We start from the raw sequence: 115,343 nt of genomic DNA, 5'->3' as shown, positions 1-115,343 counted from the left end.
GCAAGATGCGTGTCTGGCTTGCCCGCCCGGTTGAGCCGGAGCTTGGCGAGCTTGATCTTGATGAAGAAATCGGGCGCTGGCCACCTGATCGCATCCGGCTGTACGACAAGCTGTTTGACCATGGCATCATGATGCCTGGCGGGCATGAATATGCACTTGAACTGGCCAAGCCGCTTGCACTTGACGAGACGCTGAGCTGTCTTGAAATCGGTGCGAAGCTGGGCGGTGTGGCGCGTGTGCTTGCCGATCGGTTGGGGGTCTGGGTGACGGCGCTTGAGCTGGACGGGGAATTGGCCCTTCTGGGGATGGATCGGTCTGTTCACGCTGGCGTTCAAAAGAAAGTCCCGGTTCAGACATTCGATCCGTTACAGCCGGATCTTCGCAAGGGGTATTTCAACGTCGTTTATTCGTACGGCGAGCTATACAAAATCCCGGAAAAGGAAAGCTTCCTTGCCGCTTTGGCCGATACCTTGCGCGAACATGGGCAGCTTCTGATTACCGATTATGTCCTGACGCGCGATCTTGATGCCAAAGAGTTGGAAGACTGGGCAAAGCTTGAAGACGAAGAGCTGTTTCCTTGGACTGCACAGGAATACAAATCCCGTCTGGGGCAGCTGAAATTCGATATCCGTATTGCCAAGGATGAGTCGGAAACGCATCTCAAACACATCAAACTGGCCTGGATGACCATGCTTTCCGATATCCAGAGTTCCGGTGTAGACCCCGATATGATGGATTATCTCGAGCCAGAGATGGAAATGTGGATGAATCGCGTAAAAATGCTTGAAAATGGCAGCCTGGCCTTTTATCGGTTCTACGCAACGATCAACTGATCGCTCAGGTTTTAGACTGCTGCTGGCGACTTGGGGTGGATTTGTTCCACTTTCTGTCGCCGCAACCTGTTTTAGGTGTTGACAGGGGCATGTCGTACTTCTATTTTCCGGCTTCCTCGAAGGGGCCAAGTTTCTAAGGTTTAAGATTATGAAGATCCGGAACTCATTGAAATCCGCGAAGCTGCGGGAAAAAGGCTGCCGTATCGTGCGCCGCCGTGGCCGCGTATACGTGATCAATAAAAAGAACCCGCGTTTCAAGGCACGCCAGGGTTAATTCCCGGTACCTTGTTCTAAGGTTTTACAAAACGCCGCATCGGTTCATCCAATGCGGCGTTTTGTTTTTTGGGCTTTCTGACCTTTCAGGTCAGCGTGGTCTGTGTGTGCTTAGCTGCCGGTCTACGTTGTAAACAGTTCGGTCTTGCTGTGGCGGCCACGCAAAAGAACATCGCCGGCCTTGCTGACGCGTTCCGGATTGGCCAACAGATTTCGGGTGGTTTCCGAAATCAGGATCTGTGTTCCCAGAACCTTGTTTTCCTGTTCAAGCCTGGATGCGGTATTGACCGCGTCGCCATGGACGGTAAAGGACAGGCGGGCCTTTGCGCCGACATTCCCGGCCACCATCGAGCCGGTATTGACCCCACAGCGGACTTTTAGCTCCAACCCTTCGAAGGTGCGTTTTTCAACTTCCTTTTGCAGGGCGATGGCGCTGTCAACGGCGGCATCCGCATGGTGTTTCAGATCATCAAACACGTTATAGACCGCCAGGATCGCATCCCCCTGAAACTGGGTGATGATGCCCCCATTGCTTTCGATGATCTGGGTTGCGCAATCGAAATAGTCATTGAGCATCGCAATGATCTGTTTCGGATCAAGGCTTTCGCACATGGATGTAAAGCCGACAATGTCGATGAACAGCACCGTGGCTTCGGAAGTTTGCGGCGGTAGAACGCCGGAATCATTGCCCGATGCGAGGAGCTTCTTGGCTATGGATTGCGGGACAAACTTACCAAACAGGCTGGTGATGCGTTCGCGGTCGTGAACGGCCATCATCATGTGATTGAATGATCGCGCGGCATCATCATATTCGCGAATGCGGCTGCCCTTGAGCTGGGGGATATCGGAAGACGCGATGTCTTCATCTTCAAAGGCACGTGCTGCACTGGCAAACCTTCGGATCGGTTTGGTGAAGTGCCGCGACAGGATAATCGCAACAATGACCGACAGCACAAACACGCCACCACCAAGGATGGACGCCAGAACCAGTCGATCCCATTCATCGTCAAACAGTTCCTCGTCGAAATACATGCCGATAACGACCGGTGAAATCGGAGCGGTGAGGATCTGACGCGTGACGATCAGATGATACCGGTCATTGTGATCAAGCCCCGACAGGCTGATGCCGCTGTTGTGGCGTTCGTCATCGGGATCAAGCGGGATGTTCTCGGACTTGCCAAGATTGGCCAGAACCGGATCACCGATGTCATTGATGGTGGGCAGGGGGATCGGGCTGCGCGCAATTTCCGCTCCGTTATCCCCAACGCTTGCGGTTTTTTCTCCCCAGTTTCTGAGTTCCGGGTGGGCCATGACGCGGTTGCCACCAATCAGGATAAAGGGCGTACCGGGCAAATCTTCGCGGCCGCGGATCAGGCTGTCCGACAGGTTGGACAATGACAGGTACTGGATGAAGGTGCCCAGATAATGCCCGTCATAGAACAGCGGGATCCAGCTTGTCAGCACAGTGCGCTTAAAGAACGGGTCCCAACGCGGATAGCCCGTCCGGTTTGTAACGGGGCCGCGAATATGGGCAAGTTCGGAAAACAGCATGTCGTCTTCGGGCAGGGTGCGCCTGATTTCGCTCATATCTTCCGGGTTAAAGCCGATAAATTGGCGCTCGCCGGTCACCAGTCCATAGGCCATGACACCCATGTCGGCTGCTGCAAGGGCGCGCATGGCATTGGTCCAGCCATATTGGAAGCTTGGATCAAGGGCGCCACTAGCCACCTGTTCGGCAACCCAGTCGGAGCGTTGATCAACCTCGCTCATGCGTTCATGCATGGTGCGTTGTACCGATGTCAGATCAACATCGGCCAGCATCACCCATAAATTGCGGGTGTTCTCATAGGCCGTTCCTAGGCCGACATAAAGGGATAGTCCGACGCCAAAAACACTGGTGGCGATAAAACCGGCAAGCAGTACAGACAGGACAGAATATCTGCGTTTTGATTTCACTCGGTTTTCTTCCCGAAAAGAGGTTTTCCCCAACCCCGCGCTGATCTTAGCGGCGATCGAACTTGGTTGAAAGGATGATCGAACTTGACGTGCGTTTTATTCCTGCCATCCCGCCGATCCGGTCCAGTACCCCGTCAAGTTGTTCGGGTGTGTTGGCCGCGACTTCGGCAATCAGGTCATATTCGCCAGAAACCGCCAGGCATCGAATGCAATGCGGGATTTTCTGAAGCGCGCCGACAACACCGGCGGACTGTTTCTGTTCAAGCTGGATCATGACTTCGGCAAGCAATACGGGCTTTGCGTGGTCGCCAAGCTGAACCGTATAACCCTTTATGATCTCGGCCTTTTCAAGGCGCTCGATGCGTTCCTGAACTGCGCTGCGTGACAGGCCAACGTCACGCGCGAGGGCTGCGGTCGGAATGCGGGCATTTTCCTGCAGGCGGGCGATCAGGCGACGATCAATTTCATCCATCTGACGTTTCATCGGTTTTACCCTTTAAAATGACGGGTCTTTGTTTTGTTTCGACAGTATCGCCGGGTTGAAAGCGTTCGTCCAGCGGCGGAACATTATTAGGCAAAAACAAAACATGATCAGGGCAGGCGAAGCATCAGCGGTAATGATGTCTGTTCGTTCGGGAGTTAGAGAACATGAAAAAGATTTTGATCCTCGGGGCCGGGAAAATCGGTCGTATCGCTGCGGTGATGCTCAATGAAAGTGGCGATTATGCGGTGACCCTGGCGGATGCCAGTGGTGATATGCTTGAAATATGCGGTCAGGATGATGCGGCAACACTGGTAAAGGTCGACGTCACCGACGAGGCGGCATTGACCGAAGTCGCCAAGGGGCAAGACGCAATCCTGTCGACCTGTCCGTTCTTTTTGAATGTGGCGATTGCACGTGTCGCGCGCGCGGTCGGCGCATCTTATTTTGATGTCACCGAAGACGTCGAAACTACGCGCGCCATTCGTGAGATCTCAAAGGGGGCTACGGGCGCCTTTGTTCCGCAATGTGGCTTGGCGCCCGGGTTTATTTCGATTGCGGCCCACGATCTGTTCAAACGCTTTGATCGTGTGGACAAGCTTCGTTTGCGGGTTGGGGCGTTGCCGCAAAACCCGACCAACCGTTTGAAATATAACCTTACCTGGTCAACCGATGGCCTGATCAACGAGTATCTCAACCCTTGTGAAGCGATCCTGAATGGCAAGCGTGTCGAGGTGCTGCCGCTTGAAGGCTACGAGCGTTTCACCATCAATGGCACAGAGTACGAGGCCTTCAATACATCAGGCGGCGTCGGGGCGCTGTGTGACATGCTCGAAGGCAAGGTTGATAATCTGGATTACAAAACCGTGCGCTATCCGGGGCATCAGGAAATCCTGAAAATCCTGATCGAGGATCTTCGTCTGGGTGAACGTCCCGACATGATGAAGGAAATCTTTGAAAATGCCCTGCCTGTGACCAAGCAGGACGTCATCGTGATCTTTGCCGATGCGGTCGGAACGCAGCGCGGAGAGCTGCGTGAAGAAAGTTTTATTCGCAAGGTCCATGGCACCAGCGTTGGCGGCAAGGACTGGTCAGCGATCCAGATCACGACATCGGCCGGTCTGTGTGCCGTGATGGATATGGTTCTGACCGGAAAATTGGCGACATCCGGATATGTCCGCCAGGAAGAAGTCACACTCGAAGGTTTTCTGGCAAATCGGTTCGGGCGATATTTCGGACACGCCAATTAAACAGCGCAATCGGCGGGTTCATAAGCCCTTACCAAAAGAACCCTTCGGAAGTGATTTCGGAGGGTTCTTTTTATTTTCAGTGTCTTATGTGGCAAAATTTGACCTGATCGATTGGATGAAGTTCGGCGGCCAGCACGGCAAATCGGCACTATTTTCCATGTATGGAATGGTTGGAAAATTTATGGCAAAGACGTGGTTTGTTAACGCTTCGACCTTATGGTGAAACGAAATTCGGTTTCTCTTGGGTAATAGGTATTCCTTGTCTGATTTTGCCGACATCTACCGTTCTGCATTGAACCTGTATGAGGCAGGTCGCTACGCAGAGGCAGAAGAATCCTGTCAGCGAATGATCCGTTCATTCCCACAGGCCGCAGAAGCCATGCATTTGGCTGGCCTTGTTGCCATGCGCCACGGGAACCAGACGCTTGCGGCAGAGCGCATGGGCAGAGCCGCGATCGCCGATGCCAATAGTGCCGAAATCCAGCATGACCACGCTCAGGCCCTTAAGGCGATTGGCAAGCTCCGTGATGCTGTTGGGGCGTTCAAACGTGCCATTCGCCTGTGCCCGGATGCGCCAGCCCTTTATTGCAATATCGCCAACACCTATCGCCAGCTTGATGAACTTGACGCGGCGCGCGAGAATTATGAACGCGCCCTCGAACTGGCGCCCGATGTGGCGGAAATTCATGCCAATTATGCTGCCTGCCAATATGCGATGGGCGACGTGGACGGGGCAGAAAAATCCTGTTTGACCGCGCTTAAGACGCACGATGACATCGTCAATGCGTTGGTTCTGATTGGTCAAATCCGGCTGGATCAGGGACGTACTGTTTCAGCAAGTGAACCCTTGCGCCGTGCACTGTCACTGGAGCCGGGCAATCCGCGGGCCTTGACCGCCTATGGCGATGCGCTTTTCCGGCTTGGTCAGTTTGCCGGGGCGCAGCATTGCCTTCGGCAGGTTCTTGCCCTTGATCCCGATGATGCCAAGGCACGCAGAACTCTTGCGTTGCTTAACCTGCGTGTCGGGCAGGGGACAGAGGCAATCGGGGCGCTTGAACCACTTTTGGCCCATAATCCGGAAGATCCGCAATTGCTGCTGATGATGGGCGAAGCGCTTAGCCTTGTTGGCCGTCATAGTGAGGCAGTTGAACGGTTTGGCGCTGCCATCGGGGCCGGTGGTGGGGATGATGCCGTATTCCGTCTGGCTGTTGAACTGGCCGAAGAAGGCGATACAGGTTCCGCCCAGTCTGTCTTGCAAAACGGCATTGATCGCAAGATTGCCGCTGGTGAAAATACCGCCTTGTTCCGCACAGCACGCCGTTTGCTGTTTGCGCCCGTGCCGACCGATCTTGCCGCGCAGAATGACGAGGTGGTGCGTGATCTTCTTGACGATACGCTTGATGAAGATGCGCTTGAGCCGGATCTTGAATTTGTCGGTTCTGACCGGATCGATCCCATTGTCCTGACGCGGTTCCCGCCTGTCTGGCGCGCAGCATTGCGCCCGGAAGGCGACAAGCAATTGCGGGCGGTTGGCCACTATTGGGAACGATTGGTGTCAGGCTACGACGTGCCGGAAGTCAGTTCGTCTCCTGCGCGCACGGGTGCCAAAATCCGTATTGGCATTGTGTCTGCCAATATGTGGGACAATGGTATCGGTCGCTGGATTGCTGGTCTGGCCGAGGCAATTGACCGTGACCGGTTCGATGTCACCATCATTCGACCGCCAACCGGTGAAGATGATATTACCGCGCGTATTGATGAGCATGGCGATTTGGTTGTGCCATTGCCACTTGATCCCTTGCATTCGGCACGGGTGATATCGGGTCTTGGGCTTGATGTTTTGCATTATGTCGACCCGCAGGCGGACGCCTATACCATGTTGTTGGCAAGCTGGCGTTTGGCGCCGCTTCAGATTTCGGGTGGCGGTATTGCTGCGACGAGCGGTCTTTCAAACATTGACTATCATCTGATCGCCGAGGACTGGGAAACGGCCGGCGGGGAAAAGCGGTTCAGTGAAAAACTTGTGCGCCTTCCGGGCCTGTTTGTAAATGCCAGTCCGCCAGAACCGGTTGAGATGTCGACAACCGATTTGCAGCGGCGCTGGCGGCTAGCACAGGATCGCAATACCTATCTGTGCCCTCAACCACTTGATGTACTGACGGCCGAGTTTGATCCGCTGATTGCGGAAATCCTGCGTCTTGATGAAACGGCTGAACTTCTGTTGATTGCGCCCGAACGTGACAGTTGGGATGCCGCATGGGGCCGTCGCTTTGCCATCAATCATGCTGATGTTGCCGGGCGGATGCGGTTTGTCGATGTGCGCAACCGTGCCGATTTGCTGTCGCTTCTTTGTGCGGTTGATGTCGTGCTCGAAAGTCCGGCCTGGAATGATGCGATGCTGGCCTTCGATTGTCTGGGGCTTGGTGTGCCGCTGGTGACACTGCCGGGCAATGCGGCACGATCACGACGCAGCCATACCTGTTATCGTCAGATATCGGTCTTTGACTGTGTTGCGTATCATTCTGCCGATTTCGTGGATACGGCTTTGACTTTGGCGACGGATAAACGCCGTCGCTCTGTCGTGTCGCACGCCATCAAGAGCCGCTCGCACATTCTGTTTGGCCAGAAGTCATCCTTTGACGCCTATATGCAGTTTCTTGATAGCTGCGTTTCCGTGCCACAAGGTGCGGCCCTTCAAGAGCAAGTCTGATTTCACCGTGAATTAGCTGAGCACGTCTATGTCAGCTTCGGAAAGGGCTGCGGGCACTATGGTCAGCGGCAGTCGCAACTGACCGACCGTGTCGCTTTTGGTCAGAGCGGTAATCAGCGGGCCGGGGCCGTCGCTTGTGGTGCCAGCTGCCAGAACCAGAATGGAAATCTGTTCTTCTTCATCAAGAAGGTTTAGCAACTCGTCCTTAAGCCGGCCTTCGCGGATGAACAGAAGCGGCATGCTGCCGGTTTGTTCATGAACATAGGCGGCAAGTTCGTTGACGCGTGATTCCGCTTCGTCCCGGGCTTCTTCCTTCATCAGGTCGCCAACCGCCATCCAGTGCTGGAATTCGGCGGGTTCAATCACGCTAAGAAGGGCTACGCGGCCGCCGGTATGCTGCGCGCGACGGCAGGCATAACGCAATGCCTTGGTCATTTCATCGCTGTCATCCACGACAACAAGAAATGTCCTGTTTGAGGTCGCACGAAGTTCCTGATCGGCATCAAATGAAGGCATTTGGGTTCTCTGAACAGTTGCACTCAACCGCTGCGACACTGAACAGATGTGGGACTGTTGTTACGAGCGGACTGTCAAATTGTGCCGCAAGTCATCGCCGCTTTCCAAGTGATTTTTGGCTGATACGACAAAGATTTATGCGTTGCAGCTTTGTTGGACGTAATGCTGCATCTGCGAAATCACAAGGGTCGGGAAAGCGCAGACATACCGTGAGCGCGGCAGAGCACTGTTAGCTTTTGCGGAATGCGACGCTGGCGATCCAGCCGGAGACAACCGCAATAATGACGGCGATAATGCCATAGAGTGCCGAGTAACGATGGGCAAACTCATAGACCTCCGCACTGACGCCGGTTTTTGATACAACCAGCGGTGTTGTCTTGACGCTGGCAACGCGGCCATCACGCATCAGATAGACATTGATGGTGTAGGTACCGGTCGGCGTGTTGGCCGGAAAATGGATGTCGGTTCGAAACAGCTGATTGGACAGGAAGCTGATTTTTGCCGGGCGTTCGCCAAACAGACCTGAGTTCTGCATATTGCGAACCAGGGCTTCGCGATAGATCGGCTTGTTTTCATCGCTTATTTCGCTTTCGGGAACAAAGCGCAGGTTTTGCAGGCCGATACGGTAATCAAGCAAAACCTCTGGCGGTGCGATGATGTCCATCGGGCGGTTTGACGCGCTGGCATAGTAGGCAGGCACATTTTTATAACGCGCACTTTGACTGTTAACCCAGATGCCGACTTTGCGTTCTTTCTTACGCACCACCATGTCCTGATCCGGACCACGCACGGTGACGATCACATCACCTTCGTCCTCGACTGCACCAAACAGAAGCACGTTGGTTCCGGTAAAGCCGGTTGTGATGGCGACAAGGTGGTTGGAAAGATCAACAACAAGTGGATCGGCGGAGGCCTTTTTGACTGCAGTGCCCATTGTCAAAACGGGCAGCAGGCCAAGCGCCATAATCGCCACCAGCATGCGCGAAGAAACTGTCATCACAGATCCCCCGGCATGATGGAATAGAGATCACCCGGCGTGATCACCAGATCAAACAGCAGTTTCAAACAGACTGAGAGAACCAGAAGGCCAAGCAGAGCGCGAAGGTGTTCTGCCTTAAGGCGTGCGCCAAACTGGGCGCCGAATTGTGCACCGATGACGCCACCAATCAAAAGCAGGATGGCAAGTGCAACATCCACGGTCTGGGTTTGTACCGATTGCAGGAAGGTCACGTTGGCGGTAACAAAGATAATCTGAAACAGCGATGTTCCGATCACCACGCCGGTCGGCATGCCCAGCAGATAAATCATCGCGGGCACCATCACGAAACCGCCGCCGACGCCCATCAGGGCGGTCAGCATACCTACAAAGAATCCCACGGCGAGTGGCAAAAGTGCACTGATATAAAGCCCCGAGCGATAAAAGCGCATCTTGAAGGGCAGGCCATGGATAAAGCTGTGCTGATGTTTTTTGGAGCGGCGAACCTGGCCGCCGCGCCGCCGGGTGCGGAAAATCGCACGGGTCGCCTCAAACAGCATCATGCCGCCAATGATGCCAAGGAAGATCACATAGCAAAGCGAAATGACAAGGTCGATCTGGCCGAGTGACCGTAACCAGGCAAAGACCCAGACACCTGCGGTCGAGCCCAGAATACCACCCGCCAGCAGGACAAGCCCCATCTTGAGGTCAACATTGCCGCGCTTCCAGTGGGCAAACACGCCCGATACGGACGATGCCACAATCTGGTTGGCAGCTGTTGCCACAGAAACAGCTGGGGGAATGCCATAAAAGATCAAAAGCGGGGTAATCAGAAACCCGCCACCAACGCCAAAAAGGCCAGACAAAAAGCCGACCCCGCCGCCCAGTCCCAGGATGAGGAATATATTTACCGATATCTCGGCAATCGGGAGATAGATTTGCATCGCGGGCAGGCTAACAGCGTTTGATTGATTGTTGTTCTTCAGTCTAACATATTGTGCAAATGCAACAATCGCCAAATGGCGCTATATCGGACCGGTTTCGTATTTTTTATAAGGTTTCTCATGTCGTCATCTTCAAGTGGTCCCCATGATGCAACGCTCGACGCACGTGGTCTGATGTGTCCTATGCCGGTTCTTAAGGCCAAAAAGGCGCTGCGCGACGTTAAAAATGGCGGGATTCTAAGGGTAATGGCAACTGATCCCGGCTCTGTTGCGGATATGAAATCCTTTTGCGAGATGACGGGAAACCGGCTGATTTCGTCTGAGCAGGACGGGGATGTGTTTATCTATCACATCGAAAAATCCGGTGCCTGAGACCAAATCTCCTACCGCCCCACAATGAAAGTACCACCAATGGCACTCACCGCCTCTGATCTGACCTGGTTGGATTGTGACTTTGATGATCTATCCGCACGTCACGTACACAGCCTCTTAAAGCTGCGTCAGCAGATTTTCATTATCGAACAGACCTGTATATTTCCAGACATTGATGGACTAGATCCACTGTGCCGGCATGTCGTTGCGTATGATGGTGATGATGTATTGGCGGCGGCCCGCATTGTTGCGCCGGGCATTGACCCGGATCATGCAGAACAGGGTGATCGGCCGGCGATCGGGCGTGTGGTGACAAGCGAACGACTGCGCGGTCAGGGTATTGGCCGCAAAGTGATGCGGCGCGCAATTGATGTCTGTACGCGCGATTTCACCGGAAAACCGATTTATCTGAACGGCCAGTTATATCTTCGTGATTTCTACGAGAGCCTCGGATTCGTGCAGTTTGGTGACGAATACGAAGAAGACGGCATTCCCCACATCAGTATGGAACGTCCGGCTGGTTAGGGCTCCACAAGCAAGCATCAGCGGCACTTAGCGCACGCCGCTGGTCGCCATGCCGGTGAAGAACTCAAGCTGCCAATTCATGTCATCTTCGCTGAGCGGATATTGGTTGCCGCTCCGCGGGTTAAGGGTCTGACTTGGCGGCACATGGCCAAGCTTGACCTGAATTTTAACCGCAAGATCGGCGGGTAGGCCGGCTTTCCACGCCAGTGACACAACGCCTTTGGCCGAATGGGTGTTCAGCACTTTGGTCACGGCTTCGGGTGAAATTCCTGCCAGAACGGCAAGTGACGCACGGGCGAATTTGATATCATTGGCCGCCAATGCCTTTGCGACTTCCTTGGCGGTCAGCTTTTTCTTGGCATGCATGGCCAGCGCCTTTTCAAAGGCTGGTTCTTCTTCCTCTTCGTCGTCATCGGCTACGACACCTTTTTTGTCCGACTTTTTGTCGGACTTCGGTTCTGCCTTGTCTTTTGCTTTGGCCTCGTCCTTGTCAGCCTTGATTTTCTTCGCATCGGTGGCGACGTCATCGCGCTTTTCAAATTCACCGGACGCGATGCGTCGCTGAACGACTTCACGGACAGCTTCAAGCTGATCTTTCTTAAGATCCTTGCGACGTTCGAGAACGCTAATCAGGTTTTCGGCAACAAAGCGTGCGAGTTTACCTGCAGCGGTCGGTGTCAGGCTTGGGCGCTCCACAAGGGGTTCGTGCCATTCCGGATAATCCGGTGCGCGGTCAATCAGCTGATCAAGCGTTTCTTCGCGGATCTGGGCGGACTTGTTGCCCAACAGATGGGAAATTGCATCCTTGTCGCTGCTTGCGGCAATGGCATCAGCAAGCTTTTCGCCAACGTTTCGGCGGCGCGAGACAAAGCTGAGCGCGCCACGACCAGAACTGCCTTCAATGATTTCAAGAAGATCATCTTCGGTCAGGACCGGGGAATATTGCAGGACAGGACCACAGACAACGCTTTCGGCATCACGCGCCAGCTGCTGAATGATCGGCTGCGGGGCGTCTGCGATATCCTTGAGCGTTTCGGATATGACCTGACGGACATGGACGGCCTGGTCGCGCGCAAGCTTATCAAGCGCCTCATAGGTCATCCGGCGCAGTTTGTCGGTTTCGTTCGGGCTGAGGCCAGCTGACAGCTGGGCAATTTTCTCGGCCAGGCTGCCACGCACGCTGTCATCATTATCGTCGGTCAGAAGAACATCGGCCTGAACCGGCGTTGCTTCGTTCGCAGCAATATGTCGGCGGACGGACGAGTCTTGGTCAGATGCCAGGAAATACAGGATTTCCGGGCGCGTATCATGGCGCTGCGCCAGCTTTCCGCGCACATCAGCATCCGGGCTTGCCGCCATTTCCTTGGCTTCGTCATAGGTGATTGGCGTTTCGCTACGCTTGGTAAATACCCGCTGCAAAAATCCCTTCATCGGACATTCCTCCTAATCTTCGATTTTTGCCGAATCTTTTGATCCGGGTGCGGCAGCGATGCCAAAACGGCCTTTGCCGAGCTTCTTGACCTGATACATGGTCTGATCTGCGCGTTGCACAAGTTGTTCAAGCGTTTCTTGTGAATCTGCTTCGTGAACGGCGATGCCGACAGATATCCCCAATGGATGATCGGCGTCACCGGAATATTTACCAAGAACAGCGCTTTCTTTCATCAGGGTCTTGGCGCGCGCCGATGCGGCGTCAATGTCAGCACCTTCCAGCCACAGAACAAATTCGTCACCGCCAAGACGGGCGACCAGATCGGCCGGGCGCACATTATCGAGCAGCACTTTTGTCAGGGCGAGGATGGCATCATCACCAGCCTGATGGCCGTGGATATCATTGACCAGTTTGAAGTTGTCCATATCGACATACATCAAGGCGGCCGGGGCACTTTCACGCCGCAGGCGACTGTGACGACGTTTGAGTTCCTCAAAGAATGCGCGACGGTTCAGAAGCCCGGTCATGCCGTCTGTGCGCGAAAGTGTCAGGATGCGTTCATGCTGGATGGCCTGTTCGATGGCGATGCCGACCTGATCGGCGACCTCGGTCATGATGGCGCGTTCGCCATCGGTCGGTTCCGGGTGATCGGCATCAAACATGAAGATCACCGCCCCGTTGTTGCGTTGATGATAGTGGCAACTCAATGCAACGATCCGGAATTTACCGATCTGCGCGTCAAAGGTTTCGTTGGTGTTTTGCAGGTGTTCGAGCGCTTTTTTCGCGATGTCGTTGGCAGCCTTGTCTTCGTCACCGGCCGCCAGTTCCATTTCGCTGGTTTCGTCATTGCGCTTGAAAATGATCGAGTACGAACAGGCCAGGGCACGCGTGCTGGCCTCTGACGCGCCTTTCAGAACCAAAAGCGGATCAATTTCGTCTCGCATGGTGCGCACGATATAGGTCATCAGGCGGTCACGGTTTCGGGCCGTGGCGACTTCGCTTTCGCGGCGGCGCTGCTCGGTGATGTCATGGGCGAGGCCACGTGTGCCGACCCAGATCCCCTCGCGCGAATAAACCGGTGTCGAGGATACTGACAAACACGCGTCACGCCCGTTTGAACGACGGAACCAGATTGGTACATCGCGCACAGCCTTTTGGCTGCGAAACACATGTTCGCTGTCCTGATCGGCGGTATCGAGCAGGAAGTGCCCCGGGAACCGACCGACGATGTCATCGGCGCGATAGCCAAGCGCCCCGCGCGGCGAGACAAAGATGAACTTGCCGCTCTCGTCGGTTTCCCAGGCAAAGGCCGAGGATACTTCGACGATGTCGCGATAACGTTGGCGCGAATCAATCAGTGCTTCGCGCAGATTACGGTCCATGCTGACATCGCGTGGCAGGATCATGACCTGATTTTTCGTGGTCGGAAGTGCCGTCAGCTCAAGCGTTGCTGTACCACGCTGGACTTCAAAGGTCATCATTTCAACGACGCCGCCTGGTGTCGTCAGTGTGCGGCGGATCAGTTGATAGATTTCCGGGAACAGGCCGTCACGAATACCATTGGCAAAACCAACTGCGTTCTTGTTGGCAAACAGGGGCACGCCCTGTGCATCCATCACGATGACGGGGGCTTCGGCCTCGGCCATGACCTTGGGGTCAAGGGTAAAGACATCCGCGTCGTAGTCTGTCAGATCGTCGGTGGCGTTCTTGGTCTGGTTTCGGGGATCAACCGGATGACGGGAAGTCATGCGCGTCCTCCTGTTGTGGTCGACGCGTTCTGGTCGTCTGTTTGTGCACTGCTGGTCGGGCTTGTGATGTTGGTTTTGTGATAGTCATCGTCACTGCCGATCGTGATCGGCGGCCCCAGATGATAGCCTTGGCCATAATCGATACCAAGATCACGCACGAGTTCATAACTGGCCTGATCATGGATCATCTCGGCAATCGTGCAAATGCCAAGATCACGGCAGAGCAGGGCGGTTGCCTTAAGGAACGCGCGGCCCTTTGGATTGGCAAGGGCGGTGCGCATGGCCCCGCCGTCGAACTTGATAATGTCGACATCAAGCGCACTCAGATATTCAAAGTTGGCCGCACCCGCACCAAAGTCATCCAGGCAGATTTCATGACCACGGTCGCGCAGCATTTGCAGGCCGTTATTCACATCGGCCAGACCACGAATGCGCGAGGTTTCCGTGACTTCAAACAGGACATGCTTCGATGCGATGTCATAGCCATCCAGCAATTCAATCAGGGCAGGCATAAAGCCAGCCTGTTCAAGTGAATGGCCAGACAGGTTGACGGCAACCGGATAGGGGATGCTGTCGGGATTGTCGCGCAAATGATCCAGAACCTTGCTGCACATTGCGAGGTCGAACTCGGTAATCAGACCTGTTCCCTCCGCAAAATGAATGATCTGGTCAACGGCAAGCGGGCTGTCCCCGATGTTAAAGCGCGCCAACGCCTCGAAATGGTGCATTTTCCGACTGCCCAGATGGACAATCGGTTGCAGGGCAACGGCAAAGGATCCGTTTTCAACAATCTCGCGGAAGGCACGCACGGATTTCAGTGTTTCGTTAATCAGGTGTGGCAGGCTTGCTGATAGTCTGGCGGCTGAAACGTCGTTCTGCGCTTTGCGCTGCATGCGGTTAAGTGCGTAGGCAACCGCACGGGTCAGGTTGGTTTCGCGGTCATTCTCATCATTCTCGGTGTCGAAATGATGGATGTTGCGCGCACTTTCATAGTCATTGCCAAACAGATCATTGGCTTTGGATTTCTTGGCACTTTGACCTTTGTTTTTGCCATCGGGACCATTGGTGAGTGACATTAGCCCGTCGATATCCTCAAGATCGGCGCGCAGTGCACTGGCATAGGCCACGATCCGCCGTTCCAGTTCGATCATCGGTTCATCGACCGGATGGATTTTGGGTGGTTTTTCTTCGGTTTGTTGATCCTTGATGACGGAAGTACTGAACTGCTTGGCGCCAATGCCAATCAATCGGGCGAGCTCGTTGGTAGCTGCTGTTTCGGCCTGGGAGCGTGAAGCTGCCAGATTTTCAAGCACGACCAACGCCTCGCTATGATAGCTCATGGTTGAAATATCGCCAGCTGCACTGGTCTGGCTTGTTTCTGCGTTCATGTTCTGACGGATGACCGCATTTTGCAAAATGATGCGATCAATCCCTGACCTTGCGCGCGGGCGAATGGCGCGATGACGGGCGGCGATATAATAGCGGCTTGACGGGTCGGCGATCATATAGCCGCTCAGCGACAGGGGAACGGCTTCCTGAACCGGTTGTCCGTCAGATTCGCAAAGCTGAAAATCAAGATCGAGTTCTTCGAGACGTTTCAGACCGCTGCCACCATGAAGGTAGGCGCGTAATAAAGGGCGTTCAGATTTGACGACAATTTTTTCAAAGGCTTCGCCGATCAGGCGATCAGGCGTGCAGCCGAGAAGGCTTTCCGTGGCACCTGCGACAAACAGGATATAGCCATTCTCGTCGACCTCAAGAAGCATATCGGCCCAGCAGAAAGCCATCGCTGCCAGAAGGTCTTGGTCATTCGTTTCCGCCGAGGAGCCGGTATTGTCTGTCATTTCTGAACCGTCATGGTAAGCCGCCTGATTATTTTTTTACGCCGCAGCTATATCTTTCTCTACTAAATAGCGATCTTACAAAGGAAATGAAGGATTTGCACTTGATATGACAAAAAAAACGTTCCGGTTCCAGAAGATCGTTTTTTTCGAAAAGTGATGCGCAACATGCAGTCGAAGTTTCGCCATTGGTATGAGGCTTCCTAGCCCGCTTGGCTAGGTGACTAAGACATTAGTGCTTGATGTTTTTGGGTTTGTTCTATCAACTCTCAATGGGGGCGGTTCCTTGCGCTTTCCATCTTCTGTTCAGAACAACTGTATCAACAGCTATGTGAGGTCGATGTGTTAAGTCGCAACGTCAATCGCCGCCGGTTTATCAAATCCGTATTGATGGCAAGTGGCGCTGTCGCCTTTGCTTCGAAGTTTGGTGTCAAGAATGCGCGGGCACTGGAAAACCTGTCTGTGATTGTCGTCGGAGCCGGGATCGCGGGGCTTGGTGCTGCAAGCATGCTGCGTAAAAACGGCGCAAGCGTAACCGTGCTCGAGGCGAAGGACCATGCAGGCGGGCGTCTTTTGACGGATTGGTCGATGGGGGCACCGTTTGAAGTGGGTGCCGGCTGGATTCATGGGCCATCGTCGGATAACCCGAGCAAGCAGCTTGCCGATGCAGTCGACGCCCAGTACGTCGTGACAGACGATGAGAATGCCATCTTTTTTGATGCTGATGGTTACGAGTATGACGAGGACGAAGTCGAACGGATCGTCGACGCTTGGGAAGGTGTGCTTGATCATATCGACCGCACTTATGAAGTGAACGACCATCGAAGCTTGTGGCAGGCAATCAAGGACTATCGCCCGGCCTATGTTGAAGACCCGGGGATCATGTGGGCGTTTTCTGCGTTTACCGAGTTCTCAAAAGGCGGCGCCATAGAAAAGCTCTCAGCCCCCTTGTTTAACTGGGATGAAGCATTCGATGGCGCTGACGTTGTCGTAACATCCGGATATGATGCAATTCTCGAACCCCTTAAAGAAGGCCTCGATATCAAGCTGTCGCATGTGGTGACTTCAATTGACTACAGTGCTGATGAGGGGGTCGTTGTTTCCTCGGAGCAAGGAACGTTCGAAGCTGATTATTGTATCTGCACAGTTCCGCTTGGTGTGCTCAAGGCCAACAAGATCAACTTCAAGCCCGAGCTTCCCGACGATTATCGAGAGTCTATCGACAAGCTTGGCTTCGGTAGTGTTACCAAACTTGCCCTCAAGTTTGAGGAGCCGTTTTGGGATACCGAAACCCAGTATTTTGGCATCACAACAGAGCCAAAGGGGCGCTGGAATTACTGGCTGAGTTATCGGACGTTTTCTGATGAAAATATTCTGCTGGGATTAAGTGTCGGGGACTATGCCCTGACAGCTGATCGTATGTCAGATGATGAAATGGTCGAAGACGCGCTTGAGGTGTTGCGGACTGTCTGGGAAGACGATGTCACAGAGCCGGTTGAGGTTTTGGCAACACATTGGGCGACCGATCCATTCACGCTTGGCGCATATGCATTCCCGCAGCCTGGCAATCGTAAAGCCGATTTTGACGATCTCGGTGACCCGATTGCTGACCGCCTGTTCCTTGCCGGTGAACATACCATCTTTGATTATGCAGGCACGACCCATGGTGCGTACATGACCGGATTACGTGCAGCCGAATATATTATCGATGAGGAAAGTTAGGAAACTGAGTGCCGCGGTCTGCCTGAAAGGTCAGGCCGCGTTATGACCGGCTTTTTTTAGATCGCCCGCGTCGCGGCGGCTGTGCTTTTGGTCGTACATTGCTTCATCAGCTGCGCGGATCAAATCGGCAATATCGCATTTGGCGTCATAGGATGCGTGACCAAAGCTTGCCTTGATCGCAAGCGCCTTGCCTTGCCAGATCAACGGGAAGCGGGCCGTTGCTTTTTGAAGTTGTGCGATACGTTTTGTTGCCGCCGCAGGATTGCTGCCAGTCATCAGGATGGCAAACTCGTCACCGCCAAAGCGGGCAACAAAGTCATCGGAACGCGTATGGGTGCGTAAGTTCTGACCAAAGTGGCGCAGAACGGCATCGCCGGCGGCATGGCCATTTACGTCATTGATTTCCTTGAAACCATCAAGGTCGGCAATCACCAGAATACCGGTCTCGGAGGTGCGGGCTGCGCGCGCGATTGCCTCGCGCATGCGGCGCATGAAGCCGCGCCGGTTATACAGCCCGGTCAACTCATCGGTTTCGACCATGAGTTCAAGCTGCCTTATCCGGTTTTGTTGCTGATCAAGGCGGGTTTGCATGTCACGGGCAAGATCAACCAGGGTCGAAAGCGCGTTGCGTTGTTCGCTATCGTCGGATTCTTCGGTCGCACGTGTATTGATTGCTGTCTGATGCTCAACATCAGCAGCAAGTTCCATCAATAAATCGATTTGCGACTTTTCCATTGGCTGTCTTGTTATCAATGACATTGAAGAACGAACCCCTTAAAAGGGATGGAACCATTCTATCTTTCATGGCGTTACAAGAACCTTAACGCGCATGAGGCGTATTTTTGACGAAGTACTGTCGATCACGCAAAGGAGCACGACGGATGAAAAACCTTTTTGGGGCCGGATTAACGCGGAAAATCGCAATTGCGGGCGTAGCTCTGGCGTTGGCAGGTTGCTCGTTCCTGCAAAAGGAAAACTTTACCGTCGGTGGCGAAATCACTGACCATGGGCAGGAATGCGTGACATTCCGTGCCGAAGACGGAACGCTTTATGCGCTGGCCAACAAGGCAAGCCGTTTCCGTCCGGGGGACAAGGTGCGCGTTACCGGGCATCTGGCCCTGATGACAACCTGCACAGAGGCAACGACCCTGATCGTTGACAAGATCGTCCTGCTGGCGCCTGGCGGATAATCAACAACCTAGCGATGCGTGGCAAAACAATCGGTGCCGTCAGCTTTGAGCTGGCGGCATTGTTTTTGTGCGGACTCGGTGTCTGCAAAACCGATCAGTTGCAGCCGGTGATATATCCCCTGACTGCCAAGATCGGCGGGAACGATCTGTTTGTCGTGGGATTTGGTCAATTCGGGATATCGAATGCTGAAGCCGGCCCAATAGGTTTCCGCGGTAAACGTGTCGCGAAATGCCCCAAGCTGAATGAGGTGGCGGCCGCCATTGCTGATTGGTGCCGCAGTTTCGACCGGTGTCGAGCTGACAGGTTGCGAGACTGCATGACGCTTGGGCGTTGCCACAGGTTGAGGTGCTATTGAGGATGAAGCAGGCACAGGATCCTGTGTAACCGCCGTTTGTGGCACTACTTGTTTTCGAACCGGACGGATCGGGGGCTGACCATTGATTGTCCGCTGATACTGATCGGACAAAGACGGGATTTCGATATCTTGTTCAATGACCGCTTCGGCTGGGATTGTTCCGGGAAGAAGGCTTACAGGTCCATTATCCTCCGGGACGCTTGACGCATGCGCTGGCAAATCCGTCGGTATCATTTCAATACCTGTTTTCCCGGCTTCTTGCGTAGTGGTTTGCGCGATTGCAGACGGCACGAAGGCGTTGCTGATCAATACTGACATGCCAAGCGCCATGACAAGGTGCAGACCACCCCACGTTTCATCAATGCCAAATTGCTGTGACGCGCGGGTCACAACCTTCAGACATTTGTGGGGTGGCTTTTGCATTCCTACATCTCCGTGCGCGGGCCATAGGCGTGACGTTCGCGCAATATCTGATCGTTGCTGCGCAGACGTTCCATTGCTTTGCCAAAGACGGTGTCTGGCGCATATTGGCCATCTGATCTGTCGCCAGTCGCCATCCCGGTCAGAAGTTCAATCGCATCGTTGATGTGTTCCACGGTCCAGATGTTGAATTTGCCCTGACGAATTGCCTGAACAACTTCTTCGCGAAGCACGACGTTTTCCGCGTTGGCTGACGGGATGATCACACCCTGATCACCAGTAAAGCCCTGATCGGCACAGATACGATAAAAACCTTCGATCTTGTGCGAAATGCCGCCAACCGGCTGAGCCTGTCCGAACTGGTTCATGGAACCTGTCACGCCCACATTCTGGCGCATCGGGATGTTTGAAACCGCAGAAATGATGGCACAAAGTTCCGCCATAGAGGCCGAATCCCCTTCGATCCCGCCATAGTTCTGTTCGAACGTGACGTTACAGGCAAAGGAGAGGGGGAAGTCCTGCGCAAAGCGCGACTTCAGGAAGCCTTCAATGATCATCACCGATTTTTGCTGTAGCGGGCCGGACATATCGACCATGCGTTCGATATTCAGAACCCCAAGACTTCCGACATAGGATCGTGCTGATACACGGGCGGGAAGGCCAAAGGCATGGTCGCCGTAATCAAGAACCGTGAGCGCATTGACCTGGCCAACGATGCTGCCAAAGCTGTCGATCAGGATTTCACGTCGTTGGACGCGTTCATGCGACTTGTCTTCAAGGCGTGAATTGCGGTGACGGCGTTCTTCAATCGCGCGCCTGACGTCCGCGGCGCGGATGTTTTCACGGCCTTCGGCCTTGCTAAGGGCACCGGCCTCAATCGCGACATCTTCGACCCGTTCGATCTGGGCTGTCAGTTTGTCACGTTCACCAGCCCAACGGGCTGCCTGACCAAGTAACTGGCGGATTGCACCATTGTCGACCGGGATACCGGAACGCGACAGGGCGGAGGCACGCAAAAGCCCGGTATAGATCGAAATGTTGCGCCCGGCGGCCGGCATATCGGCATCGATATCGGCCTTTACCCGAAAGTGGTTGCGGAAATCCACATCCAACGAGAAGAAGGTGTAATAGAATTTCGGGGCGCCAACGATCACGACCTTAAGGTCCAGTGGGATCGGGCGTGGTTCCGGGGCGCCTGCGGTTGGCGCACCGCCCTTGTGGGTTTCCTCGATGCGAATTTCGCGGTCACGCAGCGCAGCTTTCAAAAAGCCCCAGCATTCTTCGTGTTCCAGCAGGCTTTCTGCACGCAATACCAGAACGCCGCCATTGGCACGATGCAGCGCGCCCGGTTTGATCAGGCTGAAATGCGGGTGCATGCCGCCGCCAATCGGACGGTATTGAATTTGCCCAAACAGGTTGTCGTAGCTAGGGCTTGGTTCAAGGACGACATCGGGATGATCATCGCGCGAATGGTCAATCAGCAGATTGACGGCATAGCGGTCATCGACGGTTTCGGGGATCTTGCCATCGCCGCTTTCAATGGCGGGTTGGTCGCTGGCTTCCTCGAACGCGTCGATATTATCGAGAATGTCCTTTTCAAGTGCCTCAAACCAGGCCTTGAGGCCGGGGCTTGTGAACTTGTCACGCAGCTTTTTGATGCGCGGTTTCAAAACAACCTTGGCCGCCCCGCGCCGCAGACTATCGAGGGTATCCGCGATCTGTTCTTCAAGATCGCGCGTCGACAGCAGCGTCTTGCGAGCTTCCTCGGCGACATCTTCAAAGGCGTCTTCGGCTTCGTGACGGCGATCCTTGGGGATTTCATCAAGCGAGACCGGTTCGCCGTCCTCGTTCAGGGCGACGATCATCACGCCTTTTTCGTTTTCCTGAACATCAAGCCCGCGTTCGCGCGCATATTCGCGCAATGCATCGAACTTTTCGCGCAGCTGGGCACGGGCTTCTTCGGTTTGTGTCTGGGTTTCGGTCAGGTGGGCCGGTGCGTTAAAGGCCGAGGAAAAAGCTTCACGCAGGTGCGAAATCAGTGTTTCCATGGTGGTCAGAAGTTTTTGTCCCTGACCGGCAGGAAGGGCATAAGGGCGCGGGCGATTGGTCCGCGAGAAATTGTTCAGATAGACCCAGTCATCCGGGGCTTCGCGTTCTTCCATGGCCTTGTTGAGGTAATCAAGCGTTGCCGTCATGCGACCGGCACGATCCAGACCAAGAACAAAGATGTTGAAACCGGGTTCGGACATCGAAAGTCCGAATTTTAAAGCCTCTGCCGCGCGATAATGCGATGAAAAATCAAAAATTTTCGGCTGTTGGTCTTTGTGTGGGCTGCGAATACGGAAATGCGGAAAACCGCAATCTTCTGCGTCAAGGCGGGAAACTGGCATCTGCTGACTTTCTGCTGCCCAAGATATGATATCAAGCCGGGGAAATGTGCCCCTGCAGCATATCTTGGAAGCAACCCATTCACGGGGTCAAGCGTTGCGTGCGGAAATAATTGAAATGCCTGCAAGAACCGTATCTTGGCCGGAATTTTCAAGTGGTCTCAGGATGGCAGGAAGGGGCGCATTAGATCACGGCAGCGTTGCCGAAATCACTGCTTTGAAGCAACCGGTCAACTGTTTGAACACCGCGACGCAACCGTTCGGGGGATCGTTCCGCGCCAAAGGCCAGCCGGAGGCCGCGTGGCACTGGCCCGACCGAGAATTGCTGGGCTGCTGTCAGAAGGACGCCGTGATTGGCAGCATTCATGACCAATTCACCAGTATCGATATGTTCGGGCAGTTCCAGCCAGATATGGTAGTTGGTCGCATGAAAGCGGATGTCATAGCCCTTAAGCGTACCAAGAATGATGGCCAGACGCTGGGCTGCGGCTTCGCGATGCCAGCTTTCGAACTGTGCAAGGCTGCCATCCATGATCATGCGGGTGACAAGTTCGAGATTGATGGTCGAGACCATCCAGCAGGTTGACCGGATCGCACTGGCCAGTTTGCCAATCATTTCACCCGGCGCGTGGATATAGCCAACGCGCAAACCGCCACCGATGCTTTTGGAAACACCGTCGAGATAGATGCTGCGCTCCGGCGCAAAGCAGGACAGGGGCGGTGGGGCATCGGGATCAAGGAAATGGTAAATGCCATCTTCGATCAGGGTCAGGTCATATTTGCGGAGAATTTCGGCGATTTCGATCCGGCGCTGTTGGCTCATGGTGCTGCACAGCGGGTTGTGCAGGGTCGGCATAAGGTAGATGGCGCGCGGGCTTTGGGTGCGGCACATGTTTTCCAGCGCATCGGGCATAATGCCCTCGTCATCCATTGCAACACCGCGCAGACGGAACTGCAGCAGATTGGCAAGACTGCGCAGGTTGGGGTAGGTGAGTTCTTCGCACAGAACAAGGTCGCCGGGGCGGACGGTCGCCAACAAGGAAACCGTCATGCCGTGCTGAACACCTGCCGTGGGTAATACGCGATCCGGATTGTCATCAAGACCAAGCCGCCCGGCGGCAAAGGCCAGCGCCGCGCGTTGATGGGCAACACCATATTCCGACTTATAAGACACCATGTCGTCGGTCGTCATGGTGGTTGCGACATCAAGCAGGTTCTCGCGAATGCGGCCTTCCTGCGGCGGCAACGGGCAATTCATTCTGAAATTGATCGGACCGGTTTCTTCGCTATCACGTGCTGTCGGTGTCTCGGGCGTTTCGGGACCGGCACTTTGCGCCAATTGGCTCAGATTGTTGGTAAACGCCATCGGAATCGGGGCGGTCGCCGCCATGTCGAGTTCCGACTGAATATTATGAAGGACATAGGTTCCGCGGCCGACTTCGCCCGCGACAAGCCCAAGACGCTCCGCCTCGCGGTAGGAGCGGGTGATTGTCCCGACCGTGACGCCAAGTTGATAGGCGAGATCACGATGGGTGGGCAGCCGATCTCCGGGTTTCAGAGAGCCGTCTTCGACTGCGGTGCGGATGGCTTGCGCGATCTGTCGATAAACAGGACCACCAGCCTCATCAAGTTTCGGGAACCATATTGTCATGGTGACAATGTTTAAATTGACACAATCACAACGTCAATGACAAAACAATATCGAGACAATTCACCGAAAGGAGATGGAAATGGTAAATTGTAATGATACAATTCAGGTTTCCGGCATTCATGTCAATGATCGCGCAAACACCAATGGCAAACCGGGTACCAAGCCGGCGACCTGGCGTGCAGCGGTCACTGGTGTGGTGATCTCTATGGTCGAATATCTTGCGCTCCTTCAGGCCCAATCACGTGATCGTCGTGCGATGCAACGCCTTGATGATCAGATGCTTAAGGACATTGGCGTGACACGCGCAGACATTGAACAGGAACTGGCGAAACCGTTCCTGTCCGACTTCCCCCGGCGCGGCTAGCCACCGCCGCGTATGACGGAGGCACTTTGCTCCCATTGTGCCTCCGTTCGGCGGGAAACCGTCATGCGTTCAAATTGTCACGATTTTGCTTAAGCAGGGATACAATACCATGTTCAATACAAGTGAATTGCGCGAGGCGGCGGATTTTGTGCATCAATATGTTGCCCCGACCCCGACAATTCAGTGGCCGTTGCTTGATCGCGCAACCGGATTGTCCCTGTATGTCAAACATGAAAACCATACCCGACTTGGGGCGTTCAAGATCCGCGGTGGCCTGACCTTTTGTCGTTATCTCGGAAGCTCTGTCGATGTGAATCGCGGGATTATCTCGGCAACGCGGGGCAATCATGGACAAAGCCTTGCCCATGCTGCCAGCCGGTTTGGCATGCCTGCGACGATTATTGTCCCCCATGGCAATTCGGTTGAAAAGAATGCCGCCATGCGGGCGTGGGGGGCTGAAGTTATCGAACATGGTCATGATTTTCAGGAGGCAGCCGAATACGCCAAGGCGCTCGCGAGCAAGGAAGACCTTGTCATGGTTCCGCCGTTCCACCCGGAACTTGTGCGTGGTGTCGCGTCATATGGGTTGGAGCTGTTTGATGCGATTTCCGGTCTGGATCGGGTTTATGTGCCGGTCGGCATGGGATCTGGGATCTGTTCGTTGATCACAGCGCGTGATGCGCTGGGGCTTGAGACCGAAATCATTGGAGTGGTCGCCACGGGTGCAGATGCCATTCGTCAGTCATTCCTTGCGGGCGAGATCATCCAGACACCGACGGCCAATACATTCGCCGATGGCGTCGCATGCCGAAGCCCGGATCCGGCAGCGTTTGAAATCATCAAAAACGGTGCGGCGGATATCGTGGCGGTCAGTGATGAACAGATTGCCGATGCCATGCGCCTTTATTTCAGTTCGTGCCACACCATTGCCGAGGGTGCGGGTGCCGTGCCACTGGCCGCAGCCATTGCGCAGCGTGAAAGTAACATTGGCAAGAAGGTCGCACTGGTTTTGACCGGGGCGAATATCGATCGCGCCGATTATGCCCGCATTCTCTCGGGAGAAAACAAATGAACCGCATTTCAAGCCGTTCAGATGACAGCCCCACTGTCGATGAACGTCATCTTATGTTTGATGACCTTGAAAAGCTTGGCCGTATCCTTGTCGAGACAGGCGATATCGCGCACAGCTTTATTCAGGGCGCGGATGACATGGATGTAACCTGCCGCGATTTCTCTGCCTTTGACCCCTCGCGCCCCATACCGGGGCAGGGACGCGGTGCACTTGATGCGTTGCGGGCAGCGAAGGAAGACATTCTGCCGCTGCTCGCCGCATCAATTGGTCCGAGATATCTTGGGTTTGTCACTGGCGGTACAACGCCAGCCGCACTGGTTGGCGATTGGCTGGCCAGCGCGATTGATCAGAACGCCACCGGCCCGGAAGGATCGGTCAATGCTGCCGTCGAAGAACAGGTCATCAACTGGCTGTGTGACTTGGGCGGTGTGCCATCAGATCGGTTTGATGGCGTGCTGACGACCGGTGCAACGGTATCAAACCTTTTGGGGCTGGTCACAGCCCGCCAATGGTGCGGTGAGCAGGTTGGTGTAAATGTCGATGCCGACGGTGCCGGTGTTTTACCTGATCTCGAAATTTTTGCCGCAAGCCCGCATGCAAGCATGGTCAAGGATCTGTCGATTACCGGCGTTGGGCGCAACAGCTTTACCAAGGTGGCGACAAAACCGGGATCGGAAGAAACTGATATCGTCGATTTGAAGGCCAAACTTTCCGCCAGTTCAGCCCGCGCCAAGATCGTGATTGCCTCGGCCGGGACGGTCAATGCGACGGATTTCGATAGTCTTGATGCGATTGCCGACTTGTGTGCTGCCTTTGGGGCGTGGCTGCATGTCGATGCCGCATTTGGTTTCTTTGCCGCCCTTGATGATCGTCGTGCGCATTACACCGTGGGGATTGCGCGGGCGGATTCCATTACCTCGGACGGGCACAAGTGGCTCAATGTCCCGTATGATTGCGGTATATTCCTGACCCGGCATGTTTCCGTACTGGAAACCTGCTGTCGGGCCTTTGCGCCGTATCTTGATACCAAGGCGGATGGCAATAGCTACATCAATCGCGGGGTGGAGAATTCCAGGCGTTTCCGCGCCTTGCCGCTTTGGGTGATGATGGTGGCCTATGGCCGTGACGGGATTGCATCGATCATTCGTGTCAATTGTGATCAGGCCGCGAACCTTGCCGCGTGGGTACGAACGCACGAGAAGCTCGAACTTTTGAGCGAGCCGAAACTCAATGTGACAATGTTTGCATCACGCGGCAGCGATGATGACAATCGGGCTTTGCTTGAACGGATCAATGCGACCGGGAAACTGTTCCTGACGCCGACCGTGTATGGCGGACGGTTCGGTTTCCGTGCTGCATTCAGTAATTGGCGCACGCGCGACGATGACCTTGCGATCATCAAACGGGCGATTGAAACGGTCTTGTAATCGTTTAAGGAAATCACCGATAAGCGAGCATATTTAAAGTCTTGCACATCAAGCATGTGCCGAATTCAGGATAATACGATGACGCCCAAAACCCTGCCGATCTATCAGATTGATGCTTTTACCGACGTTGCGTTTGCGGGCAACCCGGCCGCAGTTGTACCGCTTTCAGACTGGTTGTCTGATGATGTGATGCAAAAGATCGCAATGGAAAACAATCTGTCGGAAACGGCTTTTTTCGTAAAGTGTGACGGGGATGAGGCCGATTTTCATATTCGCTGGTTTACACCAACCGTTGAGGTGCCGCTTTGCGGTCACGCGACCCTTGCCAGTGCGTTTGTGATTTTCAATCAGCTTGGTTTTGACGGTGACCTGATTAAACTACAAAGGCAAGCGGGGTTTTGACCGCGCGCCGCGAAGGGGATGCGATTGCTCTGAATTTCCCCAAGCAGCCAATCAAGGTCGATACGGTCGCAAGCGAGGTGATCAATGCGCTGGGCGGGGCGACACCGATTGAGACATTTGGCGTGGTCAGCCGCGACACGGATATCGTCGCGGTCTTTGACGATGCATCGATTGTTCGCAACATGCGCCCGGACATGTCGGCGCTGAGCAAGCTGGCAGATCGCGGTGTGATCGTAACCGCACCGGGCGATAAAACCGGGCTTGATATGGTGTCGCGTTATTTCCTGCCGGCCTTTGGCATTGATGAGGACCCGGTGACGGGTTACATGCATTGCGTGGTTGCGTCTTATTGGTCCGAAAAACTCGGTCAGGCTGATGTTGTCGGCTATCAGGCATCAGCACGTGGCGGCGTTGTTGCCTGCAAAATCGACGGTGATCGTGTTCATCTGAAGGGGGAGGCGGTGCTTTACCTCAAGGGTGAAATCATACTCCCGGCATAACGCGTTCGATCACGAGAAGAATCATCTGAAAAATGGCGGGCAATAACGCGAAAGCCCGCCATTTTTTGTGCAAATTGCCCGGCATCCGTAAGGAAATATTTCTACCCAATAATCCGCATTGAGGCCGGATGGCTTTGTTTTTTTATTGACCGTGCCATGGGGCTTTCGTCTAAGTAAAAGGCAAAATAGGAGACCTGTGGACAGACCGCGCAACCGTAACGGCGCGCGATAACCACAAGAAAGCTCGCTTTACAGGGGAAAGTTTATCGTGCTCGAAAGTGTTGTTGCCAGTTCTGCAACGCCGATGCAGATGTGGGTGGTCCTTGCACTCGTTGCCGGATCGCTTGTTCTGTATGGGTTGGAGCGTATCTCGCTCGAACTGACCAGCATGGCGCTGATCGCAACCCTTCTGCTTTTCTTTGAATTTTTCCCGCTGCTGGATGGCGATGGTGACAATCTGTTGGGACCAGCAACCATCATGTCGGGCTTTGCCAACCCGGCCTTGCTGACGGTGCTTTCGTTGCTTGTTGTCGGGCAGGGGATGGTTCTGACAGGTGGTGTCAGTTACATCGCCGGACTGATTACCGAGCATGGCGGCAAGAATGCCTCGGTCGCGATTTTCATTGGCCTGTTTGTTGTGATGGTCATGTCGGCCTTCCTGAACAACACACCGGTCGTTGTTATCTTTATTCCGATTATTCAGGCACTTGCCGAGCGTATCGAACGTTCGCCATCAGCCTTGATGATCCCGCTTTCTTATGCCGCGATCCTTGGGGGTATGACGACGCTGATCGGGTCTTCGACCAACCTTCTGGTGTCCAGTTCGCTGATCGAATTGGGGATGCCGGGGCTTGAGTTCTTTGAATTTACGACCATTGGCAGCGTGTTGGCACTTGTCGGTTTTGTCTATGTACTGTTGATTGCGCCGCGTCTGCTACCCGCCCTGGCATCGATGCGCAGCAAGCTTGCCAATCCCGATAGCAGCGGCAAACAGTTCATCGCCCAGATCACGGTCGGCCCGTCCGCCAACATGATTGGCACCAAGCCGGTTGCCGGGTTCTTCAAGAACTTGCCCAATATCACCATTCAAATGATTGTCCGGCGCGAACATGCTGAATTGCCGCCATTCGAAGATGATATGGAAATTCAGGCTGGTGATGTTCTGGTCGTTGCTGCCACGCGCAAGGCCCTGACCGAGGCCCTGCAAAAAGACCCCGGTCTGCTTCATTCCGATGCGGTTGCTGTTGCTGCGGATGGCGACGAGGCACCGCAAAAATCGACACAGCTTCTCGCCGAGGTGATGTTGCCGCCGGGCTCGCGTCTGATTGGCTTTAATCTGGAGCAGATCGGTTTCCGCTATCAGTACAAGTGTCTGGTGCTGGGCATTCAGCGTCGCTCACGCATGATCCGTACCCAAATGACCGAAATCCGGCTTGAGGCGGGTGATGTTCTTTTGGTGCAGGGCCGGTCAGAAGACGTCGAAGCGCTGCGCACCATTCGTGATGTCGTGTTGTTGGAATGGTCGACGCGCACCTTGCCGCGCCCGTTTCATGCCCGACGTGCTGCTGCGATCTTCCTTGGTGTGATTGCATTGGCCGCGACCGGTATTGTGCCGATCATGGTTTCAAGCTTTATCGGTGCTGGACTGATGATCGCATCAGGCGCGCTTAATTTGCGACAGGCATCGCGTGCCATTGATCGCAAGATCGTGCTGCTGGTTGCCGCCGCCCTTGCGCTGGGCAATGCGTTGCAATTGACAGGCGGCGCCGAATTCGTGGCCGATCAGTTGTTGGCGGCGACCCGCGGCGCACCAGCGCCGGTTATCCTGTCGTTGTTCTTCCTGATTGTGGCGGGCTTTACGAACGTTCTGTCGAACAATGCGTGCGCGGTTTTGTTCACCCCGATCGGGATTGGCATGGCGCAACAGCTTGGCGTGCCGCCGCATGTGTTTGCCATTGCCGTTGTGATGGCAGCGAATTGTTCGTTTGCATCGCCTGTTGGCTATCAGACCAACCTTCTAGTCATGGGGCCGGGGCATTACCGGTTTGTCGACTTCCTGAAGGCCGGGACGCCGCTGATTATTGTTCTTTGGATCGCGTTCAGCCTGTTTGCGCCGTGGTATTACGATATCCCGTTCTAAGATCGATAAAACCGAGCCAACGCCTGTTTCCCGCGTTCCGTTTCAGCCATGCAAAAATGGCTGTCATGTCTGTGTGGAAGGCGTTTGACTTTTGCCTTCGGGGCAATAGGATCAGGCCCCTCGATTGATCTGACGTAACCCAAAGCGGTTATCCTTCTTTCTCAGGAACTTACAAATGGCCCAGACTGCCGCAATTGCAAAGCCGACAACGCGTCCAACCAGCCCGAATTTTTCGTCGGGCCCGTGTAAGAAACGCCCGGGTTGGTCTGCTGATGCATTGCATGTGGAGGTCCTTGGCCGCTCTCACCGATCAAAACTGGGCAAGCAGCGCCTTGAAGAGGTGATTGACCGTTCGCGCGCCATTTTGAACCTGCCCGATGATTATCTTCTGGGTGTCGTGCCGGCATCTGATACCGGTGCGGTGGAAATGGCGCTCTGGTCGATGCTGGGCGCGCGTGGCGTTGATATGCTGGCCTGGGAAAGCTTCGGATCGACCTGGGTTGCTGACGTGATCAAGCAGCTCAAACTTGATGATGTGCGCACCCTTGAGGGTGACTATGGCAAATTGCCGGATCTGAACGCGGTTGATTTCGACCGTGATGTTGTCTTCACTTGGAACGGCACGACGGCAGGTGTGCGTGTGCCCAATGGCGACTGGATCGCAGATGACCGCAAAGGCTTGACCATCTGTGATGCAACCTCGGCGATCTTTGCCATGGAACTGCCGTGGGACAAGCTCGATGTGGTGACCTATAGCTGGCAGAAAGTTCTGGGCGGCGAGGGTGGACACGGTGTCATTATCCTGAGCCCACGTGCCGTTGAACGCCTTGAAAATTATACGCCGTCCTGGCCGTTGCCAAAAATCTTCCGCATGACCAAGGGCGGCAAACTGATTGATGGTATTTTCCGTGGGGAAACCATCAATACCCCGTCGATGCTGGTCGTCGAGGATGCGATTGATACCCTGAAATGGGCCGAAGAAATCGGCGGGCTTGAAGGCCTTTTGAAGCGCACGCGCGCAAGCCGGGCACATCTTGATGCGTGGCTTGCGACCAGTGACTGGGCGGCGGACCTTGCCGAGGACCCGACAACGGCGTCGAATACCTCGATGTGTATCAAGATCGTCGATCCCTGGGCGCTTGGTTTGTCAGCTGATCAGCAGGCTGCATTGCCCAAAAAGATTTCGCAGCTTCTTGAAGCGGAAAATGTGGCACTTGATATCAATGGATATCGTGATGCGCCTGCTGGCCTGCGTATTTGGGGTGGGGCGACGGTTGAGCCCAACGATATCAAGGCGTTGCTGCCTTGGCTTGATTGGGCCTACGCGGTGGTTAAGGCCGAATTTCAGGCCAGCTAGGAAATAATTCGTACGTATTATTTGCGTTACAGGGGTTTTCCCCGTTGCCCTGTCCGGCACAACGCGGTAGTAACCGCTACCGGATAGTGAGCCCTGAGCGTTGCTCGGGATATTATCAATTTGAATTTGCGCGCCTCGTCCGGGAAAGCACACAACATGACTGAACTCGCCAGGAAAGCTCTTTTGCCCGCCGGCCTGCAGGATGTCCTGCCAGGAACAGCTGCACGGGAAGCTGAAATCCGTGAAAAGCTGATGGCCAGTCTGGCGCATGCGGGCTATGACCGCGTGAAAACCCCGCTTGTCGAATTCGAAGAAAGCCTGCTTGAAGGTGCGGCCCCCGAACTGGCGACCCAGACATTTCGTCTGATGGATCCGGAATCGCGCCGCATGATGGGACTGCGTTCGGACATGACCCCGCAGGTCGGCCGCATTGCTGCGACCCGACTGGTAGATGCGCCGCGTCCGCTGCGTCTTTCCTATTCCGGTGATGTTTTGCGGATCAAGGGATCGCATCTGCGCCCGGAACGCCAGTTCGCGCAGGTTGGTGCGGAGCTGATCGGTGTTTCAAGTGCCGCAGCCGATACCGAAATTGTTCTCCTCGCACTCGAGGCGCTCGACAGCATCGGTCTGGAAGATGTGTCCGTTGACCTGAACCTGCCGACCTTGCCGGTGCGTCTGTTTGATGCCTTTGGCGTGTCGAGCGATGAGCGCGAAGCGTTGACCGAGGCGCTTGAGCGCCGAGACGTCGCCGCGCTGCGTGCTGCGGAGGGCAAGGTTACCGGTGTTTTGGTGGCATTGCTTGAAGCTGCCGGGTCGGCTGAAACCGCATTGCCGAAACTCAAAAAACTTGAATTGCCGCTTGGTGCATCTGAGGAACTATACCGCCTGATCGATGTGGCGGAACGGGTTCTGGCATCTGGCCTTGATGCGGCCCTGACGATTGACCCGGTTGAGATGGCTGGTTTCCGCTATCAGACAGGTGTCAGCTTCACGCTGTTTGCCCGCAATGTGCGCGGCGAAATTGGCCGTGGTGGCCGATACCGCGCCGGTGGTGCGTCGGGTGAGGCGGCAACGGGCATGTCACTTTACATGGACAGTATTTTGCGCGGCCTTCCGGATGCGACGCCGGTTGATCGGGTTTATCTGCCGCTTGGGACGCCACAGCGTGAAGCACGCAAGCTGCGTTCAGAAGGCCATTACACGGTTGCTGCCCTTGAAGGGGCAGCCGAGGCCAAGACCGAAGCCGCTGCCCGCATTGAGGCAGAAGCCATGGGCTGTAATCATATTTATCTTGGCGGTCAGGTTGTGCCGCTGAACGCCTAATCAAACGAACTTTTTATCGCGCAAGGAGTTTTGCGATGACCAATGTTGCCGTGATCGGTTCCCAGTGGGGGGACGAAGGTAAAGGCAAGATCGTCGACTGGCTGTCCGAACGGGCAGACGTTGTTGTGCGTTTCCAGGGTGGTCATAACGCCGGTCATACTCTGGTGATCGACGGGACGACTTATAAACTCAGCTTGCTGCCATCAGGCATCGTGCGTGAGAAAAAGCTGTCTGTGATTGGTAACGGCGTTGTTGTTGATCCGTGGGCGCTTCTGGCTGAAATCGACCGCCTGAAAGAGCAGGGCGTTGATATCACTCCGGAAAACCTGCGTCTGGCGGAAAATGCCTGCCTGATCCTGCCGCTGCATGGCAATCTTGATCGTGCGCGCGAAGCCGCAGCATCGGGTGACAACAAGATCGGGACCACCGGTCGCGGTATCGGCCCGGCCTATGAAGACCGTGCTGGTCGCCGAGCGATCCGTGTCGGTGATCTGGCGGATGTTGATCTGCTCAAAGCAAAGATCGAAAACCTGCTGACGCATCACAATGCGCTTCTGCGTGGTCTTGGTCAGCCGGAAATTGATGGCGCTGAACTGCTTGAGCAGCTCAAGGAAATCGCACCGAAAATCCTGCCGTTCTCTGACACGGTCTGGAAGTCGCTGAACCAGTTCAAGGAAGCTGGCAAGCGCATCCTGTTTGAGGGTGCGCAGGGCACGATGCTTGACGTTGATCATGGCACGTATCCGTTTGTGACCTCGTCGAACACCGTTTCAGGTCAGGCAGCAGCCGGTTCCGGCATGGGCCCGTCTGGTGTTGGTTATGTTCTTGGGATTACCAAAGCCTACACCACCCGCGTTGGCGAAGGTCCGTTCCCGTCCGAACTGTTTGACGCAGACGGTGAACGTCTTGGCGAGCGTGGCCACGAATTTGGTGTTGTCACCGGTCGTAAGCGCCGTTGTGGTTGGTTTGACGCCGCCCTTGTTCGTCAGTCGGTCAAGGTCAATGGCATCACCGGTATCGCCCTGACTAAGCTTGACGTTCTTGATGGCTTTGACGAGATCAAGATCTGCACCGGCTATGACATCGATGGCAAAATTTATGACCATCTGCCGGCCAACCAGCGTCTGCAGGCCAAAGCCAAGCCAGTTTATGAAACCATCGAAGGCTGGTCGGAAACCACCATGGGTGCACGTAGCTGGGCCGATCTTCCGGCGGCAGCGATCAAATATGTCCGCCGCGTCGAAGAGCTGATCGAAGCACCGGTTGCGCTTCTGTCAACCAGCCCGGAACGGGATGACACCATTTTGGTGCATGATCCGTTCAGCGCCTGATTGCTGAAAAATACCTGATTTTTAAAAGCCACCAGCATCAAGCTGGTGGCTTTTTTGTTTGTGGTTTAAGGGCTTGATTGTCCCTTAATGATGAGCCTGCCGCATAACAGCTTGCCCGCATGGTGGATCACCAGTATCGTTTTATCAACCTTTTGAGGATAGCGTTCTGGTAGATAGGTCAGGAGGACTGTCGATCAGGAGATCGCGCGTCACTCAGGGAATGATAACCTTTAAAAGAATATCGGGATCATGGCAGAGCAAGCAGAAGATCAGGAACAGGACGTTTCGAACGGTGCTGCGACAGAGCCGGTGATTGATGCACCGGGCGGCGGCGCACCTGCGCCTGAAGAGCCAGAAGAAAATCCTGATGGTGATGATGTCGCGGTTACTGCCGGTGGCAAAAGTGTCGAGATCGGTAATTTCCGCGTCTTTCTCGATCTTCGGATGCCCGAATTCGACATGGGCCATTGCAAGGCCTTTTCCGCAGATAACTTGCGCCGGGACGAGGGCAGCGCCTTTGCACTGGTGACCGAACCGGTCTTACCAACCCGCCATGACCATCTTACGTTTCTTACCGGCATGCATATGGCCGGTCAAATCGACCTGATTGACTACGAAACCGCCTATTGGCCGCCTTTTGGGCGCAAGACGATGGTGCTGTTCTATGAAAAGCCCGCTGGCGGCAAAGTCGTTGCCCGGGAAAACAAGAAACTCGCCATTGATGAGCACGACATTGGAACGGTCGTTGTCGAGCCGTTGATGAATGTCATGCAGGCCTTTGGTGAAAAAGGCCTCGCACACCGCAATGTTCGTGCAGATAACCTGTTTTTCGGCGATTCCATGCGCGAAAAGGTCGTGCTTGGTGACTGTTCCAGTGGGCCGCCCGGCTATGATCAGCCGAGTGTGTATGAAACCACAGCCCGGATGAGTGCCGAACCTGCCGGTCGCGGATCGGGCAGTCTGGCCGATGATTTTTATGCCCTTGGCATGACCCTGGCAGAACTCGGAATTGGCCGTCAGCCGCTCAAGAAGCTCAATGATCAGGAAATCATAGAGGTCAAACTGGAAAAGGGATCGTTTCAGGCAATTGCCTCGCAGGAAAAGCTGCCGCTCGTTCTGATCGAGCCGGTGCGTGGTCTGTTATGTGATGATCCTGAAGAACGCTGGGGCTTTTCCGAACTCAATGCCTGGCTTGACGGGCGCAGAACCAGGCCGGTTCAGGCGAATACGGAAAAACGTGCGGCCCGCTCACAGAACCTTGCCGGGCGGGATTACTATACCTGTCGTGCACTGGCACAGGGCATTGCCAAAAATTGGGGAACCGCTCTTGGACCGTTGCGCGACAGTACGGTCGAAATCTGGCTGCGGCGCGGCTTGGGGGACAATGACCGTGCCAAGGCGCTGTCTGATGCCATGCGACAGTTGCAATGGGCCGGAACCGATAAACGATCAGCCGAAGATGTGCTCGTGGCGCGCTCGATCCTGATTCTCGATCCGTCTGGCCCTGTCAGGTTTAAGGGGTTCTCGGCCATGGTGGACGGGCTTGGCTTCATGCTGTCCTATGATGTGCAGCATGGCCGGGGCCCGCAGCGTTTTGCCGATGTCATTGTCCGCGATATCCCGTCTTTCTGGTTTGGCCGCCAGGAAGGTTACAGCCCGGAAATCCAGAAGCAGCAGCAGCTCTACAAAAACCTGCGCTACTACATTCAACAGCAAAGTGCTGGCTATGGTTATGAGCGGTGCCTTTATGCGACCGTGCGCAATCAGCACTGCCTTAGCCCACTGGTCGAAGAAGAATTCGTCGTGGACATCGCCGATCTGTTGCCGGCAATTGAAAAAGCCGCCGAGACCGCATCCGAAGACAGCTGGCCGGTGGACCGTCATATCGCGGCCTTCATCGCCACCCGTCTGGAAGACGACGTCGAAGGGCAGTTGATGGCGATGCAAAACCCGTCTGACGAGGTGGAATACAGCCGCGCAATCATCAGCATGCTGGCGATCGTGCAATGGCGCCATGGCCCGGATAACTTGCAGAATCTGTCACACTGGGTGGCGCGTTTGATGGAACCGGCGATCAAGGTGTTTCACAGCAAGGCCCGTCGCGAACGTGTGGAAACCGAAATTCCCAAACTTGCCAAGCGCGGCAATCTGGTCGAGCTTTATAACCTGATCAATGACGAGCAGGAACGCCGCAAGGATCAGTCCGAATTCGTCGAAGCTGTCGCGGAATATTCCGAGGCGGAAAGCGAAGTGTTCGATCTGGAATCCTCGGGCCCGGCCCGGATGGAACTGGCCGAAAAAGTCGGGCAGCAGGCCGCAGCCTTCGCATCAACCATGATTGCGTTGCTGACCGTTTCCGCACTGTTCTTGATGCATATCTTTTAAGGGGGCGACATGGCAAAGGGTAAACGTTCAGGCGCCAAGGGGAAGGGCGGGCGCAGTGCATTTTCCGGCCTGTCGGTTGTTGCATCGGCGGTGTTGCTGTTCATGGTCGCATTGCCAACTTTCATCACGCTGACGGTCGGCTTGTTGCCGTCACTTGTGGCCTTTATCTTTGATCGCAGCCCAGGGCGGACCATGGCGCGTTGCGTGTTTGGTCTGAACTTCTCAGGCGTTGCGCCCTATATCCTTGAAGTCTGGGTGCAACCGGCACAAACCGTCAACGGTGCGACCCAGGCCGTGTTTCAGCCATTGGCATTGTCGATCATGTATGGCGCCGCGGGGCTTGGCTGGTTATTGTATCTTGCCATGCCGCCGATTGTTGCCAATGTCCTAAACCTTTCGGCCCAGCGTCGGGTCAGTGAATTGCGCAAAAAACAGCGCGGGCTGATCAAGACTTGGGGCGATAGCCTGATCAAGGAAGTGGATCGCTCCGGCAACTGATCCGGGCACTTTCACACCTTTGATTCGAACTCCAAAAGAAAGCGGCGGACAAGTGTCCGCCGCAAGTAGTTTCCAGAGGGGAATAAAGATGGGGTATTCGGTGGTGTTAGTGGGGCAGGTCCGTATGGATTGATTTGCGAACCTTTTCCAAGGCACGTACTTCGATCTGACGGATACGCTCCCGCGAGATGCCATACGCGACGCTAAGGTTTTCAAGCGTTACCGGACTTTCCAGCAGGCGGCGCTGGGTCAGGATGTCGCGTTCGCGATCATTAAGGTGCGACATCGCACTTTTGAGCATGCTCATGCGTTGCAGGAATTCCTCGCGCTTGCCGTACAAGGTTTCTTGATCGTCATCATCGCTTTCGATCCAGTCGACCCATTCGCCATCGCCTTCAATGCGTACCGGCGCATTAAGCGAGTGGTCCGGTCCGGCCAGACGGCGGTTCATCATGACAACGTCGTCTTCTGACACATTCAGCTTGGTCGCGATCAGCTCAACCTGTTCAGGCTGAAGATCGCCTTCGTCAATTGCCTGCATCTGGCTTTTGAGTTTGCGCAGGTTAAAGAACAGCTTCTTTTGAGCGGCTGTGGTGCCCATTTTCACAAGCGACCAGGAGTGCAGGATGTATTCCTGGATGGCGGCACGGATCCACCACATGGCATAGGTTGCAAGGCGGAAGCCCTTGTCCGGGTCAAACCGTTTGACCGACTGGAGCAGGCCGACATTGCCTTCGGAAATGAGTTCATTGATTGGCAGGCCATAACCGCGGTAGCTCATCGCGATCTTGGCGACCAGGCGCAAGTGGCTGGTAATCAGTTTTTCGGCGGATTTATCACAATCCTTGTCCCGGAAGTTGCAGGCATAGGTGGTTTCCTGTTCCGGGGTAAGCATCGGGTAGCGGCGTATACGCTGTAAGTATATCGTCAGACCATCTTGAGAGATAGTTGGAAGAGCGTTTCCTGCTTTCATCAAAGCCTCCCGTATTGCTTTCAAAAAGTGCTGTTATCCCCTTGCACTTTCTAAAATGGTATACGGGAGTATTATATACCGTCAATGGAAATTTAGGCATTAAGGTTAGTATATGCTATTCAAAGGGATAGTTTTAGGGCATCCATAAGCGCCAAAAGGTCGTCCGGGATGGGGGCTTCGGTCGATATATAGGCCCCTGTGCGAGGGTGCAGAAACCCAAGAGTTCTGGCATGTAGCGCCTGTTTGTTGAATGCGTTCAGAATTTGCTGCGCCTCTAGGTTGAACTTTAGAACAGTTCTATTTCGACCGTAAACAGGATCACATACAAGTGAATGTCCAATATGGTTCATATGAACACGGATTTGATGCGTACGTCCGGTTGCAAGACGGCACTCAACAAGCGACGCCAACGAGTCGTTACGGAATTGTAGGGTTTTGTAATGGGTGAGGGCGTATTTCCCCCCATTTTTGACCACGGTCATCTTCTTGCGGTTGCGGGGACTGCGGCCGATATTTCCCTCGATATCGCCAGTCAGCGGCTTGGGTACGCCCCATGCAACCGCAAGGTAGGCGCGATCGATATTGTCCTTGTCCTCGGCAAACAAATTTGAAAGGGCGCGATGGGCGGTATCGTTCTTGGCCACCACCATGGCCCCGCTGGTATCCTTGTCCAGGCGGTGAACGATCCCCGGGCGCTTGACTCCGCCAATCCCCGACAGGCTATCGCCACAATGGGCCAGAAGTGCGTTTACAAGCGTCCCGCTTTCATTGCCTGCCGCAGGATGGACCACCATGCCCGCCGGCTTGTTGATCACCAGAAGGTCGTCATCCTCAAAAAGCACATCAAGCTTGATGTCCTCGGGCACCGGTTCGGCCATTTCCGGTTCGGGCACGATCAGATCAAACACATCACCTGTCCTGACCTTGGCAGACATCTTGGTCGCCGGTGTGCCATTCACGCGAAGCTGACCCTCCTCGATCAGGGCCTTGATGCGTGAGCGCGACTGATCGGGCCATGCGGTTGCCAGCACCTTGTCAAGGCGCGCACCTTCATCCTCGTCGGTCGCTGTATAGGTCAGGTTTTCAGACATCGCTTGCTATCGGGCTGTTTTGATCATGGTGGGCGGTCATGCGCCTATGCTGGCAGCTTGTAGCGCTTTATCCGGCGATTGCAACGAATTGCGACATGGCTGGGTGTTTGTTGTCTTGCAATTAAGCCTGCTTGTCGCTATGGCCTTGAATAAGGGTTGGTATGATCGCGCTTTTGGCGAGCATGCAGGTTTCATCAAGCTTTGTCAGTTGGAAATACGATGCGTATCGTTAAGGCTTTGGTTGCGTTCATGGGCATTCTGATCGTGGTGGGCATCGGACTTGTTGTCTATGGCCTGTCACTGGATAAGAACAACCTGGATACCGTCACCGAAACAAGCGAACCAACCGCAACGCCATCCGTTCCGGCTGCCGGAACCAATAGTGCTCCTCCGCAAGCAGACCTCGGCGTATTCGGTGATATCACCATCGACTTGGGTGACGATGAGCGCCTTGTCGGCTATTCCATCGATGGCACGCAGGCCACCCTTCATATCGAAGGCCGCCACGGCGAAGGCGCGCGGCTTGTGATCGTCTCGCTGAGCGAGAAAAAGGTGCTTGGCCGCATCATCCTTGATCAGAATGCGCAGTAATCTCATTAGACAGTATTGGTTGCGGTGATGGGGGCGGGCAGGGCATGACAGGCAAAAGACCAGCAGAGGTGGAAGACGAAACCCACATCGCGCTCGCCAACGTCTTGCATGAAGAAATCCGCGACTTCTGCGCACTGCAATGGCCCCACGAAGCCTGCGGGCTTCTGATCGCGTCGATCAATAGCCCCAACCGCATCGAACGCGTGGTCTTTGCCAAAAACATCGCCGACGACCCGCTTGTCTCTTTCGAGATTGATCCGCAAACCCTGATTGATTGCCATCGCAACGCGCGCCAAAAGGGCGAGCGGGTTGTGGGATGTTTTCATTCTCACCCCAATGGCAAGGCGCTGCCATCGCCAATCGATCGGGCGCGAGCCGATGAAAACGGGTTTCTGTGGCTGGTGATTGCGACCGAGCATAACCGTGCAGCCGAAAGCGGCATGTATCGCATCATTCATCCGGATGCGGGTGACAATGCAAATCATCCCGAGCTACGCTATTTCCGCCGCTGCAGCATACTTGGTAGCGCTTCCGATTGAGAAGATGTTAGTTCTGTTTGCTCTCGTAAAGATCGCTTCTCGGACGCTTCGCTGCTGTAATGGCGCAGTCAAATACCCTCGCCAGTGCTACGACAAGTGCACGCTCAACCTTACCCTGTGATGCCATGTCAAAAAGTACCCCGAGCGTTTCCTCAATGGTGAAAGCACTTTTATAGGGGCGCTTTTCTAACAAGGCCCCGGCAATGTCACAGATGGTGAGAATACGGGTTAAATCGCGGATCTCATGTGCATGTAATCCATCTGGGTATCCACTGCCATCAAGGTATTCGTGATGGTGCAACACAGCGTCAAGAATATCAGGGTGAAAATCTTTTTGGCTGGCAAGGCGCTGATAGCCATCTTTGGGATGTCTTTGAACAATCGCGAATTCTTCCGGACTTAGTTTACCTGACTTGTCCAGAATTGCTGGCGGGGTCCATATTTTACCAATGTCATGCAAAAGTCCTGCTTGCGTCAGTTTGGCGATATCCTGGCTGTTCATACCAACGCCTTGTGCAAATGCACAGGCAATTCCGGTCACCAGCAGAACATGTTGGAATGTCGAGTTGTGATAAATGCGAACGGTGTCAAGCCAATCAAGAACACCAAGATCTGCGACTGATTCAGCAAGTTGACGTCCTGTTTCTCCGATCAAAGCTGTATCAATAGGTTCTTTTTGAGCAGCTTGATCGAAAATTTCACGCATTGCACGTGCGGAGTCATCAATGATGGATTTTGTTGTTGTCGTTGCGAAGCGATGGGGCGTGCGAAGTTCTTCGATCACGATCGCGAGGCCGATTTCACTAAGCGGTTTCAATACCGTCTTTCTCGCACCCAGGGCGCTTGCTTGCCTCTGATGTTGCCTGTCGCCCTTTGAAACAGTGATGAAAATTTGCGTCTCAGGTTTCGCGATATTACGGAATGCCCTAACCTTATCGATCAATGCAGGATCTTTAAGATCTATATCGACAAGCAGCACTTCAACTTCGGCGGGAATTGGTGCTCCCGTTTTTAGAAATTGCACTTCAACGCCCATTACCGTCGTCGGTAGATACCCAAACAGATCGTCTTCTGTGAAAACATGCAAAGTGGTGCGCAATTTCTGCGACATCTGGCTGCCCCGACAATTATCGTGAAAGTCGATTCCATGTTTGCTATACACGTTTTCATGGAACATCAAGGACTTGTGCGCTGGCGATCTCCATTAATTCGATAATGCTTGTAAAATATGAGTCCTATGAATATACCCAACTATACATTCGTTTCGGTCGATTACGGCTATATATGATCTATCAAAGGTTGTTATGAGGTGGGGAAGAATCGCCTCGAGGCGGGCATCGGCGTCAACAGTAAAGCTGACGTTGTCTAAAGACTTCGCTTTCGATGTGGTTGGCTCCATAATCGATTTGGCGCGCAAGACCTTTGATCGGTTCACATCGCGGGTGAAGGCCCGGACATAGTCATCGGCGGGCTTGAGCACGATTTCCTCTGGCCGGCCGACCTGCACCAGCTTGCCATCCTTCAGGATCGCAATCCGATCCCCGATCTTAAGCGCCTCGTCGAGGTCATGGGTGATAAAGACGATGGTTTTGTGAAGCTCCGCCTGAAGCTTCATCAGCTCATCTTGCATGTCAGACCGGATCAGCGGATCAAGGGCTGAAAACGCCTCATCCATCAGCAAAACTTCCGGATCGGTCGCAAGCGCGCGGGCAAGGCCGACACGCTGCTGCATGCCACCCGAAAGCTGGTCGGGGAATTTTGTCTCATACCCCGCCAGACCGACCCGCTCGATCCATTTCGAAGCTGCGGCTTCGCGGTCCTTGCGCGCGGTCCCCTGGATTTCCAGCCCATAGGCGACGTTATCCATCACATTGCGATGGGGGAGTAATCCAAAGCGTTGAAACACCATGCCAAGCCTTTTTCGGCGAAACGCATTGAGTGCCGGGATATCCATGGCAAGGATATCCTCACCGCCAAAGGAAATACTGCCCGCCGTCGGATCAATCAGGCGATTAAGGTGACGTATCAGCGTCGATTTCCCCGACCCCGACAGGCCCATGACGACAAAGGTTTCACCCTGTTCAATGGACAGCGACACATCATGCAGGCCAACCGTATGACCGGTTTTTGCAAGGATTTCATCCTTGTCCGCACCAGCCTTTGCCAGTTCAAGTGCCGATTTCGGATCAGGCCCGAAGATTTTGAAAATATTGCGGATTTCGATATAGCTCATCACGCATCCTCCGCATTCGGGTTGCGCTGTGATCGCTTACCATAGGCCTGACCGATCCGATCAAACACCACGGCCAGAAGGACAATCGCAATACCGGCTTCCATCCCCGCACCAACGTCCAGACGTTGAATGCCCATCAGGACCTGCTCGCCAAGCCCACGTGCGCCAATCATGGACGCGATCACCACCATCGAAATCGACATCATCGTCGTCTGATTGATCCCGGCCATGATGTTGGGAAGCGCAAGCGGCAACTGCACCCCAAACAGGATCTGCTTGCGACTGGCCCCGAATGATCGGGATGCCTCAAGAACTTCCTGATCAACCAGGCGAATACCAAGATCGGTCAAACGCATGACGGGCGGGGCGGCATAAATCACCGTGGCGAGGATCGCGGGAACCTTGCCCAGCCCAAACAGCATCAGGGCCGGGATCAGATAGACAAAACTCGGCATGGTCTGCATGGTGTCAAGGATCGGCAACATGACGGCCCGCAGGCGATTGGACATCGCCATGGCAATCCCGACCGGAATGCCGATCAAAACCGAAAGCGATGTCGCGACAATCATCAGCGCCAAGGTCTGCATTGCCTTGTCCCACAGGCCCAGCATGCCAATGGCAAACATCGCCACCACAAGCCCGACAACCAGCTTCCAGTTCTTGCTGGCATGCCAGGTGATCGCGGCAATGGCGATCAAAACCACCCACCAGGGCGCGCCACGCAAGACCTGCTCGAGTGCGACCAGAACGGTCAGCAAGCTGTCAGCAAAGGCCTCAAACGCCGTGCCATAATTGATCACCAGCCAATCAACAAACTGATTGACCCACTTGCCCAACGGCACATTCAACTGTTCTGGAAACATGGCGCAACCGGCCCGATCTGCTCAAAAAATCAATGAGCGTAGGAGCCTAACAAGATCAACCCGCAGGCGCGACCGTTAATCGAACCGACCCTGACATCTCCTGACGTCTTTTGGTAGCGTATGCCTGTGATAGATAATCCAGCGGCCAGGCATCGCCGTAAATCACAGACAATATTGCTTTCCAGAGAGGTTGCGATGATCACCGTGTTCTATGACGGAAAATGCGGTCTCTGTTCGCGCGAAATCAAGTATTACCGCAAGATAGCGCCAAAGGGCGTGTTCGACTGGCGGGACGTCACGGAACATGCCGGTGATCTTGAAAAACACGGCATTTCCCTTGTCCAAGGCTTAAAGCAAATGCGCGCCCTAGATTCAGATGGGAAATGGCATGCAGGTGCCGATGCGTTCATTCTGATCTGGCGCCAGCTAGATAGATGGCGTGTCTTGGCAGCTATTGTCGCACTGCCGATTATCCGTCGGATCGCAAACTTCGTATATCGTCTATGGGCTGCATGGCGCTTCAAACGTCTTACGCACTGTCAGCTTGCTGCAGGAAATGAGTAAGGCTAGGTGCTGTTCTCGTTTAGCCCTATTTCAGTTTGAAGCGATTGCGGATACCCAGCAGCAATAGAAACAGCAAGATTGCTGACAACAATGTTTGAACACCTGCAACGACAGTCGCACTTCCTGGAATGATATCACCAAAAAGGCAGTCATATGCCTGCGTTACAATCGACCGGTCTGCCAGTCCCGGAACAAGTAGCCCTTTAGCAAAGGCCAATTGGAAAGCGGTGTTTACTTGTGAACCAGCACCCGCCAAGCATTTTTCTGTACGCGCAATATCCAATGGTGTCGCCATTGCGATATAATGCACGCCGGACAGCATGACCACGCCAAGCCAGTACATCAGCGGTCTTGCGATAGATCGTCCGTAATCAGACAATTCGTCAAAGAGAAAACTTAGCCACCAATTTGGATCGCGCGGCGTGTAAACCATCAACCGGCGCGATTTGAGCTCCTCTGCAAAGAACTCAACCTCGTGCTTATGATCATGTCCCTGAATGGCAAGACGTTTGAGTGCACGATATTTCGCGGTTACGGAGAAGTTCTCGCCAACGGAAATAGCTGGAATTTCGGCAATGCGTTGACCAATTTTGACGTTGTCAAGTAAAGGGGCCTCTTCACAATGGGTTTGCCGAAAATCAGGAATTTCTCTGAAATACGTTTGATTAAGATCGAGTTTTCTTCCGATCTCAGAGTACCTGAATGATGCGGGTCCATCAAAAATAGAGTTTTCAAAAGAGGTAGGGTTCAAGAAATTTACGTTCTCAAAAGATGCTTCTTCTTTAAAGCGCGCGTTACTGAACAGCGCTGTGCCGTCGAACGTTGCATCTTCAAAGTTGCAAGCCTTTTTGAATTGTGCGCCTTGAAACCAAACTTCATCTTTGAAAACAGAACGTCTAAAAGATGCGGGTTTCTCGAATTGGGTTAAGTTAAAGCGCACTTCTTTAGAGAATTGAGCCTCATCGAAGGTGATTCCTGCCCGAAACTTGGTGTTCGTAAACTCTGAGTACCAATTAAACTTCGTGCTCCGGAAGAACGATATGTCTTCGAAAACGGTATCTTTAAAGCGCGCGCCTTCCTCGAACTCTGCGCTTCCGAAGTCGCAAAAACCTCTAAAAGTGCTGTCATCGAAGATGGCTGCCTTTCCGAAATAGGCTGCTCGAAAATCAGCGCGCCCGTTGAAAGTTGCACCATTAAAAGAACAATTAAATGCGAACTGTGAATCAGAAAAGTGTACGGATTTGTGAAAAACACAATCTTTAAAGGACGTGAACCTTTTTGTTTTTACATCTGAGGCGAATAGTGTTCCCAAAAATTCGCATTGTTCAAGAAAAAGATCACTAGAGTAAGTGAGATTTGCCATGTGAACATCAGCCGGAAATATTATTCCGTTAATGACCAAAGGCCTCTCAAATATCTCATTGGCATGGAATCCCTTGAAGACGGCCTTCGCATCTTCAAACCATTTTCGGGTTTTCTGATTTTCAGCAACTTCTGCCCCCGTATTCTCATCGAAGGTTGACAACCAGTCCCCGGTATCTTCCAAGTCCTGGCGCTTACGGAGCATATTCTTAGCCCAATAGTTCCATACGTCTTTGCCTTCTTTCAGAAGAGCGAGTGTCTCTTGCCGATTCATGTCGCTCCCCAACGCAATAGGCGGTTTATACTGTTTATCTGATTAAACGTGCCTTGGTCTTGGTTTGCAATCGGGAATTGTGTTTTGTGCTCTCCAAACACAAAACACCCCGCAAGATTTCTCCCGCGGGGTGTTTGATAGCTCTAAGGTCTTTGTTGCTTACATCGCACTCTCAACCCGTGCTGCAACATCCTCCGGCACCCACGCTTTCCAGACGTCTGGCTTGGATTTCAGGAAGTGCATCGCGGCCCCATCGGGCTTTTCGTTGTTTTCCTGCATGTAGGCCAGCATTTCCGAGACCAGCGCGTTGCTGGTTTCGTAGTTGGTCAGGAAATTGATCAGGGTTGGTGCGGCGTCTTTGAAGTCGTTATTGACACCAATCGTGATCGTGCTTTGTGGGTAGGCGGTGGCCTTGGTCGGGTTTTCCTCAGATTTCAGCGCATCAAAGATCGCCTTGTCATAGGCGGGTTCTTCAAGGCGCGTGCTGTCATAAAGACCCATCACCCAGGTCGGCCCCCAATAGTAATAAAGGGCCGGTTTGCCGCGTTTGTGTGCCGATGCGATGGCCGCCGACAGCGCAGCCCCCGTGCCCGGGCGGAAGTTGGTGAAATCATCATCAAGGCCATAGGCGCCAAGTTTGGCCGAATTGACCTTTTCACAGACCCAGCCTGACGGGCAGTTATAAAAACGGCCCTTGCCGGGTTCTTCCGGGTCTTCGAACAGTTCGGTATATTTCGCCAGATCATCGACCGATTTGAGGTCAGGTGCCATCGGCTCGATGCCGCGATCGGCATCGCCTTCGATCACGTAGCTTGGCACGAACCAGCCTTCGACGGCGTCATCGAAATTAACCCCGATCTGGCTGACATTGCCGGCGTCTTCGGCCTTGGTCCAGGCTTCGGCAACGTTGTCGCGCCAGATTTCCATGACGACATCAACGTCCCCCTTGCCAGCCCCGGTCAGAAGCGGAATGACATCGCCAGGCAGGGCATCGGTCTGACAGCCATAGCCCTTTTCAATGATGAAGCGGGCGACGGCGTTATGGAAAAGCGCGCTGTCGTAATTGAGCCCGGCAAACATCACCGGACGATCAATCTCGCAGGTCGCGTCTTGCGCGTTTGCGCTTGAATGGGAAATAAATGCGAGGCCAGCGGCCATCAGCATTGCGGCTCCGGTAGGCAGGGTTTTCATCCTTCTGTCCCTTCGTTGTTGCGGTCCGGAATCGCATCAAATGCATGGTCGGTGCGGGAGGACCGCAATCATCGGGAGTCCCTATGGTCCCGACTTCAATGTGACCGTGCCCCTGATACAGGTGCGGCAATTCTAGACTTGGCTGTCAAATGCGCGCAACCCCCGGTATGAGATGTCACGTCGACGTGATGTCGTTTTAATATTGATATCATTGCACAATGCTCCTGACAGGGATGGCAGGAGATGTCAGGTGGTGTGATTTACGGTTGTCGCGGAGATTGGTTTAATTCCGCCCGTGAATTTGTCTGGCATTGTCGTTATGTTGGGCAAAACACATTACCGGGCATTTTGAATTGAGGGCCGCCATGATGCATTCCAGCCTGTTCGTCTTTGATATCGAAACCGTGCCCGATATTGATGTCTTGCCGCAATTGACCGGTGAAACCGCGCCCGATCCGGAAACCGGGCGCAAGATGCTTGAAGATTATCATCTTGAAATCACCAGTGGCCGCAATGGCTTCCCGCGTCAGCCGTTTCACAAGGTGGTGGCGATCAGCTTTCTGCGCGCGACCATTCAGCGCGACGGCGATCTTGAAATGTATGAGATCGAAGAACTGCGATCGGGTGGGGAGCTTGCATCCGAAGAAAAGGACCTTGTGAATGGCTTCTTTGCCTATTGCGGCAAGCTGTATCCACGATTGGTCAGTTTCAATGGTCGCGGGTTTGATTTGCCGGTTCTGAAATACCGTGCGATGAAGCATGGGGTGTCGGCCCGCTGGCTGCATCAGGCGTCAAACAAGTGGGAAAACTATACCGCACGCTATGCACCGCACTGGCATTGTGATCTGGCCGAGGTTCTCTCGGATTACGGTGCATCGGCCCGCACCAAGATGAATGAAGTCTGTGCCGCCCTTGATCTGCCCGGCAAGACCGGGGTCGATGGCAGCAAGGTGTCCGACATGTTTGACAATGGCGAGATTGATGGCATTCGCCGCTATTGCGAGACGGATGTTCTGAATACCTATTTGCTGTATCTGCGTCATGCGCTTCATACCGGGATGACCGATCATGATGGCTATAACCATGCGATCAATCTGACCGTGGGCTGGCTTGAAGAGCGGGCAGGGGACATTCCCGCCTATCAGGAATTCCTTGATGCCTGGAAGCAATCGAGTGGCGGGTCGTTTAACGTGCTTTGAAGGCCACATCATTCCGTTTTATGCGCACATTGGCATAAGTGAAGTGAGTCACACTGCCCGGTTGAAAAGGGTGAAACACTGTTGAATTGAATGCGAGTTGATCTTAATTGCATTGCAGATGCAAGTAAGTTGCAACGTCAGGGCATTTAACGCCCAAAGCAAATTCAACAGGGATCGTTCACATGGATATCAAAAAGCTCATCGGCGGGGCCGTGTTTGGCGCAACCGCGATCGCGGCGACAACCGCAACCGCACAGGAAGTTAATGTTTATTCCCTGCGTCAGGCGTTTCTGGTCGAGCCGCTGTTTGAGAAATTCACCGCCGAAACCGGCATCGACGTTAATGTGATCTTTGCTGAAAAAGGTCTGGTCGAACGCATCAAGCAGGAAGGCGCAAACAGCCCGGCCGATATCCTGATGACGGTTGATATCAGCCGCATTCAGCAGGCGGTTGATGCCGGCGTGACCGAGGCGGTTTCAAACGATACCCTGGCTTCCAACATCCCGGCCCATCTGCGCGATCCGGAAGGTCATTGGTTTGCCCTGACCCAGCGTGGTCGTGCGATTTATGCCTCCAAAGACCGCGTGGAAGAGGGTGAAATTACTTCTTACGAAGATCTTGCCGATCCGAAGTGGGAAGGGCGCATTTGCACCCGTTCGGGCAGCCATGTTTATAACGTTGCGCTGTTTGCATCCATGATCGCCGTCCATGGCGAGGAAAAGGCCAAGGAATGGCTGCAGGGTCTTAAGAACAACCTCGCACGCAAGCCGCAGGGCAATGACCGTGCACAGGTCAAGGCGATCAAGGAAGGCGTTTGTGATCTTTCGATCGGCAATACCTATTACTACGGCAAGATGCTCGATAATCCGGAACAGCGTGCGTGGGCGGATGCGGTCAACCTTGTTTTCCCCAATCAGGACGGTCGTGGCATGTCGATGAACATTTCGGGCATGAGCCTGATTGCCGATGCGCCGAACCGCGAAAACGCGATCGAGCTGATGGAATTCCTGTCTGATGATGTGGCGCAGGGAATCTATGCCGAGGTCAATTACGAATACCCGGTCAAGCCGGGCGTCGAATGGGCCGATAACGTAAAGTCCTGGGGCACGTTCAAGGCCGATGAATTGTCGCTGGCCGAAATTGCCCGCCTCAGCCCGGATGCGATCAAGATGGTCGATGAGATCGGTTATAACGAATAGTCAAACCGACTGAGCTTGAATGGCTTTTTGAAAGGGGTGGTGTGATGCCACCCCTTTTTCTGTTCCCGGGGGCAGGGCGGATGCGCGCCATCGTCGCGGTTTTGTGACCCGATCCATGGCAGCTATGTGGTTTTCGTGCTTGCAAAAAAGCGTGCTGGCCCTTTAATTTCGCGCTTAGCAAATACAAATCATTCCTAATTGCTGCGCCACCTGCAGCTGATCCAGATGAGGCATTTATGATTTCTCTGCGCAAAACCGTTCTTGGTCTTGTTGTTTCCGCGATGGGGCTTTCAGCCCTGTCCGCCGCCCATGCTGCAGAGGAAGTCAATGTCTACTCGCTCAGACAGCCGTTTCTGATCGAGCCGATGTTCAAGCGCTTTACCGAGGAAACCGGTATTCGCGTCAATACGTTGTTCTCGCAAAGCGGTCTGGTGGAACGCATCAAGCATGAAGGGCGCAATACGCCTGCCGATCTGCTTTTGACCGTGGATATCGGGCGTATTCAGGATGCGGTGGATGCCGATATCGCCCAGCCGATCGAAAGTGCTGTGCTGGATGCGAATATCCCTGATCAGTTTCGCGATGATGACAGGCTTTGGGTCGGGATGACGACCCGTGCGCGTGTGCTTTATACATCGCTTGATCGTGTCGCGCCTGATGCCATTACCACCTATGAGGAACTGGCCGATCCGAAATGGAAGGGCCGCATTTGTGTGCGTTCCGCCATGCATGTTTATAACATTGCCCTTATAGCCTCGATGATTGCCCACCACGGGGAAGAAGAAACCAAAACCTGGCTGAGTGCGGTTAAGGACAATCTGGCACGCAAACCACAAGGCGGGGACACTGACCAGATCGAGGCGGTGTCACAGGGCGTCTGTGATGTGGCGATCGGCAATTCATATTATTACGGCAAGATGCTGGATGATCCGAACAAGGCAGATGCCGCCAAGCAGGTGCGCATCGTCTTCCCCAATCAGGGGGATCGCGGCACGCATGTGAATATTTCCGGTGTGGCGCTGATGAAATACGCTCCGAACAAGGAAAACGCCATCAAACTGGTGGAATTCCTTTCAAGTGCCGAAGCCCAGCATATGTATGCCGACATCAATTTCGAATATCCGGTCAAACCAGGGGTCGCCTGGTCCGAACGGGTTCGGGCATGGGGCACGTTCGTTCATGATGATTTGCCGCTCAACACGGTTGCTGCCAACCGCGGGGCGGCGATCCGTCTGATTGATGAAGTCGGCTTTAACGAGTAGACCGAACGCTGATCCCAAGGTATCAAGACCGGCCACCCAGAAAAGGGTGGCATGATCGCGACGCAGGAAACGGAAACAGCCTTGAACAACGCTTGCCAGACGCCAGAGGAAGAGGATATCCGGCCCGCCGCCGTGACGGAAACCTTCGATCCGATGCGTGCGCCATCCGGGCGCACGGCAATGCGTTGGTTGCCGCGTGGTCAGTCGGCTGTCTGGCTGATCGGGGCGTTTATTGTTGCGGCGATGGTGGCAGCCCCGATTGTTGCGGTGGCGTGGATCGCGCTGTTCCCGACGGAGAATATCTGGCCGCATCTGGCATCGACCATGTTGCCAAGGTACCTAAAAAATACCGGGATTCTGATGCTGGGCGTTGGCATCGGGGTGACTCTGATCGGGGTGGCCTCGGCATGGGTCGTGACCATGTGCCGGCTTCCGGGCAAGCGGTTCTTTGAATGGGCGATGCTGCTGCCCATGGCGGTTCCGGCCTATATCGTGGCCTATGTCTATACCGATCTTCTGGAATATGCCGGGCCGGTGCAGGGGATGCTGCGCGATATGTTTGGCTGGCAATCGGCGGCCGATTATTGGTTCCCCGATATCCGCACCAAGGGCGGTGCGATCATTGTCCTTAGCCTGACGCTATATCCTTATGTTTACATGCTGGCACGTGCAGCCTTCCTGTCGCAATCGATCTGCGCGATTGAAGCGGCCCGTATTCTGGGACGGAGTGCCTGGAGTTCGTTTTTGACGGTGGCCCTGCCGCTGGCACGACCGGCCATCGTTGTCGGCGTTGTGATCGCCCTGATGGAAACGCTCAATGACTTCGGCACGATCGATTTCTTTGCGGTTCATACCCTGACGGCGGGCATTTTCAATGTCTGGTTGGGGATGGGCAATGCCGGTGGGGCGGCACAGATTGCACTGACCATGCTGGCTGTGGTGATTGCGCTGATGGTCATCGAACGCTATTCACGCCGCCGCCAGCGTTTCCATGACACCACCAGCCGATTTCAGGAACTGCCGGGCTATGAACTGACCCCGCTTGCCAAGGCCGGGGCGCTGGCGGTCTGTATCCTGCCGATTGTGTTGGGCTTTGTCGTGCCGTCACTGGTGCTGATCTATTATTCCATCGGCTATTTTGATCAAAGCTGGACGGCGGATTTCTTTGAGTTTGCCGGGAATAGCCTTCTGGTGTCGGGGCTTGCGACACTGGTGGCCGTTGGCTGTGCGATCTTTATGGCTTATGCGCTCCGCCTGTTCCCGCAACCGCTTTTGAAGTTCTTTGTGCGTTTGTCATCGGTTGGTTATGCCGTGCCGGGTGCTGTGCTTGCCATCGGGGTTCTGATCCCGTTTGCCCGGTTTGACAATGCGCTGGATGCGGTCATGCGCGATACCTTCGGCATCTCAACCGGGTTGCTTCTCAGCGGCACGGTGTTTGCGCTGGTGTTTGCCTATGCGGTGCGCTTCATGGCGGTGTCCTATGGCTCGATCGAGGCCGCCCTTGGCAAGGTGCGTCCAAGTATGGATGACGCAGCCCGCACCCTTGGTGAAAGCCCTTGGGGAACGCTTAAGCGTATTCATTTCCCGATGGTGCGCGGCGGTATTCTGGCCGCCTCGGTGCTGGTTTTTGTCGATGGCATGAAGGAACTGCCAGCAACGCTTATTTTGCGTCCGTTCAATTTTGATACGCTGGCCACTCATGTCTATCAGTTCGCCAAGGATGAAATGATCGAACATGCTGCCCTTGGGGCGCTGACCATTGTGCTGGTGGGTGTTGTGCCGGTGATCATGCTGAGCCGTGCTATTTCCAAATCCCGTCCGGGGCATGGTGGACAATCCTGATGCGCCGCGTCTGCGATCAGGCTATCCTGATTGTGGATCTGAAAATCAAAACAAGACCAAGGGCCGGCAGGAAACTATCCAGATGCAAACGATCAAACCGGGACTGACCAAACTTTCCGATGCACTCGAGATCGCTTATGGCGAAGTGCCGGTCATGGCGCCTGCCGAAGATCGCCCGATCAGCGATTGTTATGGTGCCGTTTTGCGTCAGGACGTGGTGGCGAAGGTTTCGATGCCGTCCGTCGATAACTCGGCCATGGATGGCTATGCCCTGCGCCACGCAGACCTTGCGGCGATTGATGGGCCGGTTCCGGTGGTCGGTGTTTCATTGGCCGGGCATCCCTATGACGGGATACTGCCCAAGGGTGCGGCTATTCGTATTGCGACTGGGGCCGCAATCCCGGATGGTGCGGATTGCGTGATCATTCAGGAAAATGTCACGGCCAACGCCGATGAAAGCATCATTGAAATTGATGCCGATGTGATTGCGCGCACCAGCCTGCATCAGAATATCCGTTGGCAGGGCGAAGACATCAAGGCGGGCGATACCGTCCTGTCGGCGGGCGCGATCCTGCGGCCACAGGATATTGCAATTGCCGCCGGGCAGGGCTGTGGCACCTTGTCGGTGGCCCGGGCATTAAAGGTTGCCGTATTTTCGACCGGTGATGAGCTAGCCATTCCCGGCGACCCTTTGCCACCCGGCGGCATTTATGATTCCAACCGCTTTGCCATGATCGGAATGCTGCGCTCCATTGGATGCGAGGTTACCGACCTTGGCTTGCTGGCCGATGATTTTGATGTGCTGCAAGGTGCACTGGCCGATGCGGCAAAGTCCCATGACGTGATTATGACTTCTGGCGGGGTTTCGGTCGGCAAGGCGGATCTATTAAAGCCGGTTGTCGAAAGCCTTGGCGAAATCATCGCCTGGAAACTGGCGATCAAGCCGGGCAAGCCACTGATGCGCGGCAAGATCGGCGATTGTCTTGTTATCGGGCTGCCGGGGAACCCGGTTTCGGTTCTGGTTTCCGGTTTGTTGTATGTGCTGCCCTTGTTGCGTCATGCCATGGGGTCGGATCGATCCCGACTGGCGCCCACCCGCATTCCGGTGCGGGCCGGATTTGATTTCAAACGCATGACCGGACGGCGCGAATGGTTGCGGGCGCGTTTGGTCCAGAATGATGACGGCGAGGTCGAAGCAATTGCCTTTGCCTCAACCAGTTCGGGGATGTTGTCATCCATGGTCTGGGCTGAAGGCCTGATTGAAGTGCCCGAAGATTGCGGTCAGATCATGAAGGGCGAAAGCGTCCTTTATCTGCCGCTGCAAGGCTTGCAGTGACTTCATCAAAAATGATCCAAATCATTGCAAACGATGATGGTTTGCCAGACTGTTGGGTCGGTTCCAATCCGCGAAAGTGAATAGAATGACGATATCGGTAACGTTTTGTGGTGCTGCTGGCGGCGTGACAGGGTCTTGCTATTTCCTGCAGACAGATCACGGCAATTTCCTTGTCGATTGCGGCATGTTCCAGGGCAGCAAGACGGTTCGGGAACTGAACTATGGCAAGTTCCCGTTTGAGGCGGACCGGATTTCGGCTGTTTTGCTCACACACGCACATATTGACCATACCGGTCTTGTGCCGAAACTGGTCAAGGCTGGGTTCGGCGGGCCGATTTACGCAACCGAACCGACCTGTGATCTGCTGACCTATATGCTGCCCGACTCTGGCTATATTCAGGAAAGCGAGGTGGAGCGTCTTAATCGTCGCAATGCCCGCCGTGGACGCCCGGAAGTAACCCCGATCTACACCCGCGAAGATGCCGAGAATACGCTTTCGCAGCTTAAAACGGTGGAATATCACGAATGGTTGCCGGTGATTGAAGGCGTGCGGGCGCGATTCTGGGATGCTGGCCATCTTCTGGGTTCGGCATCGATCGAGGTGGAAATTGAAAACGGCGACGAAGACGGCAAACCGACCCGTTTGCTGTTTTCCGGCGACGTTGGAACCGGGGAGGCCGTGTTTAACGAGGCCCCCGAAGCACCAAAGGATATCGACTATCTGTTTGTCGAAACCACCTATGGTGATCGCGCGCGTCCGGTGATCACGGATGAAGAACGCCGTTCGATGTTGCGTGAGGAAGTGCGCGACGCGCTTGAGAGTGGCGGCAATCTGGTGATTCCAAGCTTTGCGGTTGCCAGAACGCAGGAACTGCTTGTCGACCTGGCCCATCTTTTCAATCGCGGTGAGTTGCCACCAGCTAATGTCTTTGTCGATAGCCCGTTGGCACAGCGCGCAACCGATGTTTTTGCCAAGCACCTCAAACGCGGTGACGCGCAGGCCTTGTCGCACCCGAAATTCCACATGGTCCCGGATGTGCAGGCCAGTAAACAGCTGGCCCAGGTTACAAGCGGCGCGATCATTATTTCGGCGAGTGGCATGTGCGATGCGGGGCGTATTCGCTACCATTTGAAAAACAACCTTTGGCGCGCCAATAGCACCGTGCTTCTGGTTGGTTTTCAGGCGGCGGGGTCGTTCGGGCGCGTGTTGCAGGGCGGAGCCAAGCATGTGCGGATCCACGGGGATGAAATTGAAGTGCGCGCACGTATTCGCACGCTTGATGTCTATTCCGGTCACGCCGACCAGGACATGCTTTTACAGTGGACAAAGAACCGCTTGCCTGTCGCGCGTCAGATTTTCCTGACCCACGGCGAGGAGGGTGCACGCGCGGCCTTCCGCGAGGTTCTGGTGGCGCACGGGATTGAAGAAAAGCTGATTTCCATGCCAATGCTTGATGATACGGTCACGCTCAAGAAGGGCGATGCCAAACCTGCCATTCCGGAGGCGCGCCTTTCGGGTGAAGAACTTTCGCGCGACGACTGGCACAATCTTTATGCCGGGACGGTTACGGCACTTTCCGAGAAGCTTCGGTCGCTGGAAACCGCGGAAGAAAGAAAAGAGATGCTCGAAAAAGTCTTGCGCGATATCGGGTCAGTGTGAGAGCAATTATTCTGGAGCCGAAAGAAGGGCGTAAAACCCGCATTCACGGATTCAGTTACCAACAAGAGAGAGCCTGTCACCCTGAATACAGGTTGTGCAGGTCTATGAGACCACTACGCAGACGGGCGGGTAGATGTCAATCGTAGGGAATTCCGGTTATCGGGTTCTGATTTATAGCCATGATACTTTCGGGCTTGGGCATTTACGCCGTTGCCGCACCATTGCGCATGCGCTGGTGTCACGACGTGATGATGTCTCGGTTCTGATCCTGTCTGGGTCGCCGATCATTGGCAGCTTCGAATTCCGTTCGCGCGTGGACTTTGTCCGCATTCCGGGCGTGATCAAGCTGTCCAACGGTGAATACACCTCGCTTAATCTCAATATTGATGTTGACCAGATTTTGGCGATGCGGGAATCCATCATCAAGCACACAGCCGATGTGTTTAATCCCGACATCTTCATTGTCGACAAGGAGCCGCTTGGCCTGCGCGGCGAGGTGGAGTCCACATTGCAGATGCTGCGTCACCGCCGCACCCGTCTTGTCATGGGCTTGCGCGATGTGATGGATGATCCGGTCAATCTGCGCGAAGAATGGGATCGCAAGCAATGCGTCCCGGCGCTGGCCGATCTTTATGATGAAATCTGGGTTTATGGCCTAAAGGATATCTGTAATCCGCTGGAAGGTATTGATTTGCCGCCGGGCGTTGAAGAAAAGATGTCCTACACAGGTTATTTGCCGCGTACAGCAACCCGTAGACCCGCACCCGAGCACGGGGCGCTTGGGCTGGAGGAGCCGTTCTATCTGGTAACCACCGGCGGTGGCGGCGATGGGGTCAATCTGGTTGACTGGGTGATCAGCGCCTATGAAACCGACCCGGATATACCCGTGCCGTCCCTTGTGGTGTTGGGGCCGTTCATGAGCCCGGCACAGCAAAACGAGTTCATGAAGCGTGCCGAGAAAATCGACAAGCTTTCAGTCATCACCTTTGATGCCAATGTCGAAGTGCTGATGCATAAATCGGCCGGTGTGATTGGCATGGGCGGTTACAACACGTTCTGTGAAATCCTGTCCTTTGACAAGCCAGCGGTCATTGTGCCGCGGACGGTGCCGCGTCTTGAACAGTATGTGCGGGCATCAGCGGCTGAAAAGCTTGGCCTGATCAAGATGCTGACCGAAAATGGCGGGCGCGATCCGCGCGAAATGGCCGATGCGCTTCGGGGGTTGATCGACCAACCCAAACCGTCGCATGTAACGGTTCCGAACCTTATGGGAGGGCTGGACCGTGTAGGGGATCTCGTGGATCGCTGGCTTCCACCACAAATGGCCGCAGAATAAATCATCGGGAACAAAGTTGATGGCACGCGATAATCTGGCAATCGTGGTAAAGGGATATCCGCGATTGTCGGAGACTTTTATAGCGCAGGAAATTCTTGGCATTCAGCAGGCAGGCATTCCGTACCGGATCGTCTCGCTGCGTCATCCGACCGACAAGAAACGCCATCCGATCAATGAGCGCATCACGGGCGCGGTCGATTACTTGCCTGAATATGCCTATCAGGAACCGATGCGGGTTCTGCGGGGCTGGTTCAAGGCCCGCAAGATGCCGGGATATCGCCGCGCGGTGAATATCTGGTGGCAGGACTATCGCCGGGATCGCACGGCCAACCGGGCACGACGTTTTGCCCAGGCGATGGTGATGGCAGCTGAATTGCCGAGTGATATCACGCGTATTTACGCCCACTTCCTGCATACCCCGGCATCTGTGGCGCGCTATTGTGCGATCATGCGTGGTTTGCCGTGGTCCTGTTCTGCACATGCCAAGGATATCTACACCAGCCAGAACTGGGACATGCGCGAGAAGCTGCGTGATATGGATTGGCTTGTGACCTGCACCAAGGCCAATGTTGACTATCTGTGTAACCTTTCCGAAGACCCGGCCAAGGTCAATCTGCTCTATCACGGTCTTGATTTTTCACGCTTTCCGGAAGAATTGCCAAAGCGTCCTGTTCGGGATGGCAGTGATCCGGAAAAGCCGGTCATGATTCTGTCGGTCGGGCGACTGGTGGGCAAGAAGGGCTATGACGATCTTCTGCGCGCCTTGGCGAAGCTGCCAGGCTGTCTGCATTGGCGGTTTATCCATATCGGGGGTGGTGACGGTGAGAAATACCAGAAACTCGCGACCGAACTTGGGATTGCGGATCGTTGCGATTGGCAAGGCGCCCGTGATCAGAAGGAAGTAATCGCCGCCTGCCAGTCATCGGATCTGTTCGTACTGGCCAGCCGGATTGAAAAGGACGGCGATCGCGACGGTTTGCCAAACGTTCTGATGGAAGCACAGCTGTGCGGGCTTGCTGCGGTCTCAACCGCGATTTCGGCCATCCCTGAGCTGATCGAGGATGGCGTGAATGGCAAGCTTGTCCCGGAACGTGACCCGGATGCTCTTGCAACTGCCCTGAACGACATGATTGTTGATCCGAAACTTCGCGAGACGATGGGGCGCAAAGGCAATGAAATTGTGCGCCGTGATTTCTCGTTCTATCGCGGGATGAAGGATCTGGCAGAACGCTTTGGCGTTACAGAGCCAAGCAACGAACAAGCTGAAAGCCCTGCAAAACAACCCGCGGCAGAGTAGGAGGCACACATTTGCAGGTTGCCTTTTACGCCCCGTTAAAGCCGATTGATCATCCCGTACCATCAGGGGACAGGCTGATTGCCCGCATGTTGTGTGAGGCGCTTGAAACGGCCGGTATGAAAGTCGATGTTGCCGCGCGCCTGCGCAGCCGGGATGCCGGTGGCAACGTTCTTAAACAGGCACGCTTGGCTGAACTCGGCACCAAACTGGCGGCAAGGCTGCTTCGTCAGTATCAGTCGGGGGTTCGACCCAAGCCTGATGTCTGGTTCACCTATCATCTTTATTACAAGGCGCCGGACTGGATCGGACCGATTGTGGCCGATGCACTGGGTATTCCCTATGTTGTAGCCGAAGCATCCTTTGCGCCAAAGCGCGCGGATGGCCCCTGGGCACCAAGTCACGCGGCAGTCGAAACGGCGCTTAAGCAGGCGGATGCCGTTTTCTCGCTCAATCGTGTTGATATGGAATGCTTGGCGCAGGTCTGTCCCAAGGACCGCCTGCATTTCCTGCCACCCTTTACGCAAGTTGCCGATTGGCGCGTTGCACAGCGCCCGGATATCGATCCGGGGTGCGTCCGGTTGGTGACAACCGCGATGATGCGCGATGGCGACAAGCTTGAATCTTATGGGGTGTTGGCAAAGGCACTTGGGCAATTAAAGCGGGGTGGCGCCGATAACTGGCACCTGACCGTGATTGGCGATGGACCCGCCCGGCAAAAGGTTGAGGACCTGTTTGATGAACAGGAACTTGGTGAAAGCGCTGTTTCGCTCGTCGGGCTTAAAACACCCGAACAAACCAGAGATATTCTTGCCAAATCCGACCTGTTCGTCTGGCCGGCGATCAACGAAGCATTCGGCATGGCCTTGCTTGAGGCGCAATCGGCAGGGCTTCCGGTTCTGGCCGGGGATACTGGTGGGGTATCGGGCATTGTGTCATCTGGTGTCACCGGATGGTTGGTCCCGGTCGGTGACGTAGGGGCCTTTGCCAGCCGTTTGGGCGAGTGTGTTGAGACCGATGTCGCCCTGCTGCGTAGGATGGGGCAGGCCGGGGCGTCAAAAGCCGCACAACACCACACCGTGGAAGCGGCGGCTAACCTGTTGTCCGCGACTATCCATAAAGTCGTCGACGGGGATGAAATACCTCACGGCGGGCAGGGCCTGGTATGAAACAGATCCAGTTTGCATTGCTGCGCCACGGTGTTACGGCATGGAATACCGAAAAGCGTATTCAGGGCCGCACGGATATCTCGATCACCGCCGAAACAGCCACTTGGTATCGTCAGCGTCGGTTGCCGGCCGCGTGGCGGGATGTGCCATGGCTTGCCTCACCCTTGTCGCGTACGCGTGAGACGGTCGATGCCTTGGGGATAGCCCCCATCGGTTCAGAACCCGCGTTCATTGAGATGGACTGGGGCGCGTGGGAAGGCGCGAAATTGCCGGACCTTCGCGCAAACTTGGGTGACAGCCTTCAAGAAAACGAAGATCGTGGATGGTATTTCCGGCCAGAGGATGGCGAAAGCCCGCGCGACGTTCTTGGACGTGTTGAGGGTTTCCTGAAAGAGTGTGACTTGCCTCAGTTCGGCGCAGTCACGCACAAGGGTGTGATACGGGCTGTTTATGCGGCCGCACGCGGATGGGACATGATGGGGAAAATTCCAGATAAACTCGATTGGCATTGCTTGCAGGTGTTTACTTGGTCTGACGCGACAGGGTTATCTATCGAGGCGTTGAATGTTCCACTCGTGACCGCACAGGAGACAGCCTGATGAGTGACGTCATGGTTTATGTGCAGCACCTGCTTGGCATTGGTCACGTACGCCGGATGGCGCTGATTAATCAGGCGCTTCGCAACAAGGGTATTAGTGTCACAGTCGTAAGCGGTGGTGTTCCGGATGACAGCCTTGATTTCGCGGCCAGCGAGGTAATTCAGCTTGCCCCATGCAAAACATCTGATACCGGCTTTTCCGGGCTTGTCGATCCGGATGGAGATGCCCTTGGTGATGACTGGAAAGAGGTGCGCAGAAAGCAGCTGTTGGATGCGTTTGGGAAAACCGCGCCAAAGCTGCTGATGGTCGAAATGTTCCCCTTCGGGCGCCGGGCATTTCGATTTGAACTGATCCCGCTTTTTGATGCCGCGAAAGCAGCGGGCATTCCCGTCATTTGTTCTGTGAGAGACCTTTTGGTGCGCAAAAAAGACATCCGCAAGACAGAATGGATGCGCGATACAGCGCGTAAATACCTGGATGGGGTTCTGGTGCATGGTGACCCCCAGCTGTTCGGGTTTGATCGCAGCTTCGAGTTCACGGATGATATTTTGGACCTGATTACCTATACGGGGTATGTCGCGCCGACGATTGACGAAATGCTCGTGGGGCAGGGTGACGCACATCGCGATGGTGTTCTGGTGTCTGCGGGGGGCGGTGCTGTCGGCGCGGAACTGATCCGACTTGCGATCTCGGCGCGTGCGTATTCCCGAAACTACAATGACGCGACATGGGATATTGTTACAGGACCGCATTTCCCGTCAGATCAGTTCGATGCGCTGCAAAGCCGATTGCCGGATGGTGTGGTGTTGCATCGGTTCTTGTCTGATTTTCGCGAAAAGATGGCCGGGGCGGCTGTTTCCGTTTCGCAAGCCGGATACAACACCCTGATGGATGTGCTGGCAACCCAAACGCCAGCCGTCATGGTGCCCTTTGCCGAGGGTGGGGAAAGCGAGCAAACTGAACGTGCAGAAGTCCTTTCAAAAGAGGGGGTTATTTCCCTGCTTGATCTTGATGGCCTGTCTGCGCAATCATTAGCAAAACAAATAGATAACGCCAGACAGCCAAGCGGCATTAAAATCGCATTGGACGGGGCGGCAAAAACTGCGTCAATCATCGCAGACAAGATCAAAGGGAAGGCATGAGCAGCTGGGATCAATTACGCGCAGAGCTTGATCTGTGGCAGTCCGAGGAACGGACAGCCACGGCATGGTGGCGTGATGACGACGCTGTTTCCGTGACCCCGTCGCTTGAGACGCTTCTGACCTTTGAGCAGGACTACAAGGTGCCGCTTGCCCTTGCTGTCATTCCCGCTGACTTGCAGGATGATCTGGTCGAAAGGCTGGTTGAAACGCTTGACACCCGTGTCTTGCAACATGGCTGGTCGCATCAGAACCATATGCCCGAAGGCCGCAAGAAGCAGGAACTTGATGACGTACGTGATCTGGGCGACGTCGTTGCCGATCTGCGCAACGGCTTTTCTGTTTTGCAATCACGCTTTGGCAATCGCTTCCTGCCGGTTCTGGTGCCGCCATGGAACCGCGTGGCCGAGGATGTCGTGGCAGCCCTTCATTCGCTTGGTTTTTGCGGGATCAGTACATTCAACGCCCGCAAGGCGGCAGAACCTTATGATGGCATCACGCAGGTCAACACCCATGTGGACGTTATTGACTGGCGCGGTACGCGCGGTTTTGTTGGTGAAGACGTAGCCCTTGGCGCCATGATTGCGCATCTTGCCGCAAGACGAACAGGGCAGGCGGACGCGGACGAGCCCACCGGCATTCTGACCCACCATCTTGTTCATGACGAGGCCACCACGAAGTTCCTTGATAACCTGTTTTCTATGGACCATTCAGCTTTGCGCTGGTTGAGAATACCCGGAGTATTTCCATGGCAGTAAACCGCAGAAGACGTCGAGAACCCGAACAGGTGGTCCCCGAACAAGTCACGCCCGAAGATATCGCGCCTGAGCCGACCGCAAGCGTGCCAAGCACCGTTGATCCGGTAAAGCCGGCCGGTGTTGGTGACAGCGAAGTTAAGACAATGGGCTATCCGTCGAAACTGATGGCGCCGGACCTGGCGAAGTCTATTGTCGGATTGTTGATTTGTGGCGTGATTGCGTTCATCCCCGAGATGCTTGAAATCATCCAATGGACCGCGGCAGGGTTGGCGTTGCTGTTTGTGTTCTATTTTGCGCGCACGATTATCCGCTTCCAGTCGAAGATCTATGTCTCGGAATACGGCATCCGTCTTTCAAGTATACGCGGTGGGACGGCTTTCGCCTGGTCGGAACTTTCAAAGTTCCGGTTGCGTTACTTCAGTACCAAGCGTGATGGCAACAAGGGATGGTTCGAGCTGACCTTGCAGGCGGGTGAAGCGAAAATTGTCGCAGAATCAACACTGGACGGATTTGACGATCTCCTTGAAATTTCTCGCGATTGGGCGAAAGATAACCAATTGCTGGTTGATGACGTTACAAGAACAAATCTGATGCGGATGGATGAGGCCGAAACACTGGTCAAGGCCGCCGCATCTGAACGCCTCGAGGGTGGAACGCGCTAGAGATGACCGATATTCTGCGTATCAAGGATCTGAAAGTTGAATTCGTCCTGCCGCATATGCGGGTCAAGGCGGTTGAGAATGTAAGCTTTCGCATCGGTGCGCAGGAAACCGTCGCCCTGGTCGGTGAGTCCGGGTCGGGCAAAAGCACCATCTCGCAGGCGATCATGGGTCTGCTGCCCAAGGTAGCCCAAGTCACCAACGGTTCGATCATTTTTGCGGACCCTAAAAAGCCAGGAACCCGTGTTGATATTGCGATGCTGGATCGGTCCGGGTCGGAAATGCGTGCGATCCGCGGCGGCCGCATTTCAATGATTTTCCAGGAACCCATGAGTTCCCTGTCGCCCCTGCACACTATCGGCGATCAAATCTGCGAGGCTGTTAAACTGCATCGCAAGGTCGGTGCTGTTGAGGCGCGGGAACTTGCCGTTGAAATGCTGACACTTGTTGGCTTCCCGCAGCCCAAAAGATCACTGAAAACCTATCCATTCGAACTTTCTGGTGGTTTGCGCCAGCGTGCGATGATCGCGATGGCCTTGGTATGCCGCCCGGCACTGCTGATTGCTGATGAACCGACAACCGCGCTTGATGTGACGATCCAGGCGCAAATCCTTCGCCTGATCAAGGAAGTGCAGGCCGAATTGCAGATGTCGGTCCTGCTGATCACGCACGATCTTGGTGTTGTGGCCAACATGGCGGACCGGATGGTGGTGATTTACGACGGACGGGTGGTTGAATCCGGGAAAACCGATGATGTGTTCATCAATTCCGGTCATGCCTATACAAGGTCGCTGTTGGCAGCTGTTCCGCATTTCGATATGGGTCCGGATGAACGCCTGCGCCCGCTGCGCGAGATCAAACCAAAAACCGGCAGTCTGTTGGCCGATGCAGGGGACAAGGTAACTGAGCAAGAGCCGTCAGATGTTCCGGCGTCGTTGGCCCTGCATCCGACGATGGCAAGTGAGCCGGTTCTGGCTGTGCGCCATCTCAGCAAAAGTTTCACCACCCGCAAGGGCAACTGGATCAAATCCGAAGAACAACTCGTGCCGGCCGTCTCGGACGTTTCCCTGACGGTTAATCGCGGGGAGTGCGTCGGGCTTGTCGGGGAAAGTGGGTGTGGTAAAACAACGCTTTCAAAGCTGATCATGCGGGCGATGAGCCCGGACGAAGGGTCCATTCTGTTCCGCGGTGAAAGTGGGCAGATGACCGAATTGACCGGGCTTGATGAAGATCAGCTAAATCCGTACCGAAAACGGATACAATTTGTTTTCCAGGATCCGTTCGGGTCGCTTAATCCGAGGATGACGGTGCAGGACATCATCACGGAGCCGATGTTGATCCACGGTGTTGGTGACAGCGCCTATCGCCAGAAAATGGTTCTGGAATTGATGGATCTGGTTGGTCTGGATCCGCGCTTCCTGAATCGCTATCCGCATAGTTTTTCCGGCGGGCAGCGCCAGCGTATCGGTATTGCACGTGCCCTTGGCCTGAAGCCGGACCTGTTGATCTTTGATGAGCCGACATCAGCGCTTGATGTGTCAGTTCAGGCGCAAATACTTAATCTTTTGAAAGATTTGCAGCGTGATCTTAATTTGACGTATCTGTTTATATCGCACAATCTGGCGGTCGTGGATTACGTTGCCGACAAGATCGCCGTGATGTGTGCCGGGCGCATTGTTGAGTCTGCACCGCGTGAGTTGCTGTTTAAGAATCCGGTGCATCCCTATACGCAGGCGCTGCTGCATGCCGTGCCGTTTGCGGATCTGGATCACCTGCTTGATTTCGACAAGATCGTGGATGGCAAGGCATCTGATCCGGCCCGCTGGCCAGCACCATTTACGATCAACCAGACCAGCGATCCCAAAATGATGCAGGTCGCAGAAGATCACTTTGTTCGTGCCGAACGTGCCGACTTTACGGAGATCGCCATATGATCAGCCTTTCGAACCCGTCGACGACCAAACTTCATCGTGCGGTAACCGGTCTGATGATGACAGCCGGTATTGTGGGGGCAGGTAACTTCACGACTTCTGCGCACGCGGAAATTCCGTATTTTGAGGATCAGGTCGCAAGTGGTTCGCTGCCGGCAATGAATGACCGCCTGCCGGAACACCCGCACGTCATCGATTTTGGGGCCGAGGGCAAGGAAATCGGCAAATATGGGGGTGAGTTCACCACCATCATGGGACGATCCAAAGACATTCGCATGGCAGTGGTTTACGGCTATGCGCGATTGGTTGGCTATGATCAGGATCTTAACCTCAAGCCCGATATCCTCGAAGCCCTTGATGTGAATGAGGAAGGCAACGTGTTCACGTTGCATATCCGCAAAGGTCACAAATGGTCAGATGGTGCGCCGTTGACGGCCGAGGATTTCCGCTATTACTGGGAAGATATCGTCAATAACGATGAATTGTTCCCGGTCGGTCCGCCGCGTTTCCTGTTTGTCGGGGACGAACCGGCAACCTTTGAGATTCTTGACGAATATACGGTGCGTTATAGCTGGTCACAGCCAAACCCGTTCTTCCTGACCGAGCTGGCGGGCACACGTCCGCCCTTTATCTATCGCCCGGCGCATTATCTGAAACAGTTTCACGAGAACTACCGCGATGCCGGCGAGCTTGACGCCATCGTCAAAGAGCGCGGGCTTCGGAGCTGGGCGGTTTTGCATACGGATATGGACCGGCCCTACAAGCTGTCAAACATCCATCGTCCGTCGCTTGAACCTTGGCTGATCACGACGGAAGAACCGTCAGACCGGTTCGTATATGTTCGTAACCCGTATTATCACCGGGTCGATCCGGAAGGAAACCAGCTTCCCTATATCGACCGCATGATTTTCAATATCTCGAACGCCAAGCTTGTTCCGGCCAAGGTCGGCGCGGGCGAGGTCGAACTGCAAAGCCGTATTCTGTCGCTGAAGGACTATACGTTCCTGAAACAGTCCGAAGCGAAGCAGAACTATAACGTGCGTCTTTGGGATGTGGGTGCGGGCGCCTATGCCGCCCTTTATCCCAACCTGACATGCAGCGATCCGGTTTGGCGCGATGTTCTGCGTGATGTGCGTTTCCGCCGTGCGCTGTCGCTTGCGATCAACCGAACCGAGATCAATCGTGTGATGTTCTTTGGTCTGGCCAAGCCGACCAACAATACGGTTCTGACAAAAAGCCCGTTGTTCAAACCGGAATACCGCGAAAGCTATACCGATTTTGACATCAAGGCAGCAAACACCTTGCTTGATAAAATGGGTCTGGACGCGCGTAACGACGAAGGTATTCGCTTGCTGCCAGACGGTCGTCCGATGGAGATCATTGTCGAAACGTCCGGCGAGAACCCGGAACATGACGATATGTTGGAGCTGGTTGGTGACAGCTGGCGTCAGGTCGGCATCAAGATGTTCGTTAAAGGCTTGCAGCGTGAAGTGATGCGTAGCCGTGCCTATAGCGGCGAAACCATCATGTCGATCTTTAACGGTATTGATAACGGACTGGCCACGCCCAACACTGCACCGGATGAGTTTGTCCCCGTTCTGCAAGACAGCCTGCAATGGCCGAAATGGGGCCAGTACTATCAAACCGATGGTGAAGCAGGCGAAGCACCGGATATGCCAGCTGCCAAGGAACTGATGGAACAGTATCAGAAATGGCAAACCAGCAATGAAGCCGGCCAGAAAGAAGCATGGCAGGCCATTCTGGATATCAATTCGGAAAACATGTTTTCGATCGGTCTGATCGGCAATGTGCCGCAGCCGGTTATCGTCGACAAGGATATGCGCAACGTCCCGGAAAAAGGCATTCATAGCTGGGAGCCGGGGGCGTTCTTTGGGATTTATCGACCTGATACCTTCTGGTGGGACAGATAATCTTTTAAACCAAAAACGTGTCGTTTCTTCGCCGTTGAGGGAATGGCGTGAAACGACCTCGGGGGAGCGACAGCGCCGATGCTGACCTATCTGGCAAGACGGCTTTTTGTGATGATACCGACACTGATCCTGATCAGTGTGCTGGTGTTCGTGATCATTCAGCTTCCCCCTGGCGACTTTCTGACCACGTACCTTAACGAGCTGCAGGCGCAGGGCGAGGCCGTCGACCCGGCGAAGATCGAGTTTCTCAAACGGCAATATGGGCTCGATCAACCAATCTATGTTCAATACGCCGAATGGGCTTGGGGCCTGTTGCAGGGCGATCTTGGGTTCTCGTTTGAATATAACCTGCCGGTGACAGAGGTCGTGGGGGACCGGCTTTGGCTGTCGCTGGTGCTGAATTTCAGCACGGTTCTGTTCATCTATATCGTCAGCTTCCCGATCGGGATCTATTCCGCCACCCGGCAATATAGCTGGGGGGACTATGGTTTTACCTTGCTCGGTTTCCTTGGCCTTGCAATGCCAAACTTCCTGTTTGCCCTGATCCTGCTTTATTACGCGAACGTCGTGTTTGGCACGTCGATCGGCGGACTGATGGATCCGGAATACATCAATGAGGGCTGGTCGCTTGGCAAGATGATCTCGGTTGTTGAACATCTTTGGGCGCCTGTTGTTGTGATCGGGACATCCGGCACGGCATCCATGATCCGTCGTCTGCGCGCGAACCTTCTGGATGAATTGGGCAAGCAATATGTCGTGACCGCCCATGCCAAGGGGCTGTCACCCAAAAAGGTATTGTTCAAATATCCGTTGCGCATGGCGCTCAATCCGTTTATTGCCGATATCGGTAATATCCTGCCGCAGGTGGTGTCCGGCTCGGTTCTGGTGTCGGTTGTGATGTCTCTACCGACCACGGGGCCGATGCTCCTGACAGCGCTGCAAAGTCAGGACATGTATCTGGCCGGTTCGTTCCTGATGTTCCTCGCACTTCTGACAGTTGTCGGGATGTTTGTTTCCGATGTCTTGCTCGCCTGGCTTGATCCCCGTATCCGGTTGCAGGGAGGGGTCGGCAAATGAGCAAGGAAACCGAAAAGCGCAACGAGCATTTTGTTGATTCCGCACCCTTTAACCCGTGGGAGCGCGAGGAGCTGACACCCGAACAGGAAAAGTACTTCCTGGCCTCGCAGTGGCAATTGATGTGGTGGCGGCTAAAACGTCACCGTCTGGCGTATTTTTCGCTGATCATTCTGGCGATCATGTATGCGTCGGTGTTTATCGTCGAATTCATCGCGCCCTATGCACAGGAAACGCGCAGCTCCGAATATATTCACCATCCGCCACAGGGCGTGCATTTGTTCCACGACGGCGAATTTGTCGGGCCATTTACCTATGGGACCGATTTCTCCGTCGATATGGAAACGCTCAAGCCGACCTACACGGTTAACCCGGACCGGATCGAGCCGTTGCGGTTCTTTTGCTCGGGGGATGAATATGAATTCTGGGGCATGGTCGATATGGATTTCCATTTCGTCTGCCCCTCAGAAAACGGCACCTTGTTTATGATGGGTACGGACAGGCTTGGGCGTGACATGTTCTCGCGCATCATTTACGGCGCGCGTGTTTCACTGACAATTGGCCTTGTCGGTATTTCGGTGAGCTTCCTACTGGGGATCTTGATCGGGGGCGCGGCCGGCTATTATGGTGGCTGGGTCGATGCCACTGCGCAGCGCACGATTGAAGTTATTCGTTCCTTGCCTGAAATCCCGCTTTGGATGGCGCTTTCGGCGGCCTTGCCGGTCACCTGGAGCCCCATCCTGATCTATTTCGGGATTACGATCATTCTGGGCCTGATCGACTGGACAGGGCTTGCCCGTGCGGTGCGATCAAAGCTGCTTGCGCTACGCGAAGAGGATTACGCACTGGCGGCCCGATTGATGGGGGCCAAGCCAAAACGCATTATCGGCCGTCATCTTCTTCCAAACTTCGCAAGTCATCTGATTGCTTCGGTGACACTTTCCATCCCCAACATGATCTTGGGCGAAACAGCGCTGAGCTTCCTTGGGCTTGGCCTGCGCGCGCCTGTGACCAGTTGGGGCGTCCTGCTGAACGAGGCACAGAACATCAATGCGGTCGCGGTGTATCCATGGCTGATGTTGCCAGTGGTGCCGGTGGTGATTGTGGTTCTGGCCTTTAATTTCCTTGGCGATGGGCTGCGGGATGCAGCCGACCCCTACAAGAACTGAGCGGATTATGTCGTCTAAGGCCCCTAGGATTGAGACCGAACGCCTGATACTGCGCAGGATGTCGTTTGACGACTGGCCGGATTACGCGTCCATGCTTGCGTCAAAGCGCTCAGCACACATGGGCGGCCCATATGATGCTGAGGGTGCATGGGCTATGTTTTGTCGCGATGCTGCTCAATGGGATTTGTTCGGCGTTGGTGCGCTGATGATGGATGAGAAATCGACCGGTCATTGCGTTGGTCAAGTGGGCATCAATTTTGGGCCGCCGTTCCCTGAATATGAATTAGGTTGGCTTGTGTATCCGAATGCAGAAGGCAAGGGATATGCGTTTGAGGCAGCAACGGCCTTGAGTGATTGGGCGTTTAACGCGCGCGGCTTGCCAACGCTTGTCAGTTACATCGCCCCAGAAAATGATCGTTCTATTACTCTGGCGGAACGCCTTGGTGCCGTTTTGGACCAGACCGCGCAGCGGCCTGATCCGAATGACCTTGTTTTCAGGCATGCACGCCCAAAATAAGGATTACTTTTTGCGCAGCCACAGACTGGTCTCATGTGCCCGGTCGGGCAGATGAATGCCATTGGCGATCGATTGATGTACTTCATCGCTCATGCGGGTCGTGGCATAGGCGCTTGACCACATGATTTCAAAGCCGCCACCGGCCAGCAGGGCGGCAACCCCTTGTTGTTCGTTATATCTGCGCCATTGCCAGATTTCCGGATAGTCATCGGGCAGGGTGATGTCATGGATATGAATGATCGTACCGCTTGGCAGGGTCGGGATGACCGATGAAAACAGCAGATCGACATCGGTACCCGGCATCAGGATATGACTGGAATCGATTGACAGAAAGTCCGCCCCGGTCAGGGTTTCGAAAACCGCTGGATCGGCTTTTTGGACAATGGTCCGTTCAATGCTGATCGGCAGTTTTGCGATGTCAGCGCGCGGGGCGGGGTCAATCGCATGAAATACCGTTTCAAGTTCGCCATCCTTGATCGCGCGGTAATAAAACCGTGTTGAATGACCCGATCCGATTTCGATGATGCGATCTGGTCGAAATTCCCGGGTAAAAACATAGGCCATCATGCCATCAAGGCGCGGAAACCAGCTTTGTTGCCAGCGGGGCTCAGGCGGGGTCGCGTTGCCAAAACTGGCAAAGGCTTCCTGATATTGGGCGGCCTTGGTCAGCCACGCCTTCATGGTCGGGGCTGCCGTATCCATCATGGTTTCAATGGCTGGGTAGGTCGGGCGCCCAACCGCCTTTGCAGTTTCACTGGCGTAACGATAGGGAATGAAATAGCCGGCAGGTTCACTGCCAAACAGGGTTTTCAAACCAAGTTTCCAACGGCGCATTCTGCGAGAGAACGGCATGGAGGTCATATTAAAGGCCCCTTTGAGTTCAATATTGCGGTCGGTCGTTTCTTGCAGATGTGTTTGTTTAATCGCAAAAAGTCTGATCCTCTCCACGCCAGCTCCGGGTTAGCCAGATGGCAAAGCAAAAGGCAATCGCCGAGAATGCGGCCATCAGGTAGTAAACCTGTGATCCGAACAGATCGTAAAGCGGCCCGGATATCCAGATACTGGTGCCAAGGAACACCCCCATCGACAGCGTCGCCATCAGGCTTTGCGCCGATGTGGCCAGTTGTGATGGTATGGCGCGGGCGATGAAACTGACGGCGGCCAAATGCGTGATCCCGAATGTCATGGCATGAAGGGGCTGAACAAGGATAATCAACCATAGATTGTCTTTTGTGCCCAGCACAATCCAACGTAAAATCCCCGAAGCAGTACCCAGCGCAAACAGAATGCCGGGATGGCGGCCACGGACAAACCGCCCGGCAACGGCAAACAGAACGATTTCCGCAATCACACCGATCGACCAGAAAATACCGATCATTTCATGGGAAAAACCAACCGATTCCCAATGGACCGACGCAAAGGCGTAGTAGGTGCCATGTGCCCCTTGCGCAAAGCCGATGCAAGCCAGATAGATCAGAAAAACCGGTTTGCGCAGCAGATAGACCAGCGACGATCCAGATCGCAACGGACGATCGGTTTGTGGATCGGGCATGCGGGTTGTGATGGCGAAATTGACAATCCCGGCAACAAACAGCATCCAGACGATCCATTCCGTCGAGGTGCCGTCAAGAACCCAACCCGCCCCATAGGACGCCAGGATAAAGGCAAGCGACCCCCAAAGCCGGACCCGGCCGTAATCAAGTTCACGCGCCTTGCATTCATGGACCGTGATGGTGGTGCCAAGCGGCAAAAGTGGCGAGAATGTAAAGCCGATCACGACCGACAGACCCGCAAGCCACCAGAAGTCACTTGAAAGCGGAAAGGCTAGGATTGAAACCACATAAATCCCGGCAAGCCATAGCATCGGTGTCTTGCGGTTGCCGGTGCGATCCGCGCGTTGGGCAATCAATGGATCGGCAAAAACACGCACCCAGTTGGGCAGTGACAGCAGGATGCCGATTTCAGCCGCAGACAGACCTTGTGATTTCAGCCAGACCGGCCAGTAGGGTAGAAACACGCCTTGAATAAGGAACAACCCGGAAAAGAACAGCGCCAGAATGGTCGCTGTTTTCATGCGATCAGAGTCCTTGTCCGGCGTGGGTGTTGGGGATGCGGCGGCGCTTGGTGTTTTCATGCTGTGATTTGCCGCCGTTTAAGGCCACGAATAATGAAACGCGCCGGATGAATGGCATGCATCAGCGCTTTTTCCAGAGGCAGGGGCATATCGCAAATCTCACTTGCAAGAATCTCGGCGGCAAGCGGGGCACCGATCAAGCCGCGCGCCCCAAAGCCGGTACAGATATACACGTCTTTGTGGTAGGGCGCATCGACATATCGGGCACCTTTTTTACCCTTGTCGATATCGCCATAGGCCGTAAGGTAGGCATCGAAATCCGGTGCCGGACCAATCAGTGGCAAATGATCCGCCGTTGTTGTGCGCAAGGATGCACGCCCGTCAAGCATGTCTGGCGAGAGTTTGTCTGCAATGTCGGGCAGCACCTTGCCAAGCTGGGCGATGTTAAACGCGTGATCGGCATTGCGGAGGTCGGTCATGGCATCGTCACGCCCGAACGTGGCGCCAAAGACGTGCAGGCCATTGCGTGCCGGTGTGACATAGCCCTTGTGGCTCAGGACGCATTTGATCGCACCGCTTCCTGCTACATCGAACACGATGCCTTCTGGCATAAATGTGATCTGCCCGCGAACCGGGTTGAGGTGACATTCAAGCCATCGGGTCTGATCAAGCAGTCGGGTTTCCAATGCACCTGCAATTATGACCGCATCAAACGGGCCATATTCCGAGCCATTCTGATCGGTCAGGCATTTGCCCTGATCGGCGTTGTTGATGCTTGTGATTGTTGTCGATAGGTGCACATCAATGCCATCTGCAAGACTGCGCACGACCGAGGGCGGATTGACCCATCCGGCAGAGGGATAAAAAACACCACCATACGGCAAGGGCAGGCCAAATCGTTCAGACGCCTGAACCGCATCAAGCGCCTCGACAAGGTCGGGTTTATCACCAAGCCGCGCGATCAGACCATCGAGCCGTTCGCGTTTGCGCGGACTGGTCGCAAGATCAATCACGCCGCAAAAATCGGCTTCGACCATTCCCTGATCGGAAAGCCGTTTGATTATGCGATGGCTGAAGCGATAACCGGCCTCATAGAACCGGCCCATGATCGCCTCATCAACGGTCAGATAGGGTTCGAGCATCCCGATCGGGTTGCCCGATGCGGCATTGGCCAGTTGATCGGCCTTTTCAAACAGCGTGACCGTACAGCCGCGGGCCTTCAGGGCATTGGCACAGGCCGCTCCGGCAAGGCCGCCACCAATGATGGCGACAGATTTTGCGTTTTGGACTAGCGGCAAATTGAACCATGGATCTTCGGCACTCTCGAACGCATCCGGGGTGCCTTTGGCATTTGCAGGCGTGGGAAGGTTTGCTGTGATCATGTCACGTTTATAGCCAAACCCCTTGCGTTTGCTGATCTCAAAGCCCGCACTTTCCAGTCCGTCCCGGGCAATGCGGGCGGCAGTAAAGGTCGCAAGGCTTGCGCCATCCGGATTGGATGCGTTCGCAAGTGCCGCAAACAGATCGGGATGCCACATGTCGGGATTGCGGGACGGGGCAAAGCCATCAAGAAACCAGCAATCGATTTGGCCGTCATAGCCGGACCAGCATTCAATCGCATCCCCAATCAAAAGGGTGAGGCTGATCGCACCATCTGCCAGCGAAAACCGATGCACACCGGGCAACATGGTTTCATGCGGCCAGACATCGGCAAGCTGTGCGGAATAGTGCGAGAGTTCCGGCCAGCTTTGATGTGCACGGATCATGTCATCGCGAGATAGTGGGTATTTTTCGACCGAAACGAAATGCAGGCGCTCTGAGCGGTTTTCGTCACTTTCCCAACACTGCCAGGCTGCAAGGAAGTTCAGACCTGTGCCGAAACCGGTTTCCCCAATCGCGAAGTTTTCGCGGGTCTGCCAGGCTTTTGGCAAGTTATTGCCTTCGACAAACACATAATGTGTTTCGGCAAGCCCATCCTTGGGATTGAAATAGATGTCACCAAAGTGCGGGGAGTAGGGCACATCGCCATCGCGCCAGGCTATTTCACCAGCAGGCCTTGGTTTATCACCGTCTGGTGCCTTGGTGACATCCTTGGCGGTCATGCAGACAGGACCTCGTCATCCTGTTCGGGGACAAGTGCCAGGGCCTCGCGCACGACTTCGGTGCCAGCGCCTTTGCGATGGGCATTCTCGCTGAGGTAGCGGCGCCATTGTTTGGCACCGCGCATCTGTTGGAACAGGCCCAGCATATGGCGGGTCACGTGGCCAATGGTGCCATGTTCTTCTTTCAGGTGTTCTTCGATATAGGGCAGCATGGCCTCGACCACCTGATGGCGGGTTTTTGCCTTGGCATCATCGCCGTAAAACCGGCGGTCGACATCGGCCAGAACATAGGGGTTCTGATAGGCTTCACGCCCGATCATGACACCATCGACCTGTTTGAGGTGTTCTTCGGTTTCATCAAGCGTCTTGATGCCGCCATTGATCAGGATTTCCAGTTCGGGGAATTCCTGTTTCAGCTGATAGACGAGTTCATACTTGAGCGGCGGCACTTCACGGTTTTCCTTGGGTGACAGGCCCTTTAGCCACGCCTTGCGGGCATGAACGATAAAGGTTTTACAGCCAGCCTCGGCAACCGTTTCGGTAAAGCGTTTAAGCGACGGGTAATCTTCCTGATCATCAATACCAATACGGTTTTTGACCGTGACCGGTGCGTCACTGGCGGCAATCATCGATTTTACGCAAGTCGCAACAATATCGGGTGTCGCCATCAGGCAGGCGCCAAATGCCCCGTTCTGAACGCGATCAGACGGGCAGCCGCAATTCAGATTGATTTCGTCATAGGCATATTGATTGGCGATCTCACACGCACGCGCCAGATCATCCGGATCGCTGCCGCCAAGCTGAAGCGCAATCGGATGTTCGGCATCGTTATAGCGCAAATGCCGGTCAACCCCGCCATGCAGGATGGCGCCGGTTGTGACCATTTCGGTATAAAGCAACGTATGACGACTGATCTGCCGAAGAAAATAGCGATCATGCCGATCCGTCCAATCCATCATCGGGGCGACGGAAATACGCCGATTAACAGTCATTTTCCTACCGTTTTCATCAAAGCGGGGTGAAGAGGGTTGCTGTATTCCAAGCGCGGTCTTTATATAGGTTCCGGGATTTAGGGTCAAAACCGATTGCGCGATGCATTGCTGCATCCCGAAGATTTTAAAGCACAGGATTTGATATGGTTACGATTTACGGCATCAAGAACTGCGACACTGTCCGCAAAACCCTGAAATGGTTCGACGCCAAGGGCATCGAAAATAAGCTCCATGATTTCCGGGTCGACGGGATTGATGCCAAAACCATCGAAGGTTGGCTTGATGAGGTCGGCGGCAAGGTTCTGATCAACAAGCGCGGGCCGAGCTATCGCAACCTGAGCGACGATGACAAGGCGACACTGGAAAAGGGCGGCGCCGCTGCGGCCTCAGTGCTTGCCGCCAACCCAACCGTGATCAAACGCCCGGTGGTCGATTTCGGATCGACCCGCACGGTCGCATATGATGAAGGACGCTGGACCGAATTGGCCGGCTGATAAGGGATTTATCCATGGAAAAGCCTGTCGTTCGGGGCGTGATTTTTGATTGTGACGGCGTTTTGGTTGATACCGAAACGCTGGCCTGTCGTGTGCTGACAGAGCAGCTTTGTGATTATGGCTGCGACATGAACATGGACAAGACTCATGATCTTTTCATTGGCGGCACACTGGCAATGGTACCGCCCAAAATGGAAAAGATGTTCGGGATCACCTTGCCCGACGACTGGCTATCTGAGTGTTATGAGCGCACATTTGTCGCGTTTCGCAATGACCTTGCACCTTTCCCGCACCTTGAGCCGGTGCTGGATCTGCTTGAGGCGAATGACATTCCCATGGCGATCGGCAGCAACGGACCGCATGCCAAAATGGAAGTATCACTTGGCAAGGTCGGGCTGAAGGACCGTTTTGAAGGTCGGATATGCTCCGCCCATGATGTGGCCAACGCCAAACCCCATCCGGATGTGTTCCTGTTGGCTGCGGAAAGGCTGGGTTTGGATATCAGCGACTGTATCGTTGTTGATGACAGCCAGAATGGCGTGCGGGCAGGTGTTGCAGCGGGGGCGACGACCGTTGGTCTTGTTGATATTACGCCGGCTGAATATTTGCGCGATGCTGGCGCTCATCATATTGCATCCGATCACAAGGATCTTTATCGCCTGTTGGCAGACTGGGTATAGGCCGACTGATAGCGGTTCAGTAAACGAACGGGCAGCACCGAGATGGAGCTGCCCGTTTTTCTTTTGGCGATCTCTGATCCTTACTGACCAACAACGATGCCTTCGCGGCGTGAATCTGCTCCGCCAATCAGGCCGTCCTCCGTGACCATGATGGCGTGAATGCCGGAGTTAAGGTCACGAATGCTGGTTTTGAAACCCATGTCTTCAAGGGCTGGCGCAAGGTTTTCGGCCTCTGTTCCGGCCTCAAGGTCAAAGGTGCCGAACCGGTTGACCAGATGGGGCATGTCAATGGCGTTTTGCGGGGACATGTTCCAATCAATCATACCGATCAGTGATTGCGCCACATACCCGATGATGCGTGATCCACCCGGTGATCCGGTGATGATCACGGGTTTGCCGTTTTTTATGACGATGGTCGGCGCCATGGATGAACGTGGTCGTTTGCCGGGTGCCAGGGCATTGGCGATCGGTACGCCGTCTGAATGGGTGCGAAATGAGAAATCGGTCAGCTCGTTGTTGAGCATAAAACCATTGACCATAAGACGGGAGCCAAACCCGTTTTCAATGGTGGTGGTCATCGAAACCGCATTGCCATAGATATCAACAATCGAGAAATGGCTGGTGCTGGGGAGTTCAATGGCTTCGTCATCTGCCTGTCGCATGGTGTGACTAAAGCTTGGCGTGCCCGGTTCGACCGTTTCGAGGGCTGTTTCACGATCAATCAGCCTTGATCGCTCCGCCAGATAGGACTTGTCGAGCAACCCGTTGAGTGGCATCGGAACGAAGTCGATATCGGCCATGTAACGCCCGCGATCGGCAAAAGCCAGCCGGGATGCATCGCCAATCAACCGCCAGCTTTTCGCGGAATCCGGTCCCATGGTCGCAATGTCGTAGGGGGCCAATAGACCAAGTATTTGCCCCACGGTCAGCGCCCCGGACGAGGGGGGACCCATGCCGCATACATCAAGACCACGATATTCGACGCAGACAGGTTGGCGTTCCTTGACCTGGTAGTTGGCGAAATCGGCAAGTGACAGTACGCCGGGGTTCCAGTCGGCTCCCTTGACCTTCTCGACAATATCCTGGGCAATTTGTCCCTGATAGAAATTCACCGTCCCGTTGGTCGCAATATCTTGCAGCGTCTTGGCGTATTTCGGGTTTTGAAGCAGTGTGCCCGCCGTCAGGGGTGCGCCATCGGTATCAAAGAAATATCCCCTCGCTTCAGGATCGCGGGACAGCTTTTCCTGATCATTGGCGATGAGTGTGGCAAGACGTGGCGAGACCTCAAAGCCGTTGGTGGCGGTATTGATTGCCGGATCAAACAAGGTCTTCCAGGGCATTTGACCCCATTTTTCGTGTGCGGCTTTCATCAGGGCAGGGGTGCCCGGCGTACCCACCGATCTGCCGCCAACAACAGCGTCATAGAATTTAAGCGGTTCACCATTTTCGTCCTGGAACAGTGTTGGTGTCGCGTTCAGTGGCGCGGTTTCACGCCCATCAAGGGTAGTCAGCGTTCCGCTTCTCGCATCGAAGTAAACCAGAAAGGCACCACCGCCAAGTCCGGAAGATTGCGGCTCCACAAGGCCGAGCATGGTCTGAATGGCGACCATGGCATCGATGGCGTTGCCACCGGACCGCAAGATACTGGCGCCTGCTTCGACCGCAAGCGGGTTGGCTGCACTGATCATCCAGTCATTGGCCGTAATTGAGACGCGGGTCTGATTGGATACGTCGCTTGTGCTTGCCTCGGGCGCAATGGCGTCCGTTGTTTGCTGGGCAACAGCGCCCTCAATCAGGCAGGCCGATAAAAGACCCGCCGCGACCACAGACTTGATCAATGTGACAGAGACGGAAGCGTTGTGGGGCATGTTCCTGACCTCTTGGTTTACCTGAGGGGGTATAAAAATAACACCCGCATCGTGGCAGATGCGGGTGCAAATGTGCAGTAAAAATCAGGTGTTGTTTGCCTCAGGCAGCTGTCTTGTTGCCCTTGCTGCGCTGCTGACTGACGAGCTTGACCTGCAGCCATTCCAGCATGGTTTCAGCGACTTTTTCCCAGTTTTTATCGAGCATCATGGCGTGGTGGATATCCTCGATCAGGGCATAGTCCGCGCCATAACGCTTGGCTGTGTGATGGATCAGCTCACTTTGTATGATTTCGTCATATCGCGCACCCATCACCAGCATGGAAGGCACGTCTTCCTTCGACAGGAAAATCGGGTTGGCCCCCATCATGTCGGCGATTGCGCGCTGGCTTTCGGTTTCAAGGCGCCCGAAATAGATCATGCCTTCGTCTTCTGCGATGTCAGGTGACAGCATTGCGCGTCCAAGCCGTTCACGCAGCATGGTGTGCGGCCCAATGGCCTGCAGCCAGAACATCTGGAAATAAAGGTCAGGCTGGGCCATTGCCATCATGGCGTTACTGGCAATCAGGCCTTCTGGTGGGACAGACGCCATAAGGACAGCGGCCTCGGCACTATGGCGTTCAAGATACTTCTGAACGATATAGCCGCCCATCGAATGGCCAATCAGCACGGGCTTCTTGCCAAGGGTCTCGACGACCTCTTCAAGGTCTTCGACGTAATCATCAATGGAAGCAAGGCTGCGCAACTCGCGCCCACCACTTCCGCCATGGCCGCGTAACGAGAAGGCGACGGTTTCAAATCCGCGATCGGCAAACCAGGTCAGGAAATGTTCGTTCCAGCACCACGCCCCGGTATAAGCCCCATGGACGAACACCAATGGATGTTTGCTTTTGGGTTTGCCGGTTGGGCTGCGGCGGAAAATCTCCAATTCGGGACTCATGGCCTGTCTCCTCGCGCTACGGGATGAATGCAAATAGACGCCTTGACTGATCAGATATCCATTATGTTCGCACATGCAGCATATTTCTGTCTAATCACAAGTGGGGATACAACTTTGGTTTGGCAATGATTGTCAGTCTGAAGTTGATTGCTTATGATTGCGCTCGGGACAGCAAAAGACGTGAGGGGGCGCCATAAATCTGGCGTCCAGATAAGAACAACACCGTAGTGAAAAGCTTGGGGGATATGGTTAAATTATCTGTGGTCGGCATTTTCGCGGATCTCGATGAGAGCGCGATATCAGATGTCGAACGTCACGTTAACCGAAAGACATTTTCGGCCGGGGCGCAAATTATCGAGCCGGAGTCAGACAGTTCTGATGTGTATCTGATCCTTTCGGGGCGCGTTCGGATCGTCAATTATTCGCTTTCCGGGCGTGAGATCACGCTTGAAGAAATTGGCGCTGGCGGCTGTGTCGGGCAGCTTTCTGCCATTGATGGGGAGCCGCGTTCGGCCTGTGTGATCGCCGTGGACGATACCAATGTCGGTATTCTGAGCCCGGCCAATTTCGAAAAAGTTGTCAAAAGCCATCCATCCGTCGCCTGGAACGTGATCGGGGAGTTGGCGAGGATCGTGCGCAACTCGACACGACGGATTGTCGATGTCAGTACGCTCGGCGCCAACGAACGCGTGGTGGCAGAGATTTTGCGCCGTGCCGGCAATGTTTGTGACGACAAGGGCAGTGCTCTTCTCTCGCCGGTGCCGGTACATTCCGAAGTCGCCGGTCGGGTCAGTACATCGCGCGAGACAGTGGCACGCGTCATGGGAACGTTGGCCCGTCGTAATCTGGTGGAGAAAGTTGATAGCGGGTTGTTTGTGCCTGATGTGCGCAGACTGGAAGAATTCCTCAGCGAGTCTATCCACTAGCTTATATTTGTATGATTTTTTTGCCTTTATGTGATGACTGTCACAGAGAATAGGGCACTTGGCAGGTATCTATATCGGTGTGGCGGACATTTCGATGTTCCGGCACATCTCCCCCAAGAGAGTTACTGGCCGTACATTTATTTGTACGGCCATTTTTTTTGCGTTTTCGCATGGCGCGGCTTCACGGGCCTGTCTAAGGTAAGCGAAATAATTGCTTAGTTTAAGACAGGGAGCCTGTAATGCGTGTATCTGTGGTTATGGCCGGACTGAATGGGGCAATGGCCGTCGCGTTGGGTGCGTTTGCCGCCCACGGTATGGCGGGCAGTGATATGGACTATGCGCGCGGCCTTGTCGAAAAGGGCGCGCATTATCAGTTGATCCATGCTGTTGCCTTGGCTGCCATTGCAGGCCTTGTGCATCATGTGCCTGATGAGAAGTTCCTGCGCATCGCGGCCTATGCGATGCTTGTCGGCATCTTGTTCTTCTGCGGATCTTTGTATGCCATCGCCTTTACTGGCATGACGGGGCTTGGCGCGGTTGCACCGATTGGCGGGTTTTCGTTTATCGGGGGCTGGCTGTTGCTGGCAGCTGCCGGGTATAGGCGTTTTGGCTGATATCCTTGGTGCCTCGGTTTTGCCTAGAGCTGAGTAGAAACAAAAAAGACGTGTCCCGAAGGACACGTCTTTTTTGATCTTTGCAATCTGTTCCGAAAAACAGAATTACTTCATTTTCGCTTCTTTGAACACGACGTGCTTACGCACGACCGGGTCGTACTTGCGAAACTGGAATTTCTCGGTGGTATTCCGCGGGTTCTTCTTAACAACATAGAAGTAACCGGTGTCTGCGGTGCTTACCAACTTTACGAGGATCGAAGCGGGCTTCGCCATGTCTCTGCATCCTGTGTTCAGGTGTATCTCAGGCGGCGGAACATAAAGGTTATCGCCTGAGTGTCAAGCCATTTTGGCAAAAAAGAATGCAATTTTATTGGCTGGCAAATGTATCGGCGATTTCCTCTTGTCCGGCATAGGCCAGATTCTTGTATTCACGATGATTTTTCAGCAGTTCCAGGGCGACGTCGATGTCAAATGTGGCACCATTTGAATTGGCCGGACAGACATCACGCAGTTCGCGGCGGGATTTTTCATCCTGATAATCAAGATTGCGCCATTTCATCATGACAGAAGCGATTTTGTCACGCTGTGACAGGGCATCAGTCACCTGATGTGTTGCGGTGCTGCCACCATCAGCTTGCGTGCAGATGGCCGGAAAAAGACCGATTCTGTCAAAGGTGTAGCCCGATGGCGCTGTCATGCGTGACCAGGTGAAGGTTAGCGTACCATGGTTTGGCAGGTCATTGATCGCCTGAACAGATCCCTTGCCAAAGCTTGTAGAGCCGATCAGGACGGCACGGTGACGGTCCTGCAGAGCTGCGGCCACCAGTTCGGCAGAGGACGCTGTACGCCCGTCAATCAGGACGACAAGCGGCACCCCGTCCGTCAGGTCGTTGGTTTCGGCATTGAAAGTATGGCGCGCGGCGGTCACACGCGAAAACGTCTTGCCAATCGGGCCGTCCGCCAGAAACAGGTCGGCAACAGCCACACCTTGCTGCAACAGGCCACCACGGTTGCCGCGCAAATCAAGAACAACGCCTTGAAGGCCGCCGTCATAAAGTTTGGCCTTCATGATGTTGTCGGCAAGGGTAGAGGCGGTCGCGGAATTAAAGCTGCTGAGTCGCGCAATCAGGACATTGGCGCGAATTTCGGCAAAAACGGTGCGGTCAATCACGCGTTCGCGCAGGATTTCCATCGGGGTAATGGCGGCGCTATTGGCGGCATTCACCTCGATCAGAACAGAACTTCCTTCTTCGCCATGCAAAAGGTCGGCGGTGTAACGGCTGGCCTTGCCATACATATCCCGCCCGTCGACGGTCAGGATCTGATCCCCGGGATTAAGTCCCGCACGGGACGCTGGACTTTCAGGATGGACAAGTTTGACGATGGGATAGCCCGTGCCGCCAACAACCCGGACCCCGATCCCGATATAGCCATCACGACGATTGCGCGCGTTTTCGGCGCGCTCCGGGCCTTCATACCGGCTATAGCGATCAAGATTGCGGATCGCACCACTGATCAGCGCAGACTCGACGTCTTTGGTCGGTGTATTGCGCAGTTTGGCAGAATGCGCGCGGTAGCTGGCCAGACCATGAAGTGTGATTTCGGACCAAACTTGCAGGTTATCGTGATCATTGGCATCGCCCGACATCGCGGGCAGGGCAATACGGTCCACCGTACGGGCATCATATTGCAGCACCAGGTCAGACGGCGTGATGTCGACACGAATGGCGTCGTCAATCGTGGATAGCCCATCAAGTGAGTTGACCAAAATCTGTTCGCGGCTGATCGGGTCGATATAGCGCGTGGCAACCAGCTCAATGGTTTGGGAAATCAATTCACGGGTTTGCGGATCGTCCGGGGAACTTACACCAACACGGTCCGAGCTTGCGCAGGCGGTTAGAAAAAGCGAAACCCCGACTGCCGCGCAGATGCGTTTCAACGCCTGCGACCTGATGTCGGTGATGTCATGTGTGTTCTGCGAAATACCCAGTGCGGCCAACTAAACAATCCGTTTAATTCAGGTTAGATAACCTACGCATTCTAATGGAAAAATTGGCGTTTGGGCAATGGCTATCCTTTGATGCGCATGGCCCATTGTGTGCCAAGCACAGCACCTTTGATAAAGGGCAGGAAACCAAGACATAATGCAACCGTCGCCGGAAGCCAGATTGAAAGCTGCAAGGCAAGCGACGGGCTGAAATTCTGTTCGACGGCCAGTGCGCCGGGGACCACGATATGCCCGACCAGAAAGATCGTGAAATAGGGCGGGGCATCGTCACAGCGATATTCCCCGATCGGGTGGCTGCAGACATCGCATTCCGGGCGCAGCTTCAAATATCCACCGAAGGCAAAGCCATGGCCGCAATTTGGACATTTGCGGCGAAACCCGCGGCGAAGCCCGGTCATAAGACGGCTGCCACTTTGATTTTGGGTCGTATCGTTTGTGTCGGGGGAAAGATCGTGTGGGGCACTCATGGTCAAAATTTACTCCTGTCACATCTCAGCGCGCACTTGATCCGGGTGACGAAAACGGGCATTGAGACGGTGAGCCATCATCATGATGTTCGGTCGCGCAAGCAAGTAAAATCGCCCCGTGTTATTCGCCTTATGGGCGCATTTGAAGTCACGTTTGCTTGATCGGGCAGTTGCCAAAGGAGTGCCCAATGGGAAATGCGGACGCAGTCGTTGCCGGTCTGAAACAGGATTTCATTGAGGACACACTTGAACGCATTGATCGCATTGAAACAACGATTGATCGCGTTGCCGGGGGGATGGACGCGGCCGAACCCGGTATCGCAGAACTTCGCCGCGAAGCCCACACCGTAAAAGGTCTTGCGGGCTCCTTCGGGTTCCCGCTGGTCGGGGCAATTGCCCACCGGCTTGAGGATTATATCGCCGATCTGACCGAGATTGACGACCTTGAAGCAGCCTCACTGGTTGATTTCACCAGCTGGATTCGGGAAATCATCGAAAGTGGCACCAATCCGCAGGCCGAGGAAGAAACCCGCATCCTGCGCTCCTTGCCGGCCCGGAGTGCCAAGGCTGATGAAAAAGACGAGGCATCCGACGTTGCCGTCGCCCAGGACAAGGAAGTCCTTCTGGTGACAGCAACGGCCGTGCAGGGCCATTTCCTGCAGCGTGAGCTGCGTGAGAAAGGTTTTCGGACCATCACCGCCAGATCAGCTGTCGAGGCGTTTCAGACCGTCGTACAGTCGCGTCCAGATGCGGTGATTACGGCCGCAGTCCTTGACGGGTTAAGCGGCATTGAGTTGATCCGGGCTTTGGCGGCCATGAAGACACTGGAAGACAAGAAACTGGGCCTGCTGACAAGTTTCGAGGCGTCGCATCCTGATCTGGAAGGCTTGCCAGATAATGTCGCCATTATCAGCAACCGGGGCAAACAGACGTCAGAGCAACTTTCAAAGTTTGTTGAAACCATGCTTTGAGGACTGCTCAGTTCACTCGGACGTAAAAGCAAAAGGCGGCCCGAACGGACCGCCTTTTTTTGATGTTTGATTGCGAACCGGACGAACTATTCCGGTTTGGAACCGGGCTTGGCTGCATTGCGCGACGCCCGGTTTGATGCCACCAGCTTGCGCTGCTTTTTCGGCGTGGTCTTTTTCTTGCCACCAGCCTTCGCACCTTTGCCTTTTGATTTGGTTGCGGAATTGCCGCTAGCACCCTTGCCATCGCGTGGACCGGATCGAAAACCCGGTTTGTTGCCATGACGGTGGCTGCGATCGCCCGGGCTACCACGCCGTTTTCCTGATCCGCGACGCCCGCGTGGACGTTCGATCAGGTCGCGTTCGGTAATCTCGGCATGTTCAGCCAGGCGAAGGGCCAAAGAGCCGGTCGCTGCATCGGCATCAGCGATGCGCACCACAACGGAATCACCCAACTGGAACTTCTTGCCGCGGTTCTGCCCGACCAATGCATGACTTGCGGCATCATGCACATAGTAATCATCGGGCAGGGTGGAAATCGGCACCAGACCATCCGCACCGGTTTCGTTCAGCGATATGAAAAGGCCGAAATGCGTCACGCCAGAAATCTTGCCGGGGAATTCCGCACCCACCTTATCGGACATATAGGCCGCGACATACCGGTCAACCGCGTCGCGTTCGGCCATGGCCGCGCGGCGTTCGGTGCCAGAGATATCTTCACCAATCTGTTCGAACCGTTCGCCTTCTTCGGGCGTGAGGCCACCATCGCCAAGTTTGAGCCCCGCGATCAGGGCGCGATGGACCAAAAGGTCGGCATAGCGCCGGATCGGGGAGGTGAAGTGGGCATATTTCTTAAGCGCAAGCCCAAAGTGCCCGATATTGTCGGGGCTATACATCGCCTGAGACTGACTGCGCAACACGACCGTGTTGATCAGTTCGGCCTCTGGCGTGTCCTTGGCCAGTTCAAGGATTCGGTTGAAGTCACGCGGACGCAGAACCGATGCCTTGTTGAGCTTGTAACCCGCGCCTTCAAGGAATTCATGTAGGGCTTCAAGCTTTTCCTCGCTCGGTGCATCGTGGATACGATACATGCAGGGCTGCTTGATGCGTTCCAGTTCCTCGGCTGCACAAACGTTGGCGGCGATCATGAATTCTTCGATCAGCTTGTGACTGTCAAAGCGCGCGCGGGGCGCAATGGCGATGATTTGCCCCTGATCATTGAGCTCGATCTTGCGTTCTGGCACGTCAAGCTCAAGAACTCCGCGCTTCTTTCGCGCTTCGAGGAAGGCGTTAAACGCGCCGTAAAGCGGCTTGATAATGGTATCGACCAGTGGCCCGGTGGTGTCATCGGGTTGGCCGTCCATGGCGCGCTGGACCTGATCATAGGTCAGGCGTGCGGCAGAGCGCATCATCCCGCGGCAGAATTTGTGGCGCAGTTTGTGGCCATGCTTATCAAGCCACATTTCAACGGCCATACAGCCGCGATCCTCGTGCGGAACCAGCGAACACCAGCCGTTTGACAGTTCAAACGGCAACATCGGTACCACGCGATCCGGGAAATAGCAGCTGTTGCCGCGTTTGACCGCCTCACGATCGAGCGCATCGCCCGGGCGCACATACCAGGACACATCGGCAATAGCGACCATGATGTGCCAGCCGCCTTCATTCTCCCGATCCGGATCGACTTCGGCCCAGACGGCATCGTCAAAGTCGCGCGCATCCGCGCCATCAATGGTGACCAGCGGGATATCACGCAGATCGGTGCGCTTGCCGAGCGGCGTTGCCTTCGATTCACGCGCCTGAAGTTCGACTTCCGGCGGGAATTCAAACGGAATGCCGCGTGCGTGGATCGACACCAGGCTGATCGATTTCGGCTCGTTGATATTCCCAAGGACCTCGGTAATGCGGCCCTTGCGCAGACCGAAATGCTTGCCCGGCAGGATTTCGGTCAGAACCAGCGCGCCGCTTTCAAGATCAGGGTGATCATCCAGCGGGACGGCGATCTCGCCGCTTTCCTTGCGATCTGTGGGCACAACGCGACCTTCGCGCTCATTGGGGCGATAAAGTCCCAAGACGCGCTGTGGTCCGCTTCCAAGGACCCGCATGATGCTGGCTTCATAGGTATGCTTGCCGGTATAGCGCAGCTTGGCCAGAATCTTGTCACCAATGCCCGGCGCACTCGGGCCACCTCGGCGGATCGACTTTACCACGATCAGCGGCGGGTCATAGTCGTGCTTCCAGACATTTGGCTTGGCCAGAACTTCGCCGTCATCATCAATCCCGGTGATTTCAAGAACTTCAACCGGGGGCAGGCGGTCTGGTTTGTCAAAACGCCGGCGTCCCTTGACGACATCGCCGCCGATTTTCAGTTCTTTCAGGATCTTTTTAAGTTCGATCTTGGCTGCGCCCTTGATGTTAAAGGCGCGCGCAATCTCCCGCTTGCCGACTGGTGTCGGGCTCATATCGATGAATTCGATAATCTCTTCCTTGGTCGGGAAGTGTTTTTTGTCTTCAGTATCGTTCGCCAACGGTGCGGCGTCCTTTCATAGGTATTCCAGAGAAAAGGAAGGCGGCGATTAATTCGCCGCCGCCTTTTTCGTGGTTGTCTTTTTCGCTGCGGTTTTCTTGGCAGCAGGTTTCTTTTTGGCTGGCGCTTTTTTCGCCGTTGTCTTCTTGGTCGCCGTTTTCTTTGTCGTGGCTTTGGATGTTTTGCCCGACTTGGCTTCCTTGTCCTTGATGGCCTTGATCGCCATTTCAAGCGTGATGTCGTCACGCTCTACATCGCGGATATTGGCGATGGTTTTCTTGTGCTTGACGAACGGTCCCCAGCGGCCGATGGCGACAAAGATCGGTTCGCCGTCATCCGGATGCTTGCCGATTTCTTTGCCAGCCTTTTCGCGCTTGTCCGCGATCAGGGTAATGGCCCGGTTTTCACCAATGGTCAGAACATCGTCATCGGCCTTAAGGGATGCAAAGATGCTGCCGGCCTGAACATAGGGACCGAAACGGCCGATATTGGCTTTCATTTCCTCGCCGGTTTCCGGGAAAATCCCGACAGTGCGCGGCAGGGTCAGAAGTTCTTCGGCCTTGGTCAGGTCGACAACGGAGGGCTCCAGACCCTTGGGCAGGGAGGTCCGCTTTGGCTTGACCTTTTTGGGTTTGCCGTTCTTGCCTTCGACTTCCTCTTCTTCGCCAAGCTGGACATACACCCCGTACGGCCCTTTGCGCAGGGTAATTTCCTTGCCGGTTTCCTTATCGACACCCAAAACCTTCGGTCCGGCATCAAGTTCGGAATCTGCACCGTTTTCATTGGCGACCAGCGGACGGGTATAGTTACAGTCCGGATAGTTCGAACAGCCAAGGAAGGCGCCAAACTTGCCGAGCTTGAGGCTGAGTTGACCATCATCGCATTTCGGGCATTTATGCGGATCAGTCCCGTCTTCGCGCGGCGGGAAAAGATAGTTTTCCAGCATCACCTGAAGCGCATCAAGAACGTCGGTGATCTTAAGTTCCTTGGCTTCGTCGACATTGCCTTTGAACGACTTCCAGAAATCCTTGAGAACGTCTTTCCATTCCAGCTTGCCCATAGAGATTTCATCAAGCTGGTTTTCAAGGTCGGCTGTGAAGTTGTACTGCACATAGCGTTCAAAGAACTTCGACAGGAAGGCGGTCACCAGACGGCCACGGTCCTGTGCAACGAAACGACGCCGTTCCAAAAGCACATAGTTTCGATCCTGCAGGACAGAGATGATCGATGCGTAGGTCGACGGGCGACCAATGCCGAGCTCTTCCATCTTCTTGACCAGGCTCGCCTCGGTATAGCGGGGCGGGGGCTGGGTGAAGTGCTGATCAATGCTGACCTTGCCAAGGTCGGGTTTCTGACCTTCTTTCAGCGGCGGCAGACGACGGTCTTTTTCATCGTCAGACTCGTCATCCTTGCCTTCCTGATAAAGCTTCAGGAAGCCATCAAATTTAACCACAGAACCGTTGGCACGCAGGACAACATGGTTGTCATTCGATGACAGGTCGACAGCCACCTGATCAAAGCGGGCATCTTCCATCTGACAGGCCACGGTGCGTTTCCAGATCAGCGTGTAAAGGGCTAGCTGATCCTTATCGAGATGCCGCGAAACCTGTTCCGGGCGGCGGAACAGATCGGTCGGGCGGACCGCTTCGTGGGCTTCCTGTGCGTTCTTGGCTTTATTGGCAAAGTTGCGCGCATTGGCCGGAAGGTACTCGTCACCATAATCCTTGCCAATCAGGCGGCGGGCAGCCGCAAGCGCTTCTTGTGACAGAATAACCGCGTCAGTACGCATATACGTGATCAGACCGACAGTCTCGCCACCGATATCGACACCTTCATACAGGCGCTGAGCAAGCTGCATGGTGCGTTTTGCGCCAAAGCCAAGCTTACGCGATGCTTCCTGCTGCAAGGTTGAGGTGGTGAAAGGCGGCTGCGGACGGCGTTTGACGTCTTTGCGCTCGACCTTGGAAACGGCGTAGCTGCGGCTTTCGACCTTTTCCTTGGCAATTTTGGCGGCGTTTTCATCGCCAAGCGCAAGTTTATCGAGCTTCTCACCATTAAGATGGGTCAGGCGCGCTGAAAACTTGCCTTCCGGCACGGCAAAGCCAGCTTCAAGCGACCAGTATTCGTCGGGCTTAAAGGCCTCGATCTCGATCTCGCGTTCGCAGATCAGGCGTAGCGCAACGGACTGAACACGACCGGCTGACCGCGAACCGGGCAGCTTGCGCCACAGAACCGGCGACAGGTTAAAGCCAACCAGATAATCAAGGGCGCGACGCGCCAGATAAGCATCAACCAGTTCCTGATTGAGTTCTCGCGGATTGGCGATGGCGTCGGTGACGGCTTTCTTGGTGATCTCGTGGAACACGACGCGATGGACATCGCGCCCGCGGAGCAGTTTTTTCTGCTCGAGAACTTCAAGAATATGCCAGGAAATGGCTTCTCCTTCGCGATCCGGGTCAGTCGCGAGGTAGATGGTGTCAGAATCCCGCGCTGCCGATGCGATTTCGCGAATCTGCTTTTCCGAGCGGCCATCTGTTTCCCAGACCATCGAAAAGTCGTTGTCGGTATCGACCGAGCCATCCTTGGACGGCAGATCGCGGATATGACCAAACGAGGCCAGCACCTTATAATCGTCACCGAGGTATTTGTTGATCGTCTTGGCTTTGGCCGGGGATTCGACGATGACAAGATTCATTACGTTTTTCGTGTCCGGTTCTTGCGCCCGAAGGCGGTCATTATGCTGTGTCGTCAGTAACCTGAGGTCTGCACACATATATTATAGTGTGTGGCTGTTTTTCAGATCAAATTGCGCAAATTGCGGCAAATCACAACAATATTTGTCACATCCGACTTCGACGCGACTCTCATTTGGCGATACGCGATACCCTATTTCCGGGGTGACGTTCAACCCTTCCTGCAAGTTCGAGTTCAATCAAAATTGTCGAAACCTGTTCGGCAGGCAAGTCCGACGTACGGATGAGTTCATCCACAAGAAGGGGAGATGACGAGAGCAAATCAAATAGTTTCTCGGCATCTTCGACAGGGGTGATGTCGGCGACAGAATCGCTTTCAAATGTAGTTATTTCAATTGGTTGCGTGGTTTTGTTCATATCACGCGTCATGGCGTCCTGTTCAACAGAAGCATAGATCTCAGCATATGTGCCCGAGGACGGGTTTGCGCTGTTTGTTCGGGCGTCTGTGTTGAAGGTGTGAAATTCTTCAAACAGATTGCTGTTCTTCTCTGCCTGGCGGACTGCATCCAAAATTACGTCGGCAGAGTCGCACAGGATCGCCCCATCGCGGATCAGACTGTTTGGGCCAGCCGCGCGCGGATCTGTTGGCGAGCCCGGAACGGCAAAGACATCGCGTCCCTGTTCGGCGGCAAATCGTGCCGTAATCAAGGAACCGGAATTACGGCCGGCCTCTACGACAACAACCCCAGAAGACAGACCGGATATGATGCGGTTGCGACGGGGGAAGTGGCGTGCCTGTGGTTTCAGGCCGGGCGGCATTTCCGATATCACACAGCCTTGATCACAGAGCTTGTCATAAAGGTCCTGATGTTCACGCGGGTACACAACATCCACGCCACCCCCCAGAACGGCAACGGTGCCACCAACAAGATCGCCTGGGCCTTGCAGAGCTGCGGCATGTACCGCGCCATCAATGCCACGTGCCATGCCTGATACGACCACATAGCCAGCAGTTACCAGTTCATGGCTGATTTTTCGGGCGAAACCGCACCCGGTTGCCGAGGCATTGCGCGCACCAACAATACCGATGGCTGTTTTTGTCAGGAGCTCGATCCGACCGATGGCATAGAAATAGGGGGGCGCATCATCGATGCTGGTCAGTAGGGTGGGGTATTCCGGATCGCCAAATATAATTGGTTTTGCCCCGCATGCCTTGGCGGTTTCAATCTCTGAAACCGTCTCATCGCGGGTAGCCAGTTTGATTTGTCGCGGTGTTTTGGCATGCGCGATGATATCGGGCAGGGCGTCAATCGCGTTGCGGCCAGAACCAAACCGTTCAAGCATTTTGCGAAATGTAACCGGACCAACATTGATACTGCGCGCCAGTCGCATGCGTGCGAGGCGTTCTGATTGAGATAATCGCGTGGGTTGTTGGTCGGGAAAATGCATAACGCCCGGATTGTGATCATCCGGGCGTTCGTTCGTCAAGCTATTCGAAGGGGCGGTTTGCGTCGGTTACGCCGTGGTTTCTTCGTCAGCCTGCTTTTTCTTCTGGCCGATCTTGGGTTCTTCACCGCGCAGCAATCGACCGATATTCGCGTGATGGGCAAGCCAGACGATCACGGCAAGAAACACCCCAAGCCACCCGGCACCCGGGTCATTGGCAATAAAGAACGCCGCCAGCGGAGCTGCGATCATCGCAATCAATGCTGAAAGGGATGAAATGCGGAAAAGCATCGCCATGATCAGCCATGTCAGGGCCGCACAAAGCCCCATGATCCAGTTAACAGCTGCCAGCGTGCCAAGGGTTGTCGCGACCCCTTTGCCACCTTTAAACCGAAGCCAGATCGGGAACATGTGACCAAACACCGCGGCACCACCGGCAAAGATGCCTTGTTCGGCACCATAAAGGTGGGTGAACAGCAAGGCGGCAAAGGCCCCTTTGCCCGCATCCCCGATCAGGGTCAGAAAGGCCAGCCCCTTGCGCCCGGTGCGCAGAACGTTTGTCGCACCGATGTTACCGGAGCCGATCTGTCGGATATCACCGAGGCCGGCCATGCGGGTCAAAACCAGTCCGAACGGGATCGAGCCCAACAGATAACCACACACGGTGGCGACCTGCAGCGACATCAACATTGCCTTGTAGGTGGCATCAAGTTCCATTTCAGGCACCTTCCGAGAAGACTTCACGACCATCAATCAGGGTGCGCAATACACGTCCCTGCGTCAAACGGCCATCAAATGGGGAGTTTTTGGATTTCGACTGGAACTGATAGGGATCGATTTTCCACGGGCGATCCGGATCAAAGATCACAAGATCGGCAGCCGTTCCTTCGCCAAGCGTTCCAGCGCCCTTGATGCGCACCAGCTCTGCAGGCGTCCGGGTCAGTTTGGTGATCACATCAAGAAGCGACATGTGATCGTTGTGATAAAGCTCCAGCGCCATCGGAAGCAGCGTTTCAAACCCGACAGCACCCGCTGCGGCCTGCGCAAAGGGCAGGCGCTTGGAATCTGCATCCTGCGGGTTATGATCCGATGCAATCGCATCAATCGTTCCGTCGGCCAAGCCCGCAACAATTGCCTGACGATCATCTTCGGATCGAAGCGGCGGGGAAAGCTTGGCAAAGGTGCGGTAGTCCGAAACCGCATTTTCATTGAGTGCAAAATAGGGCGGTGCCGTATCGCAGGTGACTTTCAGGCCGCGTTTCTTTGCCTTGCGGATGACATCAACCGATTCCCCGGTTGAGATATGGGCAAAATGCAGACGCCCACCAGTCATTTCAACAAGGCGCATGTCACGTTCGATCTGAATGACTTCGGCGAGTGGTGAAACGCCTGAAAGGCCAAGTCGGGTCGCCAGTTCGCCACTATTCATGGCGGCACCCTTGGAAAGCTCGGGCTCTTCGGGGTGCTGGACGATCATGCCGTCAAAGAAGGCGGAATAGGAAAGTGCCTGACGCAGCAGGCGCGCACTGGCAATGGTGTTGATGCCGTCACAGAACGCCACAGCACCTGCCTGATGCAAAAGGCCCATCTCGGTGATTTCCTGACCAGAAATCCCCTTTGACACCGCGCCATAGACAAACACCTTGGCCAAACCGACCTTGCGCGCACGCCGGGCGATGAACTCAACGCCCGCGACGTCATCAATCACCGGATCGGTGTTGGGCAGGGCGATGATGGTTGTGACACCACCAATTGCGGCCGACTTGCCTGCGGTCTCAATGGTTTCCTGATGCTCAAAACCCGGTTCACGCAGCTGCGCACGCATATCGACCAGGCCAGGCGCCAGGCAGGCACCACCAAGGTCAATAATCTCAAAGCCGTCGGGAACCGAGGCCTCGGTAATGTCCGGACCGCTTTTAAGGATGGTGTCATCTTCGATCAGAAGGCCGCCGGTTTCATCGGTCTGTTTGACCGGATCAAGCAGGCGGGCATTGATGAAGGCCTTTTTGCCAGCACCCTTGGCGCGAATTGCGGGGCTCATGCCTGACCTCCCATCTTTCTGTGGTTCTGCACGAGCAATTCAAGCGCTGCCATGCGCACCGCAACCCCCATTTCGACCTGTTCACGAATGACAGAACGTTCCACGTCATCTGCGACTTCACTGTCGATTTCGACCCCGCGGTTCATCGGACCGGGATGCATGATGAGCGCGTCGGGCTTGGCATTGGCCAGTTTGGCGCGATCAAGGCCATGGAAATGGAAATATTCGCGCACAGACGGAATGAAGCTTCCTTCCATGCGTTCCAGCTGCAGGCGCAGCATCATGACGATGTCGCAGTCCTTCAGGCCTTCTTCCATGTCGTGGAAGATTTCGACACCCATCCGATCGATCTTTGACGGGATCAGGGTCGGTGGCGCGACCAGGCGCACGCGTGATCCCATGGTGTTCAAAAGCAGGATGTTGGATCGTGCCACCCGCGAATGGGCAATATCACCACAAATCGCAACATTAAGGCGGTGCAGACGTCCCTTGTGGCGGCGGATGGTCAGCGCATCGAGAAGCGCCTGGGTCGGGTGCTCGTGGCGACCGTCACCGGCGTTCAGGACTGCGCAGTTGACCTTCTCACTCAGCAGTTTGACCGCGCCGCTGTCACCATGGCGGACAACAAGGGCATCCGGGTTCATGGCGTTTAGCGTCATGGCCGTATCAATCAGGGTTTCACCCTTTTTGACCGAACTTGTGCCGACTGTCATGTTGATGACATCTGCACCAAGGCGTTTGGCGGCAAGTTCGAACGATGTCAGCGTCCGGGTCGAGTTTTCATAAAACAGATTAACAACTGTCGCGCCGGCCAGAATATTGCTGGTCTTGTCAGCGGAGCGGTTTTTTTCCGCATAGTGCTGGGCGCGGTCCAGAATAAGGGTGATTTCCCCGGGGGTCAGGCCCTCGATCCCGAGGAGGTGTGGGTGCGGATAATGATCCGCCGCTGGTCCCATGACGCTCATGGCGTTGCACATTTCCCTTGGATGGTCTTGCAAGAATTTCGCGCGGAGCATAACGAATTGCCCCAGTCACGAAAAGGTAAATATTCCCGCCAATTGGTTGTGTTTTCCTGACCAATTGGTCAGATCACCGTGGCGATCAAACAACCTGAACCAGAATGGCGATCACCGGCATGGTGGCGATGGCGGAAAGGGTATGCACGGTAATGATGCTGGCCATCATTTGCGCGTCGCCGCCCATCAGGCGGGCTAGAACATACGCGCTGGCCGAACAGGGAAGGGCGGCATAAAGCACGACAGCCGCAAGCTCGGTCGCGGGCAGCCCAAGCGCCTGGCAGAGGCACGCGGCAATTGCCGGGCTTAGCGCCAGCTTGCCGATGGTCGAAATACCAACCGGAAAACCCGCACGGCGCGCTGCACCAAGATCAAGACCCGCACCAACCGCCAGCAAGCCGACGGGCAGGGCCGCGCGACCAAGAACTTCGAGGAACGGACCCACAATGGGCGGTAATCCGATATCGAGCACATTAAATACGCTGCCCAATACGCAGGCCATCAAAAGCGGATTTTTAGCAACATCACGGAGCAAGGATAAAACGCCCGGCTTGCGGTCATTGTCGCCCAAATGTGCGCAGGCCAGAACCGATATGACATTCACCGTCGGGACAACCAGCGCCACGCAAAGTGCCGTGACGGTCAGGCCATGGGTTCCAAGCAAGGCGGCCGCAACGGCAAGCCCGATATAGGTGTTGGGTCGAATGGCGCCTTGAACCAGGGACGAGAAAGTCGGCGCAGATACGTTAAGCAGGGGGCGGACTGCCCGGATCAGGACCGTGCAAATGGCAATCGTGCCGAGCATCGCCGTCGCAATTCCGATCAGCGGCAGGCTGCCGAGGTCGGCCTTTGCCGTGTTGGAAAATAAAAGGGCGGGAAAGGTGATGAAATAGGTCAGCTTTTCCGCACCTGGCCAGAAGCTGTCTGGCAGGAATTTCCGTTCACGCAACACATAGCCCAGAACGATCAGGGCAAAGGTTGGCAGCAAGGCGGACAGGATGGTGATCATCAACGGACTTTCAGCACCATGTGCGGAGAAAAGGTCAATACCACCCCAGTGTTACCACCAATGTGGCCCCGGTGAAATACACTCGCGACCCGTCATCAGTTCAGGTGACTAAAATTCATTTGAGCGCCAGTTGTTCTTTGCCCGTGCTTTTTTGATGTGATAGTCAGCACAGCCAACAGGTTTTGGCGTCTATACACTGCTTGCACTCAAAAGTCGTCCAGGTCGCTGAATATTCAAGGAAAGGGACGCCATGACACGCGCGATTGATCACATTGTCTTATGTGTGAATGATCTTGATGCCGCTATCGCCGCTTATTCAAAGCTTGGCTTCACAGTGACTCCGCGTGCAGTTCATCCCTTCGGGACCGGTAATGCGCTGGTGCAGCTGGACGGGATATATATCGAACTTCTTTCCGTCGTTGATCCAGCCAAGATTGCCGAGACCGACCTTGCCCAGCCGTTCTCCTTTCCGATCTATAACCGCGATTATCTGCGCCAACGTGAAGGTATGTCGATGCTTGCCCTGCAGTCCGACGATGCCGAGCAGGACCGCGAAAGGTTCATAGCCGCAGGGGCGGCTGTCCCGCCGGTGTTTCATTTCGAAAGGGATGCAAAGACACCGGACGGGGACACGGTTGGCGTGGCGTTCTCGCTTGCCTATGCGAACCACCCGTTGCTGCGCCATGCCGTAACGTTTGTCTGCCAGCATCGTCATCCGGTCCAGAATTTCTATTTCCCGGCCTATCAGACCCACGAAAACGGGGCGCTCAGAATCGGTAAGGTCGTGATTGATCATTGGGCAGCGGACGCCGTGCGCGATTTTTATGCCGAGATCGGAGTAGACGGGATCGTCGATGCCTTGCACGGGGATGAGTTGGTCGAGCGCTATGGTATTGAAGATCCGGCTTTCCCGACCGATGGATTTGCCGGGTTTGAGTTGATTGTGGATGATCTTGCCAAGATCTCTGACGCGGCCATTGCCATGGGCGCGATCGAGCAGGGGGACACCCTTATTCTTCCGCCATCACGATTCTTTGGCGTGATGATGGTGATACGGACCGAATAAAAAAGCTGCCTGAATAAACAGGCAGCTTTGAACTGTTTTGCCAAGACATCTGGCCGGATTAGTCTTCGTCAGCCTCGATATCGTCTTCATCGGGTTCGGCGTTTTCGCCGGGATCCGTATGGCGGTTCAGATGGTCCAGCGCCCCTTGCAGAATATAGGCAGCAGCCGTCTTGTCGACGACCTCAGCGCGACGTTTGCGGGTCATGTCGACTTCGTCGATCAGGATGCGCTCGACGGCGTTGGTCGACAGGCGCTCGTCCCACATCAGAACCGGCAGGTCGATATACTTTTCCATTTCATCGACAAACGCATAGACGCGATGGCAGGCCTTGCCGATCGTACCGTCAAGCTCGCGCGGGAAGCCGATAATGATGCCGCCGACATTCTGCTTGTCGATGATCGAAGAAAGCTGCGCGATGTCTCGCGTGAACTTCTTGCGCGAGATCAGTTCATAAGGTGAAGCAATCTGAAGCCCGACATCCGACAGGGCAACGCCAATTGTCTTGGTACCAAGGTCAAGGCCCAAAACACGTGCTGCCGGTGGCAAGAACCGCAGCATTTCCTGAGTATCATTACAAATCATGGCGACCTTATAGGTGTGTTTGGCGGGAATTTCCAGTGCAAAGCAAGTCTATCGTTTTCCGATTTATGGAAGAAAACATGCTCATTTGCGCACATAAGCGAATTTTATACTAAACACCGCAAAGAATAGCGGATTTCCTAGCGGAAAAATCTTTATGAATTATGGGGGGTTGAAGTGCCATAGCAGGTTTGTTTTAATGTCGCACTGCAGAAATTAATCGAAATCGAAATAAGCAGGGCGAAGCACACTGACCGCATACATGCAGGTCATCTTGAGAGAGACAAAACAGGCAGACGCAGCGCACCTGTTACATGGTAGTGTCGCAATGCTTCTATCCATGGGGTTCAGGAACCGTCATTCTGGATTGGTTCCAGTGGATTTCCGCATAGAATAATCACCAAGAGCGAAAACGCTGAACAAACAATGACATATCAGGGGGTATAGGGTTTGGCCGACGGTGCATCGAATGAAGCGTTCGTTGAGTTTGAACGTGTACAGAAAAGCTATGACGGCGAGTCACTCGTCGTTAAAGATCTCAACCTAACCATGCCGAAGGGCGAGTTCCTGACGATGCTTGGTCCGTCAGGGTCGGGCAAGACAACTTGCCTTATGATGCTTGCCGGTTTTGAAACTGCGACTCACGGCGATATTCGTCTGGGTGGCGTTTCGATCAACGATATCCCGCCGCATAAACGTGGTATCGGCATGGTCTTCCAGAACTACGCACTCTTCCCGCACATGACGATCGCCGAAAACCTGGCTTTCCCGCTTGAAGTCCGCAAAATGGGCAAGGCGGAACAGGAAGAAAAGGTCAAGCGCGCACTCGACATGGTCGAAATGGGCAGCTTTGGTGGCCGTCGTCCGGCACAGCTTTCCGGTGGTCAGCAGCAGCGTGTCGCTTTGGCGCGTGCGCTGGTGTTTGAGCCGGAACTGGTTCTGATGGATGAACCGCTTGGCGCACTCGACAAGCAGCTTCGCGAGAAGATGCAGTTTGAAATTACGCACCTTGCCCATGAGCTTGGCATTACCACTGTTTACGTGACCCATGACCAGACCGAGGCACTGACCATGTCAGACCGCGTCGCTGTGTTTGATGATGGTCGTATTCAGCAGCTTGCACCGCCAGATAAACTGTACGAAGCACCCGAGAACAGCTTTGTTGCGCAGTTTATCGGTGAGAACAATACGCTCGAAGGCATCGTCAAGGAAATCAAGGGCAACACCTGTGTTGTTCAGCTTGATGGTGGCGAAGTCATCGATGCCGTTCCGGTCAATGTGAGCGAAGTTGGCGAACGCACGCGTGTTTCGATCCGTCCTGAACGTGTCGAATATAACCGTGATCGTCTGCATGAAGATGCTCATACGCTCAAGGCCGAGGTGCTCGAATTCATCTATATGGGTGATATATTCCGTACACGTTTGCGTGTGGCTGGAAATGATGAGTTCATCATCAAAACCAGGAACGCGCCCGATCAGGTTCGCCTGACGCCGGGGACAGAGATTGAAATCGGCTGGCTTGCAGAGGATTGCCGCGCGCTCGACGCGTCGTAATTAATCTTTGAGTCAGGCAGATACAGGACCTGCACGCCCGGGTGCTGGTCCTCAACGAATAGTCCGGGAAACAATCAGGGAGTCTATTAATGCAACTCATTAAAACCCTCACTGCTTCAACAGCTCTGCTCGTTGTCGCAACTGGTGCGGCATATGCCGATGACCACATGGCATCGGACATGACCCTCGTCAGCTGGGGCGGTGCATACCAGAACAGCCAGATCAAGGCTTATGCTGAGCCTTACATGGAGAACAACCCGGGTGTTTCGATCACTTGGGATGAAAGCTCCGCTGAAGCTGTTGCAAAACTGCGTGCGATGAACGAAGCAAACAACGTAACCTGGGATCTGGTTGACGTTGTTGCTGCTGACGCAATGCGCCTTTGCGATGAAGGCCTTGCAATGGAGATCGATCCGGACGAAGTTCTTGCAGCAGCGCCGGACGGCACCTCTGCAGAAGATGACTTCGGTGATCTCCTCGTAAGCGATTGCTTCATTCCGCAGATCGTTTACTCGACCACTTTCGGTTATCGTAACGATATGGTTCCGGACGGAACCCCGGCACCGACCGACATCTGTGCCCTGTTCGACACCGAAACCTATCCGGGCATGCGTTCGCTTGAGAAACGCCCGATCAACAACATGGAATGGGCTCTGCTCTGTGACGGTGTTGCCAAGGACGAAGTGTACAGCGTTCTTGAAACCGAAGAAGGCCAGCAGCAGGCTCTCGACAAACTGGCAACCATCAAAGACAGCGTCATCTGGTGGAGTGCTGGTGCAGATACCCCGCAGCTTCTGGCTGACGGCGAAGTCTTTATGGGCTCGACCTATAACGGTCGTCTGTTCTCCGCAATCGTTGAACAGGATCAGCCGATCTCCATGCTTTGGGACGCACAGGTCTTCGACCTTGACGGATGGATCATTCCGGCAGGTCTTCCGGAAGATCGCCTGAATCGCGTTCTGGACTTCGTGAAGTTCGCAACCGACACCCAGCGTCTTGCTGACCAGGCTAAATACATCTCGTATGGCCCGGCTCGTTTCTCCTCGGCACCGCTTGTTGGTAAGCATGCAGACCTCGGTATCGACATGGCTCCGCACATGCCGACCGATCCGGACAACGCCAAGAACACGTTCCTCTACAACTACGAGTTCTGGGCTGACTACCGTGACGACATCGATGCCAAGTTCCAGGCTTGGCTCGCTCAATAAGAGCTAAGGGAAGGGGGCCGTGCGCGGCCCCCTTTACCGACTAAGATCGCTATAAATAAATTGCCAGTCGATAAAACAGACCGAAAACACCGGGGCAGGCTTACGGGGGCGTAATGGGTGATACATCACAAGAAGTAGTGTTAGCTGCTGATGGCAGACCACTAAAACAAAGTCTACGAAGAGCATTGATGCGCCAAAAGATGCGCGCGCTCATGCTGGTTGCACCGCTTTTGATTTTTGTGGTGGTGACCTTTATCGTACCGATCCTCTCGATGCTTTTCCGGTCGGTTGAGAACGATATCGTGCCCAATACGATTCCGGGCACCGTTGTTGCACTGTCCGAATGGGACGGTTCCACCGGTCAACCGCCGCACGAAGACGTTTATCGCAATCTTTACATCGATTTGTTCAAAGCCGGGGAAGCAAAGCAGCATACGCGCCTTGGTACGCGCCTGAACTACGAACAAACCGGCGTATCATCGCTGTTCCGGACCACCGGTCGTTCGCTTGATGATATGGGCGAACTCTGGCAGGACCCGCTTGAAGACATTGATCCCGCCTTTGAAGAAGGTTCCTTCTGGTTCGAGATGATGTCTGGAACCGGTGGCCAAGGATTCCTTGATCAGCGCCGCGAAATGCTGGCGCTTATGTCTGACGAAGACATGAGCGGTGATGTTGGCTTCGTGCCGTCCGCAGACATTGTCGAAATGCTGCCATGGACCGCAAAAGCCTATACTGATTTCGCGATTTGGGCCGCCATTATGGACGAGGACACGGTTTCTGAAGAAGATCCGTGGGAGTCCGTTTATGGCGCTCTTGGCATGGATTTGACTAGTCCGGAGACCGTGTCGGCAATCAATAGCTATGGCGGGCCGGGTGCAAGCGCCCTGCAGGCCGCGGCTGCCAATATTGATCAGCTGCCGCAATTTGGTTTCCGTCAAGCCTTTGTCGAAGAAGACGAAGATTGGGGTTCTGCCGAAGTCTGGTCCATGATCAAGCTCTATTCTCCGAGCCTGACACCGGGTTACTTCCTGAACTCGGTGGATATGACCCTGACGCCGGACGGAATTGAGTCAAAGCCTGACAACCAGCAGATCTACACGACGCTGTTTACGCGTACGCTGATCATGGCGCTGATCATTACCGCCAGCTGCATTGTGCTTGGTTATCCGGTGGCATGGCTTCTGGCCAACCTGCCGATGCGTACAGCAAGCATCCTGATGATCCTGGTTCTCCTGCCGTTCTGGACGTCGCTTCTGGTGCGTACATCGGCCTGGAAGGTGCTATTGCAGCAGCAAGGGGTGATCAACGAAATCCTTGTCTGGCTTGGATTTGTCAATGATGCGGATCGTCTGATCCTGATGAACAATGCAACAGGTACGGTCATTGCGATGACCCACATCCTGCTGCCCTTCATGATATTGCCGCTCTATTCTGTGATGAAAACCATTCCGCCAAGCTATCAGCGCGCGGCCAAGTCACTTGGTGCGACGAACTGGACTGCCTTCTGGCGCGTCTATTTCCCTCAGTCGGTGCCGGGCATTGGTGCCGGTTCGATCCTCGTGTTCATTCTTGCGATCGGTTACTACATCACGCCGGAAATTGTTGGTGGTACGGATGGTGTCTTCATCTCCAACCGAATTGCCTATCACATTTCCAGCTCGCTCAACTGGGGCCTTGCGGCCGCACTCGGGTCCATTCTTCTCGTCGTCGTTCTTGGCCTGTACTGGTGCTACGACAAGATTGTGGGCATCGATAACGTGAAGTTGGGGGGCTAAGGCCATGAATGAAGTAATCTCTTATACGAAACGGCCTGAATTGATGTCCTTCACCATGCCGCTTGTGGCTGTGTTGGGCGCGATGTTCGGCTTCGTGACCGGCAACATCTTTGGCAGCCCATGGACCGGGTTTATCATTGGTGCTGCAGTCGGGGCGGTACTGGCCTTTGTCTTCTCGAAAATCATCAAGGTCAAAAGCAAACAGAAAACGCTCGCAACTGGCGTGGTTTTCGGTGCTGCTGGCTTGATTTTCGGTGGTCTTGGTGGCCTGTTTGGCGGCTTCATCGTCGGGATTTCGATGGGCTGGTTTGCAAACTGGGTCGGCAGCGGTAAATACCGTGCCGGTGTTCCGATCTACTACACGCCGGGTCAGGTTCTTTGGCACAACACGTTCATGTTCATCTGTGCGTTTGTGTTCTTCTTCCTGATCGCACCGCTTCTGCCGGTGATCTGGCTCAGCTTCAATGCCGAGAACTTCTTTACCTTCACGCCGGAAATGCTGAGCTTCAAGGCAGAGGGTTATAGCCTAAAGCATTATCGCGATTTCCTCGGTACCGACGAATGGATGGTGCCGCTCAAGAACTCGTTGATTATTGCACCGATTGCGACGCTGATTTCGGTTTCGCTGGGTACGCTTGCGGCGATCGGTCTTAGCCAGTCGCACGTGCCGGGCCGTCAGGCGATGATGGCGGTTTTGATTTCACCGATGATCGTGCCGCTGATCATTTCAGCAACGGGTATGTTCTTCTTCTACGCGCCGCTGGGTAACTGGCTTGAACTCCAGCTGGGGCTCAACCAGGCCTTTGTCGGCTATGTGAAGGTGATCCTGGCTCACGCTGTTCTGGGTATTCCGTTCGTGATTATCACGGTGACGGCAACGCTTGTCGGATTTGACAAGTCGCTGACCCGTGCGGCAGCAAACATGGGTGCAAACCCGGTTACCACCTTCTTCAAGGTTCAGATGCCTCTGATCCTGCCGGGTGTGATTTCAGGCGGTCTGTTCGCCTTCATCACCTCGTTTGACGAAGTGGTTGTTGTGCTGTTCGTCGGTTCTGCCCGCCAGCAGACCCTGCCGTGGCAGATGTATACCGGCCTGCGTGAGCAGATTTCCCCGACCATTCTGGCAGCCGCGACCATCCTTGTGTCGGTCTCGATCCTGCTGCTGCTGACCGTGGAACTTCTGCGCCGTCGTTCCGAACGTCTGCGTGGTATGAGCCCGGGCTAAGCTGATAAGTCTCTCCGTCCCCTCATGCGGGGCAGGTCAAAACATGAAACAGGCCGGCAACGATTTCGTTGCCGGCCTGTTTGTTTCCATATGCCCCGTTCCGATCAGGGCAGCGATATTTTTGCGTATGGGCGTTTAATCGGCCAGACAGCCCGACAACAGCCGTTCCTGATCATTTCCAACCCTTGCGGCAGGGGCGGCGGGGTGCTAGTTTCCGCGCTGTAATTCACGTTCCGGCAGAGTTCTGTCTGCCGGGTTTTTGTCATTCCTTAAGAGAGACTTTCATCCATGTCGTCTTTGGATAAGGAAACAGTTCGCCGTATCGCCTATCTGTCACGTATCAACGTGTCTGAAGAAGGCCTTTCCGAACTGGCGGGAGATCTGACCCGTATCCTCGATTTCGTCGAGGAACTGCAAGAAGTCGATGTTGAAGGCTGCGAGCCGCTGACATCTGTTGCTGATCTGACCCTGCCGTTGCGCAAGGACGAAGTCACCGATGGCAATATCCAGCAAAAAGTGCTGTCAAACGCACCGATGACCGATGCTGGCTGTTTTGTTGTGCCCAAGGTGGTTGAATAATGACTGATCTGACAAAGCTGACACTTGCAGAAGCCCGCGACGGGCTTGCAAAGGGTGATTATACCTCGGTCGAGCTGACCGAAGCACACCTGAAATCGATGGACGCACTTCGCAATCTGAACGCGTACATCACCGAAACCCCGGAAAAGGCCATGGAAATGGCCAAGGCATCCGATGCCAAGCGCGCCAAGGGCAGTGCTGGCAAGATGGAAGGCCTGCCGATTGCGGTCAAAGACCTGTTCTGCACCGAAGGTGTCCAGACCACGGCCGCATCGCACATCCTTGAGGGTTTCAAACCGGAATATGAATCCACCGTCACCACCAACCTGTTTGGCAATGGCGCTGTGATGCTGGGCAAGGCGAACCTTGATGAGTTCGCCATGGGCTCGTCCAACACGTCGTCCTATTACGGCAATGTGGTCAACCCTTGGAAAGACAAATCCGGCAAGGATCTGGTTCCGGGTGGGTCGTCTGGTGGTTCGGCAGCAGCGGTTGCGGCTGACATGGCGCTTGCGGCGACTGGTACCGATACCGGTGGTTCGATCCGTCAGCCGGCATCCTATTGCGGTATTGTTGGTCTGAAGCCGACCTATGGTCGTTGCTCGCGCTGGGGTATTGTTGCCTTTGCAAGCTCGCTCGATCAGGCGGGCCCGATGACCAAGTCCGTTCGCGACGCGGCGATCATGCTGGGTTCGATGGCCGGTCACGATGCCAAGGACAGCACGTCTGCACCGGTTGCAGTGCCTGATTTCGAAGCCGCCATCACGGGTGACATTCGCGGCATGAAAATCGGTATTCCGAAGGAATACCGTGTTGATGGCATGCCCGAAGAAATCAGCAAGCTTTGGGACGATGGCGTTGCAATGCTGCGCGATGCCGGTGCCGAAGTGATCGATGTGACCTTGCCGCACACCAAATATGCGCTGGGTACCTATTACATCGTCGCCCCGGCTGAGGCGTCCTCGAACCTCGCACGTTATGACGGTCTGCGTTATGGCCAGCGTGTCATGGATGAAGGCGACAGCCTTGACGACATGTACATGAAGTCGCGTGCGGCTGGTTTCGGCAAGGAAGTCCAGCGCCGTATCATGATCGGTACGTACGTGCTCTCGGCTGGTTACTATGACGCCTATTACAACAAGGCGCTCAAAGTCCGTCGTCGCATCTATCAGGACTTCGAAGGTGCGTTTGGTCAGGTCGATGCGATCCTGACACCGACCGCACCGTCTGCGGCCTTTGCCATTGGCGAAAACGAAGGTGATCCGGTCAAGATGTATCTCAATGACGTCTTTACGGTTCCGGCAAGCCTTGCGGGTCTTCCGGGCCTTTCGGTGCCGACCGGTCTTTCGGCCGAGGGGCTGCCGCTTGGCCTGCAGCTGATTGGCAAGCCGTTTGATGAAGAAACCGTTCTGCGTGTTGGTGGCGTGCTTGAAGGTGCGGCCAACTTTACCGCAAAACCTGCCGGGCAGGAGGGCTGATCCATGAGCTATATTCTTGAAGGTTCAACCGGCCCATGGGAAATCGTTGTCGGTCTGGAAGTCCATTGTCAGGTGATTTCCGAATCAAAGCTGTTTTCTGGTGCGTCAACCAAGTTCGGTAACGAGCCCAACAGCAATGTCAGCCTCGTTGATGCGGCGATGCCCGGTATGCTTCCAGTCGTGAACGCAGAATGCGTGCGTCAGGCGGTTAAAACCGGTCTCGGCCTTAAGGCAAAGATCAACCAGGAAAGCGTTTTTGCCCGCAAAAACTATTTCTATGCCGATCTGCCACAGGGCTATCAGATTTCGCAGTTCGATAAACCGATTGTCGGCGAAGGCACGATCATTCTGGATATGCCTGATGGTTCCACCAAGTCGGTCGGTATTGAACGCCTGCATCTTGAACAGGATGCCGGTAAATCGATGCACGATCAGGACCCGAAATATTCGCATATCGACCTGAACCGCTCGGGTGTTGCGCTGATGGAAATCGTTTCCATGCCTGACATCCGCTCCCCGGAAGAAGCCGGTGCCTATCTGACCAAGCTGCGCGCGATTGTGCGTTATCTTGGTACGTGTGATGGCAACATGAACGAAGGCTCCATGCGTTGCGATGCCAACGTTTCGGTGCGTCGTCCGGGCGAAGGTTTCGGTACGCGTTGCGAAATCAAGAACGTCAACTCCATCCGTTTTGTGATGCAGGCGATCGAGATCGAAGCAAAACGCCAGATCGAAGTGATCGAAGGTGGCAGTGAAATCCAGCAGGAAACCCGTCTCTATGATCAGCGTCTGGGCGAAACCCGCTCGATGCGTTCCAAGGAAATGGCACATGACTATCGCTATTTCCCGGATCCGGATCTGCTGGCGCTGGTCTTTGACGACGCATTCGTTTCGGAAATCGAAAAAGAACTGCCGGAACTGCCCGATGAGAAAAAGGCCCGCTTCATGCGTGAAAACGGTCTGTCGGCCTATGATGCCGGTGTTCTTGTCGCTGAAAAGGAAAAGGCGGATTACTACGAAGTCGTTGCCAAGGGCCGTGATGGCAAGCTGGCGGCGAACTGGGTGATCACTAACCTGTTTGGGGCGCTGAACAAGGCAGAAGTCGGTATTGCCGACAGCCCGGTCACGGCCGATAACCTTGGTAAGCTGATCGATCTGATCTCGAACGACACCATTTCTGGCCGTATCGCCAAGGATGTCTTTGAAATCATGATCGAAACCGGCGACGATCCGGAAAAGATCGTTGAGGAAAAAGGTCTCAAGCAGATCACCGATACCGGTGCGATTGAAACCGCGATTGATGAAGTCATTGCTGCCAACCCCGGCAAGGTCGAGGAAATCAAAGGCGGCAAGGAGAAAATGCTTGGCTGGTTCGTCGGTCAGGTCATGAAGGCCACGGGCGGCAAGGCCAACCCGGGAATGGTCAACAAGCTTCTGCGCGATAAAATCCTCGGCTGATGCTAATCATCAGACCAAAGAAAAGGCCGCCCAACCGGGCGGCTTTTTTTGTGTGAGGATTTGAAGCTTAACCTTCAATCACCTGTGCCGGGTAACCAGCCTTGTCGATGGCGGAAATCAGGGTTGCTTGGTCGGGCGCACCCGATACAGCCAGTTCTCCAGCTTCAAGATCCACCTTGGCATCTTCTACGCCAGGGACATTTTGGGATGCCTTGGTCACCGCGTTTGCGCAGTGACTGCAGCTCATATTTTCGACTTTCAGGCGCATGTTTCATCTCCATAGGATTCGTTTTTATGGCATGAACATACGCCTTCCAGTCGCTGGAAGGTCAAGCGATTTACGCAGAAAGCAATTTCAGAACAGCATCAGCCGTTTCTTCACTTGATGCCGGGTTCTGACCGGTGACAAGTTTGCCATCCACAACTGCATAGGACGCCCAGTCTTCCCCGCGTTCAAACAGGCCACCATGTTTCTTGAATTCGTCTTCGATCGAGATCGGAACAACGTTTTCAAGCCCGACGACCTTTTCTTCGTCATTGGTGAAGCAGGTGACTTTCTTACCCGACACCAACGGTTTGCCATCTGTGCCCTTGGCGTCAACCAGTGCCGCCGGGCCGTGGCAGACTGCCGCAACCGGTTTGTCCTGTGCGGTGAAGGCTTCGATCAAGGCAATTGATTTGGTATCCGTCGTAAGGTCCCAAAGCGGGCCATGACCACCCGGATAGAACAGGGCGTCAAAGTCATCTGCCTTGAGGCCTTCTAGCGTGACGGTGTTGGCAAATGCAGCCTGCGCATCGGGGTCATTTTCAAAACGCTTGGTCGCATCGGTCAGGGCATCAGGCACCTGACTGTTGGGGTCAAGCGGCGGCTGCCCGCCCTTGGGGGATGCAAGGGTGATCTCGGCACCAGCATCCAAGAAGCGGTAATAGGGGGCGGCAAACTCTTCAAGCCAGATACCCGTCTTGTGGCCGGTATCGCCCATTTTGTCGTGCGAGGTAACAATCATCAGAATACGCATCAGTTCCTCCGTGCGTGGATTTCATTTGCCGTGATGGTATCTGGCTGACTAAATTTGCGTTAGAGTGAATAATTAAACAGATTGTCAAAATATTTGAGCGATAAGAATGTCAGCACTTGATGAAGTCCGGGCCATGATGGTCTTTGCCCGCGTGGTTGATGAAGGCGGGTTTTCTGCCGCGGCCCGCAAGATGGGGCTAAGCCGTGCTGCCATATCGCATCAAATCCGGCAGCTTGAAGCCAAGCTGGGTGTGCCGTTGCTACGCCGAAGCACACGCACCTTCAGCCTGACTGATGCAGGTGCGCGGTATTACGACAGTTGCCGGACCATCACGCTTGAAGCCGAAGCAGCCCGTAAACGGGTCGAGGAGTTGCGTGATGAGCCTGTTGGCAAAATCTCAATCACGTCTTCGGTCCATCTGGGGAATCTGCGTATCGTGCCCATTCTGGATCGCTTCCGGCAGACATATCCGGACGTGGCAATTGATGTGCATTTAAGTGACGAGGTGGTCGATCTGATCGGCATGGGCATTGATATCGGTATCCGGTCCGGCCCGCTTAAAAACTCCGACCTTAAGAGTTTCAAGCTTTATCAAACCCGTCGGATTATATGCACAAGCCCGACATACCTTGAACGGGTAGGTGCCCCCGAAACGGTGGATGAATTGGCGTCCCATGACTGGGTCATGTATAGCCGCGTGCCGGAAACCCTGACCTTGATGTGTGACGGCGCGGAAAAGAAAGTACGGGTCAAAGGCAATGTGCGGGTCGATAACGCGACCGCACGATTGCAGTTCATGCGGGGCGGGCATGGGCTTTCGGTCGTGCCACTTTGTGATGTCCAGGATGAAATCAGGGATGGCAGGTTGGTGTGGGTTTTGCCAGACTGCCATCTTCCGGATTTGGAGATCTATGCTGTTTTCGCCGCAGGTGTCACGCGCAGTGCAAAGATCCAGTCGCTGCTGGAATTCATGCGCAACGAGATGCGCGATATTGATATTTCGCGAAATGGCGGCTGAGGGCGGCTGCGCTGTATTGATCAATCGTGAATGATCGGGTATTTCCGTTCTGACTTGATCGGGGGACCCATGGCCAATCTGTTTTTCTATTACTCGTCAATGAATGCGGGCAAATCGACCACGCTGCTGCAGGCGAGCTTCAATTACCGTGAACGCGGCATGGAAACGTTGCTGATGACAGTGGCGTTTGATGACCGCTTTGGCGAAGGCAAGATTGCCTCGCGCATTGGCCTTGAAGCCCCGGCACTGCTGTTTGATGCCAAAACCGATATGTGCGCCTTGATCCTTGAGCAGGTCGAAAAAGGCAAAGTCGACTGTGTCCTGATTGACGAGGCACAGTTTCTGTCAAAAGAGCAGGTCTGGCAGCTTTCCGATATTGCCGATATCCACGGCATTCCGGTGCTGTGCTATGGCATTCGGACCGATTTCCAGGGGCAGCTTTTTGAAGGCTCCAAATGGTTGTTGGCCTGGGCAGACAAGCTTAATGAGCTTAAAACCATCTGCCATTGTGGACGCAAGGCCGGCATGGTCTTGCGCGTTGATGAAAACGGAAATCCGGTCCGCGAAGGCGCACAGGTGGAGATTGGTGGTAATGACCGCTATGTCCCGGTTTGCCGTCGCCATTTCAAGGAAGCCATGGGCGAGTAGGCGGTTGTTGCTGGTTGCAATCGTTAACCTGCCATAAGGGTGCGGATTTCTGGCGCCAGCAGGCTGTAGGCCACCAGCCACATCACGGCGCATGTCAAGCCATCAATGATCTTCCAGGTGATCGGGCGGGCGACATAGGGGGCAAGCCATGCGGCCCCCAGTGCAATCGCAAAGAACCAGACAAAACTGGCACTCATGGCGCCCAGCGCAAAGCCAAGCCGTTCATCGTTCGGATATTGCCCGCCAATACCGCCCAGCATGACAACCGTATCAAGATACACATGCGGGTTTAAAAGCGTGACGGCAAGCGTGGTGCCAAGAACCGCCTTCCAGCCGGTCTTTGAGATAGATTCTTCTGACAGTGTCTCGGTTTCAAATAAACGCTTGAGTGCGCCAAACCCGTACCAGATCAGAAAAGCCCCGCCACCCCAGGCCGCAATCGTTGTCAGCAGCGGGTAGGCGGCAATCAGCGTTCCAAGCCCGGCAACGCCCGCTGCAATCAGTACCGCATCACATAATGCACAGACGAAGGCCACCATCACCGGATGGTTGCGCCGCAACCCTTGACCAAGAACAAAGGCATTCTGGGCGCCAATCGCGATGATCAATCCGCCGCCAAGGCCAAACCCGGTGAGATAAGTTAAAAGCATTCTTCGACGGTCCTTTGTGTGTTGATGCGTCGTAGATAGCAGCTTTCAGATTTAAGAAAATCGAATTATACTTATCAATCATTAGAAAAAATGATGATGAGTCATGCTTGATTACAAACTGGTTCAGGCCTGTGCCGAGGTTATCCATTTCGGCAGTTTCGAAAAGGCAGCGCGTGCGCTGGGGCTAACGCAGTCGGCAATCTCTCAGCGTGTCAAACTGCTTGAGGAACGGTTGGGGCAACCGCTTATTGTCCGCGCTAAACCGATTGCGGCGACCGCGGCAGGCCAGCGATTGCTTGCTCATTATCAAAGCGTTCGCCTGCTTGAGCAGGATCTGGGTAGTGAATTGCCCGAAGTGCAGCCCGAAAGCGGTTTCGGTCAGGTCACCTTGGCGGTCAATGCCGATAGTCTTGCGACCTGGTTTGTCGATGTGCCAAAGCACCTGTTTGAAAAGCTTGGTCTTCTGGTGCATCTGGTGGTCGATGATGAATCGCTTAATCATCAATCCTTGCAGGAAGGCAACGTGGTTGGTGCGGTAAGCCTGCGCGATACCCCCATTCAGGGGTGTCGGGTGCGCCCGCTTGGTTTCATGCGCTATGTAATGGTGGTTTCGCCAGACTTTCAGGAACGCTATTTCAAGGACGGGGTCACGGCGGATGCCTTGCGGGCCTGTCCGGCAGTGAATTTTTCCGAACATGATGAACTGCAAAACCAGTTCCTTTATCAGTATTTCGGGCTCAATCCCGGCGAATTCCCGGCCCATACGGTGCCAAGCTCACAAGGGTTCGTGACCCTAGCAGAGCAAGGTGTGGCCTATGCCGTGGTTGAGCAGCATCAGGCGGAGGCCGGCTTGCGCGCAGGAAAGCTGGTCCGCCCATGTCCCTTCGAGATTGATCGACCTCTTTACTGGCATCACAAAACCATCAACAGCCGGTTGCTTGATCAGGTCAATGAAATCGTCTTGGCCGAGGCACGCCGCCATCTGCCTGAAATCCGCATGTAAAATCAGACTTTTCTGAACATTGTTTCGTCTTATTTGACACCGACATTCATGCGCCCGAAGCGGCGCAATTTGACTTCTCGGCAAAAGTGTCGCTTACTTTGATGTGCGAACCAGTCCGGGTAACGGATTGTAAAAACAGGAAAACAATGTCTCATCGACTGATCGCCTGTGAACATTGCGACTATCTCCATGTCGAGGAGGACATCCCGGCGGGCAGTGTCGCATATTGCGTGCGATGTGGTTCGCCGCTTTACAGTGCCGTGCAGGCACGCTTTGACAAGCCCTTGGCGCTGGCCATTACGGCGTTTCTTTTGTTCCTGATTGCCAATAGCTATCCGGTTTTGACCTTTGCCATGGAAGGGCGGGTTGAAAGCAACACACTGGGCAGTGGTGTTGTGACCTTCTGGCGTGAAGGGTTTCCGTTCCTGGCCGTCATGGTTGCGGTGACATCGATGCTGGCCCCGTTGGGACTGATCCTTGCGCATATCTATGTCTTGCTTCCGATTACGCTGAATAAGCAGGTTCCCGGCATGCAACGGGTCTGGCGCATTCTTGCGATGATCCGGCCATGGTCGATGCTTGATGTTTTCCTGATCGGATTGCTGGTGGCGTTGACCAAACTCACCGATTTTGCCGAGGTCATTGCTGGACCGGCATTTTTTGCCATTTGCTGCCTGATCCCGACTGTGCTTCTGATGAATGTTACGCTCGATCCGCGCTATGTCTGGCGAAGGTTGGCGCCAGCCGCCCTGCGATATCCGACATCAGATGACGTTGATGGCGACCAAGGCGCGGTTCATCAGAGTGAACCACTTCTGACCTGCCATACCTGCGCGATGGTTGTTCTGGGCAACGGGCGCGATGATGTTCGCTGTCCGCGTTGCGGTGATCTGGTGCATTTACGTAAACCAAGAAGCCTGTCGCGGGCTTGGGCGTTGTTGTTGGCTGCGGTCATTTTGTATGTGCCAGCCAATGTGTTTCCGATCATGACCGTGACCTATCTTGGCCGGGGCGAAGCCGATACAATCCTATCAGGCATCAGTGCCCTGATCAATGCCGGGGAATGGCCGATCGCCATCGTGGTGTTTACGGCCAGCATTCTGGTGCCGATTGTAAAAATCGTGTTGCTGGGGTGGGTTTATCTGGCAACCGCACTGGGCCTGTCCGGGCCGCTCCGGGAACGGACATTGATCTACCGCGTTACCGAACTTGTCGGCCGATGGTCGATGGTTGATGTGTTTATGGTCTCGATCCTTGCCGCACTGGTCAAGCTTGGCAATATCGCAACGGTTCAGCCGGGCTTCGGGGCCGTGGCATTTTGCGGGGTGGTCATCCTGACCATGCTATCGGCCATGGCTTTTGATCCGCGCCTGATTTGGGATCGGGCGGGAATGCAATCGGGCAGGGTAGCTGTGTCGGGTGGCAGAAAATCAAAACAAGACCGCGTTGAAAAACAGGGGGTCCCGTCATGAGTGACGTGAACAATTCCAGGCCGGAACAACATCCGGAAAAACCCGACGTCAAAAAAGGCTGGGGCCGTTTTTCGATCATCTGGCTTGTGCCACTTGTTGCGTTGATTGCCGGCGGATGGCTTTTGTGGCGCGATATCGTCTCAAAAGGTCCGGAAATCACCGTCAGCTTCGAAGAGGCTGAAGGACTTTCTGCCGGTAAAACCGCCGTGCGCTATCGCGATGTCGATGTCGGGCAGGTGACGGCCATTACCCTTGCCGATGATCTTGAACATGTTGTTCTGACCATCCGCATGAACGCCGACCTTAAAGAATACCTCACAGACAAAACCCGGTTCTGGATTGTGCGCCCGCGCGTCAGTGCCCGGGGCATTACCGGTTTGGAAACCATCGTTTCGGGCGCCTATATCGAGGTGGTCCCCGACAAAACCGGCGAGAAGGCCCGGAATTTTGTCGGTGAGGAAGAACCACAATTCATTCCCAATGAAGAAGACGGCACGCGCTTTGTCCTGAATGCCGAGGAACTTGGTTCATTGGGCGAAGGCACACCGGTTCTGCTGCGCGGGATAGAAGTCGGTGAGGTACTTGATACCGAACTGGATGCGAGTGCGGAGGAGGTATCGATACCGGTCTTTGTGCGCAAACCGTTCGATGCGCTTGTCAAACGGCAAACACGGTTCTGGGATTCAAGCGGTATTGCCCTTGATCTGAATGCGGAAGGCTTTTCCGTGCGTGCGCAATCGGTGCGCTCGGTTCTGGCGGGCGGGATCAATTTCTATACGCCGCCCGGCCATGAAGGTGATGAAATGGCGGCTGCCGATACGGTGTTCCGCCTGCATGAAAGCCTTGAGAAGGCCGAGTTGCTTGCCGAGGGCTATAGCCAGCGCTATATGCTTTATTTTGATTCTTCCGTACGCGGTCTTTCTCGTGGTGCGCCAGTGGAATTCAACGGCATCCGCGTTGGTACGGTGGAAAGTGTCGATCTTGAATATGTCGTGACACAGCATGCCTTCCGTGTGCCGGTCGAGGTCACACTTGAGCCGGAACGCGTCAGTATTGTCGGCGGGCGTCTGGGGGATGTTGATCCGCAGGAAACCATTGAAACCCTGATTGATAATGGTCTGCGTGCGCGCCTGAAGACCGGAAGCTTTATCACCGGTCAATTGTTTGTTGATCTGTCGATGCACCCGGTGACTCCGGCGCGCTATCTTGGCAATGTGCAGGGCGATGTGCCCGAGTTGCCAACATTGCCGCAAAAATTGGACGAGATCGCCAATTCGCTGACCAGCCTGCTTGAGAAAGTCGAAACCTTCCCGATTGAAGAGATCGGTATTCGTCTGCTGGGAACGGTCGAGGGCATGGAAAATATCGTCACGTCACCGGCGCTTAATGACGGCATGGTCAGCCTGCAACAGGCCGCAGCAGGGATCAGCACACTTGTCACCAATCTTGATGCCAGCGTCCTGCCTGCGACCCAGACCGCCCTTGATGCCGCGCGTCAGGCACTGGGCGGGGTGCGCGATGTGACCGCACCGACGTCCCCGGTGCGCTATAATCTGGAGCAAGCGCTCAAAGAGCTTGGTGCGACAGCGCGTTCCTTGCGTGAATTGACCGATTTTCTTGAACAGAACCCCAGTGCCCTGATCCTTGGCAGAAGCGGCCCGGAGGAGGATGAATGATGCGACAGACCGTTCAAAAAATGATCTCGAGATACATGTGGCTTCTGATAGCGCCAGTCTTGGTCGCCTGCGCATCATCGCCGTCTGTCCCGGATCAATACTACTTGCTGTCGCCGATGGCGCAGCCCGCATCGTCGTCTGGTGCAACGCGCGTGATCGGAGTCGGGCCTGTCAGCATTCCAAGCTATCTGGATCGATCGACCATTGTCACGCGAAGTGCTGCCAACCGGCCAGAAGTCAATTCCGGTTATCGCTGGGCCGAACCGCTGGGGGAGAACATCAATCGTGTTCTTATGGATAACCTTGATCGAACCGGTGTCGCATCGCGACTTGAGGTCTTTCCATGGAATTCCCGCGATATGGTCGAATGGCAGATCGTTGTCGATATCGACCGGTTCGAGCGCCAGGCAGATGGCGATGTCAATCTGACAGCACGCTGGAAACTCGTTCAGTTCCAAAGTGGCAAGATCGTCGCTGCTGCCAAATACAACAAGGTAAGTGCGCCCAATGCGCCGACCATTGAGGGCACAGTGATCGCCATGAGCAGTCTGCTTGCCGATTTGACTAGCGAAATTGCGACGCGGATTCCCTGAAAATGGCCGCAGCGGGATTGCGCGCATTATGTTCAGTTGAATTGTGTTTGCAATTCAATCGAAAAAGTGACGGAGATTGAGAAAAAGCTAAAGAAATAACCGAAAGTATATGGCCGAAGTGCATCCAACTATTGTTTTAATATGCAGATTGGCTTAATAAAGAAGAATAAATATAAAATTTGGGACACGCGCCTGACTAGTTATACGGCAGACACATGCCGCCCAAACAGGAAGTTAGGGAGCCAGAGCGCGTTATGTCGGATACGACATTTGAAGTTATGGTCCAGCGTGGGGATCGCTGGATAATCCACTCGACATTCGATGTCGAGAAGGAAGCGGTTACAGAAGCTGAAAAGCTTGTGAAAACCAAGATCTCTGCCGTGCGCGTTATTCGTAACTGGGAACGCGGCGACGGTCGTCATATCGAAAAGGTACTTCTCGAAAAAGAAGGTGCAGGCGAGGATCAGGATGATGACGTGCGCGTGTCGTCCATTGATGAAGCCCCTTTGTGCGAGACTGACAACGATCTTTTGCAGAAAGAAAGCCGCGCGACCATCAACCGGTTGCTGCGCAAGTATTTCGAACAGGAAATTCTGACACCTTGCGAGGTAATGTATAATTACCAGAACCTCCGCAAGCTGATGTTCCATGACACCCTGATGCCGACTGCGGTCGACAAGGTTGCCGGGCTGCATGCCAAGGCGACCGAGGGTGATCATATCGAGGCGATGAACAACCTTCATGGCGCGATCGAGCAGCTTTCTGCGCGCGCCCGAGAAGTGGAAAAAGTCGACCTGCCGGCCTTCGAGGATGCCACCATCACCGAAGTTCGCGACGAAATCCGTCGCCTGAACCTTGCCGAAGATACTGACTTCCTGACCATGGTTGCGCTGACGCGCGTGCTGTCATCGACCCGCAACTGGGTTGGCAAGCTTGATCTGGCGCTTAAGGTTAAGGGCGACGAGAAAGACGAAGCCGCGCGCAAGATGATCGATGATGTGATTGCCGATATTCTCGGATCACCCGTCGCGCTAAAAGAGCTGCTTGGCAGTTCGCGCAGCTTTGGCGAAGCGGTTACATTGCATATTGATCTGGCGCTTGGCCGGGCCAAGGGTAATCGCGGTGCCGCTGATGATATTCTTGAACTTTTAAACCCACTGTTTGGCTCAGGCCTTCTGGCGAATAGCCAGGAAGCGATGTTTGATTACATCGTGCGCGAGCTCAAAAGCGCAAACAACCTGCAGCGTCATGAAAGCGACCCGGATCCGCTTGAAGGGATTCTTGATCGCCTGATCACCGAGCAGGGCGTTGTTTACGGCACTCCGATGGTCGAAGCGATTGCCGAACGTGGGGCACGCCTGCGCAATGTCGGTGGCCCGCGCGCCCTGATTGAGGGTGTCAGCGAAATCAATGGTCGCCTGATCCCGAATTTCCGCAAACTGACCTGGCTTATCGCGGTTGCCAACAGTGGCATTGTCGAAGACTTCGCCGATGAGCTTTACGACATGATGCGCGATGCGGTTAAGGACATGCGGGCATTGCGGGCATTCTGCGATCCGGACTCCAAGCCGCGCGACAAGATGGCCACGGTCAAACACATGAATGACCTGCTGGCCTCTTCCAATGTTCCGGAAGAACAGAAGGTGGAGATTGGGGCGAAGCTTGACGATGGCCTTGCCGAGTATCTTGTGCGTGAAAAGGTGATTGAACGGATCGATAACCCGTCGCTCCATCTGCGCAAGCGCGCCTATATGCTTGTGCAGTTCTGTTCCAGCGGCGTGTTGATTGAAGGCAAATCCGCGGCCATGGCCCGAAAAAGGGTGGTTGGGTACCTCAAACAGCCCAACTTTACTGACAAGCTGGTCGATGACATCAAGGATATGACAACCAAGGAAGGCACAATACGTGACTTTTATGCCTTGCTGCAGCGAAGCGGGTTCTGACCCGAAAGCCTTCTTTGATACTTGATTGATTTGAACACCCCACGAATGCCGGTTGGCAAAATTCGTGGGGTGTTTGTCATTGTTGCCACTTTCAATATCCGGCATCCTGTATCTGTGACAAGGAGATGCCGTGATGTCGAACCAACCTCAGAACCAGACCCCGAGAAAAATCGCCTGCTATGCCTTCGAGGACGTCATGAGCCTAGACGTCATTGGCCCACTGCAGGTGTTTGGCTCGGCAAATGATGAGCTGGCCGCGTTGGGGCGACCAAAGGGCTACGAAGGGCTCGTTGTCGCGGAAGAAAGTGGACCGGTGGGCACGTCATGTGGTGTGCGGATCTGTGCCGATATCGGATGGCGTGACCTTGATCTAAGCAGGATCGACACATTGTTCATCCCGGGCGGAACTGGTGTTTGGTCGATCCGCGACAATGCTGAAATTGTCGAATGGGTGCGTATGGCAAGCACCATCGTGCCGCGACTGGGGTCCATTTGTTCTGGTGCCCTAATTCTCGCGGAATCCGGGGTACTTGATGGCAAGATGGCAACCACGCATTGGTCGCGGTGTGATCAGATGGCGCGGGAATACCCGGCTATTCAGATGATGGGTGATCGGTTGCACAGCTATGACCCGGCGGGCCTGGATGGCGATCCGCATGTTTTTACATCTGCCGGTGTGACGGCGGGGATTGATCTGGCGCTGGCGATCATTGAGGCCGACTTTGGCCGGAGCCTGGCTTTGTCCGTGGCGCGCAGGCTGGTGATGTTTCTCAAGCGTCCTGGTGGGCAGGCGCAGTTCAGTGCCTATCTGATCCCGGAAACCGGCACCACGGCGCGTCTGACCAGCTTGCTTGAATGGTTGCCGGGCAATATTGCCAATGACTTGTCGCTTGAAAAGCTTGCCGAGCGCGCCGGTATGACGCCCCGGACCTTTTCACGCGTGTTTACCCGCGATCTTGGCGTGAGCCCGGCGCGCTATGTCGAACGCGTGCGCGTCGAAGCCGCCCGTGCGCTGTTGCAGGACGAGGCGCTTTCAATCGGGCAGGTCGCGGAACTTTGCGGGTTTCGTCATCCGGAAACGCTGCGTCGGGCGTTTCAACGTCATCTGTCTGTCAGTCCACAGGAATATTCGGAACGCTTTGCCCGCAAGTCATTGATGGCGACAACCTGACAGAACTCTAAAAACCATCATTTTTCATCACAGTTTACGAATTGGGAGTTGGGAACATGTTGTTGCTGACCAATGGACCTGTGCGTCTGCTTTTTGTCGCCCAGGCACTTTATTGGTCCTGTTCATTGATCGGGATCACCCTGACATCGATTGTTGGTGTTTCGCTTGCGCCGACACCGGCACTGGCGACGTTTCCGCTTGGCGTTCTCATGCTCGGCAATCTGG

101 protein-coding genes (2 of these 101 only partly in view) are annotated in these 115,343 nt (G+C 54.7%); 62 read left to right on the top strand and 39 right to left on the bottom strand.

Annotation, left to right across the window (positions count from 1 at the left end; translation table 11 throughout):
* A protein-coding gene (locus ACXAIA_RS07020; protein ID WP_475348713.1) for a methyltransferase domain-containing protein crosses the window boundary here: on the top strand, positions 1-833 show its 3' portion. The gene continues 181 nt to the left of window position 1, outside the view; only the last 833 of its 1,014 coding nucleotides appear in the window; the start codon falls outside the window, past its left edge; the stop codon is at positions 831-833.
* Positions 834-981: 148 nt separating this feature from the next.
* A complete protein-coding gene (gene ykgO, locus ACXAIA_RS07015) occupies positions 982-1,107 on the top strand; it encodes a type B 50S ribosomal protein L36 (RefSeq protein ID WP_007090004.1) in 126 nt (41 codons plus the stop codon).
* Between the two features lie 122 nt (positions 1,108-1,229).
* Here the strand turns inward: ykgO and ACXAIA_RS07010 are convergent, their stop codons facing one another.
* Together ACXAIA_RS07010 and ACXAIA_RS07005 are read right to left on the bottom strand one after the other, a co-directional pair.
* On the bottom strand, positions 1,230-3,062 hold the full coding sequence (locus ACXAIA_RS07010) for an adenylate/guanylate cyclase domain-containing protein (RefSeq protein WP_475348712.1): 1,833 nt from the start codon (positions 3,060-3,062) through the stop codon (positions 1,230-1,232).
* A 46-nt stretch (positions 3,063-3,108) separates the two neighbouring features.
* The gene (locus ACXAIA_RS07005; RefSeq protein WP_475348711.1) at positions 3,109-3,546 is read right to left on the bottom strand and encodes an Lrp/AsnC family transcriptional regulator; all 438 of its coding nucleotides are present in this window, start codon (positions 3,544-3,546) and stop codon (positions 3,109-3,111) included.
* A gap of 164 nt (positions 3,547-3,710) precedes the next feature.
* Between ACXAIA_RS07005 and ACXAIA_RS07000 the strand changes: the two genes are divergently transcribed.
* Both ACXAIA_RS07000 and ACXAIA_RS06995 read left to right on the top strand, forming a co-directional pair.
* Positions 3,711-4,793: a saccharopine dehydrogenase family protein gene (locus ACXAIA_RS07000; protein ID WP_475348710.1), complete on the top strand. Its 1,083-nt coding sequence runs from the start codon at positions 3,711-3,713 to the stop codon at positions 4,791-4,793.
* Between the two features lie 241 nt (positions 4,794-5,034).
* The gene (locus ACXAIA_RS06995) at positions 5,035-7,503 is read left to right on the top strand and encodes a tetratricopeptide repeat protein (protein ID WP_475348709.1); all 2,469 of its coding nucleotides are present in this window, start codon (positions 5,035-5,037) and stop codon (positions 7,501-7,503) included.
* A 12-nt stretch (positions 7,504-7,515) separates the two neighbouring features.
* Here the strand turns inward: ACXAIA_RS06995 and ACXAIA_RS06990 are convergent, their stop codons facing one another.
* From ACXAIA_RS06990 to ACXAIA_RS06980, 3 genes are all read right to left on the bottom strand, one after another.
* Positions 7,516-8,019 (bottom strand): universal stress protein, encoded by a 504-nt coding sequence (locus tag ACXAIA_RS06990; protein WP_475347286.1) that lies wholly within the window; start codon positions 8,017-8,019, stop codon positions 7,516-7,518.
* A 229-nt stretch (positions 8,020-8,248) separates the two neighbouring features.
* The gene (locus tag ACXAIA_RS06985; RefSeq protein WP_475348708.1) at positions 8,249-9,016 is read right to left on the bottom strand and encodes a TIGR02186 family protein; all 768 of its coding nucleotides are present in this window, start codon (positions 9,014-9,016) and stop codon (positions 8,249-8,251) included.
* A complete protein-coding gene (locus tag ACXAIA_RS06980; RefSeq protein WP_475347288.1) occupies positions 9,016-9,939 on the bottom strand; it encodes a sulfite exporter TauE/SafE family protein in 924 nt (307 codons plus the stop codon). Before ACXAIA_RS06980 ends, ACXAIA_RS06985 begins: the two co-directional genes overlap by 1 nt.
* Positions 9,940-10,059: 120 nt before the next feature.
* Between ACXAIA_RS06980 and ACXAIA_RS06975 the strand changes: the two genes are divergently transcribed.
* Positions 10,060-10,311, top strand: coding sequence for a sulfurtransferase TusA family protein (locus ACXAIA_RS06975; RefSeq protein WP_475348707.1), 252 nt, complete (start codon positions 10,060-10,062; stop codon positions 10,309-10,311).
* A gap of 39 nt (positions 10,312-10,350) precedes the next feature.
* On the top strand, positions 10,351-10,836 hold the full coding sequence (locus ACXAIA_RS06970) for a GNAT family N-acetyltransferase (RefSeq protein WP_475348706.1): 486 nt from the start codon (positions 10,351-10,353) through the stop codon (positions 10,834-10,836).
* A gap of 27 nt (positions 10,837-10,863) precedes the next feature.
* Here the strand turns inward: ACXAIA_RS06970 and ACXAIA_RS06965 are convergent, their stop codons facing one another.
* Genes ACXAIA_RS06965 through ACXAIA_RS06955 form a run of 3 tightly spaced genes read right to left on the bottom strand, consistent with a single transcriptional unit; the run spans position 10,864 to position 15,860 of the window.
* Entirely contained in the window at positions 10,864-12,267 is a 1,404-nt protein-coding gene (locus ACXAIA_RS06965; protein ID WP_475348705.1) for a DUF2336 domain-containing protein, read from the bottom strand.
* Positions 12,268-12,279: 12 nt separating this feature from the next.
* Complete coding sequence (locus ACXAIA_RS06960; protein ID WP_475348704.1) at positions 12,280-14,016, bottom strand: sensor domain-containing diguanylate cyclase; 1,737 nt, start codon at positions 14,014-14,016, stop codon at positions 12,280-12,282.
* Entirely contained in the window at positions 14,013-15,860 is a 1,848-nt protein-coding gene (locus tag ACXAIA_RS06955; RefSeq protein WP_475348703.1) for an EAL domain-containing protein, read from the bottom strand. The genes ACXAIA_RS06960 and ACXAIA_RS06955 overlap by 4 nt, the downstream gene beginning before the upstream one ends.
* Before the next feature lie 339 nt (positions 15,861-16,199).
* Here ACXAIA_RS06955 and ACXAIA_RS06950 point away from each other — a divergent pair, with 339 nt between their 5' ends.
* Entirely contained in the window at positions 16,200-17,579 is a 1,380-nt protein-coding gene (locus tag ACXAIA_RS06950; RefSeq protein ID WP_475348702.1) for a flavin monoamine oxidase family protein, read from the top strand.
* 30 nt (positions 17,580-17,609) lie between these two features.
* Here the strand turns inward: ACXAIA_RS06950 and ACXAIA_RS06945 are convergent, their stop codons facing one another.
* Positions 17,610-18,314 carry a GGDEF domain-containing protein gene (locus ACXAIA_RS06945; RefSeq protein WP_475348701.1) on the bottom strand — a complete coding sequence of 235 codons (705 nt, stop codon included), beginning with the start codon at positions 18,312-18,314 and terminating at the stop codon, positions 17,610-17,612.
* A 146-nt stretch (positions 18,315-18,460) separates the two neighbouring features.
* Between ACXAIA_RS06945 and ACXAIA_RS06940 the strand changes: the two genes are divergently transcribed.
* Positions 18,461-18,769 (top strand): DUF5818 domain-containing protein, encoded by a 309-nt coding sequence (locus ACXAIA_RS06940; RefSeq protein ID WP_475348700.1) that lies wholly within the window; start codon positions 18,461-18,463, stop codon positions 18,767-18,769.
* Positions 18,770-18,777: 8 nt separating this feature from the next.
* Here the strand turns inward: ACXAIA_RS06940 and ACXAIA_RS06935 are convergent, their stop codons facing one another.
* From ACXAIA_RS06935 to ACXAIA_RS06925, 3 genes are all read right to left on the bottom strand, one after another.
* Positions 18,778-19,548 carry an SPOR domain-containing protein gene (locus tag ACXAIA_RS06935; protein WP_475348699.1) on the bottom strand — a complete coding sequence of 257 codons (771 nt, stop codon included), beginning with the start codon at positions 19,546-19,548 and terminating at the stop codon, positions 18,778-18,780.
* 2 nt (positions 19,549-19,550) lie between these two features.
* Positions 19,551-21,794, bottom strand: a complete 2,244-nt coding sequence (locus tag ACXAIA_RS06930) for an AAA family ATPase (protein WP_475348698.1) — start codon at positions 21,792-21,794, stop codon at positions 19,551-19,553.
* A 322-nt stretch (positions 21,795-22,116) separates the two neighbouring features.
* Complete coding sequence (locus ACXAIA_RS06925) at positions 22,117-23,583, bottom strand: aminotransferase-like domain-containing protein (protein ID WP_475348697.1); 1,467 nt, start codon at positions 23,581-23,583, stop codon at positions 22,117-22,119.
* Between the two features lie 79 nt (positions 23,584-23,662).
* On the opposite strand from ACXAIA_RS06925, the gene ACXAIA_RS06920 reads away from it, so the two are divergent.
* The 11 genes from ACXAIA_RS06920 to ACXAIA_RS06870 all read left to right on the top strand — a co-directional run bounded on the left by ACXAIA_RS06920 (position 23,663) and on the right by ACXAIA_RS06870 (position 36,382).
* Positions 23,663-23,947 carry a DUF1127 domain-containing protein gene (locus ACXAIA_RS06920; RefSeq protein WP_475348696.1) on the top strand — a complete coding sequence of 95 codons (285 nt, stop codon included), beginning with the start codon at positions 23,663-23,665 and terminating at the stop codon, positions 23,945-23,947.
* A 109-nt stretch (positions 23,948-24,056) separates the two neighbouring features.
* A complete protein-coding gene (locus tag ACXAIA_RS06915) occupies positions 24,057-25,019 on the top strand; it encodes a threonine dehydratase (RefSeq protein WP_475348695.1) in 963 nt (320 codons plus the stop codon).
* Positions 25,016-26,446: a pyridoxal phosphate-dependent decarboxylase family protein gene (locus ACXAIA_RS06910; RefSeq protein ID WP_475348694.1), complete on the top strand. Its 1,431-nt coding sequence runs from the start codon at positions 25,016-25,018 to the stop codon at positions 26,444-26,446. The genes ACXAIA_RS06915 and ACXAIA_RS06910 overlap by 4 nt, the downstream gene beginning before the upstream one ends.
* 78 nt (positions 26,447-26,524) lie before the next feature.
* On the top strand, positions 26,525-26,848 hold the full coding sequence (locus ACXAIA_RS06905; protein WP_475348693.1) for a PhzF family phenazine biosynthesis protein: 324 nt from the start codon (positions 26,525-26,527) through the stop codon (positions 26,846-26,848).
* Positions 26,845-27,348 carry a PhzF family phenazine biosynthesis protein gene (locus ACXAIA_RS06900; RefSeq protein WP_475348692.1) on the top strand — a complete coding sequence of 168 codons (504 nt, stop codon included), beginning with the start codon at positions 26,845-26,847 and terminating at the stop codon, positions 27,346-27,348. Before ACXAIA_RS06905 ends, ACXAIA_RS06900 begins: the two co-directional genes overlap by 4 nt.
* Before the next feature lie 268 nt (positions 27,349-27,616).
* Positions 27,617-29,488 carry an SLC13 family permease gene (locus ACXAIA_RS06895; RefSeq protein WP_475348691.1) on the top strand — a complete coding sequence of 624 codons (1,872 nt, stop codon included), beginning with the start codon at positions 27,617-27,619 and terminating at the stop codon, positions 29,486-29,488.
* Between the two features lie 175 nt (positions 29,489-29,663).
* Positions 29,664-30,845 carry a phosphoserine transaminase gene (locus ACXAIA_RS06890; protein ID WP_475348690.1) on the top strand — a complete coding sequence of 394 codons (1,182 nt, stop codon included), beginning with the start codon at positions 29,664-29,666 and terminating at the stop codon, positions 30,843-30,845.
* Positions 30,846-31,001: 156 nt separating this feature from the next.
* The gene (locus ACXAIA_RS06885; RefSeq protein WP_475348689.1) at positions 31,002-32,168 is read left to right on the top strand and encodes an ATP phosphoribosyltransferase regulatory subunit; all 1,167 of its coding nucleotides are present in this window, start codon (positions 31,002-31,004) and stop codon (positions 32,166-32,168) included.
* A gap of 35 nt (positions 32,169-32,203) precedes the next feature.
* Positions 32,204-33,499: an adenylosuccinate synthase gene (locus ACXAIA_RS06880; protein ID WP_475348688.1), complete on the top strand. Its 1,296-nt coding sequence runs from the start codon at positions 32,204-32,206 to the stop codon at positions 33,497-33,499.
* 249 nt (positions 33,500-33,748) lie between these two features.
* On the top strand, positions 33,749-35,884 hold the full coding sequence (locus ACXAIA_RS06875) for a protein kinase family protein (RefSeq protein WP_475348687.1): 2,136 nt from the start codon (positions 33,749-33,751) through the stop codon (positions 35,882-35,884).
* Between the two features lie 9 nt (positions 35,885-35,893).
* Positions 35,894-36,382 carry a hypothetical protein gene (locus ACXAIA_RS06870; protein ID WP_475346201.1) on the top strand — a complete coding sequence of 163 codons (489 nt, stop codon included), beginning with the start codon at positions 35,894-35,896 and terminating at the stop codon, positions 36,380-36,382.
* A 106-nt stretch (positions 36,383-36,488) separates the two neighbouring features.
* Here the strand turns inward: ACXAIA_RS06870 and rpoH are convergent, their stop codons facing one another.
* Complete coding sequence (gene rpoH, locus ACXAIA_RS06865) at positions 36,489-37,355, bottom strand: RNA polymerase sigma factor RpoH (RefSeq protein ID WP_475348686.1); 867 nt, start codon at positions 37,353-37,355, stop codon at positions 36,489-36,491.
* 119 nt (positions 37,356-37,474) lie between these two features.
* The gene (locus ACXAIA_RS06860) at positions 37,475-38,446 is read right to left on the bottom strand and encodes an RluA family pseudouridine synthase (RefSeq protein WP_475348685.1); all 972 of its coding nucleotides are present in this window, start codon (positions 38,444-38,446) and stop codon (positions 37,475-37,477) included.
* Positions 38,447-38,665: 219 nt separating this feature from the next.
* Between ACXAIA_RS06860 and ACXAIA_RS06855 the strand changes: the two genes are divergently transcribed.
* Both ACXAIA_RS06855 and ACXAIA_RS06850 read left to right on the top strand, forming a co-directional pair.
* Positions 38,666-39,037: a hypothetical protein gene (locus ACXAIA_RS06855; RefSeq protein WP_475348684.1), complete on the top strand. Its 372-nt coding sequence runs from the start codon at positions 38,666-38,668 to the stop codon at positions 39,035-39,037.
* A 44-nt stretch (positions 39,038-39,081) separates the two neighbouring features.
* On the top strand, positions 39,082-39,576 hold the full coding sequence (locus ACXAIA_RS06850) for a M67 family metallopeptidase (protein ID WP_475348683.1): 495 nt from the start codon (positions 39,082-39,084) through the stop codon (positions 39,574-39,576).
* A 7-nt stretch (positions 39,577-39,583) separates the two neighbouring features.
* Here the strand turns inward: ACXAIA_RS06850 and ACXAIA_RS06845 are convergent, their stop codons facing one another.
* The 3 genes from ACXAIA_RS06845 to ACXAIA_RS06835 all read right to left on the bottom strand — a co-directional run bounded on the left by ACXAIA_RS06845 (position 39,584) and on the right by ACXAIA_RS06835 (position 42,672).
* Positions 39,584-40,687, bottom strand: a complete 1,104-nt coding sequence (locus ACXAIA_RS06845) for an HD-GYP domain-containing protein (protein WP_475348682.1) — start codon at positions 40,685-40,687, stop codon at positions 39,584-39,586.
* A gap of 93 nt (positions 40,688-40,780) precedes the next feature.
* The gene (locus ACXAIA_RS06840; RefSeq protein WP_475348681.1) at positions 40,781-41,809 is read right to left on the bottom strand and encodes a quaternary amine ABC transporter ATP-binding protein; all 1,029 of its coding nucleotides are present in this window, start codon (positions 41,807-41,809) and stop codon (positions 40,781-40,783) included.
* Complete coding sequence (locus ACXAIA_RS06835) at positions 41,809-42,672, bottom strand: ABC transporter permease (protein ID WP_475348680.1); 864 nt, start codon at positions 42,670-42,672, stop codon at positions 41,809-41,811. The genes ACXAIA_RS06840 and ACXAIA_RS06835 overlap by 1 nt, the downstream gene beginning before the upstream one ends.
* A gap of 195 nt (positions 42,673-42,867) precedes the next feature.
* Here ACXAIA_RS06835 and ACXAIA_RS06830 point away from each other — a divergent pair, with 195 nt between their 5' ends.
* On the top strand, positions 42,868-43,236 hold the full coding sequence (locus tag ACXAIA_RS06830) for a thiol-disulfide oxidoreductase DCC family protein (protein ID WP_475348679.1): 369 nt from the start codon (positions 42,868-42,870) through the stop codon (positions 43,234-43,236).
* A 25-nt stretch (positions 43,237-43,261) separates the two neighbouring features.
* Here ACXAIA_RS06830 and ACXAIA_RS06825 read toward each other — a convergent pair whose 3' ends face one another.
* Together ACXAIA_RS06825 and ACXAIA_RS06820 are read right to left on the bottom strand one after the other, a co-directional pair.
* Positions 43,262-44,872: a pentapeptide repeat-containing protein gene (locus ACXAIA_RS06825; protein ID WP_475348678.1), complete on the bottom strand. Its 1,611-nt coding sequence runs from the start codon at positions 44,870-44,872 to the stop codon at positions 43,262-43,264.
* Between the two features lie 159 nt (positions 44,873-45,031).
* Positions 45,032-46,063, bottom strand: coding sequence for an ABC transporter substrate-binding protein (locus ACXAIA_RS06820; RefSeq protein WP_475348677.1), 1,032 nt, complete (start codon positions 46,061-46,063; stop codon positions 45,032-45,034).
* 365 nt (positions 46,064-46,428) lie between these two features.
* On the opposite strand from ACXAIA_RS06820, the gene ACXAIA_RS06815 reads away from it, so the two are divergent.
* The 18 genes from ACXAIA_RS06815 (at position 46,429) to ACXAIA_RS06730 (ending at position 68,137) form a co-directional block, all read left to right on the top strand.
* Positions 46,429-47,262, top strand: a complete 834-nt coding sequence (locus ACXAIA_RS06815) for a 3'-5' exonuclease (RefSeq protein ID WP_475348676.1) — start codon at positions 46,429-46,431, stop codon at positions 47,260-47,262.
* Positions 47,263-47,444: 182 nt separating this feature from the next.
* Positions 47,445-48,461, top strand: a complete 1,017-nt coding sequence (locus tag ACXAIA_RS06810) for a Fe(3+) ABC transporter substrate-binding protein (protein WP_475348675.1) — start codon at positions 47,445-47,447, stop codon at positions 48,459-48,461.
* Between the two features lie 236 nt (positions 48,462-48,697).
* Positions 48,698-49,723: a Fe(3+) ABC transporter substrate-binding protein gene (locus ACXAIA_RS06805; protein ID WP_475348674.1), complete on the top strand. Its 1,026-nt coding sequence runs from the start codon at positions 48,698-48,700 to the stop codon at positions 49,721-49,723.
* Between the two features lie 51 nt (positions 49,724-49,774).
* Complete coding sequence (locus ACXAIA_RS06800) at positions 49,775-51,565, top strand: ABC transporter permease (protein WP_475348673.1); 1,791 nt, start codon at positions 49,775-49,777, stop codon at positions 51,563-51,565.
* A gap of 82 nt (positions 51,566-51,647) precedes the next feature.
* A complete protein-coding gene (locus ACXAIA_RS06795; RefSeq protein ID WP_475348672.1) occupies positions 51,648-52,901 on the top strand; it encodes a molybdopterin molybdotransferase MoeA in 1,254 nt (417 codons plus the stop codon).
* Positions 52,902-52,986: 85 nt separating this feature from the next.
* Positions 52,987-54,561, top strand: a complete 1,575-nt coding sequence (locus tag ACXAIA_RS06790; RefSeq protein ID WP_475348671.1) for an MBL fold metallo-hydrolase — start codon at positions 52,987-52,989, stop codon at positions 54,559-54,561.
* Between the two features lie 133 nt (positions 54,562-54,694).
* Positions 54,695-55,897, top strand: a complete 1,203-nt coding sequence (locus tag ACXAIA_RS06785) for a glycosyltransferase family protein (RefSeq protein ID WP_475348670.1) — start codon at positions 54,695-54,697, stop codon at positions 55,895-55,897.
* A gap of 19 nt (positions 55,898-55,916) precedes the next feature.
* Positions 55,917-57,194: a glycosyltransferase family 4 protein gene (locus tag ACXAIA_RS06780; RefSeq protein ID WP_475348669.1), complete on the top strand. Its 1,278-nt coding sequence runs from the start codon at positions 55,917-55,919 to the stop codon at positions 57,192-57,194.
* 11 nt (positions 57,195-57,205) lie between these two features.
* The gene (locus tag ACXAIA_RS06775; protein WP_475348668.1) at positions 57,206-58,360 is read left to right on the top strand and encodes a glycosyltransferase family 4 protein; all 1,155 of its coding nucleotides are present in this window, start codon (positions 57,206-57,208) and stop codon (positions 58,358-58,360) included.
* A complete protein-coding gene (locus tag ACXAIA_RS06770; RefSeq protein WP_475348667.1) occupies positions 58,357-58,959 on the top strand; it encodes a histidine phosphatase family protein in 603 nt (200 codons plus the stop codon). The genes ACXAIA_RS06775 and ACXAIA_RS06770 overlap by 4 nt, the downstream gene beginning before the upstream one ends.
* Positions 58,959-60,101 (top strand): glycosyltransferase family protein, encoded by a 1,143-nt coding sequence (locus ACXAIA_RS06765; protein ID WP_475348666.1) that lies wholly within the window; start codon positions 58,959-58,961, stop codon positions 60,099-60,101. Before ACXAIA_RS06770 ends, ACXAIA_RS06765 begins: the two co-directional genes overlap by 1 nt.
* The gene (locus ACXAIA_RS06760; protein ID WP_475348665.1) at positions 60,098-60,856 is read left to right on the top strand and encodes a polysaccharide deacetylase family protein; all 759 of its coding nucleotides are present in this window, start codon (positions 60,098-60,100) and stop codon (positions 60,854-60,856) included. Before ACXAIA_RS06765 ends, ACXAIA_RS06760 begins: the two co-directional genes overlap by 4 nt.
* Positions 60,847-61,518 carry a hypothetical protein gene (locus ACXAIA_RS06755; RefSeq protein ID WP_475348664.1) on the top strand — a complete coding sequence of 224 codons (672 nt, stop codon included), beginning with the start codon at positions 60,847-60,849 and terminating at the stop codon, positions 61,516-61,518. Before ACXAIA_RS06760 ends, ACXAIA_RS06755 begins: the two co-directional genes overlap by 10 nt.
* 2 nt (positions 61,519-61,520) lie before the next feature.
* Positions 61,521-63,449, top strand: coding sequence for an ABC transporter ATP-binding protein (locus tag ACXAIA_RS06750; protein WP_475348663.1), 1,929 nt, complete (start codon positions 61,521-61,523; stop codon positions 63,447-63,449).
* Positions 63,446-65,377, top strand: coding sequence for an ABC transporter substrate-binding protein (locus ACXAIA_RS06745; RefSeq protein WP_475348662.1), 1,932 nt, complete (start codon positions 63,446-63,448; stop codon positions 65,375-65,377). The genes ACXAIA_RS06750 and ACXAIA_RS06745 overlap by 4 nt, the downstream gene beginning before the upstream one ends.
* Before the next feature lie 78 nt (positions 65,378-65,455).
* Positions 65,456-66,454: an ABC transporter permease gene (locus ACXAIA_RS06740; RefSeq protein WP_475346176.1), complete on the top strand. Its 999-nt coding sequence runs from the start codon at positions 65,456-65,458 to the stop codon at positions 66,452-66,454.
* Complete coding sequence (locus ACXAIA_RS06735; RefSeq protein WP_475348661.1) at positions 66,451-67,620, top strand: ABC transporter permease; 1,170 nt, start codon at positions 66,451-66,453, stop codon at positions 67,618-67,620. Before ACXAIA_RS06740 ends, ACXAIA_RS06735 begins: the two co-directional genes overlap by 4 nt.
* On the top strand, positions 67,583-68,137 hold the full coding sequence (locus ACXAIA_RS06730) for a GNAT family N-acetyltransferase (protein WP_475346243.1): 555 nt from the start codon (positions 67,583-67,585) through the stop codon (positions 68,135-68,137). The genes ACXAIA_RS06735 and ACXAIA_RS06730 overlap by 38 nt, the downstream gene beginning before the upstream one ends.
* A 3-nt stretch (positions 68,138-68,140) precedes the next feature.
* Here ACXAIA_RS06730 and ACXAIA_RS06725 read toward each other — a convergent pair whose 3' ends face one another.
* Genes ACXAIA_RS06725 through dusA form a run of 4 tightly spaced genes read right to left on the bottom strand, consistent with a single transcriptional unit; the run spans position 68,141 to position 73,305 of the window.
* Entirely contained in the window at positions 68,141-68,998 is an 858-nt protein-coding gene (locus tag ACXAIA_RS06725) for a class I SAM-dependent methyltransferase (RefSeq protein ID WP_475348660.1), read from the bottom strand.
* 58 nt (positions 68,999-69,056) lie between these two features.
* The gene (locus ACXAIA_RS06720; protein WP_475348659.1) at positions 69,057-70,271 is read right to left on the bottom strand and encodes a 3-phenylpropionate MFS transporter; all 1,215 of its coding nucleotides are present in this window, start codon (positions 70,269-70,271) and stop codon (positions 69,057-69,059) included.
* Entirely contained in the window at positions 70,268-72,313 is a 2,046-nt protein-coding gene (gene mnmC, locus ACXAIA_RS06715; RefSeq protein ID WP_475348658.1) for a bifunctional tRNA (5-methylaminomethyl-2-thiouridine)(34)-methyltransferase MnmC2/FAD-dependent 5-carboxymethylaminomethyl-2-thiouridine(34) oxidoreductase MnmC1, read from the bottom strand. Before mnmC ends, ACXAIA_RS06720 begins: the two co-directional genes overlap by 4 nt.
* The gene (gene dusA, locus ACXAIA_RS06710; RefSeq protein ID WP_475348657.1) at positions 72,310-73,305 is read right to left on the bottom strand and encodes a tRNA dihydrouridine(20/20a) synthase DusA; all 996 of its coding nucleotides are present in this window, start codon (positions 73,303-73,305) and stop codon (positions 72,310-72,312) included. The genes mnmC and dusA overlap by 4 nt, the downstream gene beginning before the upstream one ends.
* Positions 73,306-73,448: 143 nt before the next feature.
* Between dusA and ACXAIA_RS06705 the strand changes: the two genes are divergently transcribed.
* On the top strand, positions 73,449-73,799 hold the full coding sequence (locus ACXAIA_RS06705) for an ArsC/Spx/MgsR family protein (RefSeq protein ID WP_475348656.1): 351 nt from the start codon (positions 73,449-73,451) through the stop codon (positions 73,797-73,799).
* 14 nt (positions 73,800-73,813) lie between these two features.
* Positions 73,814-74,479: an HAD family hydrolase gene (locus ACXAIA_RS06700; RefSeq protein ID WP_475348655.1), complete on the top strand. Its 666-nt coding sequence runs from the start codon at positions 73,814-73,816 to the stop codon at positions 74,477-74,479.
* An 80-nt stretch (positions 74,480-74,559) separates the two neighbouring features.
* On the opposite strand, the gene ggt is transcribed toward ACXAIA_RS06700, so the two are convergent.
* Together ggt and ACXAIA_RS06690 are read right to left on the bottom strand one after the other, a co-directional pair.
* Positions 74,560-76,347 carry a gamma-glutamyltransferase gene (gene ggt, locus ACXAIA_RS06695; RefSeq protein WP_475348654.1) on the bottom strand — a complete coding sequence of 596 codons (1,788 nt, stop codon included), beginning with the start codon at positions 76,345-76,347 and terminating at the stop codon, positions 74,560-74,562.
* A 100-nt stretch (positions 76,348-76,447) separates the two neighbouring features.
* Positions 76,448-77,284 carry an alpha/beta hydrolase gene (locus tag ACXAIA_RS06690; protein ID WP_475348653.1) on the bottom strand — a complete coding sequence of 279 codons (837 nt, stop codon included), beginning with the start codon at positions 77,282-77,284 and terminating at the stop codon, positions 76,448-76,450.
* Between the two features lie 245 nt (positions 77,285-77,529).
* Here ACXAIA_RS06690 and ACXAIA_RS06685 point away from each other — a divergent pair, with 245 nt between their 5' ends.
* Positions 77,530-78,210, top strand: coding sequence for a Crp/Fnr family transcriptional regulator (locus ACXAIA_RS06685; RefSeq protein WP_475348652.1), 681 nt, complete (start codon positions 77,530-77,532; stop codon positions 78,208-78,210).
* A 239-nt stretch (positions 78,211-78,449) separates the two neighbouring features.
* Positions 78,450-78,824, top strand: coding sequence for a DUF423 domain-containing protein (locus ACXAIA_RS06680; protein WP_475348651.1), 375 nt, complete (start codon positions 78,450-78,452; stop codon positions 78,822-78,824).
* A 105-nt stretch (positions 78,825-78,929) separates the two neighbouring features.
* Here the strand turns inward: ACXAIA_RS06680 and rpmG are convergent, their stop codons facing one another.
* The 3 genes from rpmG to ACXAIA_RS06665 all read right to left on the bottom strand — a co-directional run bounded on the left by rpmG (position 78,930) and on the right by ACXAIA_RS06665 (position 81,299).
* On the bottom strand, positions 78,930-79,097 hold the full coding sequence (rpmG, locus tag ACXAIA_RS06675) for a 50S ribosomal protein L33 (RefSeq protein WP_008890790.1): 168 nt from the start codon (positions 79,095-79,097) through the stop codon (positions 78,930-78,932).
* 94 nt (positions 79,098-79,191) lie between these two features.
* Positions 79,192-80,823: a S41 family peptidase gene (locus ACXAIA_RS06670; RefSeq protein WP_475348650.1), complete on the bottom strand. Its 1,632-nt coding sequence runs from the start codon at positions 80,821-80,823 to the stop codon at positions 79,192-79,194.
* 71 nt (positions 80,824-80,894) lie between these two features.
* A complete protein-coding gene (locus tag ACXAIA_RS06665; RefSeq protein ID WP_475348649.1) occupies positions 80,895-81,299 on the bottom strand; it encodes a DUF983 domain-containing protein in 405 nt (134 codons plus the stop codon).
* A gap of 188 nt (positions 81,300-81,487) precedes the next feature.
* Here ACXAIA_RS06665 and ACXAIA_RS06660 point away from each other — a divergent pair, with 188 nt between their 5' ends.
* A complete protein-coding gene (locus tag ACXAIA_RS06660; RefSeq protein ID WP_475348648.1) occupies positions 81,488-82,270 on the top strand; it encodes an Hpt domain-containing protein in 783 nt (260 codons plus the stop codon).
* An 86-nt stretch (positions 82,271-82,356) separates the two neighbouring features.
* Here the strand turns inward: ACXAIA_RS06660 and rnr are convergent, their stop codons facing one another.
* The 7 genes from rnr to ACXAIA_RS06625 all read right to left on the bottom strand — a co-directional run bounded on the left by rnr (position 82,357) and on the right by ACXAIA_RS06625 (position 92,999).
* Complete coding sequence (gene rnr, locus ACXAIA_RS06655) at positions 82,357-84,795, bottom strand: ribonuclease R (protein ID WP_475348647.1); 2,439 nt, start codon at positions 84,793-84,795, stop codon at positions 82,357-82,359.
* A 48-nt stretch (positions 84,796-84,843) separates the two neighbouring features.
* Positions 84,844-87,489 (bottom strand): type I DNA topoisomerase, encoded by a 2,646-nt coding sequence (gene topA, locus ACXAIA_RS06650; protein ID WP_475348646.1) that lies wholly within the window; start codon positions 87,487-87,489, stop codon positions 84,844-84,846.
* A gap of 169 nt (positions 87,490-87,658) precedes the next feature.
* Positions 87,659-88,936, bottom strand: coding sequence for a DNA-processing protein DprA (gene dprA, locus ACXAIA_RS06645; protein WP_475348815.1), 1,278 nt, complete (start codon positions 88,934-88,936; stop codon positions 87,659-87,661).
* Between the two features lie 66 nt (positions 88,937-89,002).
* Positions 89,003-89,650 carry a glycerol-3-phosphate 1-O-acyltransferase PlsY gene (gene plsY / locus ACXAIA_RS06640; protein WP_475348645.1) on the bottom strand — a complete coding sequence of 216 codons (648 nt, stop codon included), beginning with the start codon at positions 89,648-89,650 and terminating at the stop codon, positions 89,003-89,005.
* Between the two features lies 1 nt (position 89,651).
* Complete coding sequence (locus ACXAIA_RS06635; RefSeq protein ID WP_475348644.1) at positions 89,652-90,974, bottom strand: dihydroorotase; 1,323 nt, start codon at positions 90,972-90,974, stop codon at positions 89,652-89,654.
* A complete protein-coding gene (locus ACXAIA_RS06630; RefSeq protein WP_297021309.1) occupies positions 90,971-91,930 on the bottom strand; it encodes an aspartate carbamoyltransferase catalytic subunit in 960 nt (319 codons plus the stop codon). The genes ACXAIA_RS06635 and ACXAIA_RS06630 overlap by 4 nt, the downstream gene beginning before the upstream one ends.
* A 145-nt stretch (positions 91,931-92,075) precedes the next feature.
* The gene (locus ACXAIA_RS06625; RefSeq protein ID WP_475348643.1) at positions 92,076-92,999 is read right to left on the bottom strand and encodes an AEC family transporter; all 924 of its coding nucleotides are present in this window, start codon (positions 92,997-92,999) and stop codon (positions 92,076-92,078) included.
* 250 nt (positions 93,000-93,249) lie between these two features.
* Between ACXAIA_RS06625 and ACXAIA_RS06620 the strand changes: the two genes are divergently transcribed.
* Positions 93,250-94,065: a VOC family protein gene (locus ACXAIA_RS06620; RefSeq protein ID WP_475348642.1), complete on the top strand. Its 816-nt coding sequence runs from the start codon at positions 93,250-93,252 to the stop codon at positions 94,063-94,065.
* A 58-nt stretch (positions 94,066-94,123) separates the two neighbouring features.
* Here ACXAIA_RS06620 and ruvX read toward each other — a convergent pair whose 3' ends face one another.
* Positions 94,124-94,648: a Holliday junction resolvase RuvX gene (gene ruvX, locus ACXAIA_RS06615; RefSeq protein ID WP_475348641.1), complete on the bottom strand. Its 525-nt coding sequence runs from the start codon at positions 94,646-94,648 to the stop codon at positions 94,124-94,126.
* A gap of 447 nt (positions 94,649-95,095) precedes the next feature.
* Here ruvX and ACXAIA_RS06610 point away from each other — a divergent pair, with 447 nt between their 5' ends.
* From ACXAIA_RS06610 to gatB, 7 genes are all read left to right on the top strand, one after another.
* Complete coding sequence (locus tag ACXAIA_RS06610) at positions 95,096-96,199, top strand: ABC transporter ATP-binding protein (protein WP_475348640.1); 1,104 nt, start codon at positions 95,096-95,098, stop codon at positions 96,197-96,199.
* An 89-nt stretch (positions 96,200-96,288) separates the two neighbouring features.
* Positions 96,289-97,407, top strand: a complete 1,119-nt coding sequence (locus ACXAIA_RS06605) for an extracellular solute-binding protein (protein WP_475348639.1) — start codon at positions 96,289-96,291, stop codon at positions 97,405-97,407.
* A gap of 188 nt (positions 97,408-97,595) precedes the next feature.
* The gene (locus tag ACXAIA_RS06600) at positions 97,596-99,185 is read left to right on the top strand and encodes an ABC transporter permease (RefSeq protein WP_475348638.1); all 1,590 of its coding nucleotides are present in this window, start codon (positions 97,596-97,598) and stop codon (positions 99,183-99,185) included.
* 4 nt (positions 99,186-99,189) lie between these two features.
* Entirely contained in the window at positions 99,190-100,410 is a 1,221-nt protein-coding gene (locus ACXAIA_RS06595; protein WP_475348637.1) for an ABC transporter permease, read from the top strand.
* Positions 100,411-100,698: 288 nt separating this feature from the next.
* Positions 100,699-100,989 (top strand): Asp-tRNA(Asn)/Glu-tRNA(Gln) amidotransferase subunit GatC, encoded by a 291-nt coding sequence (gene gatC, locus ACXAIA_RS06590; RefSeq protein ID WP_008890773.1) that lies wholly within the window; start codon positions 100,699-100,701, stop codon positions 100,987-100,989.
* Complete coding sequence (gene gatA, locus ACXAIA_RS06585; RefSeq protein WP_475348636.1) at positions 100,989-102,467, top strand: Asp-tRNA(Asn)/Glu-tRNA(Gln) amidotransferase subunit GatA; 1,479 nt, start codon at positions 100,989-100,991, stop codon at positions 102,465-102,467. Before gatC ends, gatA begins: the two co-directional genes overlap by 1 nt.
* A gap of 3 nt (positions 102,468-102,470) precedes the next feature.
* On the top strand, positions 102,471-103,925 hold the full coding sequence (gene gatB, locus ACXAIA_RS06580; RefSeq protein ID WP_475348635.1) for an Asp-tRNA(Asn)/Glu-tRNA(Gln) amidotransferase subunit GatB: 1,455 nt from the start codon (positions 102,471-102,473) through the stop codon (positions 103,923-103,925).
* A gap of 67 nt (positions 103,926-103,992) precedes the next feature.
* On the opposite strand, the gene ACXAIA_RS06575 is transcribed toward gatB, so the two are convergent.
* Together ACXAIA_RS06575 and ACXAIA_RS06570 are read right to left on the bottom strand one after the other, a co-directional pair.
* Positions 103,993-104,193, bottom strand: coding sequence for a heavy-metal-associated domain-containing protein (locus ACXAIA_RS06575; RefSeq protein ID WP_475348634.1), 201 nt, complete (start codon positions 104,191-104,193; stop codon positions 103,993-103,995).
* Between the two features lie 70 nt (positions 104,194-104,263).
* The gene (locus ACXAIA_RS06570) at positions 104,264-104,944 is read right to left on the bottom strand and encodes a type 1 glutamine amidotransferase domain-containing protein (RefSeq protein ID WP_475348633.1); all 681 of its coding nucleotides are present in this window, start codon (positions 104,942-104,944) and stop codon (positions 104,264-104,266) included.
* Positions 104,945-105,050: 106 nt separating this feature from the next.
* On the opposite strand from ACXAIA_RS06570, the gene ACXAIA_RS06565 reads away from it, so the two are divergent.
* Both ACXAIA_RS06565 and ACXAIA_RS06560 read left to right on the top strand, forming a co-directional pair.
* Entirely contained in the window at positions 105,051-105,962 is a 912-nt protein-coding gene (locus tag ACXAIA_RS06565) for a LysR family transcriptional regulator (RefSeq protein ID WP_475348632.1), read from the top strand.
* 69 nt (positions 105,963-106,031) lie between these two features.
* A complete protein-coding gene (locus ACXAIA_RS06560) occupies positions 106,032-106,610 on the top strand; it encodes a thymidine kinase (protein ID WP_475346144.1) in 579 nt (192 codons plus the stop codon).
* Positions 106,611-106,633: 23 nt separating this feature from the next.
* On the opposite strand, the gene ACXAIA_RS06555 is transcribed toward ACXAIA_RS06560, so the two are convergent.
* Positions 106,634-107,260 carry a LysE/ArgO family amino acid transporter gene (locus tag ACXAIA_RS06555; RefSeq protein ID WP_475348631.1) on the bottom strand — a complete coding sequence of 209 codons (627 nt, stop codon included), beginning with the start codon at positions 107,258-107,260 and terminating at the stop codon, positions 106,634-106,636.
* Positions 107,261-107,363: 103 nt separating this feature from the next.
* On the opposite strand from ACXAIA_RS06555, the gene ACXAIA_RS06550 reads away from it, so the two are divergent.
* The 7 genes from ACXAIA_RS06550 to ACXAIA_RS06520 all read left to right on the top strand — a co-directional run.
* A complete protein-coding gene (locus ACXAIA_RS06550) occupies positions 107,364-108,263 on the top strand; it encodes a LysR family transcriptional regulator ArgP (RefSeq protein WP_475348630.1) in 900 nt (299 codons plus the stop codon).
* Positions 108,264-108,409: 146 nt separating this feature from the next.
* Positions 108,410-109,735: a paraquat-inducible protein A gene (locus ACXAIA_RS06545; RefSeq protein ID WP_475348629.1), complete on the top strand. Its 1,326-nt coding sequence runs from the start codon at positions 108,410-108,412 to the stop codon at positions 109,733-109,735.
* Positions 109,732-111,411 carry a PqiB family protein gene (locus tag ACXAIA_RS06540; RefSeq protein ID WP_475348628.1) on the top strand — a complete coding sequence of 560 codons (1,680 nt, stop codon included), beginning with the start codon at positions 109,732-109,734 and terminating at the stop codon, positions 111,409-111,411. The genes ACXAIA_RS06545 and ACXAIA_RS06540 overlap by 4 nt, the downstream gene beginning before the upstream one ends.
* Positions 111,408-112,004 carry a PqiC family protein gene (locus tag ACXAIA_RS06535; RefSeq protein ID WP_475348627.1) on the top strand — a complete coding sequence of 199 codons (597 nt, stop codon included), beginning with the start codon at positions 111,408-111,410 and terminating at the stop codon, positions 112,002-112,004. Before ACXAIA_RS06540 ends, ACXAIA_RS06535 begins: the two co-directional genes overlap by 4 nt.
* Positions 112,005-112,258: 254 nt before the next feature.
* Positions 112,259-113,947, top strand: a complete 1,689-nt coding sequence (locus ACXAIA_RS06530) for a hypothetical protein (protein ID WP_475348626.1) — start codon at positions 112,259-112,261, stop codon at positions 113,945-113,947.
* 133 nt (positions 113,948-114,080) lie between these two features.
* The gene (locus ACXAIA_RS06525; RefSeq protein WP_475348625.1) at positions 114,081-115,118 is read left to right on the top strand and encodes a GlxA family transcriptional regulator; all 1,038 of its coding nucleotides are present in this window, start codon (positions 114,081-114,083) and stop codon (positions 115,116-115,118) included.
* A 56-nt stretch (positions 115,119-115,174) separates the two neighbouring features.
* A protein-coding gene (locus ACXAIA_RS06520) for an MFS transporter (protein WP_475348624.1) crosses the window boundary here: on the top strand, positions 115,175-115,343 show its 5' portion. Its footprint extends 1,010 nt past the window's final position; the window shows 169 of its 1,179 coding nt (coding positions 1-169); its start codon is at positions 115,175-115,177; the stop codon falls past the right edge of the window.

Source organism: Thalassospira sp. ABL2_045, assembly GCF_056161285.1.
The sequence above is the reverse complement of the archived record's forward strand: the minus strand, read 5'-3'. Positions and strand labels throughout refer to the sequence as shown.

Excerpts from the sequence above, each read along its gene's own strand:
- ykgO (WP_007090004.1), top strand. The coding sequence starts at position 982 with ATGAAGATCCGGAACTCATTGAAATCCGCGAAGCTGCGGGAAAAAGGC.
- ACXAIA_RS07005 (WP_475348711.1), bottom strand. The coding sequence starts at position 3,546 with ATGAAACGTCAGATGGATGAAATTGATCGTCGCCTGATCGCCCGCCTG.
- ACXAIA_RS07000 (WP_475348710.1), top strand. The coding sequence starts at position 3,711 with ATGAAAAAGATTTTGATCCTCGGGGCCGGGAAAATCGGTCGTATCGCT.
- ACXAIA_RS06990 (WP_475347286.1), bottom strand. The coding sequence starts at position 8,019 with ATGCCTTCATTTGATGCCGATCAGGAACTTCGTGCGACCTCAAACAGG.
- ACXAIA_RS06985 (WP_475348708.1), bottom strand. The coding sequence starts at position 9,016 with ATGACAGTTTCTTCGCGCATGCTGGTGGCGATTATGGCGCTTGGCCTG.
- ACXAIA_RS06980 (WP_475347288.1), bottom strand. The coding sequence starts at position 9,939 with ATGCAAATCTATCTCCCGATTGCCGAGATATCGGTAAATATATTCCTC.
- ACXAIA_RS06975 (WP_475348707.1), top strand. The coding sequence starts at position 10,060 with ATGTCGTCATCTTCAAGTGGTCCCCATGATGCAACGCTCGACGCACGT.
- ACXAIA_RS06970 (WP_475348706.1), top strand. The coding sequence starts at position 10,351 with ATGGCACTCACCGCCTCTGATCTGACCTGGTTGGATTGTGACTTTGAT.
- ACXAIA_RS06965 (WP_475348705.1), bottom strand. The coding sequence starts at position 12,267 with ATGAAGGGATTTTTGCAGCGGGTATTTACCAAGCGTAGCGAAACGCCA.
- ACXAIA_RS06960 (WP_475348704.1), bottom strand. The coding sequence starts at position 14,016 with ATGACTTCCCGTCATCCGGTTGATCCCCGAAACCAGACCAAGAACGCC.
- ACXAIA_RS06955 (WP_475348703.1), bottom strand. The coding sequence starts at position 15,860 with ATGACAGACAATACCGGCTCCTCGGCGGAAACGAATGACCAAGACCTT.
- ACXAIA_RS06945 (WP_475348701.1), bottom strand. The coding sequence starts at position 18,314 with ATGGAAAAGTCGCAAATCGATTTATTGATGGAACTTGCTGCTGATGTT.
- ACXAIA_RS06940 (WP_475348700.1), top strand. The coding sequence starts at position 18,461 with ATGAAAAACCTTTTTGGGGCCGGATTAACGCGGAAAATCGCAATTGCG.
- ACXAIA_RS06935 (WP_475348699.1), bottom strand. The coding sequence starts at position 19,548 with ATGCAAAAGCCACCCCACAAATGTCTGAAGGTTGTGACCCGCGCGTCA.
- ACXAIA_RS06930 (WP_475348698.1), bottom strand. The coding sequence starts at position 21,794 with ATGTCCGAACCCGGTTTCAACATCTTTGTTCTTGGTCTGGATCGTGCC.
- ACXAIA_RS06925 (WP_475348697.1), bottom strand. The coding sequence starts at position 23,583 with ATGACAATATGGTTCCCGAAACTTGATGAGGCTGGTGGTCCTGTTTAT.
- ACXAIA_RS06920 (WP_475348696.1), top strand. The coding sequence starts at position 23,663 with ATGGTAAATTGTAATGATACAATTCAGGTTTCCGGCATTCATGTCAAT.
- ACXAIA_RS06915 (WP_475348695.1), top strand. The coding sequence starts at position 24,057 with ATGTTCAATACAAGTGAATTGCGCGAGGCGGCGGATTTTGTGCATCAA.
- ACXAIA_RS06910 (WP_475348694.1), top strand. The coding sequence starts at position 25,016 with ATGAACCGCATTTCAAGCCGTTCAGATGACAGCCCCACTGTCGATGAA.
- ACXAIA_RS06905 (WP_475348693.1), top strand. The coding sequence starts at position 26,525 with ATGACGCCCAAAACCCTGCCGATCTATCAGATTGATGCTTTTACCGAC.
- ACXAIA_RS06890 (WP_475348690.1), top strand. The coding sequence starts at position 29,664 with ATGGCCCAGACTGCCGCAATTGCAAAGCCGACAACGCGTCCAACCAGC.
- ACXAIA_RS06885 (WP_475348689.1), top strand. The coding sequence starts at position 31,002 with ATGACTGAACTCGCCAGGAAAGCTCTTTTGCCCGCCGGCCTGCAGGAT.
- ACXAIA_RS06880 (WP_475348688.1), top strand. The coding sequence starts at position 32,204 with ATGACCAATGTTGCCGTGATCGGTTCCCAGTGGGGGGACGAAGGTAAA.
- ACXAIA_RS06875 (WP_475348687.1), top strand. The coding sequence starts at position 33,749 with ATGGCAGAGCAAGCAGAAGATCAGGAACAGGACGTTTCGAACGGTGCT.
- ACXAIA_RS06870 (WP_475346201.1), top strand. The coding sequence starts at position 35,894 with ATGGCAAAGGGTAAACGTTCAGGCGCCAAGGGGAAGGGCGGGCGCAGT.
- rpoH (WP_475348686.1), bottom strand. The coding sequence starts at position 37,355 with ATGAAAGCAGGAAACGCTCTTCCAACTATCTCTCAAGATGGTCTGACG.
- ACXAIA_RS06860 (WP_475348685.1), bottom strand. The coding sequence starts at position 38,446 with ATGTCTGAAAACCTGACCTATACAGCGACCGACGAGGATGAAGGTGCG.
- ACXAIA_RS06855 (WP_475348684.1), top strand. The coding sequence starts at position 38,666 with ATGCGTATCGTTAAGGCTTTGGTTGCGTTCATGGGCATTCTGATCGTG.
- ACXAIA_RS06850 (WP_475348683.1), top strand. The coding sequence starts at position 39,082 with ATGACAGGCAAAAGACCAGCAGAGGTGGAAGACGAAACCCACATCGCG.
- ACXAIA_RS06845 (WP_475348682.1), bottom strand. The coding sequence starts at position 40,687 with ATGTCGCAGAAATTGCGCACCACTTTGCATGTTTTCACAGAAGACGAT.
- ACXAIA_RS06840 (WP_475348681.1), bottom strand. The coding sequence starts at position 41,809 with ATGAGCTATATCGAAATCCGCAATATTTTCAAAATCTTCGGGCCTGAT.
- ACXAIA_RS06835 (WP_475348680.1), bottom strand. The coding sequence starts at position 42,672 with ATGTTTCCAGAACAGTTGAATGTGCCGTTGGGCAAGTGGGTCAATCAG.
- ACXAIA_RS06830 (WP_475348679.1), top strand. The coding sequence starts at position 42,868 with ATGATCACCGTGTTCTATGACGGAAAATGCGGTCTCTGTTCGCGCGAA.
- ACXAIA_RS06825 (WP_475348678.1), bottom strand. The coding sequence starts at position 44,872 with ATGAATCGGCAAGAGACACTCGCTCTTCTGAAAGAAGGCAAAGACGTA.
- ACXAIA_RS06820 (WP_475348677.1), bottom strand. The coding sequence starts at position 46,063 with ATGAAAACCCTGCCTACCGGAGCCGCAATGCTGATGGCCGCTGGCCTC.
- ACXAIA_RS06815 (WP_475348676.1), top strand. The coding sequence starts at position 46,429 with ATGATGCATTCCAGCCTGTTCGTCTTTGATATCGAAACCGTGCCCGAT.
- ACXAIA_RS06810 (WP_475348675.1), top strand. The coding sequence starts at position 47,445 with ATGGATATCAAAAAGCTCATCGGCGGGGCCGTGTTTGGCGCAACCGCG.
- ACXAIA_RS06805 (WP_475348674.1), top strand. The coding sequence starts at position 48,698 with ATGATTTCTCTGCGCAAAACCGTTCTTGGTCTTGTTGTTTCCGCGATG.
- ACXAIA_RS06800 (WP_475348673.1), top strand. The coding sequence starts at position 49,775 with ATGATCGCGACGCAGGAAACGGAAACAGCCTTGAACAACGCTTGCCAG.
- ACXAIA_RS06795 (WP_475348672.1), top strand. The coding sequence starts at position 51,648 with ATGCAAACGATCAAACCGGGACTGACCAAACTTTCCGATGCACTCGAG.
- ACXAIA_RS06790 (WP_475348671.1), top strand. The coding sequence starts at position 52,987 with ATGACGATATCGGTAACGTTTTGTGGTGCTGCTGGCGGCGTGACAGGG.
- ACXAIA_RS06785 (WP_475348670.1), top strand. The coding sequence starts at position 54,695 with ATGTCAATCGTAGGGAATTCCGGTTATCGGGTTCTGATTTATAGCCAT.
- ACXAIA_RS06780 (WP_475348669.1), top strand. The coding sequence starts at position 55,917 with ATGGCACGCGATAATCTGGCAATCGTGGTAAAGGGATATCCGCGATTG.
- ACXAIA_RS06770 (WP_475348667.1), top strand. The coding sequence starts at position 58,357 with ATGAAACAGATCCAGTTTGCATTGCTGCGCCACGGTGTTACGGCATGG.
- ACXAIA_RS06765 (WP_475348666.1), top strand. The coding sequence starts at position 58,959 with ATGAGTGACGTCATGGTTTATGTGCAGCACCTGCTTGGCATTGGTCAC.
- ACXAIA_RS06760 (WP_475348665.1), top strand. The coding sequence starts at position 60,098 with ATGAGCAGCTGGGATCAATTACGCGCAGAGCTTGATCTGTGGCAGTCC.
- ACXAIA_RS06755 (WP_475348664.1), top strand. The coding sequence starts at position 60,847 with ATGGCAGTAAACCGCAGAAGACGTCGAGAACCCGAACAGGTGGTCCCC.
- ACXAIA_RS06750 (WP_475348663.1), top strand. The coding sequence starts at position 61,521 with ATGACCGATATTCTGCGTATCAAGGATCTGAAAGTTGAATTCGTCCTG.
- ACXAIA_RS06745 (WP_475348662.1), top strand. The coding sequence starts at position 63,446 with ATGATCAGCCTTTCGAACCCGTCGACGACCAAACTTCATCGTGCGGTA.
- ACXAIA_RS06740 (WP_475346176.1), top strand. The coding sequence starts at position 65,456 with ATGCTGACCTATCTGGCAAGACGGCTTTTTGTGATGATACCGACACTG.
- ACXAIA_RS06735 (WP_475348661.1), top strand. The coding sequence starts at position 66,451 with ATGAGCAAGGAAACCGAAAAGCGCAACGAGCATTTTGTTGATTCCGCA.
- ACXAIA_RS06730 (WP_475346243.1), top strand. The coding sequence starts at position 67,583 with ATGGGCTGCGGGATGCAGCCGACCCCTACAAGAACTGAGCGGATTATG.
- ACXAIA_RS06725 (WP_475348660.1), bottom strand. The coding sequence starts at position 68,998 with ATGACCTCCATGCCGTTCTCTCGCAGAATGCGCCGTTGGAAACTTGGT.
- ACXAIA_RS06720 (WP_475348659.1), bottom strand. The coding sequence starts at position 70,271 with ATGAAAACACCAAGCGCCGCCGCATCCCCAACACCCACGCCGGACAAG.
- mnmC (WP_475348658.1), bottom strand. The coding sequence starts at position 72,313 with ATGACCGCCAAGGATGTCACCAAGGCACCAGACGGTGATAAACCAAGG.
- dusA (WP_475348657.1), bottom strand. The coding sequence starts at position 73,305 with ATGACTGTTAATCGGCGTATTTCCGTCGCCCCGATGATGGATTGGACG.
- ACXAIA_RS06705 (WP_475348656.1), top strand. The coding sequence starts at position 73,449 with ATGGTTACGATTTACGGCATCAAGAACTGCGACACTGTCCGCAAAACC.
- ACXAIA_RS06700 (WP_475348655.1), top strand. The coding sequence starts at position 73,814 with ATGGAAAAGCCTGTCGTTCGGGGCGTGATTTTTGATTGTGACGGCGTT.
- ggt (WP_475348654.1), bottom strand. The coding sequence starts at position 76,347 with ATGCCCCACAACGCTTCCGTCTCTGTCACATTGATCAAGTCTGTGGTC.
- ACXAIA_RS06690 (WP_475348653.1), bottom strand. The coding sequence starts at position 77,284 with ATGAGTCCCGAATTGGAGATTTTCCGCCGCAGCCCAACCGGCAAACCC.
- ACXAIA_RS06685 (WP_475348652.1), top strand. The coding sequence starts at position 77,530 with ATGGTTAAATTATCTGTGGTCGGCATTTTCGCGGATCTCGATGAGAGC.
- ACXAIA_RS06680 (WP_475348651.1), top strand. The coding sequence starts at position 78,450 with ATGCGTGTATCTGTGGTTATGGCCGGACTGAATGGGGCAATGGCCGTC.
- rpmG (WP_008890790.1), bottom strand. The coding sequence starts at position 79,097 with ATGGCGAAGCCCGCTTCGATCCTCGTAAAGTTGGTAAGCACCGCAGAC.
- ACXAIA_RS06665 (WP_475348649.1), bottom strand. The coding sequence starts at position 81,299 with ATGAGTGCCCCACACGATCTTTCCCCCGACACAAACGATACGACCCAA.
- ACXAIA_RS06660 (WP_475348648.1), top strand. The coding sequence starts at position 81,488 with ATGGGAAATGCGGACGCAGTCGTTGCCGGTCTGAAACAGGATTTCATT.
- topA (WP_475348646.1), bottom strand. The coding sequence starts at position 87,489 with ATGAATCTTGTCATCGTCGAATCCCCGGCCAAAGCCAAGACGATCAAC.
- dprA (WP_475348815.1), bottom strand. The coding sequence starts at position 88,936 with ATGCATTTTCCCGACCAACAACCCACGCGATTATCTCAATCAGAACGC.
- plsY (WP_475348645.1), bottom strand. The coding sequence starts at position 89,650 with ATGGAACTTGATGCCACCTACAAGGCAATGTTGATGTCGCTGCAGGTC.
- ACXAIA_RS06635 (WP_475348644.1), bottom strand. The coding sequence starts at position 90,974 with ATGAGCCCCGCAATTCGCGCCAAGGGTGCTGGCAAAAAGGCCTTCATC.
- ACXAIA_RS06630 (WP_297021309.1), bottom strand. The coding sequence starts at position 91,930 with ATGGGACCAGCGGCGGATCATTATCCGCACCCACACCTCCTCGGGATC.
- ACXAIA_RS06625 (WP_475348643.1), bottom strand. The coding sequence starts at position 92,999 with ATGATCACCATCCTGTCCGCCTTGCTGCCAACCTTTGCCCTGATCGTT.
- ACXAIA_RS06620 (WP_475348642.1), top strand. The coding sequence starts at position 93,250 with ATGACACGCGCGATTGATCACATTGTCTTATGTGTGAATGATCTTGAT.
- ruvX (WP_475348641.1), bottom strand. The coding sequence starts at position 94,648 with ATGATTTGTAATGATACTCAGGAAATGCTGCGGTTCTTGCCACCGGCA.
- ACXAIA_RS06605 (WP_475348639.1), top strand. The coding sequence starts at position 96,289 with ATGCAACTCATTAAAACCCTCACTGCTTCAACAGCTCTGCTCGTTGTC.
- ACXAIA_RS06600 (WP_475348638.1), top strand. The coding sequence starts at position 97,596 with ATGCGCCAAAAGATGCGCGCGCTCATGCTGGTTGCACCGCTTTTGATT.
- ACXAIA_RS06595 (WP_475348637.1), top strand. The coding sequence starts at position 99,190 with ATGAATGAAGTAATCTCTTATACGAAACGGCCTGAATTGATGTCCTTC.
- gatC (WP_008890773.1), top strand. The coding sequence starts at position 100,699 with ATGTCGTCTTTGGATAAGGAAACAGTTCGCCGTATCGCCTATCTGTCA.
- gatA (WP_475348636.1), top strand. The coding sequence starts at position 100,989 with ATGACTGATCTGACAAAGCTGACACTTGCAGAAGCCCGCGACGGGCTT.
- gatB (WP_475348635.1), top strand. The coding sequence starts at position 102,471 with ATGAGCTATATTCTTGAAGGTTCAACCGGCCCATGGGAAATCGTTGTC.
- ACXAIA_RS06575 (WP_475348634.1), bottom strand. The coding sequence starts at position 104,193 with ATGCGCCTGAAAGTCGAAAATATGAGCTGCAGTCACTGCGCAAACGCG.
- ACXAIA_RS06570 (WP_475348633.1), bottom strand. The coding sequence starts at position 104,944 with ATGCGTATTCTGATGATTGTTACCTCGCACGACAAAATGGGCGATACC.
- ACXAIA_RS06565 (WP_475348632.1), top strand. The coding sequence starts at position 105,051 with ATGTCAGCACTTGATGAAGTCCGGGCCATGATGGTCTTTGCCCGCGTG.
- ACXAIA_RS06560 (WP_475346144.1), top strand. The coding sequence starts at position 106,032 with ATGGCCAATCTGTTTTTCTATTACTCGTCAATGAATGCGGGCAAATCG.
- ACXAIA_RS06555 (WP_475348631.1), bottom strand. The coding sequence starts at position 107,260 with ATGCTTTTAACTTATCTCACCGGGTTTGGCCTTGGCGGCGGATTGATC.
- ACXAIA_RS06550 (WP_475348630.1), top strand. The coding sequence starts at position 107,364 with ATGCTTGATTACAAACTGGTTCAGGCCTGTGCCGAGGTTATCCATTTC.
- ACXAIA_RS06545 (WP_475348629.1), top strand. The coding sequence starts at position 108,410 with ATGTCTCATCGACTGATCGCCTGTGAACATTGCGACTATCTCCATGTC.
- ACXAIA_RS06540 (WP_475348628.1), top strand. The coding sequence starts at position 109,732 with ATGAGTGACGTGAACAATTCCAGGCCGGAACAACATCCGGAAAAACCC.
- ACXAIA_RS06535 (WP_475348627.1), top strand. The coding sequence starts at position 111,408 with ATGATGCGACAGACCGTTCAAAAAATGATCTCGAGATACATGTGGCTT.
- ACXAIA_RS06530 (WP_475348626.1), top strand. The coding sequence starts at position 112,259 with ATGTCGGATACGACATTTGAAGTTATGGTCCAGCGTGGGGATCGCTGG.
- ACXAIA_RS06525 (WP_475348625.1), top strand. The coding sequence starts at position 114,081 with ATGTCGAACCAACCTCAGAACCAGACCCCGAGAAAAATCGCCTGCTAT.